106 protein-coding genes and 1 tRNA gene (2 of these 107 only partly in view) are annotated in these 115,343 nt (G+C 36.3%); 67 read left to right on the forward strand and 40 right to left on the reverse strand.

All coding sequences use genetic code 11. The features are described 5' to 3' along the window. Window positions 1–1,204, forward strand: partial view of a hypothetical protein gene (locus ACR1PO_RS07220; protein ID WP_433986321.1) — the 3' portion only. The gene continues 218 nt to the left of window position 1, outside the view; the window shows 1,204 of its 1,422 coding nt (coding positions 219–1,422); its start codon lies beyond the left edge, outside the window; its stop codon occupies window positions 1,202–1,204. A 25-nt stretch (window positions 1,205–1,229) separates the two neighbouring features. Beyond that, window positions 1,230–1,685 carry a DUF1801 domain-containing protein gene (locus ACR1PO_RS07225; protein ID WP_332385432.1) on the forward strand — a complete coding sequence of 152 codons (456 nt, stop codon included), beginning with the start codon at window positions 1,230–1,232 and terminating at the stop codon, window positions 1,683–1,685. Between the two features lie 190 nt (window positions 1,686–1,875). Here ACR1PO_RS07225 and ACR1PO_RS07230 read toward each other — a convergent pair whose 3' ends face one another. Genes ACR1PO_RS07230 through ACR1PO_RS07245 form a run of 4 tightly spaced genes read right to left on the reverse strand, consistent with a single transcriptional unit; the run spans window position 1,876 to window position 7,827 of the window. Beyond that, complete coding sequence (locus ACR1PO_RS07230) at window positions 1,876–3,141, reverse strand: TolC family protein (protein ID WP_433986322.1); 1,266 nt, start codon at window positions 3,139–3,141, stop codon at window positions 1,876–1,878. Further along, complete coding sequence (locus ACR1PO_RS07235; protein WP_433986323.1) at window positions 3,131–6,226, reverse strand: efflux RND transporter permease subunit; 3,096 nt, start codon at window positions 6,224–6,226, stop codon at window positions 3,131–3,133. The genes ACR1PO_RS07230 and ACR1PO_RS07235 overlap by 11 nt, the downstream gene beginning before the upstream one ends. A gap of 19 nt (window positions 6,227–6,245) precedes the next feature. Beyond that, window positions 6,246–7,340, reverse strand: a complete 1,095-nt coding sequence (locus tag ACR1PO_RS07240; RefSeq protein ID WP_433986324.1) for an efflux RND transporter periplasmic adaptor subunit — start codon at window positions 7,338–7,340, stop codon at window positions 6,246–6,248. 4 nt (window positions 7,341–7,344) lie between these two features. Further along, complete coding sequence (locus tag ACR1PO_RS07245) at window positions 7,345–7,827, reverse strand: MgtC/SapB family protein (protein WP_433986325.1); 483 nt, start codon at window positions 7,825–7,827, stop codon at window positions 7,345–7,347. Between the two features lie 407 nt (window positions 7,828–8,234). Between ACR1PO_RS07245 and ACR1PO_RS07250 the strand changes: the two genes are divergently transcribed. Continuing rightward, window positions 8,235–9,080 (forward strand): EamA family transporter, encoded by an 846-nt coding sequence (locus ACR1PO_RS07250; protein ID WP_332385436.1) that lies wholly within the window; start codon window positions 8,235–8,237, stop codon window positions 9,078–9,080. Window positions 9,081–9,311: 231 nt separating this feature from the next. On the opposite strand, the gene ACR1PO_RS07255 is transcribed toward ACR1PO_RS07250, so the two are convergent. Together ACR1PO_RS07255 and ACR1PO_RS07260 are read right to left on the reverse strand one after the other, a co-directional pair. Beyond that, entirely contained in the window at window positions 9,312–10,673 is a 1,362-nt protein-coding gene (locus ACR1PO_RS07255) for an ATP-binding protein (RefSeq protein WP_433986326.1), read from the reverse strand. A 27-nt stretch (window positions 10,674–10,700) separates the two neighbouring features. Next, window positions 10,701–11,405, reverse strand: a complete 705-nt coding sequence (locus ACR1PO_RS07260) for a response regulator transcription factor (protein WP_433986327.1) — start codon at window positions 11,403–11,405, stop codon at window positions 10,701–10,703. Window positions 11,406–11,507: 102 nt separating this feature from the next. Here ACR1PO_RS07260 and ACR1PO_RS07265 point away from each other — a divergent pair, with 102 nt between their 5' ends. Beyond that, window positions 11,508–12,182 (forward strand): YiiX/YebB-like N1pC/P60 family cysteine hydrolase, encoded by a 675-nt coding sequence (locus ACR1PO_RS07265; protein WP_433986328.1) that lies wholly within the window; start codon window positions 11,508–11,510, stop codon window positions 12,180–12,182. Window positions 12,183–12,342: 160 nt separating this feature from the next. After that, complete coding sequence (locus ACR1PO_RS07270; RefSeq protein ID WP_332385441.1) at window positions 12,343–12,654, forward strand: cysteine methyltransferase; 312 nt, start codon at window positions 12,343–12,345, stop codon at window positions 12,652–12,654. Between the two features lie 240 nt (window positions 12,655–12,894). On the opposite strand, the gene murA is transcribed toward ACR1PO_RS07270, so the two are convergent. Both murA and ACR1PO_RS07280 read right to left on the reverse strand, forming a co-directional pair. Next, window positions 12,895–14,202: a UDP-N-acetylglucosamine 1-carboxyvinyltransferase gene (murA, locus tag ACR1PO_RS07275; protein ID WP_374462900.1), complete on the reverse strand. Its 1,308-nt coding sequence runs from the start codon at window positions 14,200–14,202 to the stop codon at window positions 12,895–12,897. Continuing rightward, entirely contained in the window at window positions 14,202–14,867 is a 666-nt protein-coding gene (locus ACR1PO_RS07280) for a DUF4290 domain-containing protein (protein WP_002976781.1), read from the reverse strand. The genes murA and ACR1PO_RS07280 overlap by 1 nt, the downstream gene beginning before the upstream one ends. Window positions 14,868–15,054: 187 nt before the next feature. On the opposite strand from ACR1PO_RS07280, the gene ACR1PO_RS07285 reads away from it, so the two are divergent. Further along, entirely contained in the window at window positions 15,055–16,494 is a 1,440-nt protein-coding gene (locus ACR1PO_RS07285) for an alpha-amylase (protein WP_433986329.1), read from the forward strand. Window positions 16,495–16,645: 151 nt separating this feature from the next. Here the strand turns inward: ACR1PO_RS07285 and ACR1PO_RS07290 are convergent, their stop codons facing one another. Next, the gene (locus ACR1PO_RS07290) at window positions 16,646–17,056 is read right to left on the reverse strand and encodes a thiol-disulfide oxidoreductase DCC family protein (protein ID WP_332385444.1); all 411 of its coding nucleotides are present in this window, start codon (window positions 17,054–17,056) and stop codon (window positions 16,646–16,648) included. A gap of 4 nt (window positions 17,057–17,060) precedes the next feature. After that, window positions 17,061–17,528, reverse strand: a complete 468-nt coding sequence (locus ACR1PO_RS07295) for a heme-binding domain-containing protein (protein ID WP_433986330.1) — start codon at window positions 17,526–17,528, stop codon at window positions 17,061–17,063. A gap of 430 nt (window positions 17,529–17,958) precedes the next feature. On the opposite strand from ACR1PO_RS07295, the gene katG reads away from it, so the two are divergent. The 7 genes from katG (at window position 17,959) to ACR1PO_RS07330 (ending at window position 31,604) form a co-directional block, all read left to right on the forward strand. Further along, window positions 17,959–20,238 carry a catalase/peroxidase HPI gene (gene katG / locus ACR1PO_RS07300; RefSeq protein ID WP_433986331.1) on the forward strand — a complete coding sequence of 760 codons (2,280 nt, stop codon included), beginning with the start codon at window positions 17,959–17,961 and terminating at the stop codon, window positions 20,236–20,238. 565 nt (window positions 20,239–20,803) lie between these two features. Continuing rightward, window positions 20,804–22,351 (forward strand): T9SS type A sorting domain-containing protein, encoded by a 1,548-nt coding sequence (locus ACR1PO_RS07305; protein WP_433986332.1) that lies wholly within the window; start codon window positions 20,804–20,806, stop codon window positions 22,349–22,351. A gap of 9 nt (window positions 22,352–22,360) precedes the next feature. After that, a complete protein-coding gene (locus ACR1PO_RS07310) occupies window positions 22,361–25,963 on the forward strand; it encodes a DUF5977 domain-containing protein (protein ID WP_433986333.1) in 3,603 nt (1,200 codons plus the stop codon). A 6-nt stretch (window positions 25,964–25,969) separates the two neighbouring features. Continuing rightward, the gene (locus ACR1PO_RS07315) at window positions 25,970–29,581 is read left to right on the forward strand and encodes a DUF6443 domain-containing protein (RefSeq protein WP_433986334.1); all 3,612 of its coding nucleotides are present in this window, start codon (window positions 25,970–25,972) and stop codon (window positions 29,579–29,581) included. Between the two features lie 25 nt (window positions 29,582–29,606). Further along, window positions 29,607–29,996: a hypothetical protein gene (locus tag ACR1PO_RS07320; protein WP_426480382.1), complete on the forward strand. Its 390-nt coding sequence runs from the start codon at window positions 29,607–29,609 to the stop codon at window positions 29,994–29,996. 132 nt (window positions 29,997–30,128) lie between these two features. After that, window positions 30,129–31,187 carry an RHS repeat-associated core domain-containing protein gene (locus ACR1PO_RS07325; protein WP_433986508.1) on the forward strand — a complete coding sequence of 353 codons (1,059 nt, stop codon included), beginning with the start codon at window positions 30,129–30,131 and terminating at the stop codon, window positions 31,185–31,187. Window positions 31,188–31,211: 24 nt separating this feature from the next. Then, the gene (locus ACR1PO_RS07330) at window positions 31,212–31,604 is read left to right on the forward strand and encodes a hypothetical protein (RefSeq protein WP_105703970.1); all 393 of its coding nucleotides are present in this window, start codon (window positions 31,212–31,214) and stop codon (window positions 31,602–31,604) included. Between the two features lie 412 nt (window positions 31,605–32,016). On the opposite strand, the gene ACR1PO_RS07335 is transcribed toward ACR1PO_RS07330, so the two are convergent. Further along, window positions 32,017–32,087: transfer RNA gene (locus ACR1PO_RS07335), tRNA-Gln, on the reverse strand. Window positions 32,088–32,462: 375 nt separating this feature from the next. Between ACR1PO_RS07335 and der the strand changes: the two genes are divergently transcribed. Together der and upp are read left to right on the forward strand one after the other, a co-directional pair. After that, on the forward strand, window positions 32,463–33,773 hold the full coding sequence (gene der / locus ACR1PO_RS07340) for a ribosome biogenesis GTPase Der (protein WP_002976791.1): 1,311 nt from the start codon (window positions 32,463–32,465) through the stop codon (window positions 33,771–33,773). Window positions 33,774–33,922: 149 nt separating this feature from the next. Next, window positions 33,923–34,573 carry a uracil phosphoribosyltransferase gene (gene upp / locus ACR1PO_RS07345; protein WP_041461610.1) on the forward strand — a complete coding sequence of 217 codons (651 nt, stop codon included), beginning with the start codon at window positions 33,923–33,925 and terminating at the stop codon, window positions 34,571–34,573. 2 nt (window positions 34,574–34,575) lie between these two features. Here the strand turns inward: upp and ACR1PO_RS07350 are convergent, their stop codons facing one another. From ACR1PO_RS07350 to ACR1PO_RS07360, 3 genes are all read right to left on the reverse strand, one after another. Continuing rightward, a complete protein-coding gene (locus tag ACR1PO_RS07350; protein WP_332385456.1) occupies window positions 34,576–35,262 on the reverse strand; it encodes an alpha/beta fold hydrolase in 687 nt (228 codons plus the stop codon). A gap of 103 nt (window positions 35,263–35,365) precedes the next feature. Further along, entirely contained in the window at window positions 35,366–36,019 is a 654-nt protein-coding gene (locus tag ACR1PO_RS07355) for a ComF family protein (RefSeq protein ID WP_332385457.1), read from the reverse strand. Between the two features lie 335 nt (window positions 36,020–36,354). Beyond that, on the reverse strand, window positions 36,355–37,833 hold the full coding sequence (locus tag ACR1PO_RS07360; protein WP_433986335.1) for a helix-turn-helix domain-containing protein: 1,479 nt from the start codon (window positions 37,831–37,833) through the stop codon (window positions 36,355–36,357). Window positions 37,834–37,959: 126 nt separating this feature from the next. Here ACR1PO_RS07360 and aceB point away from each other — a divergent pair, with 126 nt between their 5' ends. The 3 genes from aceB to ACR1PO_RS07375 all read left to right on the forward strand — a co-directional run bounded on the left by aceB (window position 37,960) and on the right by ACR1PO_RS07375 (window position 41,623). Beyond that, window positions 37,960–39,534 (forward strand): malate synthase A, encoded by a 1,575-nt coding sequence (gene aceB / locus ACR1PO_RS07365; RefSeq protein WP_433986336.1) that lies wholly within the window; start codon window positions 37,960–37,962, stop codon window positions 39,532–39,534. A 125-nt stretch (window positions 39,535–39,659) separates the two neighbouring features. Continuing rightward, window positions 39,660–40,940 (forward strand): isocitrate lyase, encoded by a 1,281-nt coding sequence (gene aceA, locus ACR1PO_RS07370; protein ID WP_433986337.1) that lies wholly within the window; start codon window positions 39,660–39,662, stop codon window positions 40,938–40,940. Between the two features lie 110 nt (window positions 40,941–41,050). Next, a complete protein-coding gene (locus ACR1PO_RS07375; RefSeq protein ID WP_374462919.1) occupies window positions 41,051–41,623 on the forward strand; it encodes an OmpH/Skp family outer membrane protein in 573 nt (190 codons plus the stop codon). Between the two features lie 88 nt (window positions 41,624–41,711). Here ACR1PO_RS07375 and ACR1PO_RS07380 read toward each other — a convergent pair whose 3' ends face one another. From ACR1PO_RS07380 to ACR1PO_RS07400, 5 genes are read right to left on the reverse strand one after another with little or no spacing between them, the layout of a single operon-like run. Then, window positions 41,712–42,950 carry a condensation domain-containing protein gene (locus ACR1PO_RS07380; protein WP_433986338.1) on the reverse strand — a complete coding sequence of 413 codons (1,239 nt, stop codon included), beginning with the start codon at window positions 42,948–42,950 and terminating at the stop codon, window positions 41,712–41,714. A 7-nt stretch (window positions 42,951–42,957) separates the two neighbouring features. Continuing rightward, window positions 42,958–43,494 carry a hypothetical protein gene (locus ACR1PO_RS07385; RefSeq protein ID WP_433986339.1) on the reverse strand — a complete coding sequence of 179 codons (537 nt, stop codon included), beginning with the start codon at window positions 43,492–43,494 and terminating at the stop codon, window positions 42,958–42,960. 2 nt (window positions 43,495–43,496) lie between these two features. Next, window positions 43,497–44,402, reverse strand: a complete 906-nt coding sequence (locus ACR1PO_RS07390; RefSeq protein ID WP_433986340.1) for a DUF6734 family protein — start codon at window positions 44,400–44,402, stop codon at window positions 43,497–43,499. A 21-nt stretch (window positions 44,403–44,423) separates the two neighbouring features. Further along, entirely contained in the window at window positions 44,424–46,031 is a 1,608-nt protein-coding gene (locus ACR1PO_RS07395) for a glycosyltransferase family 9 protein (protein ID WP_433986341.1), read from the reverse strand. Window positions 46,032–46,044: 13 nt separating this feature from the next. Beyond that, window positions 46,045–47,703 carry an ABC transporter ATP-binding protein gene (locus ACR1PO_RS07400; RefSeq protein ID WP_433986342.1) on the reverse strand — a complete coding sequence of 553 codons (1,659 nt, stop codon included), beginning with the start codon at window positions 47,701–47,703 and terminating at the stop codon, window positions 46,045–46,047. A 142-nt stretch (window positions 47,704–47,845) separates the two neighbouring features. On the opposite strand from ACR1PO_RS07400, the gene ACR1PO_RS07405 reads away from it, so the two are divergent. The 18 genes from ACR1PO_RS07405 (at window position 47,846) to ACR1PO_RS07490 (ending at window position 64,407) form a co-directional block, all read left to right on the forward strand. Then, window positions 47,846–49,666, forward strand: coding sequence for a S41 family peptidase (locus ACR1PO_RS07405; protein WP_433986343.1), 1,821 nt, complete (start codon window positions 47,846–47,848; stop codon window positions 49,664–49,666). Continuing rightward, a complete protein-coding gene (gene flmA / locus ACR1PO_RS07410) occupies window positions 49,663–49,809 on the forward strand; it encodes a FlmA family RiPP peptide (RefSeq protein WP_433986344.1) in 147 nt (48 codons plus the stop codon). Before ACR1PO_RS07405 ends, flmA (ACR1PO_RS07410) begins: the two co-directional genes overlap by 4 nt. A gap of 35 nt (window positions 49,810–49,844) precedes the next feature. After that, entirely contained in the window at window positions 49,845–49,988 is a 144-nt protein-coding gene (flmA, locus tag ACR1PO_RS07415) for a FlmA family RiPP peptide (protein WP_332384975.1), read from the forward strand. Window positions 49,989–50,026: 38 nt separating this feature from the next. After that, window positions 50,027–50,170 (forward strand): FlmA family RiPP peptide, encoded by a 144-nt coding sequence (flmA, locus tag ACR1PO_RS07420; protein ID WP_332384976.1) that lies wholly within the window; start codon window positions 50,027–50,029, stop codon window positions 50,168–50,170. 36 nt (window positions 50,171–50,206) lie between these two features. Further along, window positions 50,207–50,353, forward strand: a complete 147-nt coding sequence (flmA, locus tag ACR1PO_RS07425; RefSeq protein ID WP_332384977.1) for a FlmA family RiPP peptide — start codon at window positions 50,207–50,209, stop codon at window positions 50,351–50,353. Between the two features lie 36 nt (window positions 50,354–50,389). Further along, the gene (gene flmA / locus ACR1PO_RS07430) at window positions 50,390–50,533 is read left to right on the forward strand and encodes a FlmA family RiPP peptide (protein ID WP_332384978.1); all 144 of its coding nucleotides are present in this window, start codon (window positions 50,390–50,392) and stop codon (window positions 50,531–50,533) included. A 64-nt stretch (window positions 50,534–50,597) separates the two neighbouring features. Further along, on the forward strand, window positions 50,598–52,043 hold the full coding sequence (locus ACR1PO_RS07435) for a FlmE/OhkG family radical SAM/SPASM peptide maturase (protein WP_433986345.1): 1,446 nt from the start codon (window positions 50,598–50,600) through the stop codon (window positions 52,041–52,043). A gap of 11 nt (window positions 52,044–52,054) precedes the next feature. Beyond that, window positions 52,055–53,965, forward strand: coding sequence for a S8 family serine peptidase (locus ACR1PO_RS07440; RefSeq protein ID WP_433986346.1), 1,911 nt, complete (start codon window positions 52,055–52,057; stop codon window positions 53,963–53,965). Window positions 53,966–53,988: 23 nt separating this feature from the next. After that, the gene (locus tag ACR1PO_RS07445) at window positions 53,989–54,645 is read left to right on the forward strand and encodes a hypothetical protein (protein ID WP_433986347.1); all 657 of its coding nucleotides are present in this window, start codon (window positions 53,989–53,991) and stop codon (window positions 54,643–54,645) included. 30 nt (window positions 54,646–54,675) lie between these two features. After that, on the forward strand, window positions 54,676–54,939 hold the full coding sequence (locus ACR1PO_RS07450; RefSeq protein ID WP_433986348.1) for a hypothetical protein: 264 nt from the start codon (window positions 54,676–54,678) through the stop codon (window positions 54,937–54,939). Window positions 54,940–54,941: 2 nt separating this feature from the next. Then, window positions 54,942–57,335 carry a TonB-dependent receptor domain-containing protein gene (locus tag ACR1PO_RS07455; RefSeq protein ID WP_433986349.1) on the forward strand — a complete coding sequence of 798 codons (2,394 nt, stop codon included), beginning with the start codon at window positions 54,942–54,944 and terminating at the stop codon, window positions 57,333–57,335. Then, entirely contained in the window at window positions 57,310–59,118 is a 1,809-nt protein-coding gene (locus tag ACR1PO_RS07460; RefSeq protein ID WP_433986350.1) for a hypothetical protein, read from the forward strand. Before ACR1PO_RS07455 ends, ACR1PO_RS07460 begins: the two co-directional genes overlap by 26 nt. Before the next feature lie 84 nt (window positions 59,119–59,202). After that, complete coding sequence (locus ACR1PO_RS07465; RefSeq protein WP_433986351.1) at window positions 59,203–59,589, forward strand: acyl-CoA thioesterase; 387 nt, start codon at window positions 59,203–59,205, stop codon at window positions 59,587–59,589. 135 nt (window positions 59,590–59,724) lie between these two features. Then, the gene (locus tag ACR1PO_RS07470) at window positions 59,725–61,167 is read left to right on the forward strand and encodes a serine hydrolase (RefSeq protein WP_433986352.1); all 1,443 of its coding nucleotides are present in this window, start codon (window positions 59,725–59,727) and stop codon (window positions 61,165–61,167) included. A 72-nt stretch (window positions 61,168–61,239) separates the two neighbouring features. Continuing rightward, on the forward strand, window positions 61,240–61,686 hold the full coding sequence (locus ACR1PO_RS07475; RefSeq protein ID WP_002976816.1) for a 6-pyruvoyl trahydropterin synthase family protein: 447 nt from the start codon (window positions 61,240–61,242) through the stop codon (window positions 61,684–61,686). Between the two features lie 21 nt (window positions 61,687–61,707). After that, window positions 61,708–62,478, forward strand: coding sequence for a UDP-2,3-diacylglucosamine diphosphatase (locus ACR1PO_RS07480; RefSeq protein WP_433986353.1), 771 nt, complete (start codon window positions 61,708–61,710; stop codon window positions 62,476–62,478). A gap of 193 nt (window positions 62,479–62,671) precedes the next feature. After that, on the forward strand, window positions 62,672–63,664 hold the full coding sequence (locus tag ACR1PO_RS07485) for a LuxE/PaaK family acyltransferase (protein WP_433986354.1): 993 nt from the start codon (window positions 62,672–62,674) through the stop codon (window positions 63,662–63,664). A 197-nt stretch (window positions 63,665–63,861) separates the two neighbouring features. After that, a complete protein-coding gene (locus ACR1PO_RS07490) occupies window positions 63,862–64,407 on the forward strand; it encodes a hypothetical protein (RefSeq protein WP_433986355.1) in 546 nt (181 codons plus the stop codon). A gap of 47 nt (window positions 64,408–64,454) precedes the next feature. Here ACR1PO_RS07490 and aqpZ read toward each other — a convergent pair whose 3' ends face one another. Further along, on the reverse strand, window positions 64,455–65,171 hold the full coding sequence (aqpZ, locus tag ACR1PO_RS07495; RefSeq protein WP_332385082.1) for an aquaporin Z: 717 nt from the start codon (window positions 65,169–65,171) through the stop codon (window positions 64,455–64,457). A 220-nt stretch (window positions 65,172–65,391) separates the two neighbouring features. Here aqpZ and ACR1PO_RS07500 point away from each other — a divergent pair, with 220 nt between their 5' ends. From ACR1PO_RS07500 to ACR1PO_RS07560, 13 genes are all read left to right on the forward strand, one after another. Then, entirely contained in the window at window positions 65,392–66,012 is a 621-nt protein-coding gene (locus tag ACR1PO_RS07500) for a DUF5715 family protein (RefSeq protein ID WP_332384992.1), read from the forward strand. Window positions 66,013–66,074: 62 nt separating this feature from the next. After that, on the forward strand, window positions 66,075–66,854 hold the full coding sequence (locus tag ACR1PO_RS07505; protein ID WP_433986356.1) for a hypothetical protein: 780 nt from the start codon (window positions 66,075–66,077) through the stop codon (window positions 66,852–66,854). 15 nt (window positions 66,855–66,869) lie between these two features. Then, the gene (locus ACR1PO_RS07510; RefSeq protein ID WP_433986357.1) at window positions 66,870–67,493 is read left to right on the forward strand and encodes a hypothetical protein; all 624 of its coding nucleotides are present in this window, start codon (window positions 66,870–66,872) and stop codon (window positions 67,491–67,493) included. Between the two features lie 95 nt (window positions 67,494–67,588). Beyond that, the gene (locus ACR1PO_RS07515; RefSeq protein WP_433986358.1) at window positions 67,589–68,275 is read left to right on the forward strand and encodes a sensor histidine kinase; all 687 of its coding nucleotides are present in this window, start codon (window positions 67,589–67,591) and stop codon (window positions 68,273–68,275) included. Then, window positions 68,244–68,921, forward strand: coding sequence for a response regulator transcription factor (locus ACR1PO_RS07520; RefSeq protein ID WP_433986359.1), 678 nt, complete (start codon window positions 68,244–68,246; stop codon window positions 68,919–68,921). Before ACR1PO_RS07515 ends, ACR1PO_RS07520 begins: the two co-directional genes overlap by 32 nt. A gap of 149 nt (window positions 68,922–69,070) precedes the next feature. Then, window positions 69,071–70,420 carry a T6SS phospholipase effector Tle1-like catalytic domain-containing protein gene (locus ACR1PO_RS07525; RefSeq protein WP_433986360.1) on the forward strand — a complete coding sequence of 450 codons (1,350 nt, stop codon included), beginning with the start codon at window positions 69,071–69,073 and terminating at the stop codon, window positions 70,418–70,420. A 184-nt stretch (window positions 70,421–70,604) separates the two neighbouring features. Next, the gene (gene abc-f / locus ACR1PO_RS07530; protein WP_433986361.1) at window positions 70,605–72,530 is read left to right on the forward strand and encodes a ribosomal protection-like ABC-F family protein; all 1,926 of its coding nucleotides are present in this window, start codon (window positions 70,605–70,607) and stop codon (window positions 72,528–72,530) included. Window positions 72,531–72,676: 146 nt separating this feature from the next. Further along, a complete protein-coding gene (locus tag ACR1PO_RS07535) occupies window positions 72,677–73,030 on the forward strand; it encodes a hypothetical protein (protein ID WP_433986362.1) in 354 nt (117 codons plus the stop codon). A gap of 241 nt (window positions 73,031–73,271) precedes the next feature. Next, a complete protein-coding gene (locus ACR1PO_RS07540; RefSeq protein ID WP_433986363.1) occupies window positions 73,272–75,656 on the forward strand; it encodes a TonB-dependent receptor in 2,385 nt (794 codons plus the stop codon). Between the two features lie 52 nt (window positions 75,657–75,708). Beyond that, a complete protein-coding gene (locus ACR1PO_RS07545) occupies window positions 75,709–76,281 on the forward strand; it encodes a hypothetical protein (protein ID WP_332385003.1) in 573 nt (190 codons plus the stop codon). A 136-nt stretch (window positions 76,282–76,417) separates the two neighbouring features. Then, on the forward strand, window positions 76,418–77,752 hold the full coding sequence (locus ACR1PO_RS07550; protein ID WP_433986364.1) for a trigger factor: 1,335 nt from the start codon (window positions 76,418–76,420) through the stop codon (window positions 77,750–77,752). A gap of 191 nt (window positions 77,753–77,943) precedes the next feature. Continuing rightward, the gene (locus tag ACR1PO_RS07555; RefSeq protein ID WP_433986365.1) at window positions 77,944–78,630 is read left to right on the forward strand and encodes a hypothetical protein; all 687 of its coding nucleotides are present in this window, start codon (window positions 77,944–77,946) and stop codon (window positions 78,628–78,630) included. 153 nt (window positions 78,631–78,783) lie between these two features. Beyond that, complete coding sequence (locus ACR1PO_RS07560; protein WP_433986366.1) at window positions 78,784–81,642, forward strand: M16 family metallopeptidase; 2,859 nt, start codon at window positions 78,784–78,786, stop codon at window positions 81,640–81,642. A gap of 74 nt (window positions 81,643–81,716) precedes the next feature. Here ACR1PO_RS07560 and ACR1PO_RS07565 read toward each other — a convergent pair whose 3' ends face one another. Together ACR1PO_RS07565 and ACR1PO_RS07570 are read right to left on the reverse strand one after the other, a co-directional pair. Next, on the reverse strand, window positions 81,717–82,301 hold the full coding sequence (locus ACR1PO_RS07565; RefSeq protein ID WP_332385009.1) for a DUF3109 family protein: 585 nt from the start codon (window positions 82,299–82,301) through the stop codon (window positions 81,717–81,719). Window positions 82,302–82,307: 6 nt separating this feature from the next. Next, the gene (locus tag ACR1PO_RS07570; RefSeq protein ID WP_433986367.1) at window positions 82,308–83,213 is read right to left on the reverse strand and encodes a DUF6427 family protein; all 906 of its coding nucleotides are present in this window, start codon (window positions 83,211–83,213) and stop codon (window positions 82,308–82,310) included. Between the two features lie 42 nt (window positions 83,214–83,255). On the opposite strand from ACR1PO_RS07570, the gene ACR1PO_RS07575 reads away from it, so the two are divergent. Next, complete coding sequence (locus ACR1PO_RS07575) at window positions 83,256–83,489, forward strand: DUF6341 family protein (RefSeq protein WP_002976854.1); 234 nt, start codon at window positions 83,256–83,258, stop codon at window positions 83,487–83,489. 84 nt (window positions 83,490–83,573) lie between these two features. Here the strand turns inward: ACR1PO_RS07575 and ACR1PO_RS07580 are convergent, their stop codons facing one another. The 5 genes from ACR1PO_RS07580 to ACR1PO_RS07600 form a co-directional block, all read right to left on the reverse strand. Beyond that, the gene (locus ACR1PO_RS07580; RefSeq protein ID WP_332385014.1) at window positions 83,574–84,011 is read right to left on the reverse strand and encodes a universal stress protein; all 438 of its coding nucleotides are present in this window, start codon (window positions 84,009–84,011) and stop codon (window positions 83,574–83,576) included. A gap of 59 nt (window positions 84,012–84,070) precedes the next feature. Further along, window positions 84,071–84,676, reverse strand: coding sequence for a fumarylacetoacetate hydrolase family protein (locus ACR1PO_RS07585; protein ID WP_433986368.1), 606 nt, complete (start codon window positions 84,674–84,676; stop codon window positions 84,071–84,073). An 88-nt stretch (window positions 84,677–84,764) separates the two neighbouring features. Beyond that, on the reverse strand, window positions 84,765–85,163 hold the full coding sequence (locus ACR1PO_RS07590; protein ID WP_278351908.1) for a putative signal transducing protein: 399 nt from the start codon (window positions 85,161–85,163) through the stop codon (window positions 84,765–84,767). A 1-nt stretch (window position 85,164) separates the two neighbouring features. Next, entirely contained in the window at window positions 85,165–85,929 is a 765-nt protein-coding gene (locus tag ACR1PO_RS07595) for a 3'-5' exonuclease (protein WP_131435691.1), read from the reverse strand. A 41-nt stretch (window positions 85,930–85,970) separates the two neighbouring features. Beyond that, window positions 85,971–86,684, reverse strand: a complete 714-nt coding sequence (locus ACR1PO_RS07600) for a CDP-alcohol phosphatidyltransferase family protein (RefSeq protein ID WP_433986369.1) — start codon at window positions 86,682–86,684, stop codon at window positions 85,971–85,973. A gap of 89 nt (window positions 86,685–86,773) precedes the next feature. Here ACR1PO_RS07600 and ACR1PO_RS07605 point away from each other — a divergent pair, with 89 nt between their 5' ends. The 10 genes from ACR1PO_RS07605 to ACR1PO_RS07650 all read left to right on the forward strand — a co-directional run bounded on the left by ACR1PO_RS07605 (window position 86,774) and on the right by ACR1PO_RS07650 (window position 98,190). Further along, entirely contained in the window at window positions 86,774–88,702 is a 1,929-nt protein-coding gene (locus tag ACR1PO_RS07605; RefSeq protein WP_332385016.1) for an LTA synthase family protein, read from the forward strand. Window positions 88,703–88,895: 193 nt separating this feature from the next. Further along, window positions 88,896–89,315: a DUF2147 domain-containing protein gene (locus ACR1PO_RS07610; RefSeq protein WP_002976869.1), complete on the forward strand. Its 420-nt coding sequence runs from the start codon at window positions 88,896–88,898 to the stop codon at window positions 89,313–89,315. A 233-nt stretch (window positions 89,316–89,548) separates the two neighbouring features. Continuing rightward, complete coding sequence (locus ACR1PO_RS07615) at window positions 89,549–90,529, forward strand: pyruvate dehydrogenase complex E1 component subunit beta (protein ID WP_002976871.1); 981 nt, start codon at window positions 89,549–89,551, stop codon at window positions 90,527–90,529. Window positions 90,530–90,643: 114 nt separating this feature from the next. Then, on the forward strand, window positions 90,644–92,638 hold the full coding sequence (locus ACR1PO_RS07620) for a KUP/HAK/KT family potassium transporter (protein ID WP_002976874.1): 1,995 nt from the start codon (window positions 90,644–90,646) through the stop codon (window positions 92,636–92,638). A gap of 66 nt (window positions 92,639–92,704) precedes the next feature. After that, a complete protein-coding gene (locus ACR1PO_RS07625; protein WP_027374694.1) occupies window positions 92,705–93,178 on the forward strand; it encodes a Fur family transcriptional regulator in 474 nt (157 codons plus the stop codon). Between the two features lie 3 nt (window positions 93,179–93,181). Beyond that, window positions 93,182–94,921 carry an OstA-like protein gene (locus ACR1PO_RS07630; protein WP_433986370.1) on the forward strand — a complete coding sequence of 580 codons (1,740 nt, stop codon included), beginning with the start codon at window positions 93,182–93,184 and terminating at the stop codon, window positions 94,919–94,921. A gap of 5 nt (window positions 94,922–94,926) precedes the next feature. Further along, on the forward strand, window positions 94,927–95,517 hold the full coding sequence (locus ACR1PO_RS07635; protein WP_433986371.1) for a hypothetical protein: 591 nt from the start codon (window positions 94,927–94,929) through the stop codon (window positions 95,515–95,517). A gap of 28 nt (window positions 95,518–95,545) precedes the next feature. Further along, window positions 95,546–96,721: an aspartate aminotransferase family protein gene (locus tag ACR1PO_RS07640; RefSeq protein WP_332385019.1), complete on the forward strand. Its 1,176-nt coding sequence runs from the start codon at window positions 95,546–95,548 to the stop codon at window positions 96,719–96,721. A 188-nt stretch (window positions 96,722–96,909) separates the two neighbouring features. After that, window positions 96,910–97,296, forward strand: a complete 387-nt coding sequence (locus ACR1PO_RS07645) for an START-like domain-containing protein (protein WP_002976884.1) — start codon at window positions 96,910–96,912, stop codon at window positions 97,294–97,296. 78 nt (window positions 97,297–97,374) lie between these two features. Further along, complete coding sequence (locus ACR1PO_RS07650) at window positions 97,375–98,190, forward strand: aminotransferase class IV (protein ID WP_433986372.1); 816 nt, start codon at window positions 97,375–97,377, stop codon at window positions 98,188–98,190. A gap of 86 nt (window positions 98,191–98,276) precedes the next feature. Here the strand turns inward: ACR1PO_RS07650 and ACR1PO_RS07655 are convergent, their stop codons facing one another. Next, the gene (locus ACR1PO_RS07655; protein WP_433986373.1) at window positions 98,277–98,858 is read right to left on the reverse strand and encodes an N-acetylmuramoyl-L-alanine amidase family protein; all 582 of its coding nucleotides are present in this window, start codon (window positions 98,856–98,858) and stop codon (window positions 98,277–98,279) included. A 104-nt stretch (window positions 98,859–98,962) separates the two neighbouring features. Then, window positions 98,963–99,511, reverse strand: coding sequence for a YqgE/AlgH family protein (locus ACR1PO_RS07660; protein ID WP_374465677.1), 549 nt, complete (start codon window positions 99,509–99,511; stop codon window positions 98,963–98,965). 24 nt (window positions 99,512–99,535) lie between these two features. Here ACR1PO_RS07660 and pdxH point away from each other — a divergent pair, with 24 nt between their 5' ends. Next, complete coding sequence (gene pdxH / locus ACR1PO_RS07665) at window positions 99,536–100,177, forward strand: pyridoxamine 5'-phosphate oxidase (protein WP_433986374.1); 642 nt, start codon at window positions 99,536–99,538, stop codon at window positions 100,175–100,177. A 434-nt stretch (window positions 100,178–100,611) separates the two neighbouring features. Here the strand turns inward: pdxH and ACR1PO_RS07670 are convergent, their stop codons facing one another. Continuing rightward, window positions 100,612–100,902: an HU family DNA-binding protein gene (locus tag ACR1PO_RS07670; RefSeq protein WP_002976900.1), complete on the reverse strand. Its 291-nt coding sequence runs from the start codon at window positions 100,900–100,902 to the stop codon at window positions 100,612–100,614. Window positions 100,903–101,301: 399 nt separating this feature from the next. On the opposite strand from ACR1PO_RS07670, the gene panD reads away from it, so the two are divergent. Both panD and ACR1PO_RS07680 read left to right on the forward strand, forming a co-directional pair. Then, window positions 101,302–101,652: an aspartate 1-decarboxylase gene (panD, locus tag ACR1PO_RS07675; protein WP_002976902.1), complete on the forward strand. Its 351-nt coding sequence runs from the start codon at window positions 101,302–101,304 to the stop codon at window positions 101,650–101,652. 3 nt (window positions 101,653–101,655) lie between these two features. Continuing rightward, window positions 101,656–102,684, forward strand: a complete 1,029-nt coding sequence (locus ACR1PO_RS07680; protein ID WP_433986375.1) for a lysylphosphatidylglycerol synthase transmembrane domain-containing protein — start codon at window positions 101,656–101,658, stop codon at window positions 102,682–102,684. An 89-nt stretch (window positions 102,685–102,773) separates the two neighbouring features. Here ACR1PO_RS07680 and ACR1PO_RS07685 read toward each other — a convergent pair whose 3' ends face one another. The 6 genes from ACR1PO_RS07685 to ACR1PO_RS07710 form a co-directional block, all read right to left on the reverse strand. Beyond that, window positions 102,774–103,214 carry a GNAT family N-acetyltransferase gene (locus ACR1PO_RS07685; protein WP_332385022.1) on the reverse strand — a complete coding sequence of 147 codons (441 nt, stop codon included), beginning with the start codon at window positions 103,212–103,214 and terminating at the stop codon, window positions 102,774–102,776. A 684-nt stretch (window positions 103,215–103,898) separates the two neighbouring features. Then, window positions 103,899–105,095: a tyrosine--tRNA ligase gene (gene tyrS / locus ACR1PO_RS07690; protein ID WP_433986376.1), complete on the reverse strand. Its 1,197-nt coding sequence runs from the start codon at window positions 105,093–105,095 to the stop codon at window positions 103,899–103,901. A gap of 478 nt (window positions 105,096–105,573) precedes the next feature. After that, window positions 105,574–106,164, reverse strand: a complete 591-nt coding sequence (locus ACR1PO_RS07695; protein ID WP_433986377.1) for an NAD(P)H-dependent oxidoreductase — start codon at window positions 106,162–106,164, stop codon at window positions 105,574–105,576. A 76-nt stretch (window positions 106,165–106,240) separates the two neighbouring features. After that, window positions 106,241–107,059: an AraC family transcriptional regulator gene (locus tag ACR1PO_RS07700; RefSeq protein WP_433986378.1), complete on the reverse strand. Its 819-nt coding sequence runs from the start codon at window positions 107,057–107,059 to the stop codon at window positions 106,241–106,243. An 11-nt stretch (window positions 107,060–107,070) separates the two neighbouring features. Next, entirely contained in the window at window positions 107,071–107,565 is a 495-nt protein-coding gene (locus ACR1PO_RS07705) for a GNAT family N-acetyltransferase (RefSeq protein WP_433986379.1), read from the reverse strand. Next, entirely contained in the window at window positions 107,543–108,163 is a 621-nt protein-coding gene (locus tag ACR1PO_RS07710) for a TetR/AcrR family transcriptional regulator (RefSeq protein ID WP_433986380.1), read from the reverse strand. Before ACR1PO_RS07710 ends, ACR1PO_RS07705 begins: the two co-directional genes overlap by 23 nt. 97 nt (window positions 108,164–108,260) lie before the next feature. On the opposite strand from ACR1PO_RS07710, the gene ACR1PO_RS07715 reads away from it, so the two are divergent. Next, window positions 108,261–108,395 (forward strand): hypothetical protein, encoded by a 135-nt coding sequence (locus ACR1PO_RS07715; protein ID WP_332385029.1) that lies wholly within the window; start codon window positions 108,261–108,263, stop codon window positions 108,393–108,395. Next, window positions 108,395–108,748, forward strand: a complete 354-nt coding sequence (locus ACR1PO_RS07720; RefSeq protein ID WP_433986381.1) for a hypothetical protein — start codon at window positions 108,395–108,397, stop codon at window positions 108,746–108,748. The genes ACR1PO_RS07715 and ACR1PO_RS07720 overlap by 1 nt, the downstream gene beginning before the upstream one ends. Window positions 108,749–108,839: 91 nt before the next feature. Here ACR1PO_RS07720 and ACR1PO_RS07725 read toward each other — a convergent pair whose 3' ends face one another. Beyond that, window positions 108,840–111,212, reverse strand: coding sequence for a TonB-dependent receptor (locus ACR1PO_RS07725; RefSeq protein ID WP_433986382.1), 2,373 nt, complete (start codon window positions 111,210–111,212; stop codon window positions 108,840–108,842). Between the two features lie 228 nt (window positions 111,213–111,440). Beyond that, a complete protein-coding gene (locus tag ACR1PO_RS07730; protein WP_433986383.1) occupies window positions 111,441–112,064 on the reverse strand; it encodes a hypothetical protein in 624 nt (207 codons plus the stop codon). A gap of 188 nt (window positions 112,065–112,252) precedes the next feature. On the opposite strand from ACR1PO_RS07730, the gene ACR1PO_RS07735 reads away from it, so the two are divergent. Then, window positions 112,253–112,816 (forward strand): TetR/AcrR family transcriptional regulator, encoded by a 564-nt coding sequence (locus ACR1PO_RS07735; protein ID WP_433986384.1) that lies wholly within the window; start codon window positions 112,253–112,255, stop codon window positions 112,814–112,816. A gap of 40 nt (window positions 112,817–112,856) precedes the next feature. Then, window positions 112,857–114,260: an MFS transporter gene (locus tag ACR1PO_RS07740; RefSeq protein ID WP_433986385.1), complete on the forward strand. Its 1,404-nt coding sequence runs from the start codon at window positions 112,857–112,859 to the stop codon at window positions 114,258–114,260. Between the two features lie 7 nt (window positions 114,261–114,267). On the opposite strand, the gene ACR1PO_RS07745 is transcribed toward ACR1PO_RS07740, so the two are convergent. Together ACR1PO_RS07745 and ACR1PO_RS07750 are read right to left on the reverse strand one after the other, a co-directional pair. Beyond that, window positions 114,268–114,597, reverse strand: coding sequence for a serine hydrolase domain-containing protein (locus ACR1PO_RS07745; RefSeq protein ID WP_433986386.1), 330 nt, complete (start codon window positions 114,595–114,597; stop codon window positions 114,268–114,270). 17 nt (window positions 114,598–114,614) lie between these two features. Then, window positions 114,615–115,343: the 3' portion of a serine hydrolase domain-containing protein gene (locus ACR1PO_RS07750; RefSeq protein ID WP_433986387.1), read on the reverse strand. It continues 24 nt past the right edge of the window; 729 of the gene's 753 nt are visible here — the last part of the coding sequence; the start codon falls outside the window, past its right edge; its stop codon occupies window positions 114,615–114,617.

A 115,343-nucleotide genomic window follows, 5' to 3' on the forward strand; every position in this document is an offset into this window, starting at 1 on the left:
AAAACTGGATCAGAACGGAAGCCTTGTGGATACTTATGTGAAAGATTATGCCAACAAAACAAATGGTGTACTTCACAACTACCTTGGCTCACAGCAGATTGATGAGGATAAATTTGTAGCATTTACGGAAGAGTATTTCGGAAAAGAAAACAGGAAGGAAATATTTCAGCATGTTTTCAGTAAAAAAGAAGGTACTTTTACCACCAAAAGCATTGCAAAATACAGCATCGAATCTACCAACAAATCAGGAACCACTTATGTTCTTTTTTCAGAAAACGGTAAATATGCAGCAATCTTCAATGACAGGTATGCCAACAAAAAAACAGATAATGTGAATGATGTTCTGGTCCTGGATCTGAGAACACTTTCTCCGGTTTGGAATAAAGAAATCACATTAAGTAATGATTATGTTGAAAAGTCTTTGACGCTGACTAACTCCGCGAAAATTGTTGTGCTGAGAAAAGCAGCAGGCTGGAAGGAATCTTATAAGCTGGAACTTGTTTCGAATACTGAGGATAAAGACCTTCCGTTTGATGATAAATATATTCCTGAAAAGTTATATGCATTCAGTAAAAATGACAGCGATTATCTGGTGACATTTGGGAGAAAAAACGCTGCGGTTACCATTGGTGCAAGTACCTTCGGAACAGTAATGTTTTATGATATGAAATCCGGAAAAGCAGTGATCAGCAATACCAATTTAGCCGGAAGCAAAGATATGAGTGATGTAAAGGTCATCAAAACGATTGTAAAAGGAGATGAAACTTTAATGGCTGTACAGCAGGAGACAGTAACAAGACCGATGCCTACAGCAATGAACCGTTTCCCTGATCCTGTATATTCCCTGGATGCCGGAATGCTGATCAAGTTTAATAAGGAAGGTGAGGTAAAGCAGTTTGTGGCTGCGGGAACTTCTACAGGAAAAAGAATTCATATTGTTGATGCCGGGGAGAAACTTTATATTTCTGCATTCTATCCGAAAGGAGCATTCGGGAATACAGGATTTTCTATGAAAGTTTTTGATTTTGCCAATCTGAAACCTCAGGAAGTAAGCCTTGATTATAAAGGGAGAAACTTTTTCCAGAACTATGGCTTCGCAGATGGAAATATGATTCAGTATGTTCCGAATGTCAATAAAATGATGTTCCTTCAAAAGAGCAGTAAGGATGTTCAGATGTTCAATGTCTATAATTTTATAAAATAATTGTATTTTAGAAAAAATTTAAAATATGCAGATTCAGTCAGTTTCCATAGAAGATTATATCTCAAAAATTCCTGAAGAAAGACAAAAGGCTTTTAAAAAACTTTTTGATACAGTGAATGACAATCTTCCAAAAGGTTTCGAAGAAGCTACAAATTATGGAATGATAGGCTGGGTAGTTCCTTTGGCAACATTTCCTGCAGGATATCATTGTGCACCCGGAACCCCGCTGCCGTTCATTAATCTGGCTTCCCAGAAGAATTTTATAGCGCTTTACCATATGGGGCTTTATTCGAAACCGGAACTTCTCGATTGGTTTGTGGCAGAATATCCAAAACATTCCAAAAAGAAGCTGGATATGGGTAAATCCTGTATCCGCTTTAAAAAAGTAGAAGATATCCCTTTTGAACTGCTCGCTGAGCTTAGTAAGAAAATGACTCCCGACGACTGGATCGGAATTTATGAATCTCAGTATAAAAGATAAAAAAGGCCCTGAAATCTATTTGATTTCAGGGCTTTCTTTATGCTGGAAGTTTGAAGCTGGAAGTTATAGTTGTGCTTTTAGAATCAATGTTTGTCGTTTGATGGTATGTATTGTAGATTAAAAAATTAATTAAATGATGTGTATTTATTCATCGGCTTTCGTAAACTTCCATCCTCCAGCTTCCTTCCGGTTAAAAATGAATATCCCAGATTCCCGCTTTACGTTCAAGCTCAATCAAAGCGGATGCATTATCTGCAAGAGCCTGATAATAGTCTTTCCTTACATTGTTATAGGTTCTCTGGGCATTCAGGACTTCAAGGATAGAGCTTTCTCCTCTTTTATAGCTGTAAATGATTCCTTCCAGAATGCTTTGGGCTTCCGTAAGCATTCCATTGTGGAATTGTCTGAGCTGTTTCTGGGTGGCTGTGTACTGCTGATAGGCCTGCATTACTTCTGCTTTTATCCCTTGCTCTATCTGTTTATATTCAATTTCTGCCTGAGAATGGGCCATTTCGGCTATTTTCAAGCCTGCATTTCCTTTGTTGGAAAATTTCAGGGGAATGCTAATGCCTATTTTTACTGCATTTACAGTTGGGGAAGGTGCAACTTCGTTGATGGCTTCTGTGTGGCGTTCTGCCCCTGCACTGATGCCAAGGTCTATGACACGGCTGGCTTTTTCAAGACTGATCTGGCTTTTGGCAACCTCGGTATTTTGTCTGGCGGCTAATAAGTCAGCTCTTTCATTCAAGGCCTGGAGAATCAGGTCATCAATACTCAAATCCCTGTTGAAGGCATTAAAATTTCCGGCAACCTCTCTGTTCACAATTTTGCTGTCCCCCAGAAATACAGATAAACTGGTGAGGGCCTGCTGTTCTGCACTTTCAGCCTGATATACTTCATTGAGTAAAGAAGCTGCTTCCAGCTTACTTTGTTTGGAAGTCACGAGTGATATGGTTCCCAATCTGTAGCGGATACTGTCGGACTTTGCAAGCTGCTGCATGTTTTTATAAGAATCCTGCTGTACTTCAAGCAAAGCCCTGGACTTTAAAGCATCAATATACCCTAAGCTGGCATCTGCACGAAGGTTCCTGAAGAAATCCTGCAATTGTAGTTTGCTCAGCTCAGATTGGTTTCTGGCCAGATTGACCCTGGCTTTTCTTTTACCGCCAAGCTCAAGTGTCCAGCCGAGTGATGCCCCGTACACATACCCCATATTTTGATTCACACCGTTATTGGTGGTTTCCGTTTCCAATTGAGGATCAGGAAACATATGGGCGGTCTGGATAGCAGCTTCAGCCATACTTACATTGTATTTCTGGGAAGCATAGCCTAGATTTTGACTTCCAACAAGACTCAGGTATTCTTCAAACGGCAAAAGTTCTTTTTCCTGCGCTTTCATACCTGTGATGCTGAGCAATACGACGGATACTATGATAAAGTGAACTCTAATTTTCATCTGATTCTAGATTTTGTTTTTCGTTTCTGGATTCAGCCATAAAATATATCGCCGGCAGTACAAATAGGGTTAAAACAGTGGAGAACATCAGTCCGTAAACAATGACAGTTGCCAGTGGGCGCTGTACATCAGAACCGATTCCTGTGGCCAATGATGCCGGAAATAATCCGATTACAGCAACCGTAGCAGTCATCAGTACAGGTCTGAAACGGTCTTTTGCCCCTTTGATGGCGGCCTTTTTCAGTTCATATCCTTGCTTACGCAGATCGTTGATGTGAGAAATCATAATCACACCGTTCTGGATCGCAACTCCGAATAAGGCAATAAATCCTACCGCTGAAGAGACGTTCAGGGACATTCCCCGGATATTAAGTGCCAGCATTCCGCCAAATAATGCCAGCGGGACAATAGACATCAGGACCAAAGCCTGCCTGAAATCTCCAAATGCACCATACAGTAACAGAAACATAATGGCCAGTGCGAACGGAACAATAAATGCAAGTCTTGAATAAGCCCTGTTTTGGTTTTCAAACTGTCCGCCCCATTTGATCTGGTATTTTTCGTGATCGTATTGTACATCTTTTTCAATTGTAACCCGGGCTTCTTTCAGGAATGAAGAAAGATCGGTACCCCTCAGGTTAAGCTTTACCGTAAGATGCCGTTTGTTCATTTCTCTGGTAATAGTACTTTCGCCCGTACTTAATTTCACTTCTGCTACCTGAGACAGTGGTATTTTGGCTCCGGAAGCTGAGGTCAGCATCAGGTTTCCGATTTTATCCGGAGTATCGCGGCTGCTTTCTGGGTAACGGCAGGAAATATCATACACTTTATTGCCGATAAAAATCTGGGAAATGGCTTTTCCTCCCAATGCCACTTCAATAAGGCCGGCAACATCTGCTACATTCAGACCATACTGAGCAATCTTATCCCTGTCCGCCATGATCTGCAGCTGGGGTAACGGCGGCTCCTGATCAATGGCAAGGTCTGCCGACCCTGGAATTCTATTCAAGGTAGACAAAACATCTTCTGCAATACGCCTGGTTTCTTTAAAGTCTTCTCCATATACTTTTACCACCAGCTCACTGTGCGCTCCGGAGATTTTATCCATTACTCCGTCAATCATAGGTTGTGAAAAGCCTACCGTGAATCCCGGCATGTCTTTATAATCTGCCGCAAGTTCTCTGATGAGGTCTGCTTTTGTTTTCCCGGAAGGCCATTCGCTGTAAGGTTTTATTCCAATGGAAACCTCGAAATGAGAGGCTGTCCACGGATCTGTACCATCATCATTCCGGCCCGCCTGTACCATCATATAAGTGATTTCTGAATGTTTCAGGGTACGGACCCGCAGGGTGTCACTCATTTCTTTCGATTTGGCAAGGGATATTCCCGGTGGCAGCTGTACCTGCAGCCAGATAGAACCTTCATCCAGCTCCGGAAGAAAATCTTTTCCTACGGTGTAAGACAGAATTCCGGAGGATATCAATACAATAATGATCGGAATAATAACCCTTTTGGGAGCCTGCATTATTCTTTCTATTCTTTTCCCATAGGCAGCAGCGAGTTTTTCCAGCCATTTGTTATGATAGATCTTTTGTGGTTTGCGGTAGATAACATACGCTAATCCCGGGATCAGAAGTAATGCTACAGCGAGCGCACCTAACAGGGCATATCCTACAGTAAAAGCCATGGGGGTAAACAGTTTTTTCTCTACCCGTTCAAAAGCAAACAAGGGCAGATAAGCGGTGATGATAATAATTGTTGAAAAGAAAATAGGCTTGGCTACTTCAATCACCCTTTGAGTAATGGTTTTTTCTTCCAGTGCTTCTTCCGGATTCTCTTCCCGTTTCTTCAGAATGGTTTCCAGCATAACGATGGCTCCATCCACAATGATTCCGAAATCAATGGCTCCGAGTGAAAGCAGATTGGCTGGAATGTCAGTAAAATGCATTAATATAAAAGCAAATAATAAAGAAAGCGGAATGGTGATTGCTACCAGCAATGCTCCGCGCCAGCTTCCCAGAAATACAATCAGGATAATAATAACCAGTACAATACCTTCGGTAAGGGTATGAGAAACTGTGGTAAGCGTTGTTTTTACAAGATCTGTTCTGTCCAGAAAAGGATGAATTTTTACGCCGGGAGGAAGTGTTTCGTTATTCAGTTCTTCAATGGCTTCATGTACACCTGCCAGCACTTGCGAGGGATTTTGTCCCCTTAATAAAAGCACAATTCCTTCCACACTTTCAGAATAATTACGTTTTCTGTCGGTATAGCCGAGAATTCCTTTTCTTTCCAGGTTCCCGTATTTCAGGTTTCCTACATCATTTAAAAAAACAGGAACGCCGTTTTGGGTTTTGACTACAATTTTTCCAAGGTCATTTAAATCTTTTACCAATCCTATTCCACGGATGACATAGGCCAGGTTTCCGCGGGGAAGCATACTTCCTCCGGCACTTACATTATTTTTGGAAATGGTTTCAGTTACTTCTGAAAGTGAAAGTCCATACTGTTCAAGCTTATGAGGATCCAGCTCGATCTGGAACTGGGTGGTTATCCCTCCGAAATTGGTAACATCAGCAATCCCGGAAACCTGTTTGATACGGGGAATAATGACAAATTTTTGTAAATCCGTCAATTCCCGCAGACTGTGGTTATTGCTTTCTATAATATAACGGTACACTTCGCCGATGGGAGAGGTGAGGGGATCTAGGCCGGGCTGTGCATTATAAGGAAGCTCTACATCCGTCAGTCTTTCCTGAATACGCTGCCGTGCCCAGTAATCATCAATTCCATCATCAAAAACCATAGTGATAATGGAAAGCCCGAAGGTACTTTTGCTTCTCATCACATGCATTCCGGGAAGTCCGTTCAGTGATCTTTCCAAAGGAATGGTGATCTGCTGTTCTACTTCTTCAGCGGCCAGCCCCGGAACCTGTGTGACTACCTGGGAAGTTACATCTGCAATATCGGGATAGGCTTCTATGGATAATCTGGTCCAGGAATAATATCCGAAGAATCCCAGTAAAAGGAAGAGGGCAAGCATCAGCCATCTCTTCTGTATAGAGAGTGTAAGTAATTTCTTCATAATTTTCATTTACATTATTTCACATCGGCATATAAATTCCGCCTTCAGTCATGATGATTTCTCCGGGCTTTAAGCCTGCTGTGATTCTTACTGTTTCCTGATTGGTTTCTCCTGTTGTCACAAAACGTTTGGCAAACTGGTTCTTACCGGTTTTTACCCACACATATTGAGAGCTGTCCTGCTGCATTAAGGCTGATACGGGAATCATCACGGCTTTTTCAGGAACTGTTGAAAAATTAACTGTAGCGTACATTCCCGGCTTTAGTTTCCGGCCTGGGTTATCACATTCAATAAGGACTTTGATGCTTCGGGTGTTTTCATCTACCACTTCATTGATGTGATATACTTTTCCGGTAATATTTCTGTCAGGATAGGCACTTACTTTTACGGTAACCTGATCTCCTGTGTTGACAAAGCGGATGTCCTTTTCCTTTACATCACCCGAAATCCAGACTTTTGATAATTCGGCGATCATTATCACCGGATCTGCATCTCCCTTCAGATATTGGCCGTTTACAATTCTGTTGGAAATAATTTCTCCGTTAATGGGAGCTCTTACTACAAGCGGACTTCCTATACCTCCGCCTTTGCTGTTATATACCTTTAAGGCTGAAGAAGCATTGGAAAGAGATGTTCTTTTATTTTTAAAATCGGTTTCCGCTTCATCCAGCTCTTTTTGAATGCCTACTCCGTGTCTGACCAGATCCTGCTGGCGTCTGTAATTTTTTTCTGCAAGCTGTACATCATTCACAGCATCTGTATAATTCTTCTGAACTGAAAAATAATCGGAAGAAAGAATTTCAAAAAGCGGGCTTCCGGCAGAAACATTCTGTCCAAGCTGAATAAAGGATTTGGTAATTCTTCCGGAAAAGGGACTTGCAATTTCTGCATAATGATTGGGAATGACCTGAATTGTTCCTGCTGAAATAATACCGTTGCTGTGTTCCTGCTCCGTTACGGTCTGCATTTTAATTTTTTTGAATACAGGATTGTTTTCCGGGATTGTGACCTGATTATCCTGAATCATTATTTCCTGTTCGTTGCTTTGCTGAGGTATATTGTCCTTACAGGAGGCTGCAAAGAGAATTATACTGCTTAAGATTATTTTTTTCATGTTCTTAAAACAATTGAGTGCTTTTGCTGATTTTTATTTTTTCTGTATTGTTTTTCCTGGTGTTGAGCAGTTTTTTGCTCCTTGCTTCTTTTTTGGAGGATAAAGTGGGTCTCAGGAATATATTGGTGGAGATGATGAAGAAAACTGTAATAAGGGCTTCTTTAGGATATCCGAGTGCACACAATGCACCTATGGCTGCAGAGCACCATAATGTGGCTGCCGTATTGAGCCCTCTCACGGTAAGGCCGTCTTTCATAATAACGCCACCGCCGAGAAAACCGATTCCGCTGACAATATAAGAGGTAATTCTTCCGGCTGCATCACCACCAATTCTGATGGCTATCAATACGAAAGCTGCAGAGCCGAGGCATACAAGAGTGTTGGTACGGAGACCTGCATTCTTTTTACGCCATTGTCTTTCGAAGCCAATGCCGGCTCCCAGGCAGAACGCAGTCAGTAAACGAAGGGTGAATTCAAAGGTATTCATAACTTTTCCTGTTTTTATAAAGCTTTTCAGCTGTACGGGAAAAGTGGGTACAACTAAAGCTTTTAAGATTGATAATGACTGTAGGGATCTGAGTCCATATGCTTTATTTTTTACTGTGCAAAAGTAAATAGAGCCGGAGTTTTATGCAGTTAGAAAAGCTTTAGAATATGATTAGAAAATTATTAGAGAAAATAAATTCTTGTTTGGAGCATTAGGAAAGCAATAAAAAATAATTATTTATTAAGTCTTACTGATAAGTGAAAACTGTACCCATTACAAAAGCTAAAAAATCAATACATTTGGTGTCAGTTATTTTATATGATAAATTTCATGATTGACAATATAAAATAAGAGTTTATTTATCCCGGAAACTTCTTTCCGGAATTTTTTGAATGATATATTTAGACATGAAAAAATCAAATATAGCAATACCGGCTACACTTTTGGCGATTATCTGTGTGCAGGGAGGGGCGTCCATTGCGAAGCAGCTTTTTCCGGCTATAGGAGCTGTTGGTACTGTTACTTTAAGGATTGTACTTTCAGCGGTGCTGCTTACTTTGATTAACCGTCCGAAATTTTTAACATTTAACAGACAGAAGTGGCAATATTGTGCCATATACGGAATCGGGCTGGCAGCAATGAACCTTATTTTTTATATGGCTATTCAAAGGATTCCATTGGGGCTGGCCGTGACTGTGGAATTTGCGGGGCCCTTATTTCTTGCATTGGCTTTATCCCGTAAGCTGCTGGATGTAGTATGGGCTTTGCTGGCTTGTGCGGGAATCTTACTGATCGTTCCGTGGCATAATGACCATGTAGATTTAATAGGTCTTGGATTGGCTTTTCTGGCTGGAATGTTCTGGGCTGTTTATATCATAATGGGAGGGAAGGTTTCTAAAATAATGGACGGAAAGGATGCTGTAACGACAGGAATGATATTTGCGAGTCTGGTAATTATTCCTTTTACAATATGGGATGGTGCTGTTTTCAACCTGACCCCGGCTATTTTTGTGAAAGGTCTTGGTGTGGCTATTCTTTCAAGTGCCTTGCCGTTTTCTTTGGAAATTATGGCTTTGAAAAGACTTCCGGCTAAAACTTTCAGTATTCTGATGAGTCTGGAACCTGCATTTGCGGCACTTTCAGGATTGGTTTTCCTTGCTGAAAAATTATCTTTTTTACAGTGGATTTCTATTGCCTGTGTGATTGCTGCAAGTATAGGAACAACAGTTTTTAGCAGAGCATCTGATCATTAAAGATTTGTCCCATGATAAGAATACATTGGAAAATACAGCTTGTCCTGCTTCTGATCTCACTTTTTTTCGTTGGTTTGGGCATACAAAGTATAGCAGAAGAGAAAAATTCCGGAACTCTTTTATTCAGACATTTTTTACACATTATACCTTTTGTGACCAGCAGTATGGTTTTTATCGTGAATATCTGTTCTCAGCGCAAAAAAAGGTAATGAACCCTGTCTCTTCAGAAGGTTATATAATATCAAATATCACTGTGAAAACAGTCTCATCGTATTCTGATACAGCGTTGATCCTTGCATGGTGAAGATTAATGATCTTTTCAGTAAGAAATAATCCTATTCCATGCCCTTTTTCCTGCCTGGAGGTTTCACTTCTGTAAAATGGCTTGAAAATATGCTGTAAATCTTCTTTAGAAATGATATTTCCTGTATTGCTGAAACTGATGGTAAGAGTCTTGGAGTGAGCGCTCACGTCAATCAGGCAGGTATGTTCCGGTGAATATTTGCAGGCATTATCAATAAGATTATTAAAAGCAACCTGCAGAAGGTATTCATTTCCCTGGACGATAAGCTGATGTTCTTCTACTGAATCTTCTATGTTCAGTGAAACTTTATATTCTGAATTTTCTTTTATTGTTTTGGTATAAGACTCCAGGAGAACTTCATCCAGGCGTACTTCAGAAAAACTGATTTCATTGGGATCATAGCTCGCTTTGGCAAGATCCATCAGACTGTTGGAAAGCTTTACCATATTTCGGGCATCTTCCAGCGCATATCGGATGGTTTCCTGATATTCTTCTTTGGTTTTATCCTTTTCGGAAGCCAGTTCAAGTTCTGTAATAATGGCTGATAGAGGGGTTCTCAGTTCGTGTGAAATATTGGCTACGAAATGTTTTTGTGAATCAAAGGAATTTTCAAGCCGCTCCAGCATTCCGTTGAAGTTTTGGGCCAGTTCATTAAGCTCATCTTTTTCTTTCGTTGTTTTCAGGCGCAGCTGTAATTTTCCGGCAGTCATCTTTTTGATCTGATTTACCATCTCACTGAGCGGGCTCAATGCTTTTTTGGAAAGGAATATTCCTGAAAGATAGATCAGGATCAGAATACTGAAAAAGGAAACAATACTGATGGTTAAAAGATGTGTGAGATATTCGTATCCGTATTTGTCATAAGCCGCGGCCGTTACAGCATAAGATTTTCCTTCATAATGATACACCATTCCGATGACCTGCAGATCATTTAAAAAGAAACTGATTCTTTTTTTCCGGAATATCTGTGAAAGCATTTCAGGGGTTTCCTTTACATAATCTACCCTGGCATCATCATGATAAACCAATTGCTTATTACTATCATAAATTGCTACCTGAACCTCATTCAGTGTTCTGGTATTGTTTTGATAGAGCTTATGCATTTCCTGCTCAGGTAATGAACTTCTGAAAAACAGGTCTGCTTTGGCGATGGCTTCATTCCGGAGTTCGCTGTAAAAAGATTGCTCTCTGGCTTCCTTGGATGAATAATAAATCGAAATGCTGTAAACACTTACAAGCATTGCAGTGATTAAGGTAAAAAGCAGCGTAAGCCGGGTCCTGATTTTCATCCGAATATTTTTAGTTTATTTCCATCATTATTGCACAATGCCTGACTCGTAATTTTTCTTCAGAATAAATCCCATGCCGGCCTTGGTATGAATAAGTTTGGTTGCAAAATCTTTGTCAATTTTCTTCCGGAGGTAATTAATATAGACATCAATAAAATTGGTTCCGGTATCAAAATGGGTTTCCCATACTTTCTCTGCAATTTCACTTCGGGAAAGAACTCTTTCTGAATTTTCAAGCATAAATTTCAGAAGATTAAACTCTTTGGGCGTTAACTTGATCGGGACACGATCTCTGCTTACTGTTTTCTGCTCCAGGTTCATCTCAATACCGTCATATCTCAGTATAAAAACCTTCTGATGTCTCTGTTGTGAAAAGCGTTTCAGGAGTACTTTGATTCTTGCCACCAGTTCCCGCATTTCAAAAGGCTTGGTGAGGTAATCATCCGCTCCGGCATCAAACCCTTCCAGTTTATCATCAGTAGTTCCCAGCGCGGTAAGCATAATGACAGGAAGATCGGGTTTTAGAGTTTTGATCTCACTGCAAAATTCAAGTCCATCTTTTTTGGGCAGTACAATATCCGTTACAATCAGATCAAAATGATTCTGCAGGGCCAGTTTCATACCTGCGATTCCATCATAAGCCACAGTAACCTCAAACTGAGCTTCCTGGAATCCTTTTGCAATCAATTTTGAAAGTCTGTCGTCGTCTTCAACTAATAAAATATGTGGCATGAGAATATTGAAAATGTTTGGGGTTGATAGGAAGAATACGTCAATATTCCCACAAATGTAATGAATTCTATTTTGTAATTTTGATTCCGGAAGTATAATCAGATGTCAGAATTTACAATGTCTTTCAGAAAAAAAAGTAAAGGAATTACAGTTACAGGATTTTGGTTCTGTTTATTGGTCATATTGGCTCAATGTAAAAGCAATTCTCCCGGAACGGTACAGCTCAAAAACGGAGATCTTCTTTTTGTTACGGCAAAAGAATCCGGACTATCCGGGGCCATCAATAACGTCACTCAAAAACAAAAGTCTGCTTCATTTGATCATATAGGAATTCTTGAAAAAGAAGGCAGCCGTTTTTATGTCCTGCATGCTGCTCCAAAGGGCGGTTCACAAAAACAGAACCTGAAGGATTTTATAAAAGATCAGAAAGAAGAAGGGCAGGAGGTGATGGTTTACCGTTTAAAACCGGAATACCGGAAAGCCATTCCTGAAGCTGTTAAAAAAGCACACTCCATGCTGGGAAAACCTTATAATTTTAATTACATTCTGGATGAAAACTCATATTACTGTTCGGATTTTGTGGAAAGAGCTTTTCGTGAAGAACATATTTTTAAATTGGAACCTATGACTTTTATTGATCCCAAAACAGGAAAAACGAATACATTCTGGGAAGAATTTTATACTAAGAAAAAACTGAAAGTTCCTGAAGGAGAGCCCGGTTGTAACCCCAATGGGCTCGCAGGTTCTGAGAAACTCGAAAGGATAGGAACCCTTTAAAAAACATAGAGAAGCTGAAGAGGCTTCTTTTTTTTATGTTAAATTTTTAAAAATATTAGTCTACTAATTTGGTGGACTAATATTTTTTTATATTTTTGTCACAGATTTAAATGCAGAGCGCGATATGATCTGATAATGTTTAACCCAAAAATGTTTAGCGATGGTTACACCTAATCCCGGCCTGCAGGTTTTACAAAACAAAATAAACCTGCCTAAAAAAGAATTGTTACTGGAAATAGAGTTGAATGGCAAAATGAAATTTGAACATTTGATGAACACCATCTATAATCAATTAGGTATCTGTCATAGAGTGTTATCTGCTAATGTAGAGTATGTGAACGGATATAGTTTTGGTTCCGTACAGTTATATATTAATGTCAGTTCAGAAGACTTTCAGCTGCTTGAGGTCTATCTGAATAAAAATAAACTTATCAATACGACGGTAGAATATACCTGCAGAACATATTTTTAAGTGAGATTCATATAGTTTTAATTACCCAAAGTGTCCGGTTCTTTTACCGGGCACTTTTTATTTAAAGTTATTTGAAAACCAATATAGAGTTGATGATCACTGTTTGATGGGGGAGTATTCCTCTCCTCTGAGGAGTGTTGAAAATTCAAAGAATTTTTGACGGAGTGGTAAAAAAAGAAAATAGCCAAATAAAAAAAGCGTTCAGAATATTCCGAACGCTTTTGTATTCAATAAATAATTTTAAATTCTCTCGATGTCAGCACCAATAGCTCTTAGCCTGCCATCGATATTTTCGTATCCTCTGTCGATTTGCTCGATGTTGTGGATAATTGATTTTCCTTCTGCTGAAAGCGCAGCAATAAGAAGTGCATTTCCGGCTCTGATATCCGGGGAAACCATTGTGGTTCCTCTTAACGGCGCTTCCTGGTTCAATCCGATTACGGTAGCTCTGTGCGGATCACATAAAATGATCTGGGCTCCCATGTCGATTAATTTATCAACAAAAAATAACCTGGATTCAAACATTTTCTGATGAACCAGGATACTTCCTTTTGCCTGGGTAGCCACTACTAAAATAATAGACAATAAGTCCGGTGTAAATCCTGGCCATGGGGCATCCGAAATAGTCAGAATAGATCCGTCAATAAATTTCTGGATTTTATAATGCTCCTGAGCAGGAATATAAATATCATCATTGCTCTGCTCCAGCTGGATCCCCAATTTTCTGAATGTGTTCGGGATAACACCAAGCTGGTTCCAGTTTACATTTTTGATGGTAATTTCAGACTTTGTCATCGCTGCAAGACCAATCCAGGATCCGATTTCAACCATATCCGGAAGCATCGTGTGCTCAGTTCCTCTCAGATAATCTACTCCTTCAATGGTAAGGAGGTTGGAACCTATACCCGAAATATTAGCTCCCATTCTGTTCAGCATTTTACACAATTGCTGAAGATAAGGTTCGCAGGCAGCGTTGTAGATTCTTGTTTTACCTTTTGCCAAAGCAGCTGCCATGACAATATTGGCAGTTCCGGTTACAGAAGCTTCTTCAAGTAAGATAAATTTTCCTCTTAATTCTTTAGCTTTTAAAGAGTAGAAATATTCTTCTTCATCATAATTAAATTCAGCACCTAATTCAACAAGTCCCTGGAAGTGGGTGTCCAGTCTTCTTCTCCCGATTTTATCACCTCCCGGAGTCGGCATATAAGCTTCTCCATAACGGGCAAGCATTGGCCCCATCAGCATAATCGATCCCCGTAATTTTGCTCCGTCTTTTTTGAATTCGCTGGATTTTATATAATCAAAATTTACCTGATCTGCTTTGAAAGTATAATCTCCCTGTCCGTTTTTCGTAACTTTTACCCCAAAATCTCCAAGAATTTCAATCAGTCTGTTCACATCATGAATATCCGGAATGTTTTTGATTCTTACTTCTTCGTCCGTCAGGAGAACCGCACATAAAATTTGTAGAGCCTCATTTTTGGCTCCTTGTGGAGTTATTTCACCCTGCAGTCTTTTTCCTCCTCTTATTTGAAATGTTCCACTCATTATTTTCTGTTTTTATGATTGTTATTATGCCTTCTTTTGTTGGGCTGGTTATTGTTCTTATTATTGCTGTTGTTCCTGTTGTTATTGTTATTATTTCGGTTGTTGTTATTATTGGTGTAATAGATTTTACTTTTTTCAAGAGAATCTATTCCGGTAAGATCCAACCTGTTTTCAGACAGTTCTTTCAGGTGGCGGAAAATCACATCATCCGTCACATGTTCTTTATTATAAACATTGTAAGACTTCTTCATATTGTTGGCAATCACTTCAATAAGAGCCTCTTTTTCTTCTCCTGTTTCAAGTTCAATTGCTTTTTCTATCAGTTGAAGAATACTTTTTCCGTAAAACTTAAAGTCACCCTGAAGTTTTGGATATTCCATTCTTTTAGGTCTTTCCGCCAGTTGTTCTCTGGTAGGAAACGGATAGGGAGATTCTACATCCAGATCATAATCTGCAAGAATAAAAAGATGATCCCAAAGTTTATGTTTATAATTTTCTTCGTCGCGAAGCTGCGGGTTTCTCTGACCCATAAAATCGATGATTGCCATAGCCATTTCATTCCTTTCCTCTTTGGTAGGAAGTTCTTTACAGCGCTCAACCAACTGTTGTATAATTCTGCCGTATTCCGGCATATGAAGCTGAGTTTTTTGGGTGTTATATTCCATAGTATGCAAATATATGGATTAAAAGAAAAATTGTTTCGAGAATATTAAAATTTTATGATTTTTTAATGAAAAATTTAAATGTCTTTCTTTCTGATTTATTATTGAAAATTAAAATATTTCCCATTCATTTGAATTTGTTTTCAATAAAATTGTATCTTGTTTAATAGATTCATAATTAATTATTGCGATGAAAAAAACATATTTTTTCCTTTCCCTGCTGGCTTTAGCGTTTGCTCACTCATGCCGGAACAGTGATGAATTAACAATGGAACCTTCCAAAAAGGAAGAGGTCCACAATAAAACGGTAAATGTAACGAACCATGACGGGCGGCCTTTCAGTACAGGAAGCGGTTCAGGCTCTGTACAAAGTAAATTTATTGCCGGGCCCGGTGGCGGAGTGCTGATGCAGGGCTTTTACTGGGATGTTCCTGATGGCGGAAACTGGTGGAATACTGTTAAGGATAAACTGACAGCGTGGTCCAATGCAGGAATTGGGGCTGTATGGCTGCCTCCCGCATCAAAAGCACAAAACGGAGCTTACTCTATGGGGTATGATCCAACAGATTATTATGATTTTGGAAACTTTAATCAGAATGGAAGTGTAGAAACCCGTTTCGGGTCAAGAGCCGAACTGGAAGCATTAATTACCAAAGCACATGATGAAAATATGCAGGTGTATGCAGATATTGTGATCAATCATAACAGCGGCGGACAATCCGAAGCCAATCCTTTTACCGGAACCAATACCTGGACGGATTTTTCGGGAGTGGCCTCAGGAAAATTCCAGAGAAGCTATAATGATTTTTATAAAAATGCCTACGGAAATAATGATGAAGGAGCTTTTGGCGGTTTCCCGGATCTGTGCCATGCCAATCCTCATGTGCAGGACTGGCTTTGGGGAAGGGATGATTCTGTTGCCAAATATTATAAAAACGTGATGAAATTTGATGGCTGGAGGTTTGATTATGTCAAAGGTTTTGGCCCGTGGGTTGTCAATACATGGAACTCTAAAGTTGGAGGATTCTCTGTAGGCGAGCTATGGGATTCCAACGTGAATACACTGGATTGGTGGTCCAGTAATGCTAACAGTTCTGTATTTGATTTTGCCGCTTATTATAAAATGGATGAAGCTTTTGACAACGGAAACTTAAATGTTCTGAATGATGATATGATGTGGAAAAGAAACCCTTACAAAGCAGTCACTTTCGTAGCCAATCATGATACAGATATCATCTACAATAAAATGCCGGCATATGCTTACATTCTGACCCATGAAGGATATCCGACTATTTTTTACAGGGATTATGAAGAATGGCTGAACAAAGAAAGACTTAACAACCTGATCTGGATTCACAATAATAAAGCTACCGGAACAACTTCTATTCTGTATACCGATAATGATGAATATATAGCAAGAAGAAACGGATATAATGGTAATCCGGGACTTGTTGTTTATATCAATACTTCATCAAGCTGGCAGGAAAGATGGGTGGAAACCAACTGGAGCAGTCAGCAGATCAAAGATTTTACAGGGAATTCAAGCTGGTATCCGACCACTCAGGGAGATAAATGGGTGAAAATCCAGTGCCCGCCAAATTCTTATTCCGTCTGGTCACTTAATCTATAAGTAATGAGCAATGAATGTGGTGAAAATTAGTTTTATCACTAATCCCAGCTTGTTATTATCCACTAAGCTTGTCATTCCGTAGAAATCTATACAACCTATTTTAATGGGTTGCAAGAAGTTCTTACGGAATGATATTTTTCTGTAAGATAAATTACACCTGAATAAACTTCTTTCTCTGGTGCTGATCAGGCAGATAACACTTCTGATTGGCCAGCTTCATTCTGTTTTTTGAAACAAGATCGTAGGCCTTGTCACTCAGGAACTTAGGAATGATTTTACCTAAAAAAGCGAGGGAGTATATTCCTCCTAAGAGTTTGGCAATCTGGAATATCGCTCTTGATTTAATCAGATAATATTTTCCCGGTTTCCAGAGGTACATGGTATTGAATACATGAGTATCCAGCCCCCTTTCGGATAAAAACTGCTGTCCGAATTCAGACTGAAGAGAAGCAAACATAAACAGGTCTTTCCTGTCCCGCTCCAGAATCCACTGCACCCAGAAATTACAGACACCACAGTCTCCGTCAAAAAATACAATATGTTTATTTTCCCAGTTTTCCACAACTTTATTTATTAAACATGATTCCTCTCTCAGTATCCTCCTTTACCTTTTTGAAATATTGAATAAGATCTGTACGCTGTTCATCCGAAAGTTTGGCATTCTGATGCCCTATATAATAAGATTCAAGCGGCATTTCTTTCTTTTCAACCATTTCTATGCATTCATCCAGTTTATGAAGCTGTCTTTGAGGTTCATAGACTGCAAAGGTAGAAAAATTAAGCCTTTTTCTGCCTTCATCAATGTGATTTTTTACCCACCATGATGCAGGGGAAATATTGGCATACCATGGATATGCTGTTTCGTTGGAATGGCAGTCATAACATGAAGTCCTGATGGTACGGGCAATTTTTTCCGGAGTATTTTTTATTTTCAGAAAATCCATGCCGGGTGTGAGCGGCGGATTGGTCTTATCAATGGGGAAGAATTGAATGATGATAAAGGCAACGAGAATGACTACAATTATTTTTTTCATAGCAGGTGTTCATATTTGGTAAATATAAAGGTAGTTAATTTTTTTTATGCTTTGGCTGGAAGTTGTGAGCAGAGAAAACTTACGGGGTCAGTTTTTATTTAACTATTAATTTCCTATTCATTTATACAAATGTGCTGAGGATATTTTTTGTCTGTTATAACTTCCAGCTTCCTCCTTCCTTCTTCCCGCTTTTTCTCTTACATTGAGTTATTCTAAATAGAGCAGAGCCAACCCAGTGAATTTAAAAAATGATTAACTTAATACCACAATTATATCTTAGGTTTAATGCAGTTGGAAGAATTTTTTTATAGTTTTTAACTATCATTGAAATAAAAATTAATAGATTGTATTTATTATTTAAACGTTGTAGGTTTGTGATGTTCTTACAACAGAGAATGTAACTGAATTAATCAACATAAAATAAACGACAATGGAAAAAGATTTGAATGACATCAGCAAATGCCCGTTTCATAACGGAACCATGAAGAAGAATAATGTAGCCGGAGGCGGAACCAAAAATTCTGATTGGTGGCCTGATCAGCTTAGAGTAGATCTGCTTCGTCAGCATTCTTCCCTCTCTGATCCTATGGATAAGGATTTTGACTATACTAAAGCATTTGAAAGCCTTGATCTGGAGGCTGTAAAAAAAGACCTTCACGCATTGATGACAGATTCACAGGATTGGTGGCCGGCGGATTTCGGGCATTATGGTCCGCTTTTTATCCGTATGGCCTGGCACAGTGCGGGAACGTATCGTGTAGGTGACGGAAGAGGAGGAGCAGGAGCAGGGCAGCAACGCTTTGCACCGTTAAACAGCTGGCCGGATAACGTGAGCCTGGATAAAGCCAGAAGATTACTTTGGCCGATTAAGCAAAAATATGGCAGGAACATTTCCTGGGCCGACCTTTTAATTCTTACCGGAAACGTTGCTCTTGAATCGATGGGCTTTAAAACATTCGGATTTGCCGGAGGACGTGCAGACGTATGGGAACCGGATTCCGATGTGTATTGGGGATCAGAAAAAACATGGCTCGGCGGTGATTTACGTTATGCTCATGGCTCAGAAGGAGTGGTAGAAGGACAGTCAGCTGTTCTTCCTACAGATGATAATGCAGATGGGGATATTCATTCAAGAAATCTTGAAAATCCATTGGCTGCCGTACAGATGGGGCTTATTTATGTAAACCCGGAAGGCCCGGATGGAAACCCGGACCCGATTGCAGCGGCTAAAGATATCCGTGACACTTTCGGACGTATGGCGATGAATGATGAAGAAACTGTTGCTTTGATTGCCGGAGGACATACTTTTGGTAAAACACATGGAGCGGGGCCTGCAGATCATGTAGGTAAAGAACCGGAAGGTGCAGGAATAGAGCTTCAGGGGCTAGGATGGGCAAGTACTTATAAATCAGGAAGCGGAAGGGATGCCATTTCCAGCGGTCTGGAAGTAACCTGGACAGAAACTCCGACTCAATGGAGTAATTATTTCTTTAAAAATCTTTTTGAAAATGAATGGGAACTGACAAAAAGCCCTGCGGGCGCTCACCAATGGGTAGCCAAAGACGGTGCTGAAATCATCCCTGATGCATTTGATTCTTCTAAAAAGCATAGGCCGACAATGCTTACAACAGATCTTTCTTTAAGATTTGATCCTGTTTACGAAAAAATTTCAAGGCATTTTTATGAAAACCCTGAGGCGTTTGCTGATGCATTTGCAAGGGCATGGTTCAAGCTTACCCACAGAGATATGGGACCGCGTGCCCGTTATCTGGGACCGGATGTTCCACAGGAAGAGCTGATCTGGCAGGATCCTATCCCTAAAGTGGATCACGAACTGGTAGATGAAAATGATGCAGAAGCATTAAAATCAAAAATACTGAACTCCGGATTGAGTATTTCCGAACTGGTATCTACAGCGTGGGCTTCAGCTTCTACTTTCAGAGGAAGTGACAAGCGTGGTGGTGCCAACGGAGCCAGAATCAGACTTGAACCTCAGAGAAACTGGGAGGTCAACAATCCTTCACAATTGAATAAAGTATTAGGTGTTCTGGAAGGAATTCAAAAAGAGTTCAATGATTCCCAAAGCGGAGATAAGAAAATATCATTAGCCGATCTGATCGTTTTAGCAGGTAATGCCGCTGTTGAAGCGGCTGCAAGAAACGCAGGCCAGGATGTGAAAGTTCCTTTTGCCCCCGGAAGAATGGATGCTTTGCAGGAGCAGACGGATGTAGAATCTATGAACTATCTTGAACCTGCTGCTGACGGATTCCGTAATTATCTGAAAAGAAAATACGCAGTATCTACAGAATCCTTACTGATTGATAAGGCACAATTATTAACGCTTACGGCACCGGAACTGACCGTATTGATAGGAGGAATGCGTGCTTTGGATACAAATTTTGACGGCTCTAAACATGGTATCTTCACCAGCCGTCCGGGCGTTCTTACCAACGATTTCTTTGTAAATCTTTTAGACATGAGTACTCAGTGGAAAGCAATGTCGGATGATAAAGAACTGTATATAGGAAGTGACCGCTCAACCGGCCAGCCAAAATGGACAGCAACCCGCGCTGATCTTGTCTTTGGATCCAATTCTGAATTGAGAGCAATCGCTGAGGTATACGGAAGCTCCGATGCACAAAGCAAATTTGTCAAAGATTTTGTGACTGCATGGACGAAGGTGATGAATCTGGATAGGTTTGATCTATAGAAAATAATTTTTTAGATAATAGAATCGGCTGCCCAAAGGGCAGCCGATTTTGATTTATCAGTATAAACAAAGTTCTGTTGTCTTTACATAACTAAAATATTTGACTGAAAAATATTATAGGGCATGGGTTCAATTGAAAATAATTTAAATCTATTAAGGGTTAAAAATGAGATATTTAAGTGATATGAAAAAATCATAACTAAAAAATTGTAGTTAATCAGAAACTACTTTACTTTCGTAATTGTGATATAAAATATTCCAAAGATTGAAGTTGAAAAATAACTATGAGCATTTTTATAAGATGATATAAATTCAATAGTATTTCACAGCTTCTTTGGAATTTCTTAATATAAAATATAACACGACAGGTTTCGTCGCTTTGCAGAAGTATCTTTGTTTTGTTAAAGAAAGTTAATAAAAATTACTTAGGGGTGAAGATTAAAAACCCTTAATTTTGAACACATTAAAAAACATAACTATGAAACAATAATTCGACTATACAATTTGTGTATTTCTATATACACAATACATCAATCAACATTTACTTAACATTAATAACACAAGTATGAAAAAACTCTACATGTGTGCATTATCTCTATGCACTATTACGGGCATATCTGCTCAGGAGATACTCTGGCAGAAAGATATAAAGTCCTCTACGCAGGATTTTCTAAGCCAGGTTACCACAACCATTGATCAGCAATATCTTATCACCGGAAGTTCTATACAGTCAGGAAGCGGGAAACCGGAGGCTGGAAGCAAGCAGAACAACGGTTACGATTTTCATCTTATCAAACTGAACCAGCAGGGTGAAGAGGTCTGGGAAAAATATTTCTCAGGACAAAACCATGATTATCTGTCAGCAACGGTTACCACGCAGGATGGCGGATTTCTTCTGGCTGGTACCAGCTATTCAGGAAAAGGATTGGATAAAAAAGAGGATTCTAAAGGAGGATCAGACATTTGGTTAATTCGAATCAATGAATTTGGAGATGAGTTATGGCAAAAGACCATAGGAACTTCAGCAGATGAAGAAGCCAGATCAGTTATTCAAACAACTGACCAGGGGTTTATGGTAGCAGGCACTGTCCAAAACTCATCAAAAGGCTACGGTTCAAAAGATGTATTTATCGTTAAATTAGACAAAGACGGAAAAGAATTATCCCAACTCATTTTTGGTGGTAAGGCGATTGATGAAGTAGAAAAGATGATCCCAACCCGTGATGGCGGAGCATTACTTGGAATTTACTCCAGAAGTGGTATCAGTGGTACAAAGAAAACAGAAAACTACGGTGAAGGAGATTATTGGATTATAAAGCTCTCAAAAGACGGAAAAATTGACTGGGAGAGAAACTTTGGAGGAAAAGGAGATGATCATATCAGAACCCTGGCCTTAACTTCTAATGGTTACCTCATAGGTGGAGAATCCAGATCAGAAAGATCAGGCAATAAAACTGTAGGAATAGAAGAAGGAACAGATTTATGGCTTATTGCATTAGATCAAAATGGGAATGAGCAGTTCCAAAAATCTTACAACTTTGGAAACAGAGATATTCTAATGAGTATGAGTGTTCTTCATTCAGCAGATGACAAATCTACAAAAGGCGTATTATTAGGCGGCTACACTCAGGCTGAAGGCAGAATACAAACAGGTGATGAAACTTTCTGGATGTTATATTTAGATCAAAATGGAAATGAGCAGTGGAGAAAACACGTAAAAGGAGAATCCAGAAAGAAGGAAGAAAGACTTTCGGATTTAAGGCTGAACAGAGACGGCTCAATTGTTCTTGCAGGGACAAGTGCTGAAGAGTTAGGTAAAGAAAACTGGAAGATCGTAAAACTGGGAGATAAGCAGGTTGATCAGCTGATTGAAAAATACGACATCAAGATCTATCCGAATCCTGTTTCTGACTATGCTTACGTAGAAATAGGCTTTAACTTCAAAGATGCAGAAATTCTCTTATATGATATGAGCGGAAGACAGCTTCAGAGTATAAAAACGAAGAATAAAGTCACCAAGATAAATACTCAGTCCTTAGTTCAAGGTGCTTACTTAGTGGCTATAAAAACTGATAACAATAAAACAGCGAATGCGAAGCTGATAAAGAAATAAAACTGTATTATGAAAAATTATATTTACATCCTACTACTATTCATAAACACCCTTCTTTATTCTCAAGATAAGAGTATTAGTAGTTACGCTTTAATTAAAGGAGTTGAAACAAGTAATAAATTATATTCAGGATTAGTTAATGTTTCCGTTCCTCTTTATCAGATCAGCCTTGGAAATGAATTAACATTAGCAAGTAACCTTACATATGAGTCTAATGGGTTCAGGCCACATATAGAGCCCGATATTGTAGGTCTTAATTGGAATGTTAATTTATTTGGCAAAATTACAAGAGAAACAAGGAGACCTTTGACTCGAAAATATTCATTATTTTATAACAAAGTAAGTGGTAATGAACAAGATTGTTTTAAACCTGCATCCTCCAATTTTACAAAGAAGGTTTTGTTAGAAAACCCTATTAGTACTTCTAATGAGTACTTCACATGGATGACGGATAAATATTATTTTGATTTTTTTGGGTATAAAGGATATTTTGTTATTGATCATAATGGAAAAACTATTGTTTTTTGTGAAAATGCTAATCTGACTGTAGATATAAATAACCTTAATTGCCAGCCTCTTTTTGGAGAGATCACATTTTCTGAAATCACTTTAAAGGATGATAAGGGTAACATATTTATTTTTGGAGGCTCATCTAATGAATTAGAAATTAACTACCATCAGTTAAATGTTGATTATTCTGAATACGCTACTCCAGGTGTGTATAATACCTCTGCAAAAAGAAATATAAGAACAAATTATATAGTTGGATGGAATTTAAAAAAAATAATCCTGTATAACGGAAGAATAATAAATGCTACATACAAAAATAGTAACAAAAGCATTTTAAATAATTTTATTAATGAAGGGAAGAATGTTACCACTAATTTTACGATCTCATTTCCAGACAAACAAACTTTAAAAAGCAATAATTTATTTATCGGTAGACAAGAAAATAGTGCTATTACTACATCATCACGCTCCGTATATGACGGAACTATTGGTGAAATAGTTTCAGGCGAAAAGAATACGGAAACTATATATTCTAAACAATGTATATTAGAAACTATCAATATTAGTGATTTTGGAAAATTGAATTTTGAGTACGATGAAACAACAAATCCCTTAGAACTTACAAAGGTTTATTTAAAAAAAATAACAGTCTTTGATACGAATAATTTGCTCGTAAATAATATCTCTTTATCTTATGATAATCTAGGCGGAACTTACAAGAGAACTTTCTTAAAAAAGGTTTCCAATGAAAAAGATGAGGAATATTCTTTTGACTATTATAAAACAAATGTTTTTCCACAATATAATGCAGGAAACAAGAATACAATGGGCTTCTGGAATGGTAAAATAACCTATACTGATCCTGAAAATCCAGATAAAGAAATATTCAAAGCAGGTTTATTAAAAAGAATATTACTTCCTACACGAGGATACAAAGAATTTTTTTACGAATCTCACAAGTATTCCATGATTTATAAAGAGGAAAATGTAGTTGAAAATGTCACTGAAAACAAGTATTATGGAGCAAGATTATACAAAGAAGTTAATAATGACGGAATCCATTCATATACTAAAAATTATAAGTATGTAGATAACTCAAATAAGTCAACAGGAATTTTAGACCAGGGAGTTTATTACAAACCCACACCTGTTGTTTTTATGAACCCAAATGGTTTGATAACTTATACTGCGGCTATGACCTCATCTACAGAAAACCTTTCCCCAAATATGTATAGTTCTGATTTAATACATTATACAGAAGTTCAGGAAATTGATGAAAAAGGAGTAGTAAAATATTTTTTTACCAACAGAAAAACTAACCCAGACGAAGCTAAATCTTTATATTTTAAGAATCCTAATTTTAATGGGATAACTAATCTAGGAGAGCCAAAATTATTATCGAAGGAAAACGAAAGAGGAAAACTAACAAAAGTAGAATTGATAGATGTTAATGGTATTCTTAAAAGTAGTACAGAATATACATACAAAAATTTCTTAAATAATACTCAGCCTATCAATGAACCCACAAGTAATTGTTCAAGTTGCAAAATTACAGATAATAATTATTATGTATTTACAGAAGGTTTGCCCTCATCTGATGGAAGAAGAATGTACATTCCTGTTCTTCCATACTTGCCTGAGAATATTACAACAACAGAATACTTTGGAAATAAGAGTATTACGACAAATTTTAAAAAAACTTATAATGATAAATATCTGTACTGGCATCCTTTTCCTATTGAAACCAAAGAGATTTTGACAGATGGAAGTGAAATCACAAAAAACATTTATTATCCAGGAGATGCATTAAGGTTAAATGATGCCTGCCTTATAGGTAACTGCAATGATCTTGATTATGCTGGCGGCAAATATGCTACTTACAAAAATCTGCTTAATGACAATTTCATTGAGCCTGTAATTACAATAGAGAAAAATGCAGCAGGTAAAAACCAGTTATCGGAAAATATTTATACCAAAGATGCCAATACTTCAAATGTCTGGAAAGTTACAACAATAAGAAACTCTCTTTTAAATGCTGATTTTTCTTCTCTTTCAAATGTAAAGACAGAAGATCAAATGTACTATCAGTTATATGATGATAAGGGAAATTTACTACAAAATAAAACAAAACAAGAAATTCCTACAACAACAATATGGGGATATAATCAGACCTTACCTCTTGCTCAGATACAAGGTATTACATATGTAGAATTGATGCAAATATTTGGACTTTCCACAACCCCAACAGCATATTTGAATTTAGATATAGTAAAAAAATCTAACGTTGATAAAGATGCTAATTCAGAACAATTATTAATTAGCTCACTGGAAACTTTTAGAAAAAATCCAGCTTTGCAAAATTATTCAATAACGACTTATACATATAATCCTTTAGTGGGTATAACAAGTAAAACTTCTCCTAATGGGATAAGAGAGAATTATATATACGACACAAAAAATAGACTTGGTAAAATCACTAACATTTCAGGAGAAACTATTAAGGATTTTAATTATAACTATGCTTCCCCATATACGTATCCAACAATATTTTATAACTCGGAACAGACTAAAACATTTACAAGGAGAAATTGCGGGGCAGGTTTTGTAGGTGGGACTTATACTTATACAGTTCCTGCTGAAACTTATTCTTCTACTTCAAAAGGCGATGCGGAGCAGCAAGCATTGTATGATCTTGAAGCTAATGGTCAACTTTTAGCGAATACAAATGCTGTATGCATACCATCGGAGTGTCCATTTACTCCTACAGGAGGGTTGTCATTGACTACACCTTCTGTAATTTATAATGATGGAAACGTTGTTAAATTTAGTGCTTATATCAGCACAAATAATTTAGATCCAAACTTTTTTTATACAAATCGTACACTTGGACTAATATCAGGAAATTGCAAACGTACTCTCACAGCTATAGTATTTACATTTAACGAACCTCCAGGAGGAATGTTTGGTGATACTCCAGCTAACCGTACATGGGAAATCAGAGTTGATATTGGCGGAAATGTATCCGCAAAATTAATATCTGGGACCATAGTACCTGGCAGATATAATTACTTGAATTTTACCTTCCAATTTGACAAAAACTAAAACACAATGAGAAGAATAATAATACCGATAAGTGCTTTGTTTATAACAGGTACTCTGCAAGCACAGCTTACTACGCTTCCTAATACAGAAAACTACATACAGAGTAAAACCTATCTTGATTATAATGGCACCACCGCTACAAAATCTTTAGAAACTGTCCAATATTTTGATGGGCTGGGAAGACCAAAGCAAATAGTCAATGTAAAAGCATCACCATTAGGAAAAGATGTGGTTACTCCTATTGAATATGATCCGTTTGGAAGACAGGTAAAAGACTTTTTACCTATTCCGCAATCTTCAACACAAAATGGAGCTATTTTTCCAACGCCACTAGGTAATGCTTCAACTGTTTATGGTAATGAAAAGATTTATTCTGAAAAAGAGCTCGAAAAGTCTCCTTTAGACAGGATTCTGGAGCAGAAACAAGTAGGTAATGATTGGAACGGAAAATCCATAAAGTTTGGGTATGAAGTAAATTCTACAGAGGACAAGGTAAAAAAATTCATCGTTACTACCACGTGGGTAAATGATGCTACAGAATCAGGAATCAGTAGTAATGGGATGTATGAAGAGGTCAAGTTGTATAAAAATATAGTAACTGATGAAGACGAAAATAAGACCATAGAATTTAAAAATGGTAAGGGACAAACTATATTGGTAAGAAAGGTTATCAGCGCTACCGAAAATGCAGATACGTATTATGTTTATAATGAATATGATCAGTTAGCATTTGTTATCCCCCCACTTTTATCTGGGTTGGCAAGTTGGGGAACTCTACAACGTGATGCTTTAGCATATCAGTATCGTTATGATACAAGAGGCAGATTGGTGGGAAAGAAACTACCTGGTAAAGGTTGGGAATTTATGATCTATGACAAACAGGACAGACTCGTAGGAACTCAGGATGCAGTATTAAGAGCAAAAGGACAATGGCTGTATACGAAGTATGATCAGTTTGGAAGAGTTGCTATTACGGGAATCTGTACTGGAGGGGAAAGGTATGAGGAACAGAATATTGTTAATGGATATGCTTCCAACAATGTAAATAGAATAGATACACCCTTTTTTGAAAGACAGGGAATGAACGTGTATTATAACAACCCCGACACTACCTATCCCAATGCAAGTAAATGGGTTACCTTATTGTCTTTAAACTATTACGATTCTTACCCTGCATACAGTTTTAATCCTGCTTTTCCTTCAACTATTCAAGTAGAACCTGTACTTACTGAAACTCCAACAGCTGATGGAAGAAGTACCAAAGGCCTGTCTGTAATGAGTTTTGTAAAGAATATTGAAGATGATAACTGGACAAAGAACTATACCTATTATGACAGGAAGGGAAGAGTAATTGGAAGCCATTTTATCAACCATTTGGGAGGATATACCCACACAGAATCTAAATTGGATTTTGCAGGTCTTGCTTTGCAAACCATTACCTCGCATTTACGAAAAGCAGGTGAAACAGGAATCACTGTAAAAGAACGCTTTGTATATGATAATGGTAACAGACTGAAGGAACATTACCATCAGGTAGACAGCAATCCTGAAGAGCTATTGGCTAAAAATAGTTATAATGAACTCTCTCAATTGGTCAACAAGGAGGTAGGAAACAATCTTCAGAGTATTGACTATGCCTACAACATCAGAGGGTGGATGACTGATATTAATAAAGGGCAGATGAGTCTTACAAATTTAGGAGGTAAGCTTTTTTCTTATAAAATTAAATATACTCAAAAAGAAGGTATCAGCAATCCTGACTCTTCACAATTTACAGGTAAAGATGTACTGCCAAGATATAACGGTAATATTGCAGAAGTAGATTGGAGAACCGTTGAAACATTAGGCGTAAACCCTTCGTTAACCCCAAAAAGATATGGCTACACTTATGATAAACTCAATAGACTGACAGCTGGGTACTATCAAAATCCTAATAATCCTTACAGTAAAGAGAATACAGAATCTTTGCAGTATGATCTGAATGGGAATATCACCGATCTTTTCAGAACTTCAGTATTTAATACAGGAACCAATACTGCTACTGTCATTGACAATCTTATGTATTCATACACAGGTAATCAGGCTGTCAAAATTAAAGATAACAGCGGTAATAGTACAGGATATGAAGGTACCGCTGGATTACCTATCGGATATGATGTCAATGGAAATATGATTTCAATGCCCGATAAGCAAATCTCATTGATCAGATACAACCATTTGAATCTTCCTCAGGAAATGAGTATAGATTTCGGTACCGCTGGCACTGTTATCAATAATATGTATAGAGCAGATGGTACAAAGCTGGAAAAAACCTCTGTAAATAATGTTGCAGGCTATAATAACGTTACTACCACTACAGAAAAGACAGAGTATCTGGATGGCTTCCAATATTACAAAAAAGAGATCGTTACTTCAGGTGGAGATCCGGGAGGAGGTGGAATTGAAATGATGACAGCTAGAGCAATGGAGCCTCAGGCTTACTCACTGGAAAATAGAATAGTTAACCCTCTTCCAGTCAAAACTCCCGATTTACAGTTTTTCCCAACTTCTGAAGGATTTTATGATTATCAGAAAAATCAATACATTTACCAATATAAAGATCACTTAGGAAATGTCCGAGTGAGTTTTGGAAGAAACAGCACAGGTGCTCTTGAAATTACAGATGCTAATGATTATTACCCATTTGGTATGAACCATTTAAAGACGGGTAATGCTTATTTTGGGCAGGGAACTTATAAGAATTATAAGTACAACGGAAAAGAGCTTCAGGAAAGTGGAATGTATGATTTTGGAGCAAGGATGTATATGAGTGACCTTGGTAGATGGGGAGTTATTGATCCATTGGCAGAAAAAATGACAAGACATAGCCCTTATAACTATGCTTTTAACAATCCTTTGAGATTTATTGATCCTGATGGAAGAGAACCATTTAATGAGTATGATAAGAATGGCAAGATGATTAGTAATTTAGGTGGAAATAAAATAGATTTTTACCATCAAAGAAATGGAGACACTAAAGTAGTTAGTCGACAAACTGGAGCTTCAAATATTATTACAGGTGGAGAATCTATTATTAGAGGTTATACTCATAGAGGAAAAGATATAGGATGGGGAACGATAACAATTGAATATTTTGGAGGAAGTGGACCTGCTCGCAGTCTATTTAGTGATTTTAATGATTCTAATGATGGACCTTTTGCTTCTCTAGACAAAGCATCATCTCCGTATTCTTCTTTAGCAAGACAAGCATCATTAAACTCACAAGATACAAAAGGGTTTGTAGAGATGACATATCTTCAGGCTAACCCCATCACAGCAAATTTTGATGGGTATGAGCAGATGTGGGGAAGATCTACTGTATCTTGGTACAAATTAGGAGACGAAACACTTTTTTTAATGTTAGATTCAAAATCTCAGGAGTCATTATTTTATAGATTACCAGTAAATAATTTTGAAAGAACCGAAGGAAAAGTAAATAGCTTTGGAAATACATATCAGACTTATATGTGGACTGAAAGCAATTCCGAAGTTCAAAAAAAAGTAATTAACCCAACCTTAAAGAACGTTTTTAAACAAGCTGTAACACCACCATCTATATTAAAAAGACCTAGATTTTAAATCGAACAACTTAAATTTAATAAATATGAAAAAAAGTATAAGTTTAATTTTATTACCACTCCTATTTTCATGTCAAAATATTAGTAGTGAAGATATGTATGGAAAATATTCGCCAGTATCATATAAAAATACATATGATACCCTGACAATTCACAGAGATGGAGTGTACAATAGGGTTATTTATAATAGGGAAGGGAAAAAGTTATTGGATTACGATTCAAAATATAAAATAGATAATCAATCTATAACACTTTCAAAATTTTATCTAAATTTAGACAAAGATTTAATTGCTTTTCCAGAGGATGTAGAAGACACTAATACAACTTATATAACTTCTTTCAAAAAAAAAGATAAAAACATTTTTCTCTGCTTTGGTCATTATGGAGAAAATTGTTATCAGAAAATTATAGAATAAAAAAACACTGAGCAAAGTCCCCACTAGTGCGAGCATCTCGTTCGTTTTCAGATAATAAATTAAAACCATTGCTTTTGCAGTGGTTTTAATACTATTCTTTTATCCAAGGATAGCACAGGTGCTCCTGAAATTATCGATACCAACAATTATTATCCTTTTGGGCTGAACCATATCTCAGGATCGTTCAGTACTTCAGGTTTCGGAAGCTTTTACAGCTACAAATACAACGGCAAAGAGCTTCAGGAAACCGGGATGTATGATTACGGCGCCAGGATGCTGATGCCTGATCTGGGAAGATGGAGTGCCATGGATGCCATGTCTGAGAAATACAACGCATGGAGTCCTTATAACTATGCCATCAACAATCCTGTGATGGTGGTTGATCCGGATGGGAATGATATCTCTTATTCAGGGGAAGCAGCACAACAGGCTTTCCGAGCGTATGTTGCAACAATGTCTACAAGTTCTGAAGCTTCGGGAGGAAATATATTTACGGGATTGGATAATGAGTATGATAAGGATGGCAAGATGATTAGTAACTTAGGTGGAAATAAAATAGATTTTTACCATCAAAGAAATGGAGACACTAAAGTAGTTAGTCGACAAACTGGAGCTTCAAATATTATTTATAGGGGAGAATCTATTATTAGAGGTTATACTCATAGAGGAAAAGATGTAGGATGGGACACTATAGCACTTGAATATTTTGGAGGAAGTGGACCTGCTCGCAGTCTATTTAGTGATTTTAATGATTCTAATGATGGACCTTTTGCTTCTTTAGATAAGTCATCGTCTCCATATTCTTCTTTAACAAGAAAGGATGCAATGAATTCAAAAGAACTAAAAGGAGTTATTAAAATGGATTATCTTCAAGCTAACCCCATCACAGCAAATTTTGATGGGTATGAGCAGATGTGGGGAAGATCAAATGTGTCTTGGTATAAATTAGGAGATGAAACACTTTTTTTAATGACTGATTCTAAGTCACAAGAGTCATTGTTTTATAGATTACCAGTAAATAATTTTGAAAGAACCGAAGGAAAGCTAAAAAGCTTTGGAAATACATATCAGACTTATATATGGACTGAAAGCAACTCCGAAATTCAAAAAAAAGTAATTAACCCAACCTCAAAGAACGTTTTTAAACAAGCTATAACACCACCATCTATACTAACAAGACCTAGATTTTAAATCGAACAACTTAAATTAATAAATATGAAGAAAAGTATAAGTTTAATTTTATTACCTTTTTTATTTTCGTGCCAAAATATTAGTAATGAAGATATATATGGAAAATATTCACCCATATCATACAAAAATACATATGACACTTTAACGATTAACAAGGATGGGGTTTATAACAGAGTAATTTACAATATAAAAGGGAAGAAAGTGTTGAATTACAATTCGAAATACAAATTAGAAGGTAACACAATAAAGTTTAATGATTTTTATTTAAATTTTGATAAAGATTTAATTGCCTTTCCAGAAGATGTGAATGATACTGATATGACTTATACTACTTTTTTTGAGAAAAAAGATAAGAATATTGTACTTTGCTTTGGCTACCATGATGGGGAGAATTGTTATAAAAAGATTATAGAATAAAAAAAACACTAAGCAAAGTCCCCACTAGTGCGAATGTCTCGTTCGTTCTCAGATAATAAACAAAGAGGTTGTCCAAACTTTTCGGACAGCCTCAATTTTTGTTGATTTTATTCGTACCCCCTATACAAGAGGAGTATATGAATATTTGATTCTCAGATGGTATATCTGACTTTTCGGACACTCACTTTTTTTATCTGATCTGAGATATAGATAATTGGTAATGTATGATTATTTTGGCAGTAATGGGCATTATTTCCGTAGCTAAAATACAATCAGATTAAAATAGATTCAATCGGGTTCACTCCAAGAGTTTTTTAGAAAGACAGTGACCAAAATCGTGACCAAGTGACCAAAAGTGACTAAAATAAAAAAGCAACTTGCTGTAAATTAGCGAGTTGCTTTTATTTGGTTGTAGACCCACAGGGATTCGAACCCCAGATGACTGAACCAAAATCAGTAGTGTTACCGCTACACCATGGGTCTGTTTCTATGCCGCGAAATTATAGAATTTATTTTAAATATGAAAATCAAAATTAAAGATTCATTAACATAATTACTAAGATGACAGCTTTATGTATTGATATCCAAAGAATTATTTTTTAATAAAATTTTAAAAAAATCTTATCTACCCATGAACAGTAGGTTTGTGGATTTTACTTGCTCAATTTGATGAGTAGGGGTTCACTGTAATTTTTCCCTTGAATAATAATACTCCAGCCTCCATCTTCCTGCTTCCATCCTTCAAAGTTCAGTTAAATAATAAAACCTTATCTTTGCAAAAAAATTGGGCTCCAAAAGTTGGAGTAACCCATTAATAACATATCCTGAGCACAGCAAAGGAGTATTAAACATTTTTTTATGTCAAATATTGTTGCAATCGTTGGACGTCCCAACGTAGGAAAATCCACGCTTTTTAACCGTTTATTAGAAAGGAGAGAAGCCATTGTAGATTCTACAGCCGGTGTTACCAGAGACCGTCACTACGGAAAATCAGACTGGAACGGAGTAGACTTTACCGTAATTGATACCGGAGGGTACGATGTAGGTACAGATGATATCTTTGAAGAAGAAATCCGTAAGCAGGTACAGTTAGCAGTAGATGAAGCCACTTCTATTATCTTTATGATGAACGTAGAGGAAGGGCTTACTGATACCGACCACGAAATTTACAGACTTCTCAGAAGATCCAACAAACCGATTTATATTGTTATCAATAAAGTGGACTCTGCGAAAGAAGAACTTCCTGCTACTGAATTTTATCAGTTAGGAATCGATAAATACTATACACTTTCTTCAGCTACAGGTTCCGGGACAGGAGATCTGCTGGATGATATCGTTAGAGATTTTCCAACCACAGAATATAAAGATCCGTTTGAAGGGCTTCCTAAAATTACCATTGCAGGCCGTCCGAATGTGGGGAAATCTACCTTGACAAACGCTTTACTGGATGTTGAAAGAAATATCGTAACTGATATTGCAGGAACAACAAGAGACAGTATTCAGACTTTGTATAACAAATTCGGACACGAGTTTGTATTGGTGGATACAGCAGGGATGAGAAGAAAGTCCAAGGTAAATGAAGACCTTGAGTTCTATTCTGTAATGAGATCTATCCGCTCCATTGAATATTCTGATGTAGTGATCATTATGGTAGATGCTACACAGGGATGGGAATCTCAGGATATGAACATCTTCGGACTAGCTCAGAAAAACAGAAAAGGAATTGTAATCCTTGTTAATAAATGGGATTTGATCGAGGACAAGCAGACCAATACAATGCGTGATTTCGAAAAATCAATCAAAGATAAAATCGGTCAGTTCCAGGATATTCCAATCCTGTTCGTTTCAGCTTTAACGAAGCAAAGAATTCTAAAGGCTGTAGAAGTAGCTATGCAGGTTTATGAAGACCGTAAGAAGAAAATTAAAACTTCAAAGCTGAATGAAGTAATGCTTCCGATTTTTGAAAATACACCGCCGCCGGCTTTGAAGGGAAAATATATTAAAATCAAATATTGTGTTCAGCTTCCTACGCCGTCACCGCAGTTTGTATTTTTCTGCAACCTTCCGCAATATGTGAAAGAACCGTATAAAAGGTTTACTGAAAATCAGTTGAGAAAAGAATTCGGGTTTACCGGAGTTCCGATCGAAGTATATTTCAGACAAAAATAATAGGAACAAATGTTCATCAAAGTCTCCGGCAAGCTTCGCTTGCCGGAGACTTTATTTAATAACACACTTAACCTGATCTTTCAATTCGTTTTTTAGTTGTAATTTTGCAGGAATTAATTCAATGAACTGAAATTAAAAATATAATTTTCATGCTTACTATTTTATCGCAACATTTTTCTCTTGTCAACGAATGGATCAACGAACTTAGAAACGTTAATATCCAGCATGACCGGATGAGATTCAGAAGGAATATGGAGAGAATCGGGGAGATTGCCGCTTTTGAAATCAGTAAAGGACTGGAGTACAGGGAAATTGAAATTCAAACTCCTTTAGATACGATAAAAAGCAGGGAAATTGCTGTACAGCCTGTCATTACTACTATTTTAAGGGCTGGTGTTCCGTTGTTTGAAGGAATCCTCAATTATCTGGACAGAGCAGACTGTGGTTTTGTGGCAGCTTACAGAAAACATGATGCCAACGATTATTTTTCAATCAAGCAGGATTATCTTACTTGTCCAAGTATTGAAAACAGACCTTTGATTGTTGCAGATCCAATGCTGGCGACAGGAGCCTCTTTAATTGAAGCCATCAAAGATTTGCTGACTCATGGAAATCCAACCCAGCTTCATATTGTAGCAGCTATTGCTTCAAGGCAGGGTGTTGAAACCATTCAGAATGCCTATCCTGAAGCTCAGATCTGGGTAGGAGCTATCGATGAGCATTTAACTTCTAAAGGGTATATCACTCCGGGACTGGGGGATGCCGGGGATTTGAGCTACGGAGAAAAACTTCAGCGGTAATTTTAAGAAAGGTTCCAGAAATCTTTCATTAAGCTTAACAATAAATCAGGCCGTACTTTATCCATGGGATGTTTGGTATCCGGGAGTACGGCTAATTTTGCATCAGGAAGGCTTCGGTAAACATGTGCGCTTTCCTCGATAGTAACCATATTGTCTTTATCTCCCACCATAACCTGAACCGGGATATTGATCGTAGCAAAATTATTTTCCAAAGGAGGGTTTTTGCCCAGATCAACCATTAATGCAGCAATAGCAGGAAGAAGTTCTTTCCATTTTGATCCATGTTGTGATTCTAAAAGCCGGGCATACTGAGGAACTTTCTCAAGAATGACATCAGGATTAAGCATTTTACTTTCTTTTAAAGCCTGCTCTTCAGTCCATTCAAACTTAGTTCCCAGGGTCATAACAGAATTTACATTTTCAGGATTTTTCATAGCATAGCAAAGTGCTATATAGCCTCCCATACTGTGTCCGAAAATTGATACATCCGCCAGGTTATTCACTTTACAATATTCCGAAAGTTCCTGCGTGTACTTTTCAATACTGACACCTTCTGTTGGCAGTTCGTTATTTCCATGACCTGAAAATAAAGGGGTGTGCACTGTAAAATACTGAGAAAGTACATTCAGATAAGGCGCGAAAATATCGCTGTGTCCCAGGGCTCCGTGTAATAAAAGCAGATTTGGCATAGCTGTTTAATTTTCTGAAAATTAGCGAAAAGAATTGAATGGTGAAAATAGACTGAGTAAACAGAGCTTAAATATAACCCGTATCCCGAAACCCGCATCTCCATCATATATCCACCGCCATCACCAAAACACTTACCTTATTGTCTCCGGCATTTAGAATCTCCCATGCAACCGATGAAACTGTATTGCCCGTAGTGAAAACATCATCAATCAGAAGAATATGCTTTCCGGTAACAGGCCGGGTGATGGAAAAAGTATTGACCGTTTCCAATCTGTGCTTCTTATCTTTTAAGGCCTGTGCTCTGGAATAATAATTTCTCCTGATTAATTCATGATCAAAAGGTATGTGATAAAATTTAGACAAAGTTTCAGTATATAAATGAAGCTGATTGTATCCCCGTTCTTTCAGTTTCTTTGGATGAAGCGGTACACTTACCAAAAGATCAGGATGGTCGTCTTGAAAATCCAGTTGTTCTGTAGTCCAGTCTGCCAGAATTCTTCCTGTTTTTTCCCGGCTTCTGTATTTTAGTTCATGAATAATCTTGCGGCTTAAGCCTTCTTCCTCAAACTGTATCAGTGCAAATGTGTTCTCAACAGGAAAAAATAAACTGCATTTTTCCTTTATCGGATTATTTCCAAAATAATGGTAATGGGTAAAATGAATCTGGCTGAAGCAAAGATCACAAACCAAAAGTTCAGCATCGATGATTCTGTTGCAGTGAATGCAGCGGTTGGGAAACAGTATATCTAATATCATAGTGTTTTTACTAAGATATAAAATTATTGTCAGTTTTTGCTTCGCAAAGTCAATGGTGAATAATTATTACCGTTAATATTCGCAAGTTTTGTTAGCTAATTTATATTGTTCGCAAGGATATTTTATCTGATAAAGGAAAAATTTTCGTTGCTGGGCGAAACGCCTTTGTGGCCAAACACTGTAAAACAGTATAAAAAACTTTGCGAATTTTGGGTTTGATATAAATAAGTTATCCGTAGATTTTAAACAATACATAAATCCGGATCACACATCTCGAATCCCGCACCGTACATAAAATTCACAGCGAAGCGCATTGACGATTCACTATTCATCCATCAATTTTCAAATCTCTTCCTGATTTTCTCCACAGAACTCTTCATGCTTATGTTAAAATGCTCCTTTTCCAGCCTTACCGGCGGAGCTTGCCTTACTTCACAGTCTGCAATACTGCAGGATTCACAGGTAACACCTACATTGATGGTTTTTAAAGAAGCAGACTTGATAAAACCTATTTTTTTTATGGTTTGAGAATTCAGTAAAATGCCCAGGCAATAACTTCTGTTGCTTCCATCTGAAAAAGGGTTTTTTTGTGAAGTGGAAATCACCAGATAGCTTATTCCCTGATCTTTATAATGAGAAATCTGAGCGTCGGTTAAAGTTTCATTTTCCTTTAAATGATCAAGATTTTTCACAGCAATCCATCTTCTGCAGTAATGTTCATTGGTGGCATTGGCGTGAGGAGCCTGCTGGTGGTTAAGGTGAAGCTCCTTTAAAATCTGGATTTTATCAGAATTTTTCTTTTTTACCAGGCATAAATAAAACAGGTCTTTAATACCCATTTCAGCAGAAAGAATATTGGTCAGCCGGTAATAAAATGTTTCGGGAGAGTGGGTGAAGCTGTTGATAAGGTTTTCAAAATTTTCCGGCTCCCATTTGCTTTGCTGGAAAAATTCAGAGGTTTTTTCGATAACAGGCTCTTTAGAAATTAATAAAGCGCCCGCAAAATAAGATGCATAAAAATTATTCAGATTTTCTTCAAAGCTCCCGAAATCAAGCCATGAATATGTATTGGGCCGGTTTTTTAATTCCAGTACATTGAATCCAATTTCTTTAGCAAGAATGAATGTTTTCTGATCTTTTTCCAGTTTTTGATTCAGCAGTAAGAGTTTTTTCTCAGGAATAAAAAGTGAGCGAAGATTATCCAAAGTGCCATATTTTTCAAAGTCTTCAGATTGAATCTTGTAACCAAACTTTTCTCCAAGAATTTTTTCCAGAATGTCAGGCTTTAAATTTTTCCCGGCCTCCAGCTTATTTTCCTTCGTGAATAAACTTACTTTTTCTTCAATTTCCGGAAAATAATTATCATACAATTCCTGAAACGATCTTAACACGGCAAAATAAAACCTTTCTTTTCCAAGATTATAATTCTGTGAAATTTCAATCAGCGCATTGATAAAAGCGGTTACTTTTTTGGGTGCATCACTGATAATACTGATGAGGTTATTTTTGTTGATCCCGAACAGTTCCAACGGAACTTCCTTAAAGAAATCAGATTGCAGAATTTCATTGAAAGGAGCGAGGCTTTTATCAAGCTTGGTAGAAACCAGATCATCAAATGTGCAGCTCAGCGCTTCAGAAAGCTGGATGATCTTATCATGCTTTGGATATTTCTTACCATTCTCGATTTCATTAAGATAAGATTTTGATAATCCTGTCTTTACAGCAAGATCCTGCAAAGACCAGTTTCTTTTCTGTCTCTGCTGTTTCAGTTTTAGTCCGAAAACTGTTTTGATAAAGTCGCTTTCTGAATTCATTACCCAAATATAAATAAATAGATGCGATTATTCGCATAATAATTTTTTAATAAATTTAGCGAACGTTCGCTATTTGTGAAAATTTTTATTTATGTTTGTAACATCAAATCACAAAATCAATATGTTATGGAAACCAAGACTCAATTAGAAATAAAGGCTCAGAAGCAATTTGAAGCATTTTTCACTCCGGATCTGGTAGATTTTCTGATTGCCCTTCATCAGAATTTCAATCATAAAAGATTAGAACTTTTAGAAGAAAGAAAAAAAACACAGCAGAAATTTGACCAGGGAAAGCTGCCCGTATTTTTAAAAGAAACAGAAGCTGTCCGGAAAGGAAACTGGGTATGTGCAACACTGCCGGAAGACTTGCTGGACAGGAGAGTGGAAATTACCGGACCCGTTGACCGTAAGATGATTATTAATGCGTTGAATTCCGGAGCTTCTACATTTATGGCTGACTTTGAAGACAGCAGCTCGCCGGTATGGGAAAATTGTATCCAGGGACAGATTAATCTTTCTGATGCTATTAGCAGAACCATTGATTTTGTCAACGAAAAAGGCAAAGCTTATACCCTTAATGAAAAGACTGCTGTTTTGCAGGTTCGTCCCCGGGGTCTTCATCTTCCGGAGAAACATATTGAAATTAACGGAGAGAAGGCTTCCGGTTCCCTGATTGATTTTGGAATGTATTTTTTCAGAAATGCCAGGACGCTTATAGAAAAAGGAAGCGGTCCTTATTTCTATCTTCCAAAGCTGGAACATTATAAAGAAGCCCGCTGGTGGAATGATGTTTTTGTTTTTGCCCAAAATTATCTGGGTATTCAGGAGGGAACAATCAAAGCTACAGTTTTAATAGAAACCATTACCGCTTCATTTCAGATTGATGAAATTTTATTTGAATTGAAAGAACACAGTGCCGGCCTTAACTGTGGCAGATGGGATTATATTTTCTCTTATATTAAAAAGTTCAGAAATCTTCCTGAATTTATTGTTCCGGACAGAGATCAGGTGACGATGACTTCACCTTTCATGAGCGCTTACTCAAAAAGAGTCATTGAAGTTTGTCACAAAAGAAATGTACATGCGATTGGCGGGATGGCCGCTCAAATTCCTGTAAAAGATGATGAAGAAGCAAACAAACAGGCTTTTGAAAAAGTAAAAAGCGATAAGGAAAGAGAAGTGAAAAATGGGCATGACGGAACATGGGTGGCACATCCTGCATTAGTTACTGTGGCTAAAGAAGTTTTTGACCAATACATGCCTTCAAAAAATCAGATCGATAAAAAATTTGAATATCATATTACAGAAAGCAGTCTGCTGGAAATTCCCAAAGGTGATATTACCGAAAAAGGAGTTCGGAAAAATATCAATGTAGGAATTCTTTACCTTGAAAGCTGGCTGATGGGAACCGGTGCCGCCGCCATTTACAATCTGATGGAAGATGCGGCTACTGCAGAGATTTCAAGAACACAGATCTGGCAATGGCTGAAAAATGAAGCCGTTTTAAGCGATGACAGAACGTTGACCCGAAATATGGTTTTACAGTGGGAAAAAGAAGAAATGGATCATATTGAAAAATATGTAGGGGAAACCCGTTTCAGAAACGGAAAGTTTAATCTTGCCAAAGAGCTTTTCAATGAGCTGATCTTTTGTGAGAATTTTGAAGAATTCCTGACGCTTAAAGCATATCCTTTTATTTAGTAAAAATATTGGTTGCTGGTTTTATAGTTGCTGGTTGAAGCCGGATCATCAATTTAACAGTAACAATATAACCAGTCTCTGGCAACAAATTACTTGTAAATCTAATCAAACAAAATCCAAATATTATGAAAACAAGACAAGAACAAATCAGGGCTATTGAGCAAGATTGGTTGACAAACCCACGCTGGAACGGCATCAAGAGGCCATATACAGCAGAAGAAGTTCTGAAACTTCGCGGTTCTTACACCATAGAGTATACGATAGCGACAGAAATGTCAAAAAAATTCTGGGATAAATTAAATAACCAGGATTACGTAGCAGGGCTTGGTGCATTGACTGGTAATCAGGCAGTGCAGGAAGTAGATGCCGGCCTGGAAGCAATATATCTTTCAGGATGGCAGGTGGCAGCAGATGCCAATTTATCAGGAGAAATGTATCCGGATCAGTCACTATATCCGGCAAATTCAGTACCTGCTGTAGTAAAGAAAATTAATAATGCTCTGTTGAGGGCAGATCAGGTACAGTCTGTAAACGGAACCGGTAATAAAGAGTATTTAGTGCCCATCATTGCAGATGCAGAAGCAGGTTTTGGAGGTAATCTGAATGCTTTTGAGCTGATGAAACAAATGATTGAAGCAGGAGCAGCATCTGTACATTTTGAAGACCAGCTCTCCTCAGCAAAAAAATGCGGGCATTTGGGTGGAAAAGTACTGGTTCCTACTCAGGAAGCTGTCAATAAACTTATTGCAGCGCGTCTGGCTGCCGATGTATTGGGAGTTCCAAGCCTTATTATTGCAAGAACAGATGCTGATGCTGCGGATTTACTGACTTCAGATATTGATGACAGAGATAAAAAATTTGTAACAGGAGAAAGAACTTCAGAAGGGTTTTATGTAGTAAGAAACGGAGTAGAGCAAGGGATTGACAGAGGTTTGTCCTATGCACCTTATGCAGACCTGATCTGGATGGAAACTTCAAATCCTGATCTGGAGCAGGCAAGAAGATTTGCCGAAGGAATTCATGCAAAATTCCCTGGAAAGATGCTTGCTTATAACTGTTCTCCATCATTCAACTGGGCAGCAAAGCTGAGTGTAGAAGAAATGTCTTCCTTCCGTGAAGAGCTGGCAAAAATGGGATATAAATTCCAGTTTATTACTCTGGCAGGATTCCATGCTTTGAATACTGCGATGTTTGAACTGGCTCTGGCTTATAAAGAAAGAGGAATGGCAGGATATTCAGAACTTCAGGAACGAGAGTTTGCCTTACAGCAGAAAGGATTCAGAGCAGTGAAACATCAGTCTTTTGTAGGAACCGGATATTTCGATGAAGTACAGAATATTGTTACAAACGGTTCTTCAGCTACGGTAGCGATGAAGGATTCTACAGAAACCGCACAATTCCATTAGTCATTTTTCCATATTTTTTTGATGTTAAACCTTCTCTGTTCTGGGAAGGTTTTTCTGCATCATAAATAATCAAAAATTGAGTTATATTTGGGGACGAAAAATTATTAAAAATGAATTTAATCAAAGTACTTTTTATTACATTAGGATTAACACTTACTGCAAATGCTGCAAAAGCCCAACAGAAAATCGGAAGCGTGAATACTGATGACATTTTTGCAAGTTTATCCGAAGTAAAAACAATAAGTGCAACTGTGGATAACCTGACAAAAACCAAGCAGACTGAAATTGAAAAATTGATCGGAGATTATCAGACTAAGCTGAAAGCAGCACAGGATAAAGAAAAAACTCTTAGCGAAGCCAACAAAGAAGCAGTCACTAAAGAACTGATTGCTGCACAGACGGAATTACAGGGTCTTGGTAAAAAAATAGAAGAATCAAGAGCCCAGGCTGCTAAAGATATTTCTGCAAAACAAAATGAATTGTTTACTCCATTGCAGCAAAAAGTAAAAGCTGCTATTGCTGCTGCCGCTAAAGAAAGAGGGATCAATTATGTTTTCGATATTGCATCTCAGGAAACCAATAACCTTGTTTACAACGACGGAAGTGAAGATATCACGGCGCTTGTGAAAAGTAAATTGGGTGCTTCAGCAACAACCGCTAAGCCGGCTGGGAAATCCAAATAAATTTTGTATACCGAATATAGGAACGGAATCAGAAGACCTGATTCCGTTTTTTTATAATAATTTTAAACCTCATGATAAAATATAAAATTTAGTGATTATGTAATAACAAACTTTCATTCTGAATGTTAATAGCGAACAGATCTTTAAATTTAGAGATCTCCTCTTTGCTTATTTTATTTTCATCAAACAGCCATCTGCATAGTAAATATCCGTTGCTATATAAAATAATATTGGGCTCAATGTCTCCTTTTAAAATAGCGGCACCGTAAAATGATGCATTGAAAGAATAGGAAGTTTGCGTATATTCGGCTTTTGTTTTGCTAAAATTCAAAAATATAGGCGTAGAATTTTCTTCTAAATAGAGTTCATTTAAATTATACATTGAATAATTGAAGATAGGTCTTCTGTATGAATTAAAAAGCTCTTTGTTTACAGTGAGATAATCTATGTTTTCAGAATTTGAAGAAATAACTCCTTCTGCAGTTAATTGCCCTATACAATTATTAAAATTAGGATGAGCAGAATCTCTAAACAAAAAGCCTATATGATGGCTTTTATCTAAAAAGGTTTTTTGAGTTTTTAGCAAAGCACATATAACCAGGCTCTTTATATTGATATGGCTTAATCTGTCCATATCTAATTTTACCAGTGAGTCAGTAGTAAGTGATTTTTTTTCTTTTAGATAATAGTGATACTGGAGATTGCATATGCTTTTTATCCATGAATATTCACTACTTTTATCAATATTATTTTCAAATCCATGATTGAATTTTTGTTCAAAAAAAGAATAATCACTATTGAATTTTTGAAATAATCCTGAGTTCCTTTTACTGCAATAGTCATCAAAGCTATAGAAATGAAATGCGTATTCCGGATTTATATACTTTTTTATCAGATTCTCTTTAATTTTATCGAGGCAGTGTCTGTCACATATGATATGATTGATACAAAGGAAAACATAACTTATACTAGCGATATTAAAAATAAATAGCTTGATAAGGGGACTGGATAAATCTGAATATCTGTAATCATTATGAAATGAATCAAAAAAATGATCAATTCTTGTATAATCATCCACATTAAAAATTTTGACAGTAAATAAAGAAACCGGAAGAGTATTTCTAAGGATCAACCCATCATTATTTCTTACAAAAATTGTTCTTAAAATAGACTGTTCATGTAAAAGTTCGAAATAAACCTTTTTAAATTTAGTGATATCAAAATTCTGAAAATCAAGTCTAGCCACCATCCAGGTACTCCCTAAAGCAGAGTACTTATGGTAATCCTGGATTTGTTTTAGAAAAGGAAGTTTTTCGCCATCTTTCAAGGTATACTCATTCATTCTCAGGAGCTATTATTAAATACTGTTTTAGGAGGAAAGATTTTAAAAGATCTATTACCAGGGCACTTTTGTCATTCTCAATTCCTGCAATCTGTTCTAGGCTGAAATTTTTATATTGTAATTTTAATTTTTTAAGCTGTTTATCGTTCTTATGTAAATAAGAAGGAACATAATGAAAATAATTGAAAGGAATAAAATTGGGCTGCAGGATAATATCATTTTCAGCATTATCCACTGCACCATTTTCTGCTATGCGGGATTCTACAAAAATCAAATATGGGTTTACCTGAAGCTTCAATTTTCCGAATGTATTATTATCATATTGAACTGCCTCAATACTGTTTTCAATATGTTTTCTTTCAAAATTTTTAAATTCCTCAAGATCAGATTGAGATTTAATAATATTATCTTTCTCAACAGCTTTTTTAAGCTCCTTAAGCAGATTTCTTACCACTATCATATTAGGGTTGGCATGAAGAAGCTTCAAGCTTATTTCATCTGTAAATAAATCGTATTTGAAATCACTCATGTCTAAATCTTTTTATCATTGATGAGGTTGGTAATTTTTTCATGGTAGTAAGGGAATTCTTTCCACAGATAGTAGGATACAAGTTTAGCATTATTATATGCTAGTTTATATGCACCGAGTAAATGGATATAATGAGTTCTATGAGCATTGTGAAAATTGATAAGTTCTTGAAAAATATGTTCTTTAGGCTTAAGGTTGTTAATAAGAACTTCTACATCAATGTTTTTTTCTCTGGCCATGCATAAAAATAGATATTGCTCAAAAAAACAAGGGAATGCATTTTTATTAACTGAAAATTCTACATTTTCAAGTGCATTAATATTTTTATCTACTATTTCTCTGGCTAATTTTGCATATTCCTTAAAAAATGAAATATTATTTCCGCCAATAATACCTGCATTATATTGAGAGGCATCACCGGTTTTTTTATAATATGACTCTATAATTTCAGGGACAAATTCAAGACAGGAATATAATTCTTTTAAATTTCCTTCGTGATAACCCGTATCCTGTTCTAGCTGTTGGGAAATAAGCTCTCCTTTTTCAATTCTGTCCGGGAATTTTTCCCAGATAAATACATCGGCATCAGCATGGATAAATGGTTCCTGCTGTATTTCAAAAGCATATATTTTTCCCAGTGCCCAGATGTTTTTGGGATTGGGATAGGTGTCATTTAATTCATCCAGCTTAAGTGATACACTGTCGTAAGGAAGTTCTAAAGTATCAATTAATAATTCTTTTCCTACTGTATCTGTAACAAGCTCAACATTGTAGAATTTTTTAAACCGAAGGCAGCTTAATGCCCAACTCATATAATTAAATGTTCTGTGGCTCCATCCACCGGAATTTAAGAAGAACAGATCTCGGGAATGGTAAGGTTTTGACCAAAAACTTTGGACTATTTTCATGGTTTGTTAGTAGTTTTTTTATTAATTAAGAAGTGATAGGATATGTTCAGGTTCAATACCTGAGACAGGTAAATAACAGCTATGGAACTCTTCAATATCTAAGGGGATTTCATGTAATTCTTTCAGTAAAATTAAATCATTTTGTTTAGTGGCAGCAACACAGGTGACCATAGCACCTTGCCACCAGTAACGGGGATGATAATTTTTAGCATCTATCCCAGTACCACAATATACAATTATTGATGGAATCTGATGTTTATTTCTTCTTTTATTATTTAGCAATTCTAAATAAATTCCGTTAGCAAGGTGCATCATTCCGGTACATGGTCCAATAATTGAGAAAATTCCAGAACTTGCCATAATAGCCATTTCTTTTCTTATATTCAGACCATTGACCGATATAATCCTGTTGTATTCTGATGATGTCAAATGAGATTCTAGTCTGTTTCTTTTTCCCGTATTCTCATAATCAAAAAGAATTATTTGGTTTTCAGGGGTGGCTAAAATTAATTTGATTAATGCTAATGTTTTAGCAAAATCTAGTGTCTTCTCAGAATATGATGACTCATCAAATACAATAAAAAGCTTGTTTCCTTTGCAATATCCATTCTTTGCTATCCAGTCTTCAGCAGCATCTATTTCTTCATCAGATAAATATATTTCTTTATGAGTTTGCTTTTTAAGCTGTTTAATGCTTTTAATTTTTTTCTCAATTCCCAGGTTGTCTTTAAAAAAATGATTGATATCCCAGGGATGAGCTATTCTAAGATTGTTGAACTCAGTATTCGGAGCAAACCGGTAGATTTTTTTGTCAGCTAATGTGTCAGAGTTTTGTTCATAAAACTTTAATAGTGGTAAAATTGAATTCTGATGACAAATAATGGTATCAAAGGCATGGAGGTTCAGGGTGTCCCAGTTCAAAAGAATTATATTCATTTCAGGAAATGGGTTCGAGGTGAAAATCTGAATAGCTTTTTTATAGAAAAGAACATTTCCGCAGGCAATCGTAATTGTGCTGTCTGTTTTGGATTGTATCTGTCTTATTGATGAAAGCCACATATGGGTGTCTCCAATGTAAAACTGCCTCAGGTGATCATCCAGAATTATTACATTTTCTATAGGTTTGGCTTTATTGATATTGTTTCTGCTGATTATTTTCTGAATACTTGCAGGCAAAAGTGTTTCCTGTTCAAGGGGCTGGCTCCGGATTTCTTCTGCTTCATAAATATAGATGAACTCTTTAATCATTGATGCAGGAAAATATACCATGTTGGGTATTATCAGGTCTTTATCTGCTTTGAAAATTTGTTCCCATTCCTCCCTTAAAATTTCCAGAGAAAAAATGGTATCATATTTTTTATAGTTAAGATCTTTAATCTTTTTGAAAGTAATTGTAATATTTTTACTTATTGAGGGCGAAATTCCGGACTTTTCAATAATCTCTTGCAATAGTCCTGTTCTGTCATTGATTGTAAATTCATTTTGAGGAGACTCTAAAATAGTATAAATAAGTGATCTGATGATTCTTAAATCAATTTCTCCGTTAAGAACAAGATAATTTGAGTCAAACGATAAAAGTATTCTTTCATCATTTTTAATATTAGAAAAGAGATTCTTAAAATTTGACATATTAAAATTTGAGTTAATGTAATTCGGTATTGGTTACTATATTTTTACGAATATTGAGGATTGTTTTATCCTGAACTTTATAGACAGCATCCAACTCGTCCAGTAGATTATGTCTATGAGTGACAATAATAATGATAGAATCTGAATATTTTCTTTTTAAGGTTTCTACAATTTTCTTTTCCAGCAAAATATCCAAAGCAGAGGTTGCCTCATCAAAGATAATAATTGACGGCTTCTTTAATAAAGCTCTGGCAATAGAAACTCTTTGTTTCTGCCCATCAGAAATAACAGTAGTATAATTACTGATATTTGTCTGCAGTCCATCTTTCTTTTCGCTGATAACATGAATTAATTCAGCATCTGAAATGATTTCTTCTAAAAGACTGGATTTCGGTACTGGAGAACCATAAGAAATATTATTTTCTATAGTATCATTGAATAATTGATTTTCTCTTTCTATCAAAGCAATATGTTGTGACCAGTTATCAAAATATTCAATATTTCTGTCATTACAAATAATATTGCCGGTACTTGGCTTTTCCAGCCTGCAGAGTAAATTAATTATTGAACTTTTCCCACTTCCGCTTTCTCCAATAATCCCATACACTTTTCCCTTTTCAAAGGTGAAATTTAAATTTTCTAAGATGGTTTTATTGCCATAACAAAAGGAAACGTTCCTGAATTCTATTTTGCTTATAGAGGCAGTATCTGATATTTGAATATTCAGTGAATTCGCTTTAATCTCGTCAGGATTTTCATTACTGATATGTCTGTAAATTCTTTCCATAGAAACTCTTGCCTTTTCAAAATCATTGTAACTGTTTGATAGGCTTATTACCGGGTTATAGATTCTGTTCAGATACTGGATGAATGCAATCAGGGAACCTACTGTCAATTCAGATTGGAATACCATCTTACCACCCACTAATAAAACGATTACAGGACCTATAGCTATAAAAAATGTTGTGGTATTTTTACTGAAGGCATTGTACAGAGAAGCTTTTATACTTACTTTAATTAATTTTTCGTGCATTCTTGTAGCTCTTCCCTTCTCATAATCTGCTGTTCCGTAGGAGAGTATCACTCTTATATTGTTGATGCAATTCATAAGATAATCATAGATCTTACTTTCCTCTACCTGAATTTCAGAAAAGGTTTTCCTTACATATGGAACAAACAATTTTAAACAGATAATAATAAGAGGAATAATAGTTAGGCTAACCCATGTTAATTTTACATTTAATGCGAAAAGCATAAAAAGTACACTGACAACGGTAAATAAATTGTTAAGAAAAGCCAGCACCAGAGAAGACATCATATTCTGAATATTCCCGATATCATTGGTGAGTAAGAAAACAATTTCTCCGGACTTATTTTCACGGAAGAAGTTTAAATTCTTTTTTAAGATTTTACTGAACACATCTACCCTAATATCTGCAATGATATCTTTACTTATTTTTGTATAGGCTATATCTGACAATATGCCTATACCAATTCTTATAATATAAATTAAAACTAAAATACACAGCGTACTAATCAGGTAGCTATACGTTTTGTGAGGAAAAATATCATCAATAATGATTTTGAGGACATAAGGGGATGCCAAAGAGCAGACGCTGCTTATTATCATTAACAGGAGCAGAGCTACCTGTAACTTCATATGCGTCTTCATAAAGGATATAAAGTATTTGAACATTGAAATGGTTAAAAGTTTAATAAAACAAACTTAAAATTTTTTTTTTAATTTTAATTTCATTATTCTTGTGTAATGTTTTAGATTTTTTTAATACATTTAACAAAAACAATAACCTTTAATGAAATTCATCAGATTAACCGTGATTTGCTGTGCATTTCTCTTTTTTCATGCTGTAAGCGGACAGATTAGGGCATATTATAAAAGCGAAATAATAACACCCCTGTATTCTGTTATCAGTAAAGAGAAAAATTCAAACTTTTTCTTTCCTGTATATAATAACTTTCCAAGTAAAAATATATCATTTAAGGTAACTGCAAATACCACAATATCTATTCCTGATGATATTAAAAATCAGTTTAAAGAACCAGTTTCCTTATCCTACAGATATTACACTAAGAATATAGAAAAGATCCGTATTTATATAATAACCAATGACAATCAACGTAAAGAATTAAATACTATTACTCCGGCTGAAGGCTATGGATATCCTACAATTACAAGCTTGAATCTGGATCAGGATAAATACCCGAAAGAAATTGAAATTCAGTTTGATGTTAAAGAAAAAGGACTCCCTTATGATTTGATATTTTCATCTTTGGATCTGGTGAATTATAGATTGAAAGATGAAATTTCACCATCTGCTGTTTTTCAGAAAAAACCATTTGATAATAACCAATACACAAATCAATATTCATCTACGCCATTTCAATCTAATGGAGAATTAGCATCTTTTCCTGAAAAAGTGACCAATGAAATTTTCAGAGGCCGCATAGAAGTTGACAATATTGGAAAAACTGATAGTAAGGAATTATTAGCAGAAACATTGTTGCTTTTATTGGAAGATTATCCTTTTTATGATGTTAAAAAAATTAATAAAGATGAATATTTAAAAGTAAGCAAGCTTTACTTTGATAAGAACAAATATTTATCAAAATGTGAATTTATAGATTCTGCAAACAGTTATTTCAAACGTACTATTAATGATCCACATTTCAAAATAGGGTCTGTTTGTGAAAAGCCCAAAAAAATAAGTCCGGTATACACTTATCCGATAGGAGGGAAGTATATTGTTTCTGCAGTATTTGATCCAGAACTGCGTGAAAAGATTCCGGTTGGAAGCTCCTTGCTGAAAATAAACGATCATATTCTTACGAAGAATATGAATTATAAGGAAATTAATGATGAATTATTAAAACAGCCTGTTAAAAGCTATATGAACCTTGAATTTAGTAAGCCTTCAGGAGAAGTTGCTAATGTTTCTTACTTTATTAAAGATAAATATGAAATACCGGATAATTTTAAACCGAAGAATCTTTATATAAAAAAAATAAATGATTACTGGACTTACTTTAAAATTAATAAAATTACTTACGATCTGAATATAGCCTACCTCAATAATTTTAATCTAATTAATGAGTCAAAGGGATTATTGCTGGATTTAAGAGGATGTACCGGAGGAGACTTTTTAGCAGCATCACAGTTCCTTTCTTATTTTATCGGGGAAAAATTTGTTTTTTTTAACTATGGTTATGACAAGGCAGATAATAAAAATGCTGTGATCGTAAACGGTTCAAAGGATACATCCTACAATTATAGCAGAAAAGGAAAAGTTATTTTACTGGTAGATGCGGATACAGCATGTGTTGCAGAAATGATAGCCTACGCACTATCGAAATATAGAAAAGAGACCACTCATATTGTAAGTAAAGACAAGCATACTGCAGGAGCATTATCCTTTGCATATGAGATTCACTTGCCGGACGGAATTACCATAACAACCAATGCTCTTGGAAGCAAAAGAAAGATATTTTTAGATGAAAAAATCATCGAAGAAAAAGGAATAGAACCAGATGTATTTATCCAAATACAATCTGTTGAAGATTTACAGCCCTATAAAGATAAAGTGCTTGAAAAAGCCATATCAAATTTTTTATTATGAAAAAAGAATTAGTAAAACCAAGTCCTGTTAAGGAAAGAGCAATGAAAGAAGTCGAGTCACTTTGTGATGGATTTACGTGCTCCAATTTTTCTAACAATCCGCCTACTGTCGATACAGGAAAGGATGTAGAAATTTTGTTCTAAACTAAAACCATTGTTTAACAAATTAAATTCATTTTATGAAGAAAGAATTAGTAAAACCAAATTCTATTAAAGACAGAGTAGCTAAAGAAGTGGAATCACTTTGTGACGGATTTTCTTGTGGTACGTTTTCTCATTCGCCAGCAGGAGATACAGGAGACGACACAGATATTTTGTTCTAAAAACTAAAATTATTGTATAACAAATTAAATTTTTTAATATGAAAAAAGAATTAGTAAAACCAAACGCAATTAAAGACAGAGTAGCTAAAGAAGTAGAATCACTTTGTGATGGATTTTCTTGTGGTTCATTTGCGAGCTGGCCTACTGGTGATACAGGAACAGATACAGATGTTTTGTTCTAGTACGCAATTATTGTATAACGAGTAATCTTAATTAATATGAAAAAAGAACTGGTAAAGCCAAATTCTATTAAAGACAGAGTCGCTAAGGAGGTAGAATCACTTTGTGATGGGTTTTCTTGTGCTACATTTTTGTGGCAAAGTCCTGCAGGGGATACAGGAACCGATTCAGATGTTTTATTCTAACATTAAAATTATTATTAACAAAACAAATCAAATCTTATGAAAAAAGAATTAGTAAAACCAAATTCAATCAAAGACAGAGCTGCTAAAGAAGTAGAATCTCTTTGTGACGGATTTACTTGCTCAACATTCAACTGGACACCTCAAGGTAGTACAGGGGATGATACTGATGTTCTTTTCTAAATAATAATAAATAAAATAGGGCTGTATTTATTTAATTTACGAAAATCACTAATCTATATTAATTATGTCACTAATAAAAAATAATCCTTTTAATATTTTGGTGCCTGTAGAAGAAAGAGATGAGTTTTTGTTATATAACACTCTTACGGGCGGCCTGGATGTTTTAACCTATGATGATGGCATTCAACTGAGTGGCATAGCAATGATGAAACATGCCGATTCTGACAATTACTCACAGAATTTTATCAATGATCTCTCTGAAAAAGAATATCTGATAGACAGTGACTTTGATGTTCTCAACCTACTGGAAAGAAATGTAAACGAGACCCAGTTTAAAAATGCAGGAGTCATCAATCTTACAATTGGTACTACCATTACCTGTAATATGGGGTGTTCCTACTGTTTTGAATTTGTAAAACCAAATCATACCCTTAAGGATGACAAGGTTAAAAAAGGAATTGTAGACTATATCAGCCAAATTGTTACTAACTCCGGAAAAGTCGTTCATACATTGTCTGTAACCTGGTACGGAGGTGAGCCTTTAATCAATGTCAAAGCCATTGAAGATTTATCTGTTGATCTGAGAAATCTGGCACAAAAGTTCAACCTAAAGTACGATGCTAACGTTATTACCAATGGTATTTATCTGAATAAAAAAAATGCAGACATCTTAGTGAAAAGTGGTGTCAGAACAGCCCAGATAACGATAGATGGTGCCCGGGAGGTTCATGATAGAAAAAGACCTTTGAAGCAAACAAAAGGAGAAAATTATTTTAAAATAATTCGGAATATTGCAGAAGTAGATAGTAAAGACCTGAGTTTTACCATTAGACTCAATATCGACAAGGAGGTTGCAGAAAGTATTCCAACACTACTTGATGATTTTTATGAGTACGGCATATGGCCTCAAAAAAATGCACAAATCCATTTTGATCCGGCATGGCTGAGATCTTATGAAGAAATTGATTTATCTGAAGAGGAAGGCAACAAAAGAATGAGTGTTGATGAGTATTTTGAATTTAAACAGAATTTCAGACTTGAACTGATCAAAAGATACAATAACTGGGCAGCCGGGATAAACAAAAAGACTGCAAAACTGAAATGGGACTTACCTATGTATCAGTCTACCTGCGCCACCTGGGCTTCCCCTATCAGTCTGGTAATTGATCCTAACGGCTATGTACATAAATGCTGGGAAACCATTCACGATGATTCTAAAGCACCCACCAATGTCTTTGAACCTTATGATCCTAATAGATTTCAAAAATATTCTGCCTTTAACAGATATACCCATAGCGATGTATGCAGAAACTGCAGCTATCTCCCTATTTGTGATAAAATATCATGTTCATATGAAGCCATAAAAAAGAAAGTGCCAGAGTGTACACCATGGAAGTATAAACTGGAGAATTACCTGAAAACACAATATCTGAGAATGTTTGAACAGCCTGAAACCATTACAGCTCCACAAAGAGTAGACACTTTTAACTCCGGACATTCTAATAAATAACATCAGGAATAATGACTATAGGAATTATTGATACAGGATGTGATAAAGAGCATAGACGCTTTGCCGGTTTAAATATCGAGGGGATAACTATTTACAAAAAAGAAAGTAATGAGATTATTATCATAGAAAACGAATTCTCAGACAATAAAGGGCACGGAACCGGAATCGTATCGATTATACATAAGAATTCTCCCTCATCAAAGATCATTATCGTCAAAATCGAATCATTTGATCATATAGTGTCAGAAGATTTACTGATTGAAGCTATTGAATATTTGACAAATAATACTGATGTCAAAATTTTGAATATCAGTATGGGGATTAATACCAACAGCCCATCCGCAAAATTAAAAGAAGCCTGCCAGAATGCTTTTGATAAAGGGATTATAGTAATTGCCTCTGCCTATTATAAACATGATAATTTATGTTTCCCCGCAAACTTTAAAACTGTATTGGGAGTAGGATCAGGAATTGTTAAAAGTAAAGAAAGTTTCAGATTTCTGGGATTAGATTCTTTCGTAAATGTTTTGGCTAAAGGGGGGTTCCAAAGAGTGGCTACACCAGGAAACAAATATCAATTCAGTACAGGAACAAGCCTGGCAACAGCTCATTTTACATCAATACTTGCTGAAGCGTATATAAAAGGAGAGTGGAAAACAAGAGAAGAGTTAAACAATTGGGTTTATGTACATTCTGACAATGATACAATAAGTCTTACAAAACATGATCGGTTAAAAGTCAGTCATGATGAAAGTACATCCGTAAAAGAAGAACGTACTTTTAAAGATGTTTTTACTCTTGACGAATCAGTTAAGAATTTTGCGATTTTTCCTTTTGAAGAGAAAGAAATGAAAACGTTAATTGAGTTTAAAGAAGATTTAAGCTCAAACTTAATCTTAGCCATTGGCTCACCAAGGGTCATCAAGCTGGATAATACAATAGAATTACTGAAGAAAAAGGATATTGATTTCATTACCAGATCTTTGGATTCTGAGCATTTCGATCTTTTTGATACCATTGTAATAGGGTATTTTCTTGATAAATTATCAGACGCAAACTCTTTTTTTGGCTACACACTGATCAAAGAATGTATCGTAAGAAACAAAAACTTTATCGTTTGGGATAAGGCTGTATATGATATTATTAACCAGGAGATTACCGATGGTGGATTCACATACACAGGGAAACTGTTTTTAACATCCTTTGATGATGAAAAGAAAAATTTTCTATACCGGAATACAGACTATGCTGCATTGAAAAAACCTTCTGTTTGTGTGGTAGGAACAAACAGCAGACAGGGCAAATTTACCACACAGATGATGATGAGGAAAATACTGGAAAAAGAAGGGTATAAAGTTTCACATATTTCCACTGAACCTCAGGGGATACTTCTTAATTCTTCCTGCGTTTTTCCGATAGGTCACAATGGGACCGTATCTGTAGACCTTCGGGAATGGAATAAATCATTAAGACTTTTGACTCAAAGTATTGAAGAAATTGAAGATCCGGATATTATCATCACAGGAAGCCAGGGAGGTATACTTCCTTTACACCCTGTAAATGATTCTCTGCCACCAGAAAAACTAATTTATGTAAAGTCTTTCTATCCTGATGCTATTGTTTGTACGATCAGTCCCAGCGATTCCATTGAGGTCATAAAGAGAACAGTGGATACTATAAAATCATTTGTAGAAACGGAAGTGCTTTTTTTTGTACTGACTCCATGGCAGTACAAATTTCATCATGGGTATAAAACCATTGTATCTTTTGATAAGATAAGTGAAGAAGAATATAATGAAAGATTAAATTATTATAATGAAAACCTGGATAAGAAAGTAATCAATATCAAAGACACCAGTCATCACAATACTGTAATAGAAGAAATCGTAAATTTCTTTACTAAAGAAGAAGTAGCAGTATAAGTATAAAGAAATCTAATTGTAATATGAAAATAGATATCAATAAAATAAATAACAGCTATCATGCTTTAACATATGATGATAGTGAGGTGGTTAAAAAAGATTATTTTAATGACCAGTATGGGTATAGAGGAATCCCGGTTGTTTTTAAAAAAGCATTTAAATCTGAGGATGGAAAACCAGATACTGAAAAAATTTTAAATGTCTTTAACTGCTGGCTATCTGAAGATAAAACGACAAAAACTGATATGATGTCAGAAGAGAAAGAAATGTTTTCAAATTTAAACCGCGAAGAATTTAACAAAGGTAAGTGGAATGCTTTAGCCTCCGGCAAAAGACTTTGGCTGGTATATCCGTCTGCATTTAATTCTGAAATAAGTAATAACCTCTCTAAATATCAACCGGATAACCTCGAAGATATTAACAGAAAAATTTCTGAAAATGCGATCAAACCGTTTTATGCTATCCAGGAACCTGGAGAGTTAATTTATATCCCCGGAAGCAATTATCATATGCATATTAATTTGGAAGATACCGATACATTTCAGCAGGAATTTATTAACGAAATCAACTACGACGATGTTAGAATAGCCATCAGAAAATTTAACATAGAAGATTTTAAACATCTTGAAAAAACGATCAAAAGTCAATTTGAAAAATTAAGTCAGTCCGATCTCGTATAAAGATCAGAGTAAAAACCAAAAACAATTTTTATGGAAAACAATATAAAGGAAAAAATCAGTGATATTTTACAGGACTTAACGCAGAATGAGTACCGTGATATTTTTGAAGGGTGTGAGAATGACCAGGACAGATTACAGCTATTGACTTCAGAATCAATGCTGGCGCTGGTTTTTATATCATCCCTTGAAGACGAATTCTCAATTGAATTTGAAGATGACGAATTAGATGTGAACTTTTTTTCCAGCCCGGAGATTGTTGAAAATATTATTAAAAAGCATCTTGCTCTTGCTTAAGTATGAAAAAAATCCTTTCAGTATTTTTATTTATTAGCCTTATTCAATCTGTATATTCTCAGAAATATTCAGCCGCCGGTAAAGTAGTAAACGAGAATGGTTTGCCGGCAGCAGCGGAAGTAATTCTTAGCACAAAATCAGATTCTTTACTTGTAAAAGCTGCGGTTACCGATGATAGTGGAAAATTTATTCTTGAAAATCTGTCAAACGGAAAATATATCATCAGTATTCAGCAGGGAACTTCAATTAAATATAAGGAGATATTTGAAATTAATAATAAATCTATTGATTTAGGAAACATTACAGCTCATCAGAATACAATTTTAATAGATAAAGTTGTTATTGTTAAACCCCTCCTGGAAAGGAAAATTAACAAGACAATTATTAATATAGAAAATAGTATTTATAAAGTAGGAGATAATACTTATCGATTATTAAATATTTCCCCTGAGATTCAGACCGATAATATTGGGAATATAACTTTCAGGGGAAATGAATCGGTAACAGTCTATATGGATGGCAGAAAGCTACAGCTTTCAGGAAGAGAACTAATGGATTATCTGAAATCAATTCCTTCAGAATCTATTAAAAATATCGAAATAAGTTCGGTTCCTTCAGCTGAATTTGACGCAGCCAATAAAGGAGCTGTGATTAACATCAATACAAAAAACAACTATAAATACGGACTAACAGGTACGGTGTACAATGAAGTGCAGCAGCATAGACGCTTTCAATGGAATACAGGATTAATGCTTGTATATAGAAAGAAAAAAGTCACAACACAGGCTAGTTATTCCTTTGGAACAGGTAGGGGATTTAATGATAATAATGACACGCAAACTTTCTTTGATAAACCTTTACAGCTCAGTCAGCACGAAGATTATAAAGAGAAAATTAATGCACACAATCTCAATCTGGGTCTTGACTATAATATCAACGATAAAAACGTTGCAGGTGCTAATTATAATCTGAACTATTGGGATGGCACAACCAATGGGTTATCAGTAAATTCAATAAGAAATACCGTCAATTTTAATATTGACTCAATATATATTACCAACAATGAAAAACCTTTAAGGCTGAATAATCAGACATTTAATGCTTTTTACAGATACAAGATTGACTCGCTTGGCAGCAAAATAGATGCAGGCTATAATTTTATCAATTATAATAATCATCAGGAATCTTATCTAAACAATAGCTTCTTTGATGATAACAATCACAGCATAAGACCAAATACATTTTTAACTATAAAAAATCCTATGAAAATTAATATCCATACTTTCAATTTGGATTATAATAAAGTGCTTAAAAATGATTTAACCATTCAGATTGGATCAAAATATGTGAACTCCAAAACCAATAATAATATACAATTCTTTGATGGAGTGAATCAAATATACAATTCTGTTCGTTCAAATGAATTTATATATGATGAAAAGATTCTCGCTTTCTATTCCAGTATGACAAAAAAATGGAATAAATGGGGAATGAACCTGGGGATGAGAGTTGAAAATACCAATTATAATGCAAACTCGGTAACTTCATCTGAATCTATTTCCCAAAACAGATGGGATTTTTTCCCAACAGTTTTTCTTGAATATAAACCTTCAGATGATAATACATTAAACTTCTCCTATGGACGAAGAATAACACGGCCCGCATTCAGAGTTCTTAATCCGTTCGAAAATATTGAAGATCCGTTTTCCATTTCAAAAGGAAATCCTTTTTTGAAACCTTATTTTTCAAACAGTTTTGAGCTTACATATCTGATTAAGAAAAAGCATAATTTCACCCTTCTTTACCAGAAGAATTCTAATGTTATCAATAATGTTTTCATTACCAACGAGGATTCACAGACGATTTCTACATTTGATAACATTAATGATGAAGATATGTATTTAGCATCATTCAGTACTTATTTTGATATTTATAAATGGTGGAATTTCAGTCTGTATTCTAATGTAATTTATCGAAAAATTAAAGTGAATAATGAAAATCCACAATCTTATGAAAAAGTAACACCTTACATCAGAATTAGTAACACTTTTAAAATTCAGGACAATTTCTTTATAGAACTTAACGGAAGCTATTTTTCAAAAACGTTCTATGGTATATATGATCTTCATCCGCAAGGGGTAATAAACCTGTCCATTAGAAAATCCTTTTTTAATAATAAGTTGAATGTTAACCTGAATGTTAATGATCTGTTTAATCTTAAAAAAATTAAAATAGATGTCAATGAATCCGATTTTAATAGAGAAATCGAAAATAGATTTGCTATAAGAAGTGTGTCCCTAAGACTGTCCTATAGCTTTTCTAAAGGAAAGAAAAATACCAACAGAGAGCAGATAGAATCTACCAATAGCAATGAGGTCAACAGAATCAACCAATAGTATATTTAAATTATCCGATTTTTTTGAAATTTATGAAGAAGAAATAAACAGAGAAAATGTTTATTTACACTCGTATATCTCACACAAAAAGGTATTGATCAGTAAAACAGTTTACCATTTACTGCAGGAAAAATCATTTCAGTTTATAGATAAGGAAATATTAAGTGAATTGATCACTAAGGATATTGTAATTCCGGAACTGATTGACGAAAAAGAAAATATTACCCAATCTTTGCAGAACCTAAATAAATTAACGATTGTTTTTGATGATCATCACTTTTCTGATACTATTTTTCGGGATATATTTCATCTTTTGAATAGAATAGAATATAAGGATATCTGTCTGCTCTTCACCTTTCAGAATAAAAATAATATTGATTTTATAAAAGAAGAATTACCAAAGTATTCTCAACAACTGGAAAATATATCCATTCTGAGGTTGGAAAAACTGGACAAAAATTCTTTTGAAAGTAAAATTTATATCTATAAATGGTTAAATAATTTTCGTGAAGAAAAACAAATGTATTCCCATGCAATTGTTTATAATACAAATGATTTCGAAACTTATAGAACTTCTGTAGATGAAGAGAATATCTCATTTAAGGAAATGAACAATGCTGTTCTGCATACCTACAGGGATAAACTTGTAAGACCAAAAAGGAAGGATTCCTTATCGCTTTTATCATCTGTTCATCATTATCTGAAAGAATTACCGATATCCGGATTTCTTGTTGATTATGACAAAGTATTAGAATTTATTAAAACTCGCAAAATACATAAAGACTGTATTGAATGCCCAGTTTTACCATTGTGTGGCGGATATATTGATAGAATTGAAGTAAAATGTCCTTCATTTAAATATAGTAAACTGAAAATTTTTAGCAGAGAAACAGAAGAAATATCCCAAAGTACAATAACAGGTGTTAGTAATAGTTTAACATTAAAATCAGAAATCCTGGAAAGCTTTGAAAAAATGATTGCTTATAATGTTAAAGATCATTTGGATCATATGGCCATTGTATACCTTAACAAAGAATACAGCAAAGGGTTTATCCATGCAAAATCAGGAAAAATTGCAGAAGCTAATCATACTTTTGCGAATGCAGATGTACTGGCCAAAAGATTACTGCCTCAAAGTGGTTTTTCTTACAATTATATACAAACATTCATTACTTCTACCAAGTCTTATCTGGCTTTTAAAACCAATAAAAAGAAACATGCTATCGATATTACCTTAGAAGGTATCCGGTATGGAGTTCAATTAAATAATTACGAATATTCGGAAATTATTTCTTTACATATATCTCAAATGCTGATGAACTTGTCTAAAGTTTATTTAACTTTAAATGATTTGAAAAATTGGGAAAAAACCACTCTTTCCAATATCCATTATTTGCTGAATTATGATTTGCCGGAAGAAGCTTCCGGATATGATATTCGCTCATTACAAAAGACACCGGAGAATCTGAAATATTTTATGCTAGTAGAAACCATTAATCAGGTATTAACCAATATTGTAAGAAATGATTTTGAACCCGGTGTAGAATTACTAAAAAAAATTGTTGTCAATGACCTTTCAAAAGATGTAAATAAACAAATTTGTGAATGGGTGGATTTAATTACCATTTTCTGTACCTCTTATACCAATATTTCAGATTACGAAATCCGGCTTTCGGAATTTTACAGTTCTGAAAATAAAATAATAGATCTTTCTAAACTTAAACTTTTTTTAAGATTTATGGTTAAAAACAACAATAAAAAAATCTATAGAAATATTTTATAATCTAAAAAAACAACGGTTAAATATTATATAATTCTGGAAAAGTTCTGTTTTAAAAATAATAAATTTGAGTAAACTTTCAGAAGAATGAATTTAATGTACGAAAAACAGATAAAAGTAACAGAACAACATATTGATCAGAATAATCATGTCAATAATGTACAGTATGTGCACTGGGTGGAAGAAGTGGCAGCAGAGCACTGGGATCTGTTAAAACATAAAACAGAGTATGCAAATGATGTCTGGATGCTTCTGGACCACCATATCCAATATAAAAAACAGGTTTATCTGAATGATGTCATTACGGTAAGAACCTACCCTCTGGCCCCCGAAGGAGCCAGACAGCCACGAAAGGTAGAATTTTACTGCAATGATGAGCTGGTGGTAGATTCAAGCACACTTTGGATTTTATTTGATCCTGAAACTAAAAAGATCAAGCGTTTGGAAAGCGACTGGTTGGAAAAGTTTTTGTGATCAGAGAGAGAAGACAAAATCATTAACAGATTTGAAAAAATGATAAATAATGCCTGAACCAGGAGATCATTTTTCTGATGTAATACAATAAGGTCCACAGCTGTTTTTAATAAGGAACATCAAACAAACATCTCCATGAAACTATCTATTTTGCCAATACTGTTTTCAGGTTTTTTCTTTACCGTGTACAGCCAGACTACAGAACAATCAAAGGCCATCGATGACTATATCAAAAAGGTTATTCAAATCAATGAGATACCGGGAATGGCTGTCGGAATTGTAACCGATAATAAAGTAACTTTCCAGAAGTACTACGGAACAGAAACTTTGGAAAACGATAAGAAAGTAGATTCTAATTCTATGTTCAGGGTGTATTCTACTACAAAACTGATGTCCAATGTTGGGCTTTTCCAGCTTATTGAGAAAGGAAAAATATCTCTGGAAGATAAAATTTCAAAATATATTGACAATATACCGGCAGAATGGCAGAATGTTAAGGTGAAAAATCTTTTGTCTCATTCTTCAGGGTTACCTGACTGGATTAACTTCAGTGATATTGCAACAGATGCAACTAACGCTGAGGTTATTAACCGCCTGTCAAAAGAAAAAATGGAATTTGAAACCGGAACTGACTATAGATACAATCAGACAAACTATATGCTGATTGCGATGATTATTGAAAAAGTAACCGGAGAGAAATTTGAAGATTATATCCTGAAGAATCAGTTCTCAGATTCCAGAAATCAGGTGGTGTTTTCATCCAATTCCATTGAAAAAATTCCTAACAGAATTGTAAAATATATTTACAACAAGAATACACATCAGTATGATAAATCTACATTTGTGGAAGGAAGAAGAGCACATGCTGCCAACGGTCTGGCCATCTCATTGCCTGCTTTTTTACAGTGGAGCATTCATCTTAGTAAGAATGATTTTCTAAAACCAGCCACCCGGACGTTAATGTGGAAGCCATTCGAATACAAAAATAAAGAGATTACTTTCACTCATGGCTGGGATACAGATACTTTTAATAATATAAGATCCTATAATTTTTCGGGGGGAAATGTGAGTGCCTACAGAATTTTTCCTGACAGGAATTTAGCAATTATAGTGATGTCCAGCGGATATAAAAACTTTGCTGTTTTTTATCCAGTGATCAATCAGATTGCCGGTATGATGGATAAACGAATGCTGAATCCATACATGGTGGCAGAAGAATATACAAGGTCTGAACCTCTTGTTCATCCTGATCTTAAAAAAGAAGTTTATGGCTACCGGACTGAAAAAGATAACATCATTTTTTCTTACCCGTTTCCGGACGAACAAAGTGTAGAATATATCAGAAATATATCAGTTACCGGCTCTTTTAATAACTGGAATCCTGATGATCACGCATATTATATGAGCCTGAAAAAGGGCAATACTTTTGAACTGGTACTGCCAAAATCTCAGTTTGAAAAAGGGAAAACTTATCAGTTTAAATTTGTCATGAATAAAAAAGGCTGGCTTTCTGTACCTTACAATGCAATGAATGTTGATGGAACCAGAGATAATAATCTGACTTTTAAAATGGATTAAAGAATATTTTAAAATCGCATCAATAGAAACAGTCTTTTTCTGTGTTAAGCGGTTTTATCATATCTTTGCAGTATGATACGTATTACAAAAATTTTTACATTCGAAACGGCTCACGTACTTTACAACTACGATGGGAAGTGTAAAAATATGCATGGACATTCCTATAAGCTGTTTGTTACAGTGAAAGGAAAACCGATTAATGATATTGATAACCCTAAAAATGGGATGGTAGTTGATTTCGGAGATATCAAAAGTATCGTAAAATCTGAGATCGTAGACGTATGGGACCACGCGGTTCTTGTCAATGCACTGTCTCCACACAAAGAATTGGGAGATGATCTGGAACAGAAAGGCCATAAAGTTATTTATTGCAGTTTCCAGCCAACCTGTGAGAATATGTTGTACGCAATCGCCGCTAAAATCAAATCAAAACTTCCTGAAGGAATTTCTTTAGCTTATCTTAAACTTCATGAGACAGAAAACTCTTATGGAGAGTGGTTTGCTGAAGATAATCAATAATTTACCCACAAAACTCAGAAGGTGTTAAAAACAACAATTAATTTAGAACCTGGAAAAAAAGTATATTTCGCTTCAGATCAGCATTTTGGTGCTCCTACGCCAAAGGAAAGTAAGTTGCGCGAGGAGAGGTTTATACGCTGGATGGACGAGATCAAAGGAGACGCCCAGGTTTTGTTTTTAATGGGTGATCTTTTTGATTTCTGGCATGAGTGGAAGCATGTTATTCCCAAAGGATATGTCCGGGTGCTTGGTAAAATTGCAGAACTCAAAGACAGGGGGATTCATATTTATTTCTTTGTCGGGAACCATGATCTGTGGATGAAAGATTATCTGGAAGAAGAGATTGGTTGTACGGTATTCTATCAGAAACAATATTTTGAAATGGGAGGGAAGCAGTTTCTGCTGGCTCATGGAGATGGCCTGGGACCTGGTGATAAAGGATACAAAAGAATGAAAAAACTATTTACGAATCCTGTTGCACAATGGTTCTTTAAATGGCTTCATCCTGATATTGCAATGAAAATTGCATTATACCTTTCCCAAAAAAATAAAATGATCTCAGGAGAAGAAGACAAAGCATTTCTTGGGGAAGATAAAGAGTTCCTGATTATTTATTCCAAAGAAAAGCTGAAAACGCAGAAGATTGACTACTTTATCTATGGACACAGACATCTGCCTATGGTATTGGATCTGGAACCGGGTGCAAAATATATCAATCTCGGAGACTGGATTTCTTATTTTACCTATGGAGTATTCGAAAAAGATTTTGAATTGAAGACTTTTGAAAAATAAAACAAAAAAATTACCTCTAAAAAGAGGTAACTTTCGAACGGGTGGAAAACCCACTCTTGTTTTTAATCCATATTCCAGATAATTGATTGCAATAAGTTTACCAAAATAGGTTTTGTACATTAAAAAATTATTAAATAACAATATTTTATCTCTGTAATTGCCTCGTAGTGAGGGATTAATGAATTTAAAAATTATGGAACTGAACAATATATTCAACATACAGAATGAACAGGATTTCCTGGATGCATCATTGAAAACATTTCGTTATCAATATGAAAATGTTGAAATATACAGGAAGTTCGTTGACTTTCTGAATGTGAATCCCGATGAGGTAAACAGCCTGGCCAAAATTCCGTTTTTACCTATCGAAATGTTTAAAAACCATCAGATTCTGGATAAAAATGTAACGGCAGATCTGTATTTTCAAAGTTCAGGAACTACTCAGATGAATCTTTCCAGACATTTCATTGCAGATCCGGAATTATATGAGGAAAGTATTTATAAAAGCTTTGAACGGTTTATAGGAAAACCGGAAGATTTTATCTTCCTGGGTCTGCTCCCAAGTTATCTTGAGAAACAACATTCATCACTAATCTATATGGTAGACTATCTGATGAAAAAATCGGGTAAGCCGGAAAACGGATATTTTCTTTACAATCATGCTGAACTTTTTGACCTGTTGAATAAGCTTCAGGATAAAAAAGTTATTCTTTTCGGAGTTTCATTTGCTCTTCTTGATTTTCTGGATTATTGTCATTCCGGGCAAAGCGAAGAATCTCTCAATTTTCCTGAAAATCTGATAGTGATCGAAACCGGAGGAATGAAAGGCAGAAAAGAAGAAATGACAAAAGATGAATTGCTGAAGCTCTTACAGGAAGGCCTTAAAACAGATAAAATATATTCTGAATATTCCATGACAGAACTGCTTTCACAAGCATATTCCCTTGGGAATAACGAGTATGAATGCCCGAACTGGATGAGAATCATGGTGAGGAATGCGGAAGATCCTTTAGCTTATGAAAAAGAAGGAAGAACGGGCGCTGTTAATATTATTGACCTTGCCAATGCCCATTCCTGCTCATTTATAGCAACACAAGATCTTGGGAAAATAACCGGAGATAAATTTCAGGTACTGGGAAGAATAGACCATTCCGATATCAGAGGCTGCAGCCTGCTCGTAAGCTGATGATTTAATAAAAAAATGTGAATAGTCGAAGTCGCTTCGTCTGTCCATTTTTGTATAATTATAACAGCTATAAATAGCTTGTAACTTTGCTGAGTGAAAAGCCTTTGCGAATATTGTGTTACAATATTTACTATTAATGAAGTGTAATATCATTATTACTTTTTACATTGTACATTGTACATTTTACAACCATAACAATGATCAAAATAGAAGAACTCATACACGCATATATCCATACCCACTGCGATTTTGAAAAAGAGATTGTACTGACTAATTATTTTCAGGCAGATTGGGAAGCAGATATCCTGATCATTGATGCAGAAGGGGGTAGCCATGAAATTGAAATCAAACTTTCAAAAAGTGATTTTAAAAATGATTTCAAAAAATCATACCTGAATAAAGATACCGGAGAAAAATTTCTGAAACACGATAAAATTTCCTGCGGGGATTATATGTGTAATTCTTTTAGTTTTCTGCTCCCGATGGGAATGGTAGATGCTGGGCTTATTCCGGAACATTGCGGGATTATTGAATTCTATCATAATGTGGATACATGGGAAACCGAATTTTACCTGATCCGCCAGCCCAGAAAGCTCCATGAAGATTCTTACTGGAAACTGAATGATAAAGATCTTTTTATCAGGAAAATGGCCCTGAATCTTCTTCAGCGCAAAATGGAAATCAAGGGAAAGCATGAAGAGCTGATTTTTAAAAATCCTTTTGAAATCAAAAAGCTTACATAAAAAATCCTGCCGCCTGGCAGGATTTTATCATTGAATGTTATTTAAAATTAATCTGCAATTTCAGCAGTGTCTCTCTGAAGTAAGAACTTATAGATCAATCCTCCCACAACTCCTCCCAAAATAGGAGCTGCCCAGAACAACCAAAGCTGTGACATAGCAGTTCCTCCCACAAAAACTGCCTGAGAAAGTGATCTTGCAGGGTTTACAGAGGTGTTTGTAATCGGGATAGAGATCAGGTGGATCAGAGTAAGGGCAAGACCAATGGCAAGACCGGCAAATTTACCGTTAGCCCATTTGTCTGTAGCTCCCATGATCACGATAAGGAAAAATGCTGTTAATAAGAACTCAGCCAGGAAAGCAGCACCCATGCTGAACGCTTTTCCATTGTAAACAGCTTCACCGTAAAAATTCGTGGCAAAATCTCCGGGTTTTGAGAATTCTACCGCTCCGGCACCGTTAAGGATCGTATACAGGCATCCTGCTGCCACAATCGCCCCCAGACATTGCGCTACAATGTAAGGAATAAGGTCTTTTGCAGGAAATCTTCCTCCCGCTAAAAGCCCGAAAGAAACTGCCGGATTAAAATGCCCTCCTGAAATATGACCTACAGCGTAAGCCATTGTAAGAACCGTAAGGCCGAAGGCTAAAGCAACTCCTAGAAGTCCGATGCCAATATCTGGAACACCGGCTGCAAAAACAGCACTTCCACAACCTCCGAAAACAAGCCAAAATGTGCCGAAAAATTCAGCGAAAAGTTTTTTTATCATATTGTTTATTGTTTAAATGTATCTCAAATGTAAAATTTAAATCTTAAAGTAAAAAGTTAAAACTGAAAAAATATTTCAAAAAAAAGGGAACAAAAATTATAAAATATATAATTTGGTGTAAAGTTTGTTTGGGATTTATTTGTAGAGTACTATAGTCAGTTTTGAAAGATATAACATAAATGTTTTATCTTTCATTTGTAATTTTAAAGGTTGGTGAATGAGAAAGTTCTTATGTGTGGTCTTTGTACCTTTTATTTATAGTTTACATTATTCGCAGGCAGCAAAAAAGGCTTTTCCCTGCTATGATCTTGCCACTGTATTGAAGGTTGAACCCACACCGCTTTATAAATCTCACCTTGATGCTTCTAAGAGTTTTGGGCTAAAGCTGCTGAAAGACTCAAAAACAGTACAGAAATATATCAATAACGGTAAATTCCACAAAATAAAGAAATCCGGAAAAGGGTATCAGGTCCAGAGACTTGATTACAGCAGGGCCTATATGGTATCCAAAGCAAAGACCACATTGGAAAAAATAGGAGCCAAGTTCAGCAAGGACACGAAAGGCGGTACATTTACTGTTTCTTCCATTACCAGAACCCTTGAAGACCAATGCAGACTGAGAAGAGTGAATTCCAACGCCTCACTAGGGATTAGTTCTCATAATTATGGTAATTCCTTTGATATTTCTTACATAAGATTCAACAACGTTCTGAAGTACAATCCGAAGATGGAAATAGCTCTGGAGAAAGTTTTAAAATATTATGAAAAGGCCGGCAGGATATATTATATTAAGGAGAAGCAGCAGAGCTGTTATCATATTACTGTGAAAAATTATTAATCAAAACCCTCTTGCATAGCATATTTAGTTTATCTATTTTTATACGACTAAAAACTATGCTTATGTCAACATTAAACATTGTAGATTATATGCTGCCTGTAGAAGAATGCAGAGCAGCATCAAATGAGTGGAAAGCATCCTTTTCTGACTTTTCAAAACTTCAAAAACTTATTCCAACCAATTACGTTTTTAATATTTCCAGAGAACACCTTGAGTGGATGAAAGGGTTCAGTGACTATAAAGACTTTTGTGCAGCAGTCGGAATTTACAGGGACCGCTTGATCCTTATTTTTTATCCCATGAATAACGATGGGGGAAAAATAGATCTGAAAGAATATCCATACAGTTTTCTTACTGAGCTTGACAGAGACCTGAAATTACAGGAAATTCAGGAATATACGGTTATTAGAAATGCGGTTCTTTCTAAAAATCTTGAAAGTACTGAGAAAAATATGAATATGGGATTCCCGGTAACCAGTACGCCGGTTCTTGAACAGGATATAGCTGTAGAAGCGATTCAACGTTGGAGAAATGAAGGAATGGACTGGTTTTATAAAGAGAGCAGAGAAAACGAAGGAAGCGGAATTTTCAGAAAATTCTATGTTCCTACAGCAGACCTTTGTCTTTCAGATGAAGGCCTGGCAGGTATTACCTGTTCTTTCGGGATCAGATATAATGATATTTATGGGAAAATGCTCGTAACTCTTATCTTTATTTCTTTCCGTGAGAATCTTAGAAATGCAGAACTCGGTGTCGATACTATCTCCAATACCTATGACTGGGCCAAGCCATGTCCGCCTATCTGCCGTATACCGGATGTAGACGTAGGATGCGAATTTTAAATGATACGCTGAGGAATGGCTGAACTTTATAAGATAATTTTATTCCTGAATTATGCACTGCTTCTGTCTGTTATACTGCTGGGAGCAGCAAAGTACCGCATATTAAACGCTAAAGAAAAGCAGTATTTTCATTATATTGTTTTTCTTTTTTTTATTGAGTTGCTGAATCTGGCACTGCCTTATATCTTCAGTCTTAATGATACATCATTCCTCTATCCTTTATATATCGCAGGAGAATTTTTTCTACTGGCCGGTTTATTTATCAGAAAGCTGGATTGGCCAAAATCTGTTCTTGGAGCTGTAGGGATACTTGCAGCGGGTTTTATGATCTCAAAATACGGATTTGATTATCCTGCAAATGCTGATATTGCAAAAGTAGTTTCCAATATCACAATCATTTGTCTTTCCGGTTTTACCCTGATCCGGGAAATTAAAAATACTTCCTTAGAGAACCGTTTCCTTCTTGCAGATGCCAGTATTTTTTTCTACTATTCCGTTTCGGTATTTATTTTTATCATCCAGCACCAGATCGCCAATCTGTCGGAAAACGATTATTATACTATTCTCAGTGCCAATAATATTCTTTCGGGTATTTTGTACTGTTCATTTTTATATACTTTTTTCAGATTAAAGAAGTAACCTTAAATATCAACCTGCTGATCCTTATAATTGTTACCATAACAGTTATAGTATCCTTTATTCTGCTGGCTTACAGAACTTTTATAACCAGGATTATGAAGGAAAAGAATGCACAGCATGAGGCGGAAGTTCTTCACCAGAAAAAACTGGTGCTGGAAAACATCAAAGCTCAGGAAGAAGAAAGAAAAAGAATTGCGGTCATGATTCATGATGATATCGGAAACCGTCTCAATATTCTTTCTTTATGGCTGAATAACCTTGACACACAAGGGGATGAGCAGATCAAAAAAAATATCTACGGCCAGATGTCTTCCCTGATTGATGCAGCCAGAAGTATTTCCCATTCGTTATATCCTGTTAATCTCGAATCGGTAGGGCTGGTTTTATATGTGGAAGAACTGATTGCGAATCTTTCCCATAAGATTAATATCTCATTGCAGGTAATGCCGGGATATGAGAAGAAAGACCTTTTTGCAGAAGTGCAGCTGTACAGGATTATTCAGGAGTTTACTACCAATGTGATCAAACATTCGGATGCAACGGATCTTTGGATTTACATTAAAGATTATCCGGAAGATACAGTGGTTGTCATTTCTGATAACGGACAGGGGTTTGAATACGAAGAAGTGGAAAAAGGAATGGGAATCAAAAATATAGAATCCCGTATCAAATCAATGAATGCCACACACAAATGGAAAAAAACTTTTTTGAATAAAGGAAGTCGTTTAATCATAAAAATTCCAAAATATCATGAGTTCCCAAATCAAACTAGCACTGATTGATGATGAACAGCTCATCCTCGAAGGGGTAAAAATGTTGCTGTCCAATGAAAAAAATATATCGGTAAGTCTTACCGCTGATAACGGCCCCGATTTTATAGAGGACCTCGGAAAACTTTCAAAAGATGATTTTCCTGATATTGCCCTTATAGACGTTCAGATGAAACCTATGAATGGCTTTGAGCTGGTAGAAATCCTTAAAGAAAAATATCCGGACCTTAAAATCATTATCCTGTCTTCCCATTATAAAACCTCTATTCTGGGTTATATGGTTAAGCTGGGTGTATCGGCATTTCTTCCTAAAAACTCAAATAAGAAAACATTTATTGAAGCCATTACAATGGTGGATAAAAACGGCGTTTTTTTCACTGCTGAAGACCATCAGATGCTGTTTACCTACATGAACAGTTCGGCCAAAAAAAAATCTCTTTTTGAAACAGAAGATGAACTTTCCGAGAGAGAAAAAGATGTCGTAAAGCTGATCTGCCAGGAATTGACCAATAACGAAATCGGAGAAAAACTTTTCATCAGCCCAAGAACTGTGGAAAGCCACAGGCAGCGTATTCTGGAAAAGATAGGAGCTAAAAATACAGTAGGAATAGTCATCTATGCCATTGTCAACAATATTTACTCTCTTGAAAAAATATAATTGCATTCCGTAGAAATACGGAATTTTTTATTTGGTACTTTTCACTCTAGCCAGCCTTGTTTTTCTTCTGTTATTTTGAAATGTCTCTTTCAGGGATTTTAGTTGAAAAAAACACAAACACGATCTGTAATAAAAAATTAAAGTAAAGCATGAATGGCAGAGTGATTTCCGTCGGGATTTTCTTTGACGGTACAGGAAACAATGGGGCAAATATTCTTTCACCGGATAAACCGCTGAACAATAATGAAAGCTATTATGGCACCTTCACCAATATCTATAAATTATACAGTTTATTCGTTGGAGAAGAAAAAATATATATTGAAGGAATTGGAACCGTAACAGGTAGTGAAGATAATAATTTTGCGATGACAACCTGCGCAAACCCACCTTATGGAAACGGGTATTCTTCAGATGACAAACTTCAGAAAGCTGGGGATTTTGTACAAAATTTAGTTGACAATGAGGTTGCGGAATATCACTTTTATCTTTATGGATTCGGGAGAGGAGGAATGCTTGCCAGAACTTTCTGCAATCAGTTTTTGACTGATTATGCGCCGGGAAATTGCATAATAAAATTTTTAGGCGCTTTTGATACCGTAGAGTCCAGACCTTTTAATACTTATAATATGCATATTCCGGGCCGGGTAGAAAATGCTTTGCACATCTGTGCGGTCAATGAGAGCAGGTTTTTCTTTCCGCTTACCGGTTTTTTTGAAAACTCAAGAGCGATGCAGGATCAGAAATTACAAACCAGATCATCTGTTTGGAAAGAAATCTTTGTGCCGGGAGACCATGCTGATATAGGAGGCGGATATCTGGAAGGGCCACAATCTGTATATATTTCTACAGAGTTTATCAATACTGATGATCTGCACAGCTATATTTCAGAAATCAGAAATACCAAAACGGATACGGATGGAAATAAAATCTGGGATGCATTGCTCTCAGGATATGAAGTAGAGACAGTCAATGGACTTTCAAAAGCCTATGTTTGCCGTAATAAAGTGTACAATGAGCTGGCAAAAATATATGGAAAGCTCATGATGGATGAAACCAATGCAGTATCAGCCGTATTTAGTGCCGGGAATGAAGCTTATTTCGGAACAGACTATAACAGGCATTCTTTTCTTGACCGGTTTTATAGCAAAATGAAGGAATATATCAAAGATCTTTCTGTAAACAAAAAGCCGGTTTATGATTTTGGAAAATTTGCAGATTATATTCATATTTCATCAAACTTTGGTCTGTACAGTGATAGTTTCCGGTATAGAACTCAACGTGAAATTAATATTGAGCTGATCAATAACGGATTAAACGTTTCAAGCAGTACCTCTGTTGATCAGACGAACTGTACAAGGCTTTCTGCAGAGCTTCACCTGCCGGAAGACAGTTTTGTGGCTGACTTTCTATATGGAACCAGTGTTCCGAATAATGATATCTGGATCCGTTCCATTTTAAAAGCACCGGAAAAGATCGCATTCAATGAAATAAAAAAGTAGTGCCAACGCTTCTCAGTTTTAAATTTAGGTTAGGAGACATCTGATGGTGTCTCCTTTTTTAAGTCTCATCTATATAGAAGAGAAGCACTTCACAACGGACCATTTTTTTATTTCTGGGCTATTCATTTCTTTTTCCGTATTTTTGCCGGCGAAAATTCATTATTCATTACTAATTATAATTAAGATGCTTTCGGTTCAGAGTTTAGGATTACATCATTCAGGAAATTATTTATTTCAAAATGTCAATTTCACCATTAAAAAGGATGATAAAGTAGGTCTGGTAGGTAAAAATGGAGCGGGGAAATCCACTTTATTGAAAATGCTTTCCGGAGAAATTAATTTCTACGAAGGAGAAGTTGTGACGGAAGGAAGTATTACCATTGGTTTCCTGAAGCAGGATCTTGACTTCGTAAAAGGAAGAACGGTTTGGGATGAAACCATGCAGGCTTTTGAACAGATTAATGCCTGGAAAAACGAGCTTGAAGAAGTGAACCACCAGATGGCAGTCAGAACAGACTACGAAAGTGATTCTTATACGGATCTGATTAATAAAATGACCGAGCTGAATGATCTCTTGATGAATCATGATGCCTACAACCTTGAAGGGGATATGGAAAAAGTGTTGTTTGGTTTAGGCTTTAAGGCAGATGATTTTCAAAAGATTACCGATGAATTTTCCGGAGGATGGAGAATGAGAATAGAACTGGCAAAATTGCTGCTTCAGAAGAATGATATCATGCTTCTCGATGAGCCTACGAACCACCTCGATATGGAATCCATCATCTGGCTTGAAAACTTCCTTAAAGACTATCCGGGAGCTATTGTTCTGGTAAGTCACGATAAGCAGTTTATGACAGCGGTTTGTAACCGTACTTTCGATATCAATAATAAAAAGGTTGACGATTATAAAGCCAACTATTCCAAATATCTCATCATGAGAGAAGACCGCCGTGAGAAACTGATTCAGGCTAAAAAGAATCAGGATGCGGAGATCAAGCAGATGGAAGACAATATTAATAAGTTCCGTGCAAGTGCTACAAAAGCATCTTTTGCGCAGTCGCTTATTAAAAAACTGGATAAAATAGAACGTATTGAAGTTGATAACGAAGACGTTTCAAAATTCAATATCCGTTTCGTACAGTCTATGGTTCCGGGAAAAGTAATCTTCGAAGCGGTAAACCTTGGTAAGGCTTACGGTAACAAACAGATTTTTGACCATGTAGATTTCATCGTTCAGAGAGGAGACAGGATTGCTCTTTTAGGACAGAACGGCCAGGGAAAAACTACACTGGCTAAAATTCTGGCTGGAGATATCAAAGACTATTCAGGAACTTGGAATCTTGGGCATAATGTCAATATCGGATATTTCGCACAGAATCAGGAAGAGGTATTAACACCTAATAAAACAGTTCTGGAAGAAGCAGAAGATGCAGCAACGGAAGAAACAAGACCAAGAGTAAGAGATTTATTAGGATCTTTCTTATTCCAGGGAGATGCCGTTACTAAGAAAACAAAAGTACTTTCCGGAGGGGAGAGAAACCGTCTGGCACTTTGTAAGCTGTTGCTTCGTCCTTTTAATACACTGATTATGGACGAACCTACCAATCACCTTGATATCCAGTCTAAGGAAATCATCAAGCTGGCATTACAGAACTTTGAAGGAACACTGATTGTGATTTCGCACGACAGGGAATTCCTGCAGGGACTTTGTGATAAGATCTACGAATTCCGTGACGGGAAAATGAAAGAATTCCTTGGAGATATCAACGAATACCTTGAGTACAGACAAAAGGAAACCATCAGGGAAATTTCTGCAGAAAAAGCCAAACTTCATAATGAGGTGAAGGAAGAACCTAAAAAAGCAGAAGAGAAACCTGTTGTAATCAGCCAGAGTTCAAATATTATCAGTAAAGAACAGAAAAATATTCAGAATAAAATCAAGAAAGTAGAAGAAAGAATTTCTGAGCTTGAAACCAAAATTGAAGAAATGGAAGCTTCTTTTGCCAGAGAAAATCCTTCAGACGAAATCCTGGAGCAGTATAATAAAGCTAAGGAAGACTTAGATACGGCATTACAGGAGTGGGAATACCTGGGAACCCAACTGGATTAAATAAAATAGAAATGCTTCATCAATTTAAAAGGATGAAGCATTTTTTTGTAACAGAATTCTCTTCAATACAACTTATTATCCATAGTCATTAAGTAATTTAATAAAAGTTTAAGGGAACAATTAAATTATTTTCATAATTTTGAACCATGATTAAAGAAAGCAGAAATTTAAAGAATTTTATCTCCAGGCTATTGTTTGGGATATATTTCCTCGCGCTGCTTTCTCAAAGCTTTCACCATCATGATTCTGTCGGTTATTTTAAAGCTTTTCATTTTAAAAAAATCGAGAATTCGGTGACGAAAGCCGTTACTAAAGAGAAAGCTGGCGACTGTCTGGCCTGCCACTTTTTGGTTACCGGACATACATTAGCTCCTGAAGAATTCAGTTTGACTTTTGAGCATTACAGCCATGAAGTAAAACAGATCATCGCCATCCAGGAGAAAATCTGGTCTCAGACCAAATTCACCTTTCAGCTTCGGGGACCGCCCGCACTTTCATAATTCATAGATTCTATAGGGTTTAAAGTTCAATGTTTGATGTTCAAAGTTTAAAAGCTGTTGGAAATCATTTGATAATGATTATTATTAACGATTTCAGGGACTAGCTTTTAATCGCTCATCATTAATACATTTTACTTTTTACATTGTAAATGTACAGTTTACAAAACAAACCCTTCCCACAATTTTTAACGAAAAATGTACCTTATTGAAATTAAAAAGGGTACGCAATCATCTATTTACAATGAAATTGATATATTGCCTGCTGCTGATCTTTTGCGGATCAGTATTTACAAGTGCACAAAAAACTTATACTGTAGAGGGAACCGTTCAGGATTTCCATGATAAAACATTGCTGGAAAATGCAGTGATCAAGATCGGGAACTTTACAGCTAAAACCAATAAGAAAGGTAAATTTTCTTTTGATAAAATTCCTGCAGGAAAGTATACACTCGTTGCACAACATCCTGATTGCAATGATTATACTGAAAATATAGGAGTGGATCGGGATGTTCAGCTGGTGATTACACTGGAACATCATATCAAAGATATTGAAACCGTCACCATTCATGGAAGCCATAAAAATAACGGTTCATTGGTAGTGAAGACTCTCAATAAATCTGATATAGAGAAAAACTCAACAGATAATCTGGGAAATTTATTATCTAAAATTTCAGGAGTGACGGCTTTGAAAACCGGGAATAATATTTCAAAACCTGTTATTCATGGGCTGTATGGAAGTCGAATCAGCATCCTGAACAATGGGGTACGTCTTGCTGAGCAGGAATGGGGAGTAGAACATGCCCCGAACGTTGATATTAATAATTTTCAGCATATCGACGTGATTAAAGGAGCTTCTGCTTTGAAATATGGAAGCGATGCTATTGGTGGAGTCGTGGTAATGGAGCCGGAAATTTTCCCTAAAAAGGATACTATTAAAGGCTCAGTTGGTCTTACTGGGATTTCCAACGGAAGGGGTCTTGGACTTGATGTAGATGTTGCTAAAGTCTGGAAAAACGGATGGGCGGTAAAATCTGGCGGAAGCATTAAAAAGCTTGGTGACCAGAGTGCTCCCAACTATAATCTGAAAAATACAGGGATGGATTTTTCTTCCTTCAATTTTACTGTTCAGAATAATACTTATGAAAGAGGAATCTCTTTTGATTATTATCTGACAAATCAGAATATTGGGATACTAAGAGATTCACACGTTTCAACTTCTGAAGATTACGACAGGGCAATGAATGCCAATCCTCCGATATATTCAGGGAAATTCAGTTATGATATTGACAATCCAAGACAGGTTATTGAGCATCACATTGCAAAAGTTTCCGCTTTCAAAAGATTTGAAAATATAGGAAAACTGTCGGCAACATATAGCTATCAGTATAACCATAGACAGGAATATGATATCAGAAGAGGAGATTTAAGTGACACGCCTTCTCTTGACCTGGCGTTGATGACACATCAGTTCAATGTTAATGATTTATTAGAAAGGGAAAAATGGTCTTTGGAAACCGGCATTGATGCAGGCTTTCAAAACAATTACTCAGACCCGGCAACAAAAGCAAGACGTCTGATCCCGAATTATGATAAATATTCTGCTGGAGCATATTCTGTTTTCAAATATAAAATTTCACCTGAATTCAATTTTGAAGCAGGGGCAAGATATGATTTCACACGTTATGATGTAACCAAATGGTATGATAAAAGCGATTGGGAGAAATCATATGCAGATACTTATCCGCAATTTTATGTGAAAACAGATCAGAACAGAGTTCTGACACGTCCTCAGCTTAATTATAATAATGTTTCTTTCAACGCAGGTTTGGAATATCGTCCCGATGCTAATTTTAATGTGAAATTTAATTATGCAAAAGTGGGAAGATCTCCGAACGTTGCTGAATTATTTTCAGATGGATTGCACCATTCTGCAGGTATTATTGAAACAGGATACATGGGATTAAAAAATGAGCAGGGACATCAGTTTAATTTAAATATTGACTCAAGATTCAATGTTCTCAAAGGTCTGAATGTTTCTGTAAATCCATATTTTTTCATCACTAAAAATTTCATTAATGAAATTCCGGTAGGAATCAAAGGAACGATAAGAGGAGTATTTCCGGAATGGGTGTATCAGCAGATTGATGCAAAAATGTACGGAATTGATCTTGATATCAACTGGAGGCTTACAGATGAACTTACCTATGTAGGAAAAGGAAGCTATGTATATGGTCAGGATGATACCCATAATGAACCACTGATTCTGATGATGCCGCCGAATTTTTCCAATGCATTGCAGTTTAAAAAACAGGAATGGAGTAACTTCTATTTCACTGTTGAAAATCAGACATTTTTAAAACAAACCAGATTCCCGATCCGAAATGCACCACTGGAGCTGTATGTGAACGGCGAATTGGTGGATAAGGAAATTGATTTCAGTACCCCGCCAAACGGATACTCACTCTGGAATATCCAGACGGGAATCAATATCAGCAAAAATCTTTCTGCAGGACTTATCGTAAATAATCTTTTCAATACTTCTTACAGGGAGTATCTGAACCGTTTGAGATTCTTTGCAGATGAGGCAGGAAGAAACTTTATCTTAAACTTTAGATATAGATTCTAAAGATTTCAAAAAATTATTTAATCAAAATTTTACAATTTTAAAATTCTTAACAATGAACAAACTATTCAATACTAAAAATATCATCAAATTATTAGCTGTTTTATTTATCACCGTTACTGTTGTTACTTCTTGTCAGAGAAACGGCTCTGCAGAAGAAGATGATCTTCCTCAGGAAGAACTTACCAATATCGTTTTGTTGGTAACAGATGATGCAGCCGGAACTACTCAAAGCTATGATTACAGTATTGGTGCAGGAGGAACACCTACGATTCCCCTTACAAACGGAAAGAGCTATACCGTTCAGGCAAAATTCAAAAACGGAAATGAAGATGCAACCCAGGAGATTATTGATGCTAAAAACGAACATTTTTTAATTTTCGATTTTCCAAAATCCAGTATTACTGTAGAAAGAGTAGATGGCAGTGATCTTAGAAGTGATGGAAAGAGAGTAGGATTGAGAACAAAATGGACTGTTGTGAAAGCTGTTGACGGAACAGAACCTTTCTTAAAATTAACCCTTATTCACTCCCCACAAAGCGTAAATGATGCTAAATCAGGAACTGCCTGGGGAAGTGTAGTAGGAGGAGAAACTGATGCTGAAGCAAAATACAACCTAAGTAATTAGGACAATTAATCTTGTTTGGACCGCCGGAATTCTCCGGCGGTTTTTTATTTAACAATATTTGGCGTTATAAGTTGATTTTAAATGGGTGATTTTCATAAAAAATTCCTATTTTTGCAACCTAAAATTTTAATCAATAATGAAGGTTACCGCACAAAACCATGATGACGTAAGTGCATTGCTTACAGTAACATTGGAAAAATCTGACTACAAAGAAAAAGTAGAGAAGCAGTTGATTAATTATGCTAAAAATGCGCAAGTTCCTGGATTCAGAAAAGGGAAAGTGCCTTTGAGTATGGTTAAAAAACAATATGAAGCAGGTATTGCATTTGAAGAAATCAACAGACAGGTTTCTGATGCATTGAACAACTATGTTAATGAAAACAAATTAAGATTAGTTGGTCAGCCTATTCCTCAGCCAGTAAACGAATTCGATTACAATGCTGATCAATTGGAAGTTGCTTTCGAAGTAGGATTTGAGCCTGAATTCACTATAGATTTAGCTAAATATGAAGCACCTCACTACAAAGTAGAAGCTTCTGACAAAGAAATCGGTAAGAGTATTGAAAACATGCAGAAGCGTTTCGCTGAGCAGGTTCCTCAAGATAAAATCACTAAAGATTCTTACATTGCTTTAGAAGTTTCTCAGGTTGTGGAAGAAGATGCTGAAGGAGAGCACCACCACCACCCAAAAAACCTTACGATTACAGCTGAAAACAAAGAGGCTTTCAAACTGGTAAAAGGTTTGAAAATGGATGGGTCTGTAAAAGTGACTAAAGAAACGCTTGCAGGTGATGAAGAATTAGCTAAAGAATTAGGATTCAGCAAAGAAGAAGTAGAGCATTTACACCACAATGAAATAGAAGTAAAAGTAAAAGATTTCTATTCATTAAATTTAGCTGAACTTAATCAGGATTTATTCGACAAAGTATACGGAGAAGGAAACATCAAATCTGAAGAAGAGCTTAAAGAGAAAGTAAAAGCTGAATTGGATGAGTATTTCCAGCAGAATGCTGATGTTCACTTCGTGAATAAAGTATTGGAGCAGGTAACTGAGAAAGAAGAGGTAAAACTTCCTGAATCATTCCTTGTGAAGTGGTTATTATTCTCTAACCAGAACATCCAGTCTGAAGAGCAGGCTAAAGAAATTCTTGAAGCTGAGAAAAACCAGTTGAAATATCAGATCATCGAAGGTAAACTGATGACTGAAAACGAAATCAACCTTGACTATGCTGATGTATTGGCTCAGGCTGAGCAGTTAGTGAAAAATCAATTGGCAATCTACGGAATCCACCACTTAGGTGATGAAGAAATCCAGAAATATGCTGTTGAAATGTTGAAGGATCAGGAGCAGGTAAGACAAATTTCTTCTGAAGTAGCTATGGCTAAATTAAAAGATGTAATTCTTGAAAAAGCAAGCAAAAAAGAAACTAAAATTTCTCACGACGAATTTTTAGAAGAACTTAAGAAATAATTATATCAGATATAAATATTTGGAAACCGTCAATTTTTGGCGGTTTTTTTTATTATATATCCCATACCTGAAATTAATCCTTCATCATAATCATCTATCAATTATCAAGCGTTACTGATTGCTCATTACTCATTATTAATTTGTATGTCCGCCAATATTCCTATATTTACTCTCTAAACTTTATTATAAATATGAAAAAGATCATCATTCCGTTTTTCTGCGCTGTCCTTTTCTCAGTGCCTGCAGCAGCTCAGAAAAAAGGGGCTGCATCTGCTAAAACAGAAGCCGTAAAATCAAAACTTACACCTAAAGAAGTTATTGATAATTATTTCAAAGCATTAGGTGGAAAAGATAAACTGGACGCTGTAAAATCTACCATTACTGATAACACCGTGGCTGTACAGGGAATGGAAATTCAAATGACAACTAAGAAATTAGGAAATAAATTCAAATCTGTGCAATCTTTCATGGGGAAAGAAATGATTCAGCTTTTCGATGGAGAAAAAGGATATTTTGACCAGATGGGAACTAAAACAGATATTCCTGCTGATAAAATTGCTGATCTGAAAAAAGGAAGACCCATTGATGCATTAGCATTTGATGCTTCTAATTTCCAGACCGTATCTACAGAAAAACTTGACGGAAAAGACTATAATGTATTGTCTTCAGATAAAGGAAAATTTTATTTTGATGCCGGAACCGGACTTTTGTATAAGACGGATGCCGGAGAAGGAAATGCAACTATTAAGAGCTATATGACTGTAGACGGAATACAGTTCCCTGCTGAACTGGATGCTGAAGGAGGGGGGCAGAAAATGACCATTAAAACGACGAAGGTTGTCATCAACTCTGGAGTTACAGATGCTGATTTTAAATAAAAAATCACTTTTTAACGTATAAAAGCCGGGAATTTCCCGGCTTTTTTGATATATTAATATTTTTAACTCAAATTTAACTATCAAACCTGATTTTATGATTTCTTCACCTTGTGAATAATTGGTAGTTTTAAGCCGTAAATAAAATCAAATACCATGAAAAAAGTATTATCTTCATTTGCAGTCATCTTTTTAATGTCTGCAAATGCCTTTGCACAGAATATTCCTGTGGATCCTTCCGTGCGAATGGGTACCCTTTCCAACGGAATGAAGTACTACATCAAAAAAAATACCCTGCCTGAGAAGAAAGTAGATTTCCGTCTGGCTATCAATGCCGGATCTATTCTAGAAGATGAGAATCAAAGAGGGCTGGCCCACTTTATGGAGCACATGAATTTCAACGGGACCAAAAATTTTCCAGATAATAAACTTGTTGACTTTTTACAGTCAATCGGGGTCAAATTCGGACAGCACCTTAATGCGTATACCAGCTTCGATGAGACTGTTTACATGCTCCCTGTTCCGTTGGATAAACCCGGAAATCTGGATTCCGGGCTAAAAGTAATGGAAGACTGGGCATTTAATGCCACCCTTTCTGATGAGCAGATCAATAAAGAAAGAGGAGTGGTTCTTGAAGAGCTAAGATTGGGTCTTGGACCGGATAAAAGAATGATGGATAAATACCTTCCCAAGCTTTTATACAAATCTCAATATGCGGACAGACTTCCGATCGGTAAAAAAGAAGTACTGGAAAACTTTAAGCCTGATGTTATCCGGAAATTTCACCAGGACTGGTACAGACCGGATCTGATGGCCATTATTGTGGTAGGAGATATCAATGTGGATGAAATTGAAAAAAAAATTAAGGACAATTTCAGCAAATATAAAAATCCTTCAAAGCCCAGAGAAAGAAAATCTTTTGATCTTCCGAACCATAAAGAAACGCTGGTAGCTGTTGAAACGGATCCTGATGCTACCAATTCTATGGTCCAGTTTATCATGAAAGATGCTGATGCCTACAAACCGGATGTAACCGTTGAACAGTACAATCAAAGTATTATAGAAAATCTTTCAACAACGATGTTGAACAACAGACTGAGAGAACTGATCAATTCTACAAATCCCCCTTTTACTTTTGGATCCGTATACCATGGAGGCACTTATGCAAGAAGCAAAGAAGCTTTCCAGGGATTTGCTATAGTAAAAGAAGGAAATCAGCTTAATGGACTGAAAGTTTTACTGGAAGAAGTGGAAAGAGCAAAAAGATTCGGTTTTACACAGTCTGAACTTGACAGGGCAAAATCTCAGGTTCTTTCCAACCTTGAAAGATCTTATAACAACAGGGATAAAACAGAAAGTGATATGCTGGTTGGTGAGTATGTAAGAAACTTTCTGGAGCAGGAACCAATTCCTGGTATTGCCTGGGAGTATGAAGATACCAAATCTTTCCTGCCTTCTGTTACTCTTGCCCAGACCAACGAAATCATCAAAAAAATGGTGAAAGATGACAGCAGGGTAATTGTGATCACCGGACCTAAAAAAGATAATGTAGCCATGCCTACAGAAGCAATGGTTCTCAATACATTTGATGCGGTGAAAATGGCTGATCTTAAGCCTTATGAAGAAAAAGCCGCCATCAAAAATTTAATAAAACCTTTCAAATCTGAAGGAAAGATTGCGAAAACAGAAACGGATACAAAATTAGGGACAACAACCTGGACGTTAAGCAATGGTGCTAAAGTAACTTTCAAAAAAACAGACTTCAAAGACGATGAAATTGTGTTTACAGCAAGAAGCTTAGGAGGAAGTTCTCTGGTTCCGGATGCCGATTACAACAAAACACAGTTTGCTTTTGCTGCACTGACGGAAGCTGGGGTAGGCGGTTTCTCCAAAGCGGATCTTACCAACTATCTTGCCGGTAAACAGGTAAGTGTAAATCCTATGGTGACATCACTTTTTGAAGGTGTATCCGGAAGAACTACACAAAAAGATTTAGGAACGGCTATGGAGCTTATGTATGCATATTTTACAAACTTAAATTATAACCCGGCATCCTTTAATGCATACAAAGAAAAGCAGTCGGCAATGACGAATAACCTGTTATCTAACCCCCAGGCTTATTTTTCTAATGAGCACGCGAAATTTATGAACCAGAAGAATCCACGGTTCATTGGAGTATTTCCAATGGAAAAAGACTGGGCGAATACGGATTATAAAAAAGCATATGACATCTATAAGGATAAATTTGCCAATGCAGGGAACTTCCAGTTCTATTTCGTTGGAAATATTGACGAAGCGAAGTTTAAAAATGAAGTACTGCAGTATATCGCAAGCCTGCCTTCATCAGGAAAAACAACAATGTTTAAGGATACAGGATACAGAACGATGACAGGAGATTATACCAAGGTATATAAAAAAGGAAAAGATCCGAAGAGTATGGTAACCATTTCTTATACAGGAGAAGCGCCTTATAACGAAAAAGAAGCACTGGCATTGTCAGCTCTTGGAGAAGTGGCTACTATTAAAGTAATCGAAAAACTGAGAGAAGACGAAAGCGGTATTTACGGCGGAGGGGCCAGAGGAGGTATGAACAGGGTTCCTTATGGTAGCTATAACTTCAGTATAAGTTTTCCTTGTGGACCGGAAAATGTAGACAAGCTGACGAAGAGCGCTATTGCAGAGCTTCAGAAACTGATTGACAACGGGCCTGAACAAAAAGATCTTGACAAATACAAAGAAGGAGAATATAACGATAACAAAACAGACCTTAAAGATAATATGTTCTGGATGAATGCTATTGCCAAGAATCAGCTGGACGGAAGTGATAAATATGATATCTTAAATTATCAGGATAAAGTAAAAGCACTTACTGTAAAAGATCTTCAGGATGTGGCCAGGAAATACCTTACAAAAGGCAGAATTGTAGCGACTCTAATGCCGGAAGACGGCTGGGAAAAAGCAAAAAAAGAAGATCCTAAAATAGAAGTTACAGGAGCTGCTGTTGTAAAACAATAACTTTTCACTATTTACAATAATAAAAAACCGCAGATCAGTCTGCGGTTTTTGTTATTTAATTCAATCCTTACAGGTTAAGAACCATATTCTTTTTTCCATTCATCAGCAGCTTCGCTCAGAACGGTATAGAATTCTTCGCCGTATTTTCTGATCAACGGAGTTTTTAAGAACTTATATACAGGAACCTGAAGCTCTTTTCCAAGTGTACAGGCATCACTGCATACATTCCACTCATGATAATTCAATGCAGTAAAAGCAGAATATTCCGTAACACGGATCGGGTAGAGGTGGCAGGAGATCGGCTTTTGCCAGTCTACAGCACCATCTTCATACGCTTTTTCAATACCACATTTGGTAATTCCTTTTTCATCGAATGTTACATAAGCACATTCGCGGTTCTCCACCATAGGAGTAACATACATTCCGTCGTGCGGATCAGTAGTCCATGTTCCCTGCTCTTCAAGGGCTTTGATTCCCTCCCGGGTAAGATAAGGTTTTATTTTATCAAAAATACTGTCCAATATTTCAAGCTCGTTTTTATCCAACGGAGCTCCCACATCTCCTTCCACACAACATGCACCTTTACATTTCGAAAGGTTGCAAACAAATTCTTCGGAAAAAATTTCCTCTGAAATCAATTTATCGTCTATCTGAATCATAATTTTTTAAAATAAATCAAAAACTGTACCCGCCTTAAAGGCCAGTAAACTAATAATAATAAGCCATACACTGGCTTCACGCATCCAGTATTTAGGTAAAAATCTCATCATTCTGCTCAGAATAATACTTGAAGGGAATGCCAGCAGCAGCAGGTATTCATAGCTTTTATTCATATACAGGATAATGGTGACAAGCTGTGCCACTGAAAAGACCAGCAGAAAAGTATACTTATATCTGCTTATCGGACTTTTTTTATTATAATTTTTAAAATGGTCATATACGGCATAAATAAGCATCAGCACTACAGGAATAAGTGGCAGAAGCTCGGTGTAATCTGTAACAGGTTTCATTTTTCCAAACGGAAAATAATCGATATTCCATGAAGTAAACTGAACGAAATACATGACAGAAAAATAGCTGAATGTAATCATGACGATTCCCAGAAGGAACCTGAAAAGATTCAGCCCGATTTTGGCAGAAGTTGCAATCACGTGGATGATCACAAAAACAGCCATTGGCCAGGTAGTGGGAAGAAAAATAAAATTCAGCGCTACAATAGCCCCCACCAGCACATATGATTTTTTCCTGACATCCTCATCTGCACTGGTCAGAAGAAGAAGTAGAAAAGAGTTGGTAAGCAGCGAAACGGCAATTCCAATATCCAGATTTCCGGGATACAGCCCGAAAATAAAAAAAGTATACAGGAATAATGGAAGATGGGTCTGATAATTAAGAGCAATACTGTGAAAACAAAAATATCCCAAAGCAATTCCCAGAAAAGTTATTCCGGCAACAATAGCTTCGTAAGTGTTGAAATTCAGTATGTTAAATATTATTACTACTAAAAGAAGAAAACCAATATAAACAGGAATTGAAAAAATATTGCTTTCTTTTGAAAGTAATTTAAACATTTTTTATAAATTTGTACAAAGTTAATTTAAAAAAGGAAAATAATGACGTCTTTCTTTCTATTCTTAAGCAAAGTTTTCAAATGGTCTTTCGGTTTCTTTGATGCTTTCGGTAATGTTTTAAACTGGATTCTGTTTATAGTTTGCTGTGTACTATTCACTTATTGGTGCTATGTACTGGTGGTTACACTTGGTGGCGACAAAGATAAAGACTATTATTCTCCAACGGAAGGTAAGCACCCTTACTACGATCCGAATATCTACAAAAAAGAAGGTTAATTAATTGGTTATATAGTAAAAAACCGATCAAACAATATGCTTTGATCGGTTTTTTTATTACTAACGATTAAAATTTTCTTTTTCTTAGTCGTGTATCGGAAGTACCAGAACAGGAATACTTGAGCTTTTTGTAATTCCTTTGGTTAAGCTTCCCACGAATACATCATATATTCCGCTTCTGCCATGTGATCCCATCACAATATAATCTGCATTTTTGGACTTGGCATATTCCAGAATAATATCTTTGGCAATTCCCTGTTTTAAAAGGTGTTCACAATCGATATCATGGGCAAGGATCCTCTGCTCGATCTTATTAAGCTGTACCAGCTCTTCTCTGATCTCGTTGGCTTCCACTTCCGGAAAATATTGAAATCCCATATCACCAATGGCAAAGCCGATATCTGATGGCGCTACGTGGATCAGGTAAATTTTGCCGTTAAGCTGTTTTGCAAATTTTATGGCACCGTCTACCAGTTGGTCTGTCTTGTCCCCAAAATCTACGGGTAATACAATATTTATCATAACCTCTAATTTTGTTATCTAAAGATATGAAAAATTTACCAGATTATGATGTTAAATACTTATAATATTCGGATATCAAGGATTTTTTCTTCTTCAAGATAAGCTTCCAGGATATCATTTTCCTCTACCTTTCCAACCCCTTTCGGAGTTCCTGTGAAAATAAGGTCTCCTACTCTTAACGTAAAGTATTGGGAGGCAAAAGCAATAATGTCGTCAAAGTTGAACATCATATCTTTTGTATTGCCATCCTGTACCTTCTCTTTATTCTTTAATAATGAAAACTGAAGGTTCTCCAGATTGAAGTTCTCTTTTTTAAAGAAGCTGCTTACCACAGCAGAGCCATCAAAACCTTTGGCAAGTTCCCATGGGAGTCCTTTTGCTTTCAGCTCGCCCTGAAGGTCTCTCGCCGTGAAATCTATTCCCAGACCAATCTCTTCATAATGTTTGTGTGCCGTTTCTTTCTGGATATATTTTCCTCCCTTAGAAATTTTTAATACCACTTCAAGCTCGTAGTGAATATCATTGGAGAATTCAGGGATGTAGAAATCATTTCCCTTTAGAACAGCTGTATCCGGTTTCATAAAGATAACAGGATTTTCAGGAATTTCGTTTCCTAATTCTTTCGCATGCTCACTGTAGTTTCTTCCTATGCAGATGATTTTCATAATTCTTTTATTTTATTTTTTTGGCCTCGTCATTGCGAGGGCGAAGCAATTTTCTGGATTGTTTAAAGACTATTGATTCCTAAATAAATTAGTGGGTAAACTCGTTCCCGCAATAATAACATTTGAATTTGTGACTTGTCAGAAAAGAAATTCCGAAGAAGCTGGTAGCACTGTCATCCCTGTAGATATGATTGGAGCCGCATTTCGGGCATACAAAATCAAACTCAGGATCTTCAATGGTGTGTTCCACTTCCAGAGAATATTGTTCATTGTCTTTATAATCCTGAAGAATCTGCCGGGCTTTTTCCACATCTTCCTCAAATACCTGAAGCTGTATACCGCCTACCGCCTGTGACAGAAGCCAGTCTGACTGAATGAGCTGCTCATTGGCAATAAAGCTGTTAATTCCGTTTTCAGCCAGAATTTGTTTGTCCCTGTTAGCTTCAAGGGCAGTTTCATAAAATTTAAAACGAACCAGATCAGACATGTTAAAATCTGCTTGACAGTTGTATTTTTGTGAAAATCTTCTTGGTATACAGCGGGAAATCAGCATTCTGAAGCCATCCGAAATATCCTAAATCTTTTTGGAACACTGCTTTCACTCCCTGGCCTTTATATTTCCCGAAGTTGAAAACCTCTTCCATTTTCTCATTATATCCGATAAATCCGGCAAGATCTGCATTTTTGTTATGGAATGTGAATTCACTTAACGGCGCTATTTCATTCGGAATATCATCATATTTTCCGACCTGGGCATCCAGAACTTCAAACGTTGCCATTACATCGGCTTCGGCAGAGTGTGCATTTTCTAATGTTTTTCCACAGTAAAACTGATAAGCTGCGCCTAAGTTTCTGGGTTCCTTTTTATGGAAAATAGTCTGTGCATCTACCAGTCTGAATTTACTCAGATCAAAATCCATTCCCACTCTTAAAAGCTCTTCAGCCAGAAGCGGAACATCAAATCTGTTGGAATTGAAGCCTCCAAGGTCGCTTCCAGAAATCATTTCCATAATTTTAGCGGCAATATCCCTGAAAGTAGGAGCGTCTTTTACATCTTCGTCATAGATACCATGGATTTCACTACATTCTTTAGGAATCGGCATTTCCGGATTGACGCGCCATGTTTTGCTTTCTCTGGAAGCATCCGGGTTTACTTTTAGGATACAGATCTCAACAATTCTGTCTTTCCCGATGTTGGTTCCTGTGGTTTCCAGGTCAAAAATACAAAGTGGTTTATGGAGTTTTAAATTCATGTCGGTGATTAATAATTTGAAATGTGTTTTATTTTAATAAGCTATTTTAACTGTCCCTGAAAAATAAGAGACACCAATATATAATAAATAACAAGCATCGGAATTCCTACTACCTGAAATAGGGCAAGAATGGCAATTCCTCCCACCAGTAATACAACTTTAGGGTAGTTGTCTTTTAGTTGTCTGGATTTGAATTTCATTGCCATCATTTTAATCGGGCTGATCAGAAGCCATGAAGTAAGAAGAGTAAGCAGAATCAACAGCAGTTCATTTTCAAACAAAAAGCTGAAATTTCCGGTTTCTTTAAAAGCATAATAAAGACCAAAAAGTAAAACCGTATTGGTAGGCGTGTTTAATCCTTTGAAATAGTAGCGCTGCTCTTCATCGAGATTGAAGATGGCAAGTCTCAGACAGGAAAATACAGTAACGATGATCCCGATATATTTGATTTCAAATGGAAAGTGAATCCCAAGAAGCTCTGCTCCAAACGGTTCAAGCGCTTTATACATCGTAAGTCCCGGAATGACTCCAAAGCTTACCATATCCGCAAGGGAATCAAGCTGAAGACCAAGATTGGAGTTCGATTTTAAAGCTCTGGCTACAAAGCCGTCAAAAAAATCAAAAACTGAGGAGAGAATAAGGCAGATTGCCGTTGTCTGATAATCTCCTAATATTAGATGTATTGCACCTATACAGCCTGCAAATAAATTAGCCAGGGTTAAAGCATTGGCCAGATTATTCTTTATAAAATCCATAAACACAAAATTACAGTTTTTAAAAATTCTAACTCAAAATAATATGAACTAAAAAACGCATTAAAATGATTTTGATGTAAATTTGCCCCATGAAATTTTTAAAAGGATTTAGAAAACAGGAAGTTCTGGTATTGGTTTACCGGATTTTTCTGGCCTATGTTTTTTACCAGATCGCCAGACTTTTATTCTGGTATTTCAATAAAGATCTGATTAAGGTTGACTCTGTTTCAGAATATATAAAGCTGGCATACCACGGCACGGCTTTCGATACCACAGCGATTCTGTATGTCAATGCTTTATTTATACTCCTTAGTTTACTGCCTTTGGTCATTAACACAAAGAAAATTTTTCAGAAAATTCTTTTCTGGCTGTATTTCATTACCAACGGGATTGCCTATGCGATGAATTTCGGGGATTTTATTTACTATAAATTTTCACAGGCAAGGCTTACATCAGCCGTATTTCAGGTAGCTGAGCACGAATCCAATGTTTCTAAGGTACTGATGATTTCTATCGGACAACATCCTTTCGTGCTGATCTGGTATGTCATTCTGATGATTCTGTGGGTTTTCCTTTATAAAAGAATAAAAGTTGAAGAGGTAAAACCTCTGAAGCTGCTGCCTTATTTTATTACCTCCATTATTACTTTGTGCATCACTGCTGTACTGGTTGTGGGAGGAATCAGAGGTGACTTTAAACACAGTACGAGACCTATTAATATGGTAGATGCGACCCGTTTTGTAACGAATCCGCTGCAGGGAAATATGGTGCTCAACAGTACCTTCTCCTTTTTAAGAACTTTAAATACCAATAATTTCAAGGAAGTTCATTTTGTGAGTGAAAAAGATATAGAACAGTATGTACAGCCTTATAAAGTGTATGACAGAAAAGTAAAAAACCGTCCGAATATCGTTATTTTTATTGTAGAATCTTTCGGGAGAGAATATTCAGGAGCTTTCAATAAAGATAAAAATATCAAAGACTATGTTTCTTATACACCGTTCATAGATAGTCTGGCAACCCAGAGTCTTATTTTTCCGAATACTTTTGCAAACGGCAGACAATCAATTCATGGGATGAGCAGCGTATTGGCGGGAATTCCGAGTCTTACGGATGCATTTACTGGATCACCTTATTCCAATCAGAAAATCCAGTCTATTGTTTCTGTATGCAATGATCTTGGTTATGACACTTCGTTCTATCATGGAGCCCCCAATGGTTCTATGGGATTCCTTGGTTTCGGAAATATCTTAGGATTTAAGCATTATTTCGGGAAAACAGAGTATAATCATGATGAAGATTTCGACGGGATGTGGGCGATCTGGGATGAACCCTTCCTTCAGTATTTTGCAAAAAATGTAGGAAAAAAACAGCCTTTTATGACTACTGTGTTTACGGCTTCATCACATCACCCTTTTAAAATCCCTGAAAAATACAACGGAAAATTTAAAAAGGGAAAAATAGAAATGCATGAACCGATACAATATACGGATTATGCAATAAAGAAATATTTTGAAACAGCTAAAAAACAGCCTTGGTTCAATAATACGATCTTTGTTTTCACGGGAGATCATACCAACCAGGTATATTATCCGGAATATGAGAGAGCAATGAACCGTTATGCTGTTCCGTTGATTTTCTATTCTCCGAATCCTGAATACCAGCTTAAAGGAGTCAGTCAGGAAATTGCGCAGCAGGCAGATATATATCCTACACTGGCTGATCTTATCGGATATAACAAACCTATCAGAAGCTGGGGGAGAAGTCTTGTGAGCGATAAGAAATATCCTTTCATTGTTGTGAATTCTGACGGAAGCATGGAGCAGTTCATGATCGGAAATTATATTTATCGTTTTGACGGAAAAGAAATAGTAGGGGTGTATGATAAATCTGATCTGGGCCTTGAAAAGAATCTGGTTAATGAGGTTAAAAATCCTGAAGTAGAGCAGGGAAAGAAAACAGCAAAAGCCTGGTATCAGGATTATATGGACAGAGTGATTAACAGGAAGCTGTATTAATTAGAGCGAAATGGCAAAAAGGTAAAACAGCAAAACCGTAAAATGACGAAAACATAAACAGGCTGATTGAAATTTACTTTTTATACCCTCTTTATGCTTTGTATAATAAAAGTTTTTGTTTGTTGAAAATTAATTTATACTTTTATCAATACGTAGATAAGAATATTGTATTACAATTAAAACTATAAGAAATATGAAAAAAATATTGTTAACGTTCGCACTTTCTTTATGCGGTGTGCTTACATTTGCACAGATAGAAGGTAAGTGGAAAACGATAGATGATGAAACCAAACAGGCAAAATCTATTGTTGAGGTGTATAAAAAATCTGATGGGAAATATTATGGAAAAGTTTCTCAGTTATTAATAAAACCGGCTGATGCCAACTGTACACTTTGTAAAGATGACAGAAAAGGAAAACCACTTTTAGGGCTGGAAATCATCAGAGGACTGAAAAAAGACGGTGATGAGTTCACTGGAGGAACCATTACAGATCCTAAAACCGGGAAAACATACAAATGTACCATTACAAGAAGCGGTGACAAGCTGAACGTAAGAGGTTATTTAGGATTGTCTTTATTAGGAAGAACCCAGGTTTGGGAGAAAGCTAATTAATATAAGTTTAAAATAGAATTTACATGGCATTTCAGAAATGGAATGCCTTTTTTGTGAATAAAAGTTTGAATAAATTCTTCGGAACCTTAAAAAACTATAAGAACTAAGCTGAAAGAAGGTAAATTCATTTTAAATACAGTTAATATTATGACTTCACATTGAAATGAAGAGGCTTTTTATTATGTGTATAATAAAAAAACACTATTTTTGTAGTCTAAATTTTTCAAGAAAATATGGCAGAATATACTTTTCGTGAGGTAATTGCACAGGCAATGAGCGAGGAAATGCGTAAAGACGAATCCATCTACCTGATGGGGGAGGAAGTTGCAGAATATAACGGTGCATATAAGGCTTCAAAAGGAATGCTGGATGAATTTGGTCCGAAAAGAGTAATCGATACACCGATTGCAGAACTTGGATTTACAGGAATCTCTGTGGGAGCTGCAATGAACGGGAACAGACCCATCGTAGAATTTATGACATTCAATTTCTCATTGGTAGGAATTGATCAGATTATCAATAATGCAGCTAAAATCCGCCAGATGAGTGGTGGACAGTGGAATTGTCCAATCGTTTTCCGTGGACCTACTGCTTCTGCAGGGCAATTAGGAGCTACTCACTCTCAGGCATTTGAAAATTGGTTCGCCAACTGTCCGGGACTTAAAGTGGTAGTACCTTCTAACCCATACGATGCAAAAGGATTATTGAAAACTGCAATTCAGGATAATGACCCTGTTATTTTCATGGAATCTGAGCAGATGTATGGAGATAAAATGGAAATTCCTGAAGAAGAATACTACTTACCGATAGGAAAAGCAGATATCAAGAGACAAGGTACAGATGTGACTTTGGTTTCCTTCGGAAAGATCATGAAGCTGGCTTTACAGGCTGCTGAAGATATGGCTAAAGAAGGAATCTCTGTAGAAGTTATTGACCTTAGAACTGTTCGTCCTCTTGATTTCGATACCATTTTGGAATCCGTGAAAAAAACAAACAGATTGGTTATTTTGGAAGAAGCGTGGCCATTTGGTTCAGTATCTTCAGAAATTACTTATATGGTACAGCAGAAAGCATTTGATTACCTGGATGCTCCAATCAAGAGAATTACTACTCCTGATGCACCTGCACCTTACTCTGCCGCATTATTTGCAGAATGGTTCCCTAAACTTGAAAAAGTAAAAGAGGAAATCAAAAAAGCGATGTACGTAAAATAGTTATAGAAAAAAACTTCCGAAAGGAAGTTTTTTCATTTATTATATTCATGAAGAAAAATTCTTGACGTCATAAAATTAGTATAAATTTGCGCCTTTAAAATAAATTAAGCTGATATGGCAGAAGTTACAGAAGATGGCTACCACTTCGACATAAAAAGACTTTCCTTTATTGGAGTTTTAGTGTCTCTGGGAATTGTTTTTGGAGATATTGGTACCTCTCCGCTTTACGTAATGAAAGCAATTGTGAACGCGAGATCCCAGGGGAGCAATATGCCTTTCAATGAATACATAGAAGGAGCTCTTTCATGTATTATCTGGACCCTAACCCTGCAGACCACAATCAAATATGTGATCATTGCTTTGAGAGCGGATAATAAAGGTGAAGGGGGTATTCTCGCTTTGTTTTCACTGGTAAGGAACCTTAAAAAAGGATGGTTATACCTCATTGCAATTATTGGTGCTGCCGCACTTATTGCAGACGGAGTCATTACCCCATCACTGACGGTAATGTCAGCTATCGAAGGTCTTGAGATTTATAATCCCCACACTCCCGTTGTTCCTATCACTATCGGAATTCTGATTGCCATTTTTGTAGTACAGCAGTTCGGAACCAGCTTTATCGGAAAGTTTTTCGGTCCGGTGATGGTGGTTTGGTTCCTGGTATTAGGCGGTCTGGGAGTTATGCATTTGAGTGAAAATTTTGAGATTTTAAGATCTTTCAACCCTTACTATGCCTATAAGCTTATCGTGAACTCTCCGAGTGCAATTGTAATTCTTGGAGCTGTTTTCCTTTGTACAACCGGGGCGGAAGCATTGTATTCCGACTTGGGACACTGTGGTGCTAAAAATATCAGAGTGAGCTGGGCATTTGTTAAGATCATGCTTATTCTGAACTACCTGGGGCAGGGAGCGTGGCTGCTGACCAATTATAACAAACCTGGATTCTCTGTGGTAAACCCGTTCTTTGGAATCATGCAGGAATGGATGATTATCCCGGGTGTAATCTTAGCAACAGCCGCAGCAATTATTGCCAGCCAGGCATTGATTACAGGTTCTTTCACCATATTCTCAGAAGCAATGTCCCTTAACCTTTGGCCGAATCAGAAAATTGATTATCCTTCCGGAGTAAAAGGACAGATGTATATTCCGAGAATCAACTGGGGACTTCTTATCCTGTGTATCATTGTCGTCCTGCATTTCAAGGAATCAGGAAAAATGGAAGCGGCTTACGGACTTTCCATTACAGTAACAATGCTAATGACAACAGTTCTGCTGGTATTCTGGTTATTGAAGCACAGAGTGAGCAAGGTTTTGATCCTGTTTTTCGCATTGGTTTACATGGCTATTGAACTAGGTTTCTTCAGTGCCAACATCATCAAATTCATGGAAGGAGGATGGATTACCGTTGTATTGGCAGGCTCAATCGGAGTTTCTATGTATGCATGGTATAACGGACGACTGATCAAAACAAGATTTATCCAGTTTGTGAAAATAGAAAAATACGTGTCTATTCTTAAAGACATGAAACTGGATGAAACCATTCCGAAATATGCTACCAATCTGGCTTACCTGAGCAGAGCAAAAAGAAATGATGAGGTGGAATCCAAAATTATTTATTCCATCATCAAAAAACAACCTAAAAGGGCAGATCATTATTTCATCCTGAGCATCGTGAACCAGGAAGATCCTTATACTTTCAGATATACCGTAGATGAAATTCTTCCGGGAACAGTATATAAAATCAACTTCCTTTTAGGATTTAAAGTAGACCGAAGAATCAACGATTATTTCAATATGGTCCTTAAAGATCTGATGGCAGACGGAACCATTCCTTCAAGAAGCAGCCATCCTTCTTTAAGAGCTCATGATATACCGCCGGATCTTAAATATGTGATCATAGATAACACCTATATCAACGATATACTTTTAACTGTTAAACAGAAGATTACGCTTAATATTTACAACTTTGTGAAATACATAGGAAGTGATGACTTTAAAGCCTGGGGAGTATCTTCGCATAACGTTGAAGTGGAATCTGCACCTATCACAGAGCTTACAGTTTATGATAATAAGATCGAGCAATCAGGGTATTTCCGTCACAACTCTTAATCCTCTGGTATTTAAGTATACTATCTATTTAAATAAAATTCAATAAATTTGTAGATAATTTTTTTAATGGATACAGTACAAAAAGAAAAAAATATAGCTTTGATCAAGGATGTTTTGAGAAACTACTTATTGGAAAAAGGGTTCAGAAACACTCCTGAAAGATATACGATATTGGAAGAGATTTATAATATGGATCATCACTTTAATGTTGATGATCTGTATCTTCTCATGATGCAGAAAAAATATCATGTTTCCAAAGCAACGATTTACAACACTATTGAAATTTTCCTTGATGCAGGCTTAATCCGTAAGCATCAGTTCGGAGAAAAGACATTGACCTCTTCATCTTATGAGAAGTCTTATTTTGACAAGCAGCATGACCACCTGGTGATCTACAAAAAAGACTCAGATAAAGAAATTGAAGAAATTATTGAATTCTGCGACCCAAGAATTCAAGGAATCAAAGAAGCCATTGAAGAAGCATTTGGCGTAAAAATTGATTCTCATTCGCTATATTTTTATGGCACTAAGAATGACTAATTAATGAGAATAGTACTTTTTCTGTTACTCTTTATTTCTACGCTAAACTTTGCGCAGGATAAAACCCCTGTGAAGAGAGATCCCTATTTGCAGGCTCCTTCACCCACTCAGCCTAAACAGGTGAGACCTGAAGATAAAGTAAAGATCATCCATGCGGACGAGATCAAGAAAAACCCTGAAAAATACGACGGGAATCAATATTTTACAGGTAATGTTCAGATTGAACACCAGGGCTCTATTCTTACGGCTGATGAAGTAGTTCTGTACAATGAAGAGAACTTCGTCAAAGCAATAGGCAATACAAGGCTTCAAAATACAGACGGATCTGTAATTACAGCAGGAGAAATGGAATATGATGCCAATACCCAGAAAGGTGTTGCCAGAAAAAATGTGGTCCTTACCGATCCCAAGCAAACCATTAAAACAGATATTCTGTATTACGACAGGCTGGCTAATCAGGCTTATTTTAATACAGGAGGAACGATCTCGGACGGACAGAATGTGACCTATGCCAAAGTAGGAACCTATTTTCTTAATACAAGGGTAGTAGACCTTACCGGAAATGTAAAAATCGAAACCCCTCAGTATATCATAGACGGACCCAATATCAAGCAGAATCAGAATACAAAGATTGCTGATTTCATCGGTCCGACAACCATTACCAGCAAGACGAATCCAAGAAACAGGATCTACACTGAAAAAGGTACTTATAAAATGGATACCAAGGAGGCTTATTTAACGAAAAACTCCAGAATATTTTATAACGAGAAAATTCTTACCGGTGACGACATGTATTATAACCAGATTTCAGGATTTGGTAAAGCAACGGGAAATGTGACACTTGATGATCCTAAAGAAAAAAGATATATAAAAGGGGGATACGGAGAGATTTTCGAGAAGAAAGACTCTGCAATGATGACGAAAAGTCCTTATGCTGTAAAAGTAATGGAAAAAGACTCCATCTATTTTGCTGCAGAAAAAATCATCTCTTACCAAAGACCAGATTCTCTTGATATCAAAGTTAAGAAAAGCTACCTGAGAGCCTTTAAAAAAGCCCGTATTTATAAATCCAATGCCCAGGGAAGAGCAGACTCTATCGCTTTCAATGAAACAGACGGAATTATGCACATGTATACCAACCCTATTCTTTGGAGTGGTGAAAAACAGGTGACCGGTGATAAAGTAGAAGCTTATTTTAATACCCAGACAGAAGATATTGATTCTTTAAAAGTTATCGGAAATGCTTTTGCCATCAGTAAAGTAGATTCCCTGAATCTGAAAGATGAGTTCAACCAGGTGAAAGGAAAATTCATGACGGTATACTATGAAAAGAATGCGATTAAAGAAGCAAGAGTAGTCGGAAACGCCCAATCTATCGTATATGTGGATGATACCGATCAGGAAACCAAAAAGCCGGAAAGGATAGGAATTACACTTTCTACCTGCGGAATTATCGGAGCATTATTTGAAGAAAGAGCTTTACAGATTATTTCATGCAGTATCGGAGCGGCTTCAGATACCTATCCGATGAGTATGATAGAACCTTCAAAAAGGAAATTCCCGGACTTTAACTGGAATACCAGAGACAGGATCAGAAAATGGCAGGATATCCTTGTAGACAGCCCGAACAACGAAGAAATACAATATACTGCTGATAACGAGCTCTTCGATAAAGCTCAGAAAGCGATTGATGACGAAAAAGCTAAAGAAGAAGCTAAAAAGCCTAAGCGAACAAGAAAATAATAGTTATGAAAAAAATACTGTTGTTGTTATTATTTTTTCCATTGATGTTTTTTTCACAAGATTTACAACCGGATGAATTTGTATGGAGTAAAGAAAGAAAATTGCGGAAAGAAGATTATAAATTAATTACTCACAATGAGAATATCTCAATCAAATCAGCAATTAGTTTTTCATATCAGTTAAGGGGCTATAACGCATTAAGTAATAATTTTAACAGGAAGATTCTCAACAAATTTTCCAGTAATGCTTCATCACTAAACCCAGATGCCAGCAATATTCCTGCAATGATCGAGTATCAGCAAGTCAACTTTGATTTGGCTGAAGTGTATGCCCGAAGAATGCGTAAAGATCTTCTTATCCATAAAAATACTATTTGGAAGGGTTTTGCTTATGCCAATGAAATGTTTAACAGTCTGACAGCTGAATATGTAAAAGCTCAGGGTTTATTAGACAGTGAAACCAATTACGGGCTTAACGCTCAAAAACTTGAGGATTGGAAACAGAAAATTAAGACTGAACTTGATGAACTTTCTGATTTTGATTACAACAATACATCTAAAATAAAAATAAAAAAAGATTCTAAAGAAGATCACTGATTTAGACTTTCATAAAATATTTCTGGAAATGCAAAAAGATTTTTTTATATATCAGGCACAAACCACAAAATTTGCAGCAGGTTTTGAGGTGGAGAAAGCGGTAGGAAGCTATATTTATGGTACAGACGGAAAGAAATATCTTGACTTTGTGGCGGGAGTTTCTGCCAATACACTGGGGCATTCACATCCTAAAATTGTAGATGCCATTAAAGAGCAGACCGATAAATATCTTCACGTCATGGTGTATGGTGAATATGCACAGGAAAAGCCCGTAGCATTATGCAGATTGCTTGCTGAAGCTACTCCTGATCCTTTGGAGGTAACGTACCTTGTAAACAGCGGAGCAGAAGCTATTGACGGAAGTTTGAAGTTGGCAAAAAGATATACAGGGAGAGAAGAAATCGTTTCCTTTAAAAACTCCTATCATGGAAATACCCATGGTGCTTTAAGTGTTTCAGGAAATGAAACCCATAAAAGAGAATTCCGTCCTTTGCTGCCGATGGTTTCTTTTATTGAATTTAATAACGTAGAAGATCTTGATAAAATCACAGAGAAAACCGCATGTGTAATCCTGGAAACAATCCAGGGAGCAGCAGGATTTCTGGTTCCTTCTCAGGATTATCTCATCAGATTAAAAAGAAGATGTGAAGAAGTAGGAGCGCTGTTGATTCTGGATGAAATACAACCCGGATTCGGAAGAACCGGAAAACTGTTCTCTTTCGAGCACTTTGGAATTGTTCCGGATATTCTCGTAATGGGAAAAGGAATGGGAGGAGGAGTTCCTGTAGGCGCTTTTATGAGTTCCAGAGAAATTATGGAAACGCTTTCACATTCACCAAAGCTTGGGCATATTACTACCTTTGGTGGAAATCCTCTGATTGCAGCAGCAAGCTATGCAACGTTAAAAGAAGTTCTGGATAGCGGGCTTATGAATGAAGTGGATGAAAAAGAAAAACTGTTCAGAGAACTTTTGGTTCATCCGAAAATCAAAAATATCAACGGTAAAGGTTTGATGCTGGCTGTCAATCTCGGAACTCCTGAATATACTCTGGAAGTAGCCAAAAAATGCATGGAAAGAGGACTTATTGTTTTCTGGCAGCTGTACAGAAATGAATACCTGAGAATCTCTCCGCCTCTTACATTATCTATGGATGAAATCAAAGAAGGATGCCAGATTATTCTTGACATACTGAATGAAAATTAAAGATAAAATCTCTCCGGAAAGGAGAGATTTTTTATGTTCTGCATGGCATTTTTTAAGGCTTGAAATCTGCCAAAATAAAGATGTAAAACCTCTGATAAATATCATGCTGATTCTATAAAAAAGTAATTGTTTTTTTGCGTAATAAAAAAATTAATTTATATATTGCGGGACGATAAAACAAAGATTATATGGCGAAACATAAAGTCCATTACGAATTTCCAATGCACTGTTTATCAGAGATTTTATACGAATATCTGGCGACTGCAGAGGGATTGTCTGAATGGTTTGCGGATGAGGTAACAGAGAAAGGCGATGATTTCTTTTTTAGCTGGGGCGGAGGACCTGCTGAGAAGGCCACTTTGATCAGATATAAGCCTGAAGGTTTCGTGCGTTTCAGATGGGAAGAAGATGAAGGAACTAAAAACTTCTTTGAAATGACTATCGTGATAGATGATATTACAGAAGATCTGTCTCTTAATATTACAGACTTCTGTGAAGATGGTGATGAAGACGAAAACGCAATGTATTGGGAAAATCTTATTGAAAACCTCAGGATAAAATTAGGGGCAGCATAATGCTGGGCTCTATTAAATGATAAAACTGATGAACGATTTATCGTTCATTATTTTTTTGTAAATAAATCACATTAAAAATTGGAAAATCAATATTTTACATCAGACGAATTAAATCTAAAGAACAGGGCTTTTCTTTGGGGAGACTCAGTGAAGGTTTCTTTCTTTGTAAGAAATGGTGGATTGATCATGGACGAAGAATGCTATTTTTTCCTGATGGCTTCCATGAGAAAGATGAGAATGAATATTCCTTTGACTTACACGCTGGAGTTTTTCCAGACGCTTTTTCAGAAAGATATTATTGAAGGTAAAGGAATAGCTAACGGGATTATCAACTTCCAGGTGTTCAGAAATAATGACGGAGTGACTTTGGCGAAATCTTCTGTTTCCTATTTTTACGAGGTTACTGTGATGGCTGATGTGCTGGCAGTACATCAAAGACCTCTGGAACTAGATCTGATCAAGGAAATTAATGTTAATAACAACCTTTTGAGTAATATCCGGACTCACTGTCCGGAAAACATTTACGGAGCAATTTATGCCCAGGAAAACGATCTTGACGACGTGATTCTTCTGAACCCAAACAAAAGAATTGCACGTACCACAGCCGGAAATCTTCTTTTTTTAGAAGGTGATGTGATCAAAGTTCCAAAGCAGACCGAAGGATCGTACATTTCTCCTTTGATGGAAAATTTTGTTACTTTTTTGCATAAGAATAACCTTGCAGATATCCAGGAACACGAGATTATTGCATTTGAATCTCAGAAAGCTGAAGAAATTTTAATGATTTCTGACGAGAAAGGTATGTTTTCTGTAGGTAAAATAAGAAATAAAACTTTTGAAACCTCCCGTTTCTCAGAATTGGTAGAAAGCTGGAAGAAAAGTTTTAATCAGTAAAAAATTGACAAACCCGGTAAACAACAAAGTTCCAGAAGTCCTTTACCGGGTTTTATTCTGAGTAATCAGAAATTGTTTCTTTTTATTTAATATTCGTTGATGATCTCAACAAATTTCTGTGCGATTTCTTTTTGCCCCTTTTCACTGGTAATATAATTCCTGTTATCAGAATTATTAATAAAACCAAGCTCAACCAATACAGCAGGTGCTTTGGTTTCTCTTAATATGTGAAGATTGCGCTCTTCAATTTTGCGGGCATTGAATTTTTTGTAAATTTTTCCGGCCAGTTCCTTTGAAACATCAGAATTCTGAACATACACTTCAAATCCGTTGTCAGTTCTCTCTTGTTGAGGTGAGCTGTTAACGTGAAGGGAAATAACCATTTCAGGGTTCAGTTTATTGATCTGATCTGTTCTCTCGGCAAGAGTAGGGAAACTATCGGAATCTCTGGTCAGAATGACTTCGTACTTATCCTGGCTTTCATTGATCTTCTGGATTTCTTTAGCAACACTTAGCGAAATATTTTTTTCCAGGATTTCACCATAAGTAGCCCCAAAATCATTTCCGCCATGACCGGCATCAATGACAATGTATTTTTTGTTGATAGGGGTAAATGATAAAAAAGCTGTAGAAAATATTGATAAAGCAAGTAATGTAATACCTTTCATATCAGTGATTTTAGTTTTTCAAAGAACGGAAAAACTTCCTTTAAAATTGGTTAAAAGAATCTTAAAGTTTGTTAATTATCAGATTGATACAAAAATATACGGTTTTAGTTTAATGAAATGTCTTCAGGAGAATTGGCCCAGAGAAGGAATTCTCCTCCAAGATTCTGCATAATAGATTTCCAGAGTGTCTGATCGTTGGGAAGCGTATAGTCAAGGTTATAAACGTCAACTACCGTCCACATTTTCCTTTGAACTTCTGTGTCCAGCTGGTTAGGAGACCATCCGGAATACCCCGAAAATATTTTGATATGTTCAATATTCAGTTCGCTGCTTAAAACAGCATTGATGATACGCTCAATATCTTCTGTAAGATAGTATTCATCGGTAATATCAGTATAGATCTCAGTAACTCTTTTGCCTTTTACAATAAAAAAAACTTTATCGTTTTCTACAGGCCCTCCGTCATATACCTCAATTTTAAAGTCAAAAAAATCTTTGAATTTGCTACTCATCTGGCTGTTCTTTTTATTCAATATCAAACCAAATGCACCACTTTCATTGTGTTCAATAACCAATACTACCGATCTTGAAAAAATATCGCCGGAGATGTCAGGTGTCGAGATTAAAATTTTACCTTTGTATGAGTGATTCATACTCAAATTTAATAAAAAATATCTATGGAAAACCTGCACGACAAAAGAAAAGTGTACGAGAAATCCCAACTTATTGAAAGTGAGATCAAACAAAATCCAATTGAACAGTTCAGGGACTGGTTTTTGGAGGCCAATGAGAGCCCGGTGATCTCAGAAGCTAATGCTATGGCGGTTTCTACAGTGGAAGAAGATGGGTGTCCGAGAACAAGAATGGTTCTTCTGAAAGCATATACCCATGAAGGGTTTATTTTTTATACCAATTATAACAGCAGAAAAGGAAAAGCAATAGAAAACAATCATAAAGCATGCCTGCATTTTTTCTGGCCTCATCTGGAACGTCAGATCATTATCAAAGCAGATCTGGAGAAGGTAGCCGAAAATTTAAGTGATGGTTATTTTCATTCAAGACCGAAAGGAAGCCAGTTAGGAGCTGTTGTTTCCCCGCAGAGCCAGGTTATTCCCAACAGAGAGGTTCTGGAAGATAAATTAAAAGAGCTGGAAAAAGAATTCGAAAACACTGAAGTTCCACGGCCGGCCCACTGGGGCGGATATCTGGCAAGACCTTATGAAATTGAATTCTGGCAGGGAAGGCCCAACCGTCTTCATGACAGGATCATTTACCAGCTGGAAGATCTGGACTGGAAAATTTCAAGATTGGCTCCATAACAGAAATCAGAAGTTAGAAACTGGAAGTTCTATCAATAGAAGCGGGTTTTAACCCGCTTATTTTTATAAACATGATGTAAGACTTTAGTCAAAACGTAATATTCTACAGGTTTTGATGTGGATAAGTGGAGATTGTTGTCGTTTTAAGTTTTGGCTGAAGCCATTGGAATTAATGTTTATTTTAAAACGGGCTAAAGCCCGTTTCTATTTTGTCTTTTTCAATATTATCTGTTAAACAATATGATGAAATTCATGAATGGATTATCAATAGAAGCGGGCTTTAGCCCGCTTATTATTGTACGTAGTGGGGAGGCTTTAGCCAAAACTTAATAATCTTAAACGCTTAAAAAAGCTTAACGGTTTAAATTCCTGATTATAGAAATAAAAAAGGCTGTTTCCTAGAAACAGCCCTGAATTTTTTGTAATCTGAATGATTATTTTTTCTTAGCACCTGAAACTGCATTTGATAAATCAGCTCCAGCCTTGAATTTAGCAACTTTTTTAGCAGCGATCTTGATCGGTTTTTTAGTTGCAGGGTTAATACCTTGTCTTGCTGCTCTCTCAGCTACTGAGAAAGTACCGAAACCTACTAAAGAAACTTTTCCGTCTTTTTTCTTTAATGTTGTAGTTACGTTACCAATGAAAGATTCTAAAGCAGCTTTAGCTGCAACTTTAGTGATACCTGCATCTTTTGCGATTGCGTCGATTAATTCAGACTTGTTCATAATTTTTAATATTAAAGTTAGTTCGTAATTATAGCAAATATAGTACTATTTTCTAATTGTGCAATTTTTTTATTAAAACTTGTGTAATTTTTTTACGTTTAAGTAAAATCAGTTAAAATATGATAATTCCACTTTTCACAGAAAATCTACGTTACGGGTTACTAAAATCATGCCAAATGCTTATGTTTATTGACTTTAGCAAAAAGTTAATATTATTTCCTCTATTTATTAAATCCTAAATTGGGTGTAAACAATTAATTTTTTTGACCATATGATTATTAAATTTATAAGCAATTTTCATATTTCTTATATTTTGTAAAATTAAACCCCTGTGTTTGTGGGAGTTTTTAAATGATAGTAATGACATGTTTTATTAATTTTTATTAATAAATTTGCAACATGTTAATAGAAGTTTTCAAGTCTAAGATTCATAGGGTGAGAGTAACTGCCTCTGACCTTAATTATATAGGGAGTATAACGATAGATGAAGATCTTATAGAAGCTGCCGGCCTGGTAGTGGGAGAAAGGGTCTATATCGTGAATGTAAACAACGGAGAACGTTTTGATACTTACGTTATCAAAGGGAAAAGAAAATCGGGGGAAGTATGTCTGAACGGGCCTGCTGCAAGAAAAGTACAGAAAGATGATATCATTATTATCATTGCTTATGCACAGATGACCCCGGAAGAAGCAAAAGACTTCCAGCCGAAAATTGTTTTCCCGGATGAAAAAACAAACCTTCTTACGTAATACATGGAGAAAACATCAAAAAGTCCGGTAAAATCAATATTTACAATAGTAATATCGCTTGCTTTTGCAGGCTTTTTTTTATGGCTCGCCTTAAGAGGGCTGGATTTTAAAGTTATTCAGAAATCACTGGCAAAAGCCAATTACCTTTGGGTACTGTTTGCTTCCGTATTTGGACTTCTTGCTTATTGGTTTAGGGCTATTCGCTGGAACCTTATGCTGGAGCCTATGGGACATCGCATATCGAATTCCAATGCGCTTTGGTCCATATCATTCGGTTATCTGATGAATCTTACCATTCCGAGAAGCGGGGAAGTAGCTAGAGCTACAGCTTTATATGGTGTGGAAAAAGTGCCTGTAGATAAATCTTTCGGAACTATTATTCTGGAAAGGGTGGTAGATCTTGTTTGTATGCTGGGATTTTTAGGACTGACTTTATTGTTTAAATATGATGCAATCCTGTCATTCTATAAAAACTCAGGAATAACAATGAATCCTAACAAAATAATACTGGTTCTGTCAATTCTGATTGTAGGAACAGTCTTGTTTTTTGTATTTAAAAAGAAACTTTCAGGAATCCCGTTTTTAGGAAAAGTTGTCAGCTTTATTGATGGGATTTTTCAGGGATTAACTTCTATTTTCAAGCTAAAAGAAAAAGGAAAATTTATCCTTTATACATTGGGAATCTGGATTTGCTACTATCTGGCGGCTTATCTTGTCTGTTTTGCCCTTCCTGAAACCTCCGGATTTACCTTTGCGGACGGCTTCTTTATCATTGTAGTGGGAACATTGGGAATGATTATCCCTGCAAGCGGAGGAATCGGTGCTTATAATCTTGCAATGAAATACGGTTTCATGGCACTTTTTATTTCAGTGGGTAAAAGCGCTGACTTCGGAGGTGAAATGGGGCTTACTTATTCCTTTATTTCTTTGCCGCTGCAGATTGTTATTATGCTGGTAATGGGTTTGATTTCAATTCCTATGCTGGCAAAAGCAAGAAATACGGCTGTTGCAGATAAAAGCTTTGAAAATTAAGTTCAACATAGCTGTTTACATTATACAAGGTCCAATTTTTTGATTGGACTTTTTTATGCTCATTTTGATCAAAATCTAAACACTTCAATTTACTGCCTTTCAGTTTCCATAAAATAAGAATGCTCATCTTCTCCTACGATTTTAAATCCCAGACTTGTATAGAGATGCTGAGCCTTATTGGTTTTTAGGACGCTTAATGATACTGTCTTTCCTGCTAATGAGGCTTCCGACAGAATATCCGACAGAATCTTTTTTCCAAGTCCTTTACCCTGTTGGCCGGGATCAATCTGAAGTTGAAGAACCTCAATATTGGTAAAGGTTCTGCTTACTTTTAACAGCCCGATGGGTTGGTTGTCTAAAAGAATAATATGGGCTTTATCAAACTCATGAAGAACTCTTTGAAGGGTTGTTTCCCTGTCCGTAGAAAGCCCGGAAGCTTCATAATGAGGATTCATGGTTTTCATTCTGAGATTGAGAAGAAAATCAATATCAGCTTCATCGGCTTTTTTGTAATGCAGGTCTGGACTCATAGTCAAAGATTAGTGTTTCTATTTTAATGCAAGATATTGAAATAAGTTGAAGGAGGGAACAGTAATGTAAGGGCAAGGGTTGGGAGCTGGGAGAAGGAAGCTGGAAGTTACTATTGTGCTGTAGTGAACTCCTGCATTTTTTAATTTAACTTTTGTTTTAAAAAAGATGCAACCAAAAAACTTCAGATGTTTCACGTCTGATAAAAACTTCCCTCTCCCAGCTTCCCTCTTCCGGCTTTATATCAGCTCAAAAAAGCAAGATATTGAAATATGAAAAGGAGGGAACAGTAATGTAAGGGCAAGGGTTGGGAGCTGGGAGAAGGAAGCTGGAAGTTACTATTGTGCTGTAGTGAACTCCTGCATTTTTTAATTTAACTTTTGTTTTAAAAAAAATGCAATCAAAAAACTTCAGATGTTTCACGTCTGATAAAAACTTCCCTCTGCCAGCTTCCCTCTTCCGGCTTTATATGCTCAAAAAAGCAAGATATTGAAATAAGTTGAAGGAGGGAATAGTAATGTAAGGGCAAGGATTGGGAGCTGGGAGAAGGAAGCTGGAAGTTATTGTGCTGTATTGAACTCCTGCATTTTTTAATTTAACTTTTGTTTTAAAAAAATGCAATCAAAAAACTTCAGATGTTTCACGTCTGATAAAAACTTCCCTCTCCCAGCTTCCCTCTTCCGGCTTTATATCAGCTCAAAAAAGCCTCTTTTTCCGATTTTTATTTTTGTTCCGGGTATCAGCCCCAATTCGTTATTGGAGTCTGTTATTTTATTGTTATTGATCTGAACTCCTCCGTTTTCAATTAATCTCCGTATAGCAGATTTGCTGAGGTCATTTTTAAGCTGATGACAAAGTTCCACAACAGAAATTTTGTTTTCAATACCCAAAGAGCTGATAGGGATGGGTTCATATTCTTTCTCTTCAAAATTTTTATTCTGAAACTGGTTGATAAAGAACTGTTCCGCCTGGTCTGCTGCCGTTTTATTATGATATTGTGCAATGATGTTTTTTGCAATGATCTTTTTGATATTCATAGGATTTTCACCCTCTGTCATTCTGAACAGGAGGTCTGCTTTTTCTTGCGGGGAAAAATCGGTGGTCAGGCTGATAAATTCTTCAATCAAAGCATCCGGAATAGACATGGTTTTTCCAAACATTTCATTGGGTTCATCTGTAAGCCCGATAATATTGTTCAGGGACTTGCTCATTTTTTCTTTTCCGTCAAGCCCTCTCAGCAATGGCATGCACATCACAATCTGAGCAGGCATCTGGTGGACTTCCTGAAGCTGTCTTCCCATTGTACAGTTAAAAAGCTGGTCCGTGCCGCCCATTTCAATGTCACACTCAATTTTTACGGAATCGTAGCCCTGAAGAATAGGGTACACCAGTTCATGTATGGCAATAGGAGTATTTTCAGTAAACCTTTTATTAAAATCATTACGGTGCATCAGCTGAGCTACGGTAACCTTTGAAAGCAGCTGGATCACATCTGAAAAATCAAGTATATCCAGCCAGTCGGAATTAAAAACAATCTTTGTTTTCTTTACATCAATAACCTTGGAAAGCTGACTGATATAAGTCTGTGCATTATGCCGCACATCGTCAGGGCCTAAAGGTTTTCTTGCTTTATTTTTTCCGGTGGGATCGCCAATTCTTGCTGTAAAGCTTCCAACGACTATAATAATCTGATGCCCCAGATCCTGAAACTGCTTCAGTTTTTTCAATACGACTGCATGCCCCAGATGAAGATCCGGAGCGGTAGGATCAAATCCCAGCTTGACAGAAAGTTTTCTGTTTTCTTTTTTTGCCTGATTAAGCTTTTCTTCGAGGCCGTTTTCCGGAAGGATGATGGCCACATTTTCTTGTAATGGATGAATCATGTTGAATAGTTTTAAAATGAAAAGCCCGGACAGGTACTGTCCGGGCTCTATATATACGTTAGATTATTTTATTGGATTACAGATATAGAAAGTCTTCCCGAACGATAGTCCGGATGTAATATTCACTGAAGAACGGAAGACGTAATATACTGTTCAGATGTTTCATTGTGATGCAAATATACAGGATTTACCTGTGAAGCCAATATTTAAACCATTAAGACGCATTGCAGGGTTATAACAAGATTTGTTTTAAAAGAAAAACTTAACCATCCATCAATCTTAATGGCTTAAAATAATGGTTCAAAACAATTTTACTTGCGGTTTCTGAAGCTAATTTCATGCCATAAATCCCTTTAAAGCAAAATAGAAGATCAGAATGTAAAAACTGTATTTTATTATTTTCTTCATTAGTTTGTATGAAGTTAATAAAGCTGGGTTTATGCTATGTTTTTCGTTATCTGTTTTCATGAAAAGAATTTTAATAATGAAGCAGCTGTTTTGAATATAAATTTTTAATCTGCTCTTTCCAGATTTCAAGGTCTTCAGAACTTGCCCTGTCTGCCTTGTCAAAAAATAAATGTCTGGTGATTTCCAGTCCGGAATAGATGAAAATGCCATGATCAGAAGTCAGCGTAAGTGCTTTATCCATTCCTGATCTTTCATATTCTTCATATGATTTCCCATGGGTATTGATAATCATTGTTGATTTCCCTTTCAGAAGCCCTTTCTGTACCCCCTGGTCATAACGGTAGGCAAAACCATAACTGAACACACGGTCTATATAGCCTTTCATCATAGCGGGAAGCCCTGTCCACCAGATGGGATAAATAAAAGTTATCTGTTCTGCCCACGTAATATGATCCTGTTCCGTTTTTACATCATCCGATACTTTCCCTATACGTTGTCCCTGCATATCAGCCAAAGAAAGGACAGGGTCAAAACCTATTTTATAAAGATCTCTCACGATGATCTCATGATGATGGGATTGGAGGGTTTCAATTACTGTGTTTAAAAGATGGTGATTTAAACTGTTTTCATTGGGGTGTGCGTAAATGATTAAATGTCTCATTGTTGTTGATGATTTAGATTAATGAGACAAAGGTAGAAGCATGAGCTTTTCAAAAATTGTAAGAAAACGAAACGGCCTATCCGGACTTTGGATTGCAGATATCCTGCTGGAATTTCAGATACTGTGCCGGTGAAATGTTGATAAAATGTCTGAAATCATGGATGAGCTGGCTCTGATCATAATAACCGCATTCATCAATGATGGTAAACCATTGGACCTTATTCTGTTTTCCGGTTTCCTGCTCAATAATTTTGATTGCTTTTAAAAAACGGTTATACCGGTTAATTTCCTTTAAGGAATATCCAAACTGTTCCTTCTGTTTTCGCTGGATGTTTCTCTCCGTTTGCCGGGTCTGTTCTGCAATCACTTTTATTGGGTTTAAAAGATCATTTTCAAAACTGCTTAGCAGCTTGCCGGTAATGTCCTGATATTGAAGATAAGGCTTGCAGAATTCAAGAATATGATCCACCTGTGCTGTGGCGGAATGTAATTCTGCCAGCTGATGCCACAGTTCTGTAAAACAATTTTCTTCCAGCAATTCGTCAGGATGTCTTACGGATTGCTCAATAGATGCTTTCCCGAAAAACCTGTAGAATGCACCATCTTTAAAATTGGCCACTAAAATGGAGCAGCCGGCAGGAAGTGTATAATCAAAGGCTTGCCTCACAGGACCGAATACCATACATTTATCAACATGTACGTTTGTCTTTTCCAGGGTAGACATGGTGGCGCTTTCTCCAAAACAGAATAATAGAATCGTATGGTAGGTGGGTAAAAGTGTTTTGGTGACCGGTCTTTCAGCTGTGTTTTCAGCAAAATAAAAATGCGTGAATATATTTTCAAATTCCTCTGGAACTGAAATTCTGAACTCATTATATTCCGGTGGTAATTCCATTATTCAGAAAATTAAAGGAAACTTTTTATCATTTTATAATTGGTCAAATTTACTCCTTTAATATTGACCTCTTGTTCCTGAACCATCTGAAAACCAATTTTCTCAAAAAATGGTCTGGCAGTTTTGCTTACATCCGCTGTCAGTTGTTTTTCATGCTGCCGGAATGCTTCTTTTTCAATCTCCTGATAAAGAATTGATGCAATACCTTTTTGCTGCTCATCTTTGTGAACAAAAAGAAGATCGATATAATTTCCCTGATCAAGAGTACAAAAACCAACGATCTTATTTTCGTTGAGAGCAATTACAACATACTGATCTCTGATCACTTTCGTCCATCTTTCTTCATTTTCAGCTCCGGATTTCCATGCTTCGAGCTGTTGAGGTGTATAATCTTTTCTGCACACTGCATCTATAGTGGTTGCAAAAAGCTGCAACATTTCCGGAAGATCTGCTTCACTGCCTTTTCGGATGGTCATACTGTGGCTATCGGATATATTGCTGTTCATAAAGCTTTTGCTGTTCTTTATTGAGAAGTGGATAAAAAAGATTCATCTGAAGAAGCGTATAATGCTGTATAGCTTCTTCAGGACTCAGCTTCAGGATAAGCCTGTTATGGGTAAGCCAGTTATCTGCAATGATAAAAATTTGTTCAGTAAGGCAGTCTACAATAAAGAGGGGAACATCCTTCTGAAAAATACGGCTCCTCTGGAGATCTGAAAAAATCAGTTGAAACTCTTCTTTTCTGCTGAAATTAATGCCCTCATACCTGGATTCTATTTCAGGAATCTGATTCAGTATATCTATAAAATTGATGAATATAAAGCGGTAGGAATAAAAGATTTCACAAGTGGAAAAGGTAAACTGATAAAGGTCTTCCAGGGTTTTATGTTCCTTTTCTTTCATATGGTTCAGGAGCTCATCCATTTTCAAAGTTAGCTCTGAGAAAAGAATTTTAATAATGTCTTCCGAATGCCTGAAATGATAATGCAGATTTCCCGCACTGATATTGAGCTCAGCCGCGATATGCCTGGTAGTAATATTATTATACCCCTTGTCATTAAATAACTCCAGTGCTTTAGACAGAATCTTATCCTTGGTCTTCATAGTTCAAAGATAAGAATATACAGATTGAAATAAATCATATTTTTAAATTAGAACATTTGTTCTAATTTCATATATTTGCATTATAAATCTTGTCATAATGGAAGGAAAGCAGAAATTCGATTACGAATCAGCAGAAAGGACCGAAACAGAAAAGAAAACGGATCCGCAGGAAGTGATATCAAAAATCCTGCAGGTCATCCTTGGAGTTATCATGGCAGTACTTCATATGTAATGAAAAAAAGAATTTCATATTGGTTTTTGCTGGGGCTTGCAGCATGGGGCTTGATTGTTCTTATGAGGCAGACCGGAATTTACATTCCTGTTATCAATAATTATTTTACAGACTGTATTACTGTTCCCATGTATTGTTATCTGATAGAATATGTGATGAATAATGTTTTAGGTTATCATTGGAGACCTGACCTTAAATTTGTACTGACTTCGGTACTTTATCTCTCATTTTTATTTGAAATACTTTGTCCAGGCTTATCCGGAAATTTTACAGGTGATTTGTTTGATGCACTGGCTTATAGCGCCGGTGGAACAATATATTATTTTATAAAGGTCAAGCCTTTGGAAACATAGTGAAATAAAGCCGGCAGCTTCATATCGTAAGGAAGCTGCCGGCGGTGCTATAGTTTTTATCCTGATTTGTAATAATTGATGAAGATGAAATTTAATTACTGCCGCCCGCCCGGTTTGATTCCTCAAATTTCACCTGCTTGGTAGCTCCTTTAACATTATTGTTTCCAAACTTATAGGTAAGAGAAAGGTGGACATTCCGGGTAATTCCTTTGTACTGAAAATCAATATTATAAGCAGGATAATACTCAATTCCTTTTTCACGGTTGGTATTCAGAATATCGTTAAGATACAGATTAACCAGCAGCTTTTTTTCCATAAATGCCAGTTTCATACCCGTATACAGTGAAGAACTGTTGTAATAATATGAATTTCCAACCCTGTTAGGAAGACTGCCCCAAAGCCCCAGCATAAAAGTGACTGTTTTTTCTTTGTTGAGGAAGAAACTGTTATCGATATTAAGATTGGCACTGTATCCTGCAGGAGCAGTCAGTATCAAAGGATCATATGATTTTGATTTCGTATAATATCCGTTTACAAATACTGTAGATTCCAGCCATTTCAGCTTGTTGTAGTTATAGCTGATATTAATGCCTGCCTGATCTTCATTGTAAAAATTTTTAGCGACTGTGTATCTGTAATCACCATCTACCATTTGTACTCTGTCCCAGCTATCCTTATTGTAATTGTAATATAAAGTGATATTGAGATTATTGTTCAGAACATATCCAAATTCGAAATTATCTGAAAACGTAGGTAAAAGGTAAGGATTACCGGTGCTGTATTCGTACTCGGAAGTGTAATATCTGAAAGGATTCAGGTTACCGAAATAAGGACGTGAAATTCTTCGTGAATAGTTAAGAGAAAATGAATGATTCTCATTAGGCTTATAACTGATATAAGCAGTAGGGAAAAATTTTCCGTAATTGATCTTTGCTGAGGTGTCATCATTCATGGAAATCCCTTCCAATGTGGTGTACTCATAGCGGAGACCGGCTTTTGCATCCCATTTTTCACTGATTTTAAAGTTGGTAGAAAAGTAAACCGCATAATTTTCTTCATTATAAAAGAACGTGTTGGTTCTGCCCGGGTTCAGGTCATACTGTCCGTTGTTGATATTGAAAAAATTAAATTCAGAATCATTTTTAATCTTAGTATACTTTATACCGGATTCTGTTTTGATTTTGGCGAATGTTTTTTCAAGGTCAGCCTGCCCGGAATAAATGCGGTATTTGCTGATGGGATTGGCCATGGTAGAAATCGTTTCCGTAGTAATGGTATTGGAAAAATTTCTGGCATTGGAATTATTAAGCATCAGATTGGCGGTAATATTCAGCTTGCCTCCTGCACTGTCAAGCTTTGTTTCATAAAATGCCGTGGCGTTGTGAACATCCCTGCTGTTCCGGTTCCTGAAGTTGGAAAGAATATTCAGAAATCCTTCATCATTGGACCTTACAGCCTGGCTTTCTCCTTTTTCCAGAGGATTACTGTGTGAATAATTGTAATTGATTCCGATAAGATTTTTATCATTGATCTTGTATTCAGCCTTTGCATTACCACCTTTATACCTGTAGTTATTGAGATTCTGAGTATCCCGGTTCCAGTAATCATTATTGTTGTTGGCGGAAAGGTAATTATAGGTGGTGTAGTACCAGTAATTATCTCCCACGGAAAGATTGGTGCTCAGAGATAACTTTTCTCCCTGATAATTGAATGTAGCCCCACTTCTTGCTGATACTGTAGGTCTGCCCCAGAAATAGTTACCTGAAGTCTGAACAGATCCGTTCCAGCCCAGGTTGGCGTTCTTTTTGAGAATAATGTTGATCAGTCCGCTTTTTCCTTCTGCATCATACTTTGCAGGTGGAGTGGTGATGACTTCAATTTTAAGAATATCATCGGAGCGTAATGTTTTCAGGTAGTTGATCAGTTCCTGGCCATTAAGATTCAGCAGTCTGTCATTGATCATCACTGCCACATTACTTTTTCCGGCAATGCTTATAGCGTCATCACTGGTTTTTACCATCGGTGTTTTCGCGAGCGCTTCTATCGCATCAATTCCCTGAGAGGCAACAGAGTTTTCAACATTGAAAACCAGGCGGTCTACTTTTCTTTCGAATAATTTCTTCTTTGCAGTAACGGTCACCCCTTCTATTTTCTGTTCGGTGACAGGTGCTTCTTTAATTTGCAGATCTTTTCTGTGTGTTCCCTTTACCGTAATTTTTTCACTATTGGTTTTTACCCCGTCTTTTATGATCTCAAATAAATATTCTCCGTCTTCTTTCAATGGAATTTTAAACATCCCTTTATCGTCTGTGATGGCTGAAAACTTCACATCATTTTTGGTAATCAGGACTTCGGTTTCCAATGCCGGTTTATTGTCTTTGTCTGTAATAATCCCTTCAACACTCTGCGCAAAAAGAAAAGACGAAGAAATAAGACTTAAAAGAATGGTAATCTTCCGATTCATATTTTTAGTTTATATCAAAGACAATTATTTTGTCTTTGATATTACATCGTATGGTGAAGAATCTTTTTTAATGCTGATAAATATTGAGGTTTTATTTTTTGGGAATATATCCGTTCAGGACATGCTTTTACTGATGAGAGACAGAAGCTGTCAAACACTGTTTTGAGTGGGAAATAATGTTCTTATAAAAGTCCTGAATTGCAGAAAGAGGTCTGAAAAGCCTCTATTTTATTGTTGTTCCAGCTTGATAATAGGGCCTTTGTAAAACCGGGTCAGATCATATAAATCTGTAAAATGCTGCTGGAGATCCGGAATGACCTTACCGTCAAATTCCTTCACATTGCACTGGTCCTCCGCGAGCACGTATAAAGACTGATTATCCGGTTTCAGATACTCACAGAGGATATTTTCCTGATGCTGTTCTTTATTGAGAATTTCCGTGAGAAAAATTCCATAGATCAGAAACTGGTTGAAATTGCCGGAATCCACGATATAATTCATGTCCTGTTTCAGGAGTTTTTCATAGTCAGAAAGGATTTTAAGAAAATTTTCGGCATGAACGGTTGTCGGAATTTCATAAAAAAGATCAATACCATTGATAAAAAGCTGTGTTTTGGCCTCTTCGTGATCTGAAGAATATACTTTGGTAAACCACTGGAAAATAAGTAAGAGTTCCTCCTGGGTGAGCTCTTCCACAGAATCTTTTACTTTGTTTTTAATATTTTCAAGGGTGTGTACTGCATCAGGTGGAAGGTGTTTCAGAATATTCTCTTCTTCACGACTGAGCTTATTGTACAAATTAATTTTGGCAATAGTTGGATTGGTTTTGATGAAATAAAGTTCTTCCGCCATAGTTATTTACCAAATAGTCTTTTATAATGGTTATTAAAGATACAAAATATGCTTCAACTTTATTAAAAAAAATAATATGCACTGAATGGTACAGTTATTTTTACTGTTTCAGAAGTGTAATCAATTTTATCTGTGTTAAAAATAGATAGACTTATCTATTTTTTGTTTAGATTTGTAAAAATTTATCGATGAAAAAGGAAAAAGTGCGAGACAGAATTATCAGGGTTGCCTCAGATCTGTTTTATAAGCAAGGGTTTAATTCTACAGGAATCAATCAGATTATTGCAGAGGCTGATATCGCTATAGGTTCACTTTACAACCACTTTTCATCTAAGAACGATCTTCTGCAGGCTTATCTGATCAAACAGGAATCGGATTGGTTTGAAGGGTTTGAAAACAGTACATCGAACATCTCAGACCCCAAAGAAAAACTTTTAAACCTGATTGATTACAGGAAAAAATTGCAGCAGACTTCAAAGTTTGCCGGATGTCATTTTATTAAAATTGTCTCTGAAATAGGAGAGGGCAATCCTTCCGTATCCGGTTTTGCCCAACGGCATAAAGAAAAGCAAAAGGATTTGATCACAGCCCTTGTAAAAGAATACGGAATGCAAAGACAGGTTTCTGACCCGGATCTGTTAGCAGAGAATATTTTTTTGCTAATAGAAGGAGCAGTTGTTGCATCCACAATCAGGAGACAAAATGATTCCTTTGATCAGGTGAAAAAAATTGTTGAGGGATTACTACCTTAATTTTTTTTGATCTTAAAAAAATAGATATATCTATATAAAAATGAAACATAACTATTTGAAATTATTGGTGATATTATCGGGTCAGTTATTGACGATTATGGATATTTTTATCATTAACGTATCTATTCCATCTATCCAAAGGGATCTGCGTGCCGGCAGCGGGGAAATTCAGTTTATGATTGCAGCTTACCTCATCGGATTTGCCTCTTTTCAGATTACCGGCGGCAGATTGGGTGATGTGTATGGCAGAAAGAAGGTCTATATGATCGGATTAGCAGCTTTTATGCTGAGTTCGGTGGCTTGCGGAATTTCCGCAGGGGCCGGCCAGCTGGTTGTTTCAAGGTTTATCCAGGGGGTAAGCGCTGCCATGATGGCCCCACAGGTACTTTCAATGATACAGCTACTGTTTTCTGATCATCAGGAACGCACAAAAGCAATGGGATGGTATGGGATTACAATCGGGGCAGGAACTATTCTGGGACAGTTCCTGGGCGGATATTTTTCCTCATTAACAATGATGGAAGAACCCTGGCGGCTTATCTTTCTGATGAATATTCCGGTATGCCTGCCGGCCATTTTTCTTAGTCTGAAAGTATTAAACGAATCTAAAACACCAGTGAAACAATCCTTCAATATGAGTGGTGTTGTAATGCTTTCCGCCGGATTGTTCTGTGCTGCCTATGCATTAACAATATCTGAACATGAGGAGATTCATCTCAAAAATGCTTCATTGATGGTGGTCTCAGTAATTATTCTTTTTATTTTTATTAAAAACCAAAAGAAAAGAATCAGAGATGAACGATCTTATCTGATTGATTTTGAATTGTTCCGGTATAAAAATTTCAATCTTGGAATCGTGGCAGTTTCCCTGTTTTTTATTATGCTGGATTCCTATTTTTATATTCTTTCGCTTTTTTTTCAGGACGGATTAAAAATAAACCCTTTAAAAGCCGGTGAAATCATTGTATTTCAGGGGCTGGGTTTTATACTTGCCTCCGTTATTTCTGTAAGACTGATTTTACGATATGGAAAAAAAGCCCTGGTTGCTGGACTGGTGTTTATTATTGTTATTCTTATTTTTCAGCTGTTCTTATTCAGTATGGAGGCGGATTTTCCGCTTTTCTGTCTGTTATTGTTTCTGCATGGGTTGGGAGTAGGTTCCATTATTCCTTCGCTGGCCAATATTGCGTTATCCGGCATGTCTGAAAAACTGATAGGAAATGCGTCAGGGGTATATAATACCTTTCAGCAGATTGCTGCCATCATAGGAATTGTTGCTATTGGAAGCATATTTTATTATTTTCTCGGAGAAAAACCTGCAGTACAGCATTATCAGAGAGCTTTTTCGGTGACCTTACTGATCAATATTTTCTGTCTGATTCTGGTTATTGCTTCTGTGGTTAAAGTTCCCGATCATGTTCTTCCGGAAATACGTAAACAATAACATTGACTTATTTCTGTGGCATCTTTGCTGAAGTTTTGAACTCAATTAAAGCTGCCTTTGCAATATTCCTGGTAACTTCAGTCGGAGAATGGCAATCACAATTACTGAATCCTACCACATAAATGTCTTCACCGGGAATGTAAACTCCCATACTCTTAAATCCAAATATACTTCCACCATGTTCACGGTCAGGAATCCCGCTGATATCCTTCAGATGCCATCCATATCCATAGGTAAATTCCTCACCATTATTCAGTTTATATTTCTGAAATGCTTTTTGAGTTTCCTTAGAATTCAGCAAAATATTCTGATTCAGAGCCTGTTGCCATTTCAGCATATCATCCACAGTAGACATCAGTGAGCCTGAAGAAAATGGACACTGAAACTGATGGCTGTTTTATTTACAAATCCCTGCTCTTTTTTGTGATAGCCATATGCTCTTTGCCGGATAACTTTCCTGTCAGACGCATAGTAAGAGTGAGACATTCCTGCTTTATCAAAGATATTTTTCTTGATAAAATCTTCATAAGAAGCTCCTGAGACCAATTCGATGATATAACCCAGAACCACATACCCGGAATTGTTGTAATCAAATTTTTCTCCCGGTGCAAAATCCACAGGTTCCCTTTTAAAAAAATTCACCATTTCTTCCGGTTTCATCTCTTTTTGGGCAATGGAAGAGAGAGACTTCATTTTGGTAAAATCTTTAATTCCTGAAGTATGGGTCAGAAGATGATGAATCGTAATATGATCTCCGTCAGGATAATCTTTAATATACCTGGAGACAGGATCGCTGACATTAAGTTTGCCTTGCTGTTCAAGCATCAGAATTGCTATAGCTGTGAATTGTTTGGTCATAGATCCAATCTGAAAAACAAAATCAGGTGTCAGATTGACATTAAGTTCCAGGCTGGCTTTTCCAAATGCTTTCCTGTAGATATTTTTGCCGTTTTTAGTAATCATGAAAACGCCGCCGGGTTCGTCATGATTCCCGAATTCTGTCTGGATAATGCTGTCGATTTTCTTTTCAAATCCATTGATCTGGGCATCTGTTGTATTGAAAAGTAAAAACAAGGCAAGGCC

The organism is Chryseobacterium amylolyticum (assembly GCF_051011775.1).
Classification (GTDB): domain Bacteria; phylum Bacteroidota; class Bacteroidia; order Flavobacteriales; family Weeksellaceae; genus Chryseobacterium.

Excerpts from the sequence above, each read along its gene's own strand:
- ACR1PO_RS07225 (WP_332385432.1), top strand. The coding sequence starts at position 1,230 with ATGCAGATTCAGTCAGTTTCCATAGAAGATTATATCTCAAAAATTCCT.
- ACR1PO_RS07230 (WP_433986322.1), bottom strand. The coding sequence starts at position 3,141 with ATGAAAATTAGAGTTCACTTTATCATAGTATCCGTCGTATTGCTCAGC.
- ACR1PO_RS07235 (WP_433986323.1), bottom strand. The coding sequence starts at position 6,226 with ATGAAGAAATTACTTACACTCTCTATACAGAAGAGATGGCTGATGCTT.
- ACR1PO_RS07240 (WP_433986324.1), bottom strand. The coding sequence starts at position 7,340 with ATGAAAAAAATAATCTTAAGCAGTATAATTCTCTTTGCAGCCTCCTGT.
- ACR1PO_RS07245 (WP_433986325.1), bottom strand. The coding sequence starts at position 7,827 with ATGAATACCTTTGAATTCACCCTTCGTTTACTGACTGCGTTCTGCCTG.
- ACR1PO_RS07250 (WP_332385436.1), top strand. The coding sequence starts at position 8,235 with ATGAAAAAATCAAATATAGCAATACCGGCTACACTTTTGGCGATTATC.
- ACR1PO_RS07255 (WP_433986326.1), bottom strand. The coding sequence starts at position 10,673 with ATGAAAATCAGGACCCGGCTTACGCTGCTTTTTACCTTAATCACTGCA.
- ACR1PO_RS07260 (WP_433986327.1), bottom strand. The coding sequence starts at position 11,405 with ATGCCACATATTTTATTAGTTGAAGACGACGACAGACTTTCAAAATTG.
- ACR1PO_RS07265 (WP_433986328.1), top strand. The coding sequence starts at position 11,508 with ATGTCAGAATTTACAATGTCTTTCAGAAAAAAAAGTAAAGGAATTACA.
- ACR1PO_RS07270 (WP_332385441.1), top strand. The coding sequence starts at position 12,343 with ATGGTTACACCTAATCCCGGCCTGCAGGTTTTACAAAACAAAATAAAC.
- murA (WP_374462900.1), bottom strand. The coding sequence starts at position 14,202 with ATGAGTGGAACATTTCAAATAAGAGGAGGAAAAAGACTGCAGGGTGAA.
- ACR1PO_RS07280 (WP_002976781.1), bottom strand. The coding sequence starts at position 14,867 with ATGGAATATAACACCCAAAAAACTCAGCTTCATATGCCGGAATACGGC.
- ACR1PO_RS07285 (WP_433986329.1), top strand. The coding sequence starts at position 15,055 with ATGAAAAAAACATATTTTTTCCTTTCCCTGCTGGCTTTAGCGTTTGCT.
- ACR1PO_RS07295 (WP_433986330.1), bottom strand. The coding sequence starts at position 17,528 with ATGAAAAAAATAATTGTAGTCATTCTCGTTGCCTTTATCATCATTCAA.
- katG (WP_433986331.1), top strand. The coding sequence starts at position 17,959 with ATGGAAAAAGATTTGAATGACATCAGCAAATGCCCGTTTCATAACGGA.
- ACR1PO_RS07305 (WP_433986332.1), top strand. The coding sequence starts at position 20,804 with ATGAAAAAACTCTACATGTGTGCATTATCTCTATGCACTATTACGGGC.
- ACR1PO_RS07310 (WP_433986333.1), top strand. The coding sequence starts at position 22,361 with ATGAAAAATTATATTTACATCCTACTACTATTCATAAACACCCTTCTT.
- ACR1PO_RS07315 (WP_433986334.1), top strand. The coding sequence starts at position 25,970 with ATGAGAAGAATAATAATACCGATAAGTGCTTTGTTTATAACAGGTACT.
- ACR1PO_RS07320 (WP_426480382.1), top strand. The coding sequence starts at position 29,607 with ATGAAAAAAAGTATAAGTTTAATTTTATTACCACTCCTATTTTCATGT.
- ACR1PO_RS07330 (WP_105703970.1), top strand. The coding sequence starts at position 31,212 with ATGAAGAAAAGTATAAGTTTAATTTTATTACCTTTTTTATTTTCGTGC.
- der (WP_002976791.1), top strand. The coding sequence starts at position 32,463 with ATGTCAAATATTGTTGCAATCGTTGGACGTCCCAACGTAGGAAAATCC.
- upp (WP_041461610.1), top strand. The coding sequence starts at position 33,923 with ATGCTTACTATTTTATCGCAACATTTTTCTCTTGTCAACGAATGGATC.
- ACR1PO_RS07350 (WP_332385456.1), bottom strand. The coding sequence starts at position 35,262 with ATGCCAAATCTGCTTTTATTACACGGAGCCCTGGGACACAGCGATATT.
- ACR1PO_RS07355 (WP_332385457.1), bottom strand. The coding sequence starts at position 36,019 with ATGATATTAGATATACTGTTTCCCAACCGCTGCATTCACTGCAACAGA.
- ACR1PO_RS07360 (WP_433986335.1), bottom strand. The coding sequence starts at position 37,833 with ATGAATTCAGAAAGCGACTTTATCAAAACAGTTTTCGGACTAAAACTG.
- aceB (WP_433986336.1), top strand. The coding sequence starts at position 37,960 with ATGGAAACCAAGACTCAATTAGAAATAAAGGCTCAGAAGCAATTTGAA.
- aceA (WP_433986337.1), top strand. The coding sequence starts at position 39,660 with ATGAAAACAAGACAAGAACAAATCAGGGCTATTGAGCAAGATTGGTTG.
- ACR1PO_RS07375 (WP_374462919.1), top strand. The coding sequence starts at position 41,051 with ATGAATTTAATCAAAGTACTTTTTATTACATTAGGATTAACACTTACT.
- ACR1PO_RS07385 (WP_433986339.1), bottom strand. The coding sequence starts at position 43,494 with ATGAGTGATTTCAAATACGATTTATTTACAGATGAAATAAGCTTGAAG.
- ACR1PO_RS07390 (WP_433986340.1), bottom strand. The coding sequence starts at position 44,402 with ATGAAAATAGTCCAAAGTTTTTGGTCAAAACCTTACCATTCCCGAGAT.
- ACR1PO_RS07395 (WP_433986341.1), bottom strand. The coding sequence starts at position 46,031 with ATGTCAAATTTTAAGAATCTCTTTTCTAATATTAAAAATGATGAAAGA.
- ACR1PO_RS07400 (WP_433986342.1), bottom strand. The coding sequence starts at position 47,703 with ATGAAGACGCATATGAAGTTACAGGTAGCTCTGCTCCTGTTAATGATA.
- ACR1PO_RS07405 (WP_433986343.1), top strand. The coding sequence starts at position 47,846 with ATGAAATTCATCAGATTAACCGTGATTTGCTGTGCATTTCTCTTTTTT.
- flmA (WP_433986344.1), top strand. The coding sequence starts at position 49,663 with ATGAAAAAAGAATTAGTAAAACCAAGTCCTGTTAAGGAAAGAGCAATG.
- flmA (WP_332384975.1), top strand. The coding sequence starts at position 49,845 with ATGAAGAAAGAATTAGTAAAACCAAATTCTATTAAAGACAGAGTAGCT.
- flmA (WP_332384976.1), top strand. The coding sequence starts at position 50,027 with ATGAAAAAAGAATTAGTAAAACCAAACGCAATTAAAGACAGAGTAGCT.
- flmA (WP_332384977.1), top strand. The coding sequence starts at position 50,207 with ATGAAAAAAGAACTGGTAAAGCCAAATTCTATTAAAGACAGAGTCGCT.
- flmA (WP_332384978.1), top strand. The coding sequence starts at position 50,390 with ATGAAAAAAGAATTAGTAAAACCAAATTCAATCAAAGACAGAGCTGCT.
- ACR1PO_RS07435 (WP_433986345.1), top strand. The coding sequence starts at position 50,598 with ATGTCACTAATAAAAAATAATCCTTTTAATATTTTGGTGCCTGTAGAA.
- ACR1PO_RS07440 (WP_433986346.1), top strand. The coding sequence starts at position 52,055 with ATGACTATAGGAATTATTGATACAGGATGTGATAAAGAGCATAGACGC.
- ACR1PO_RS07445 (WP_433986347.1), top strand. The coding sequence starts at position 53,989 with ATGAAAATAGATATCAATAAAATAAATAACAGCTATCATGCTTTAACA.
- ACR1PO_RS07450 (WP_433986348.1), top strand. The coding sequence starts at position 54,676 with ATGGAAAACAATATAAAGGAAAAAATCAGTGATATTTTACAGGACTTA.
- ACR1PO_RS07455 (WP_433986349.1), top strand. The coding sequence starts at position 54,942 with ATGAAAAAAATCCTTTCAGTATTTTTATTTATTAGCCTTATTCAATCT.
- ACR1PO_RS07460 (WP_433986350.1), top strand. The coding sequence starts at position 57,310 with ATGAGGTCAACAGAATCAACCAATAGTATATTTAAATTATCCGATTTT.
- ACR1PO_RS07465 (WP_433986351.1), top strand. The coding sequence starts at position 59,203 with ATGAATTTAATGTACGAAAAACAGATAAAAGTAACAGAACAACATATT.
- ACR1PO_RS07470 (WP_433986352.1), top strand. The coding sequence starts at position 59,725 with ATGAAACTATCTATTTTGCCAATACTGTTTTCAGGTTTTTTCTTTACC.
- ACR1PO_RS07475 (WP_002976816.1), top strand. The coding sequence starts at position 61,240 with ATGATACGTATTACAAAAATTTTTACATTCGAAACGGCTCACGTACTT.
- ACR1PO_RS07485 (WP_433986354.1), top strand. The coding sequence starts at position 62,672 with ATGGAACTGAACAATATATTCAACATACAGAATGAACAGGATTTCCTG.
- ACR1PO_RS07490 (WP_433986355.1), top strand. The coding sequence starts at position 63,862 with ATGATCAAAATAGAAGAACTCATACACGCATATATCCATACCCACTGC.
- ACR1PO_RS07500 (WP_332384992.1), top strand. The coding sequence starts at position 65,392 with ATGAGAAAGTTCTTATGTGTGGTCTTTGTACCTTTTATTTATAGTTTA.
- ACR1PO_RS07505 (WP_433986356.1), top strand. The coding sequence starts at position 66,075 with ATGTCAACATTAAACATTGTAGATTATATGCTGCCTGTAGAAGAATGC.
- ACR1PO_RS07510 (WP_433986357.1), top strand. The coding sequence starts at position 66,870 with ATGGCTGAACTTTATAAGATAATTTTATTCCTGAATTATGCACTGCTT.
- ACR1PO_RS07515 (WP_433986358.1), top strand. The coding sequence starts at position 67,589 with ATGAAGGAAAAGAATGCACAGCATGAGGCGGAAGTTCTTCACCAGAAA.
- ACR1PO_RS07520 (WP_433986359.1), top strand. The coding sequence starts at position 68,244 with ATGAGTTCCCAAATCAAACTAGCACTGATTGATGATGAACAGCTCATC.
- ACR1PO_RS07525 (WP_433986360.1), top strand. The coding sequence starts at position 69,071 with ATGAATGGCAGAGTGATTTCCGTCGGGATTTTCTTTGACGGTACAGGA.
- abc-f (WP_433986361.1), top strand. The coding sequence starts at position 70,605 with ATGCTTTCGGTTCAGAGTTTAGGATTACATCATTCAGGAAATTATTTA.
- ACR1PO_RS07535 (WP_433986362.1), top strand. The coding sequence starts at position 72,677 with ATGATTAAAGAAAGCAGAAATTTAAAGAATTTTATCTCCAGGCTATTG.
- ACR1PO_RS07540 (WP_433986363.1), top strand. The coding sequence starts at position 73,272 with ATGAAATTGATATATTGCCTGCTGCTGATCTTTTGCGGATCAGTATTT.
- ACR1PO_RS07545 (WP_332385003.1), top strand. The coding sequence starts at position 75,709 with ATGAACAAACTATTCAATACTAAAAATATCATCAAATTATTAGCTGTT.
- ACR1PO_RS07550 (WP_433986364.1), top strand. The coding sequence starts at position 76,418 with ATGAAGGTTACCGCACAAAACCATGATGACGTAAGTGCATTGCTTACA.
- ACR1PO_RS07555 (WP_433986365.1), top strand. The coding sequence starts at position 77,944 with ATGAAAAAGATCATCATTCCGTTTTTCTGCGCTGTCCTTTTCTCAGTG.
- ACR1PO_RS07560 (WP_433986366.1), top strand. The coding sequence starts at position 78,784 with ATGAAAAAAGTATTATCTTCATTTGCAGTCATCTTTTTAATGTCTGCA.
- ACR1PO_RS07565 (WP_332385009.1), bottom strand. The coding sequence starts at position 82,301 with ATGATTCAGATAGACGATAAATTGATTTCAGAGGAAATTTTTTCCGAA.
- ACR1PO_RS07570 (WP_433986367.1), bottom strand. The coding sequence starts at position 83,213 with ATGTTTAAATTACTTTCAAAAGAAAGCAATATTTTTTCAATTCCTGTT.
- ACR1PO_RS07575 (WP_002976854.1), top strand. The coding sequence starts at position 83,256 with ATGACGTCTTTCTTTCTATTCTTAAGCAAAGTTTTCAAATGGTCTTTC.
- ACR1PO_RS07580 (WP_332385014.1), bottom strand. The coding sequence starts at position 84,011 with ATGATAAATATTGTATTACCCGTAGATTTTGGGGACAAGACAGACCAA.
- ACR1PO_RS07585 (WP_433986368.1), bottom strand. The coding sequence starts at position 84,676 with ATGAAAATCATCTGCATAGGAAGAAACTACAGTGAGCATGCGAAAGAA.
- ACR1PO_RS07590 (WP_278351908.1), bottom strand. The coding sequence starts at position 85,163 with ATGTCTGATCTGGTTCGTTTTAAATTTTATGAAACTGCCCTTGAAGCT.
- ACR1PO_RS07595 (WP_131435691.1), bottom strand. The coding sequence starts at position 85,929 with ATGAATTTAAAACTCCATAAACCACTTTGTATTTTTGACCTGGAAACC.
- ACR1PO_RS07600 (WP_433986369.1), bottom strand. The coding sequence starts at position 86,684 with ATGGATTTTATAAAGAATAATCTGGCCAATGCTTTAACCCTGGCTAAT.
- ACR1PO_RS07605 (WP_332385016.1), top strand. The coding sequence starts at position 86,774 with ATGAAATTTTTAAAAGGATTTAGAAAACAGGAAGTTCTGGTATTGGTT.
- ACR1PO_RS07610 (WP_002976869.1), top strand. The coding sequence starts at position 88,896 with ATGAAAAAAATATTGTTAACGTTCGCACTTTCTTTATGCGGTGTGCTT.
- ACR1PO_RS07615 (WP_002976871.1), top strand. The coding sequence starts at position 89,549 with ATGGCAGAATATACTTTTCGTGAGGTAATTGCACAGGCAATGAGCGAG.
- ACR1PO_RS07620 (WP_002976874.1), top strand. The coding sequence starts at position 90,644 with ATGGCAGAAGTTACAGAAGATGGCTACCACTTCGACATAAAAAGACTT.
- ACR1PO_RS07625 (WP_027374694.1), top strand. The coding sequence starts at position 92,705 with ATGGATACAGTACAAAAAGAAAAAAATATAGCTTTGATCAAGGATGTT.
- ACR1PO_RS07630 (WP_433986370.1), top strand. The coding sequence starts at position 93,182 with ATGAGAATAGTACTTTTTCTGTTACTCTTTATTTCTACGCTAAACTTT.
- ACR1PO_RS07635 (WP_433986371.1), top strand. The coding sequence starts at position 94,927 with ATGAAAAAAATACTGTTGTTGTTATTATTTTTTCCATTGATGTTTTTT.
- ACR1PO_RS07640 (WP_332385019.1), top strand. The coding sequence starts at position 95,546 with ATGCAAAAAGATTTTTTTATATATCAGGCACAAACCACAAAATTTGCA.
- ACR1PO_RS07645 (WP_002976884.1), top strand. The coding sequence starts at position 96,910 with ATGGCGAAACATAAAGTCCATTACGAATTTCCAATGCACTGTTTATCA.
- ACR1PO_RS07655 (WP_433986373.1), bottom strand. The coding sequence starts at position 98,858 with ATGAAAGGTATTACATTACTTGCTTTATCAATATTTTCTACAGCTTTT.
- ACR1PO_RS07660 (WP_374465677.1), bottom strand. The coding sequence starts at position 99,511 with ATGAATCACTCATACAAAGGTAAAATTTTAATCTCGACACCTGACATC.
- pdxH (WP_433986374.1), top strand. The coding sequence starts at position 99,536 with ATGGAAAACCTGCACGACAAAAGAAAAGTGTACGAGAAATCCCAACTT.
- ACR1PO_RS07670 (WP_002976900.1), bottom strand. The coding sequence starts at position 100,902 with ATGAACAAGTCTGAATTAATCGACGCAATCGCAAAAGATGCAGGTATC.
- panD (WP_002976902.1), top strand. The coding sequence starts at position 101,302 with ATGTTAATAGAAGTTTTCAAGTCTAAGATTCATAGGGTGAGAGTAACT.
- ACR1PO_RS07680 (WP_433986375.1), top strand. The coding sequence starts at position 101,656 with ATGGAGAAAACATCAAAAAGTCCGGTAAAATCAATATTTACAATAGTA.
- ACR1PO_RS07685 (WP_332385022.1), bottom strand. The coding sequence starts at position 103,214 with ATGAGTCCAGACCTGCATTACAAAAAAGCCGATGAAGCTGATATTGAT.
- tyrS (WP_433986376.1), bottom strand. The coding sequence starts at position 105,095 with ATGATTCATCCATTACAAGAAAATGTGGCCATCATCCTTCCGGAAAAC.
- ACR1PO_RS07695 (WP_433986377.1), bottom strand. The coding sequence starts at position 106,164 with ATGAGACATTTAATCATTTACGCACACCCCAATGAAAACAGTTTAAAT.
- ACR1PO_RS07700 (WP_433986378.1), bottom strand. The coding sequence starts at position 107,059 with ATGGAATTACCACCGGAATATAATGAGTTCAGAATTTCAGTTCCAGAG.
- ACR1PO_RS07705 (WP_433986379.1), bottom strand. The coding sequence starts at position 107,565 with ATGAACAGCAATATATCCGATAGCCACAGTATGACCATCCGAAAAGGC.
- ACR1PO_RS07710 (WP_433986380.1), bottom strand. The coding sequence starts at position 108,163 with ATGAAGACCAAGGATAAGATTCTGTCTAAAGCACTGGAGTTATTTAAT.
- ACR1PO_RS07715 (WP_332385029.1), top strand. The coding sequence starts at position 108,261 with ATGGAAGGAAAGCAGAAATTCGATTACGAATCAGCAGAAAGGACCGAA.
- ACR1PO_RS07720 (WP_433986381.1), top strand. The coding sequence starts at position 108,395 with ATGAAAAAAAGAATTTCATATTGGTTTTTGCTGGGGCTTGCAGCATGG.
- ACR1PO_RS07725 (WP_433986382.1), bottom strand. The coding sequence starts at position 111,212 with ATGAATCGGAAGATTACCATTCTTTTAAGTCTTATTTCTTCGTCTTTT.
- ACR1PO_RS07730 (WP_433986383.1), bottom strand. The coding sequence starts at position 112,064 with ATGGCGGAAGAACTTTATTTCATCAAAACCAATCCAACTATTGCCAAA.
- ACR1PO_RS07735 (WP_433986384.1), top strand. The coding sequence starts at position 112,253 with ATGAAAAAGGAAAAAGTGCGAGACAGAATTATCAGGGTTGCCTCAGAT.
- ACR1PO_RS07740 (WP_433986385.1), top strand. The coding sequence starts at position 112,857 with ATGAAACATAACTATTTGAAATTATTGGTGATATTATCGGGTCAGTTA.
- ACR1PO_RS07745 (WP_433986386.1), bottom strand. The coding sequence starts at position 114,597 with ATGCTGAAATGGCAACAGGCTCTGAATCAGAATATTTTGCTGAATTCT.